The 115343-nt window shown below is 63.9% G+C and carries 100 protein-coding genes, 1 tRNA gene, 2 pseudogenes and 2 riboswitches (2 of these 105 running past the window's edge); of the genes and pseudogenes, 52 read left to right on the top strand and 51 right to left on the bottom strand.

The features are described 5' to 3' along the window. The 8 genes from betA to E1956_RS22575 form a co-directional block, all read left to right on the top strand. Nucleotides 1–1532: the 3' portion of a choline dehydrogenase gene (betA, locus tag E1956_RS22610; protein WP_134753092.1), read on the top strand. It extends 181 nt beyond the left edge of the window; 1532 of the gene's 1713 nt are visible here — the last part of the coding sequence; its start codon lies off the left edge, out of view; its stop codon occupies nt 1530–1532. Nucleotides 1533–1712: 180 nt separating this feature from the next. Beyond that, nucleotides 1713–2507 carry a GntR family transcriptional regulator gene (locus E1956_RS22605; protein ID WP_134753090.1) on the top strand — a complete coding sequence of 265 codons (795 nt, stop codon included), beginning with the start codon at nt 1713–1715 and terminating at the stop codon, nt 2505–2507. A 101-nt stretch (nt 2508–2608) separates the two neighbouring features. Further along, nucleotides 2609–3511, top strand: coding sequence for an SH3 domain-containing protein (locus E1956_RS22600; protein ID WP_232071549.1), 903 nt, complete (start codon nt 2609–2611; stop codon nt 3509–3511). 1163 nt (nt 3512–4674) lie between these two features. Beyond that, nucleotides 4675–5373, top strand: coding sequence for a response regulator transcription factor (locus E1956_RS22595; protein ID WP_028217992.1), 699 nt, complete (start codon nt 4675–4677; stop codon nt 5371–5373). A 236-nt stretch (nt 5374–5609) separates the two neighbouring features. After that, nucleotides 5610–6896, top strand: coding sequence for a FecR family protein (locus tag E1956_RS22590; protein ID WP_134753088.1), 1287 nt, complete (start codon nt 5610–5612; stop codon nt 6894–6896). Nucleotides 6897–6907: 11 nt separating this feature from the next. Continuing rightward, on the top strand, nt 6908–9346 hold the full coding sequence (locus tag E1956_RS22585; protein ID WP_134753086.1) for a CHASE2 domain-containing protein: 2439 nt from the start codon (nt 6908–6910) through the stop codon (nt 9344–9346). A 146-nt stretch (nt 9347–9492) separates the two neighbouring features. Then, the gene (locus E1956_RS22580; protein WP_167760093.1) at nt 9493–10128 is read left to right on the top strand and encodes a DUF4136 domain-containing protein; all 636 of its coding nucleotides are present in this window, start codon (nt 9493–9495) and stop codon (nt 10126–10128) included. 140 nt (nt 10129–10268) lie between these two features. Beyond that, nucleotides 10269–10643 (top strand): VOC family protein, encoded by a 375-nt coding sequence (locus tag E1956_RS22575; RefSeq protein WP_134753082.1) that lies wholly within the window; start codon nt 10269–10271, stop codon nt 10641–10643. A gap of 41 nt (nt 10644–10684) precedes the next feature. Here E1956_RS22575 and bluB read toward each other — a convergent pair whose 3' ends face one another. The 4 genes from bluB to E1956_RS22555 all read right to left on the bottom strand — a co-directional run bounded on the left by bluB (nt 10685) and on the right by E1956_RS22555 (nt 13992). Beyond that, nucleotides 10685–11395: a 5,6-dimethylbenzimidazole synthase gene (gene bluB / locus E1956_RS22570; protein WP_134753080.1), complete on the bottom strand. Its 711-nt coding sequence runs from the start codon at nt 11393–11395 to the stop codon at nt 10685–10687. Beyond that, complete coding sequence (locus E1956_RS22565) at nt 11379–12713, bottom strand: cobyrinate a,c-diamide synthase (protein WP_134753078.1); 1335 nt, start codon at nt 12711–12713, stop codon at nt 11379–11381. The genes bluB and E1956_RS22565 overlap by 17 nt, the downstream gene beginning before the upstream one ends. A 4-nt stretch (nt 12714–12717) precedes the next feature. After that, nucleotides 12718–13320 (bottom strand): cob(I)yrinic acid a,c-diamide adenosyltransferase, encoded by a 603-nt coding sequence (cobO, locus tag E1956_RS22560; RefSeq protein WP_134753076.1) that lies wholly within the window; start codon nt 13318–13320, stop codon nt 12718–12720. A gap of 123 nt (nt 13321–13443) precedes the next feature. Beyond that, a complete protein-coding gene (locus tag E1956_RS22555) occupies nt 13444–13992 on the bottom strand; it encodes a cobalamin biosynthesis protein (protein WP_232071547.1) in 549 nt (182 codons plus the stop codon). Nucleotides 13993–14181: 189 nt separating this feature from the next. After that, nucleotides 14182–14452: riboswitch (cobalamin riboswitch) on the top strand. 263 nt (nt 14453–14715) lie between these two features. Between E1956_RS22555 and cobW the strand changes: the two genes are divergently transcribed. The 4 genes from cobW to E1956_RS22535 all read left to right on the top strand — a co-directional run bounded on the left by cobW (nt 14716) and on the right by E1956_RS22535 (nt 21405). Further along, nucleotides 14716–15816, top strand: coding sequence for a cobalamin biosynthesis protein CobW (cobW, locus tag E1956_RS22550; protein WP_134753074.1), 1101 nt, complete (start codon nt 14716–14718; stop codon nt 15814–15816). 65 nt (nt 15817–15881) lie between these two features. Beyond that, a complete protein-coding gene (gene cobN, locus E1956_RS22545) occupies nt 15882–19676 on the top strand; it encodes a cobaltochelatase subunit CobN (RefSeq protein WP_134753072.1) in 3795 nt (1264 codons plus the stop codon). 2 nt (nt 19677–19678) lie between these two features. Next, the gene (locus E1956_RS22540) at nt 19679–20731 is read left to right on the top strand and encodes a magnesium chelatase ATPase subunit I (RefSeq protein ID WP_134753070.1); all 1053 of its coding nucleotides are present in this window, start codon (nt 19679–19681) and stop codon (nt 20729–20731) included. Nucleotides 20732–20904: 173 nt separating this feature from the next. Then, nucleotides 20905–21405: a vWA domain-containing protein gene (locus tag E1956_RS22535; RefSeq protein WP_418789267.1), complete on the top strand. Its 501-nt coding sequence runs from the start codon at nt 20905–20907 to the stop codon at nt 21403–21405. Between the two features lie 37 nt (nt 21406–21442). Here the strand turns inward: E1956_RS22535 and E1956_RS22530 are convergent, their stop codons facing one another. The 5 genes from E1956_RS22530 to cobG all read right to left on the bottom strand — a co-directional run bounded on the left by E1956_RS22530 (nt 21443) and on the right by cobG (nt 27115). Further along, complete coding sequence (locus E1956_RS22530) at nt 21443–22396, bottom strand: flagellar brake protein (protein ID WP_134753068.1); 954 nt, start codon at nt 22394–22396, stop codon at nt 21443–21445. 123 nt (nt 22397–22519) lie between these two features. Beyond that, entirely contained in the window at nt 22520–24349 is a 1830-nt protein-coding gene (gene cobJ, locus E1956_RS22525) for a precorrin-3B C(17)-methyltransferase (RefSeq protein ID WP_232071545.1), read from the bottom strand. Then, the gene (locus tag E1956_RS22520) at nt 24337–25068 is read right to left on the bottom strand and encodes a precorrin-2 C(20)-methyltransferase (protein ID WP_134753066.1); all 732 of its coding nucleotides are present in this window, start codon (nt 25066–25068) and stop codon (nt 24337–24339) included. Before E1956_RS22520 ends, cobJ begins: the two co-directional genes overlap by 13 nt. Next, nucleotides 25069–25695, bottom strand: a complete 627-nt coding sequence (locus E1956_RS22515; protein ID WP_134753064.1) for a precorrin-8X methylmutase — start codon at nt 25693–25695, stop codon at nt 25069–25071. It abuts the gene before it with no gap. Further along, nucleotides 25688–27115, bottom strand: coding sequence for a precorrin-3B synthase (gene cobG, locus E1956_RS22510; protein WP_134753062.1), 1428 nt, complete (start codon nt 27113–27115; stop codon nt 25688–25690). The genes E1956_RS22515 and cobG overlap by 8 nt, the downstream gene beginning before the upstream one ends. 134 nt (nt 27116–27249) lie before the next feature. After that, a riboswitch (cobalamin riboswitch) is annotated at nt 27250–27432 on the bottom strand. A 168-nt stretch (nt 27433–27600) separates the two neighbouring features. Here cobG and cbiE point away from each other — a divergent pair. From cbiE to cobM, 3 genes are read left to right on the top strand one after another with little or no spacing between them, the layout of a single operon-like run. Next, a complete protein-coding gene (cbiE, locus tag E1956_RS22505; protein ID WP_134753060.1) occupies nt 27601–28824 on the top strand; it encodes a precorrin-6y C5,15-methyltransferase (decarboxylating) subunit CbiE in 1224 nt (407 codons plus the stop codon). Then, nucleotides 28821–29555: a cobalt-precorrin-6A reductase gene (locus E1956_RS22500; RefSeq protein ID WP_134753058.1), complete on the top strand. Its 735-nt coding sequence runs from the start codon at nt 28821–28823 to the stop codon at nt 29553–29555. Before cbiE ends, E1956_RS22500 begins: the two co-directional genes overlap by 4 nt. Nucleotides 29556–29578: 23 nt before the next feature. Continuing rightward, entirely contained in the window at nt 29579–30310 is a 732-nt protein-coding gene (gene cobM / locus E1956_RS22495) for a precorrin-4 C(11)-methyltransferase (protein ID WP_134753056.1), read from the top strand. Nucleotides 30311–31259: 949 nt separating this feature from the next. Here the strand turns inward: cobM and E1956_RS22490 are convergent. Together E1956_RS22490 and E1956_RS22485 are read right to left on the bottom strand one after the other, a co-directional pair. Next, nucleotides 31260–32735 carry a sodium:solute symporter family protein gene (locus tag E1956_RS22490; protein ID WP_134753054.1) on the bottom strand — a complete coding sequence of 492 codons (1476 nt, stop codon included), beginning with the start codon at nt 32733–32735 and terminating at the stop codon, nt 31260–31262. After that, entirely contained in the window at nt 32732–32941 is a 210-nt protein-coding gene (locus E1956_RS22485) for a DUF3311 domain-containing protein (protein ID WP_028223731.1), read from the bottom strand. The genes E1956_RS22490 and E1956_RS22485 overlap by 4 nt, the downstream gene beginning before the upstream one ends. A gap of 295 nt (nt 32942–33236) precedes the next feature. Here E1956_RS22485 and E1956_RS22480 point away from each other — a divergent pair, with 295 nt between their 5' ends. Together E1956_RS22480 and E1956_RS22475 are read left to right on the top strand one after the other, a co-directional pair. Next, nucleotides 33237–33914 (top strand): MarC family protein, encoded by a 678-nt coding sequence (locus tag E1956_RS22480; protein WP_134753052.1) that lies wholly within the window; start codon nt 33237–33239, stop codon nt 33912–33914. 96 nt (nt 33915–34010) lie between these two features. Further along, nucleotides 34011–34844, top strand: coding sequence for a class II glutamine amidotransferase (locus E1956_RS22475; protein ID WP_134753050.1), 834 nt, complete (start codon nt 34011–34013; stop codon nt 34842–34844). An 81-nt stretch (nt 34845–34925) separates the two neighbouring features. On the opposite strand, the gene E1956_RS22470 is transcribed toward E1956_RS22475, so the two are convergent. Further along, a complete protein-coding gene (locus E1956_RS22470) occupies nt 34926–35939 on the bottom strand; it encodes a glycosyltransferase family 2 protein (RefSeq protein ID WP_134753048.1) in 1014 nt (337 codons plus the stop codon). Between the two features lie 227 nt (nt 35940–36166). Beyond that, complete coding sequence (treF, locus tag E1956_RS22465) at nt 36167–37978, bottom strand: alpha,alpha-trehalase TreF (RefSeq protein WP_134753046.1); 1812 nt, start codon at nt 37976–37978, stop codon at nt 36167–36169. Nucleotides 37979–38441: 463 nt separating this feature from the next. Here treF and pobA point away from each other — a divergent pair, with 463 nt between their 5' ends. Then, complete coding sequence (pobA, locus tag E1956_RS22460; protein ID WP_134753044.1) at nt 38442–39614, top strand: 4-hydroxybenzoate 3-monooxygenase; 1173 nt, start codon at nt 38442–38444, stop codon at nt 39612–39614. Between the two features lie 149 nt (nt 39615–39763). Here the strand turns inward: pobA and E1956_RS22455 are convergent, their stop codons facing one another. The 3 genes from E1956_RS22455 to E1956_RS22445 all read right to left on the bottom strand — a co-directional run bounded on the left by E1956_RS22455 (nt 39764) and on the right by E1956_RS22445 (nt 42856). Then, nucleotides 39764–41260 (bottom strand): DASS family sodium-coupled anion symporter, encoded by a 1497-nt coding sequence (locus tag E1956_RS22455; protein WP_134753043.1) that lies wholly within the window; start codon nt 41258–41260, stop codon nt 39764–39766. Between the two features lie 305 nt (nt 41261–41565). Further along, nucleotides 41566–41898 (bottom strand): DUF4148 domain-containing protein, encoded by a 333-nt coding sequence (locus tag E1956_RS22450; RefSeq protein WP_134753040.1) that lies wholly within the window; start codon nt 41896–41898, stop codon nt 41566–41568. 265 nt (nt 41899–42163) lie between these two features. After that, a complete protein-coding gene (locus E1956_RS22445) occupies nt 42164–42856 on the bottom strand; it encodes a DJ-1/PfpI family protein (RefSeq protein WP_134753038.1) in 693 nt (230 codons plus the stop codon). Between the two features lie 438 nt (nt 42857–43294). Between E1956_RS22445 and E1956_RS22435 the strand changes: the two genes are divergently transcribed. After that, the gene (locus tag E1956_RS22435) at nt 43295–43741 is read left to right on the top strand and encodes an HU family DNA-binding protein (RefSeq protein ID WP_028220390.1); all 447 of its coding nucleotides are present in this window, start codon (nt 43295–43297) and stop codon (nt 43739–43741) included. Between the two features lie 250 nt (nt 43742–43991). Next, nucleotides 43992–44891, top strand: a complete 900-nt coding sequence (locus tag E1956_RS22430) for a LysR substrate-binding domain-containing protein (protein ID WP_134753036.1) — start codon at nt 43992–43994, stop codon at nt 44889–44891. A gap of 259 nt (nt 44892–45150) precedes the next feature. Here E1956_RS22430 and E1956_RS22425 read toward each other — a convergent pair whose 3' ends face one another. Further along, complete coding sequence (locus tag E1956_RS22425; RefSeq protein WP_134753033.1) at nt 45151–46323, bottom strand: porin; 1173 nt, start codon at nt 46321–46323, stop codon at nt 45151–45153. A gap of 355 nt (nt 46324–46678) precedes the next feature. Beyond that, on the bottom strand, nt 46679–48097 hold the full coding sequence (locus E1956_RS22420) for a YihY/virulence factor BrkB family protein (protein WP_134753031.1): 1419 nt from the start codon (nt 48095–48097) through the stop codon (nt 46679–46681). Nucleotides 48098–48343: 246 nt separating this feature from the next. Here E1956_RS22420 and fdnG point away from each other — a divergent pair, with 246 nt between their 5' ends. The 7 genes from fdnG to E1956_RS46220 all read left to right on the top strand — a co-directional run bounded on the left by fdnG (nt 48344) and on the right by E1956_RS46220 (nt 57593). Continuing rightward, the gene (gene fdnG / locus E1956_RS22410; RefSeq protein WP_167760092.1) at nt 48344–51415 is read left to right on the top strand and encodes a formate dehydrogenase-N subunit alpha; all 3072 of its coding nucleotides are present in this window, start codon (nt 48344–48346) and stop codon (nt 51413–51415) included. 12 nt (nt 51416–51427) lie between these two features. Next, nucleotides 51428–52363 (top strand): formate dehydrogenase subunit beta, encoded by a 936-nt coding sequence (fdxH, locus tag E1956_RS22405; protein WP_134753025.1) that lies wholly within the window; start codon nt 51428–51430, stop codon nt 52361–52363. Continuing rightward, nucleotides 52350–52976 (top strand): formate dehydrogenase subunit gamma, encoded by a 627-nt coding sequence (locus E1956_RS22400; RefSeq protein ID WP_028220397.1) that lies wholly within the window; start codon nt 52350–52352, stop codon nt 52974–52976. Before fdxH ends, E1956_RS22400 begins: the two co-directional genes overlap by 14 nt. 82 nt (nt 52977–53058) lie before the next feature. Beyond that, complete coding sequence (gene fdhE, locus E1956_RS22395; RefSeq protein ID WP_134753023.1) at nt 53059–53991, top strand: formate dehydrogenase accessory protein FdhE; 933 nt, start codon at nt 53059–53061, stop codon at nt 53989–53991. A 125-nt stretch (nt 53992–54116) separates the two neighbouring features. Beyond that, nucleotides 54117–55517, top strand: coding sequence for an L-seryl-tRNA(Sec) selenium transferase (selA, locus tag E1956_RS22390; protein ID WP_232071871.1), 1401 nt, complete (start codon nt 54117–54119; stop codon nt 55515–55517). Next, complete coding sequence (selB, locus tag E1956_RS22385) at nt 55514–57442, top strand: selenocysteine-specific translation elongation factor (protein WP_134753021.1); 1929 nt, start codon at nt 55514–55516, stop codon at nt 57440–57442. Before selA ends, selB begins: the two co-directional genes overlap by 4 nt. A gap of 55 nt (nt 57443–57497) precedes the next feature. Further along, nucleotides 57498–57593 (top strand) — tRNA-Sec (locus E1956_RS46220). On the opposite strand, the gene E1956_RS22380 is transcribed toward E1956_RS46220, so the two are convergent. The 6 genes from E1956_RS22380 to E1956_RS22355 are packed head-to-tail and all read right to left on the bottom strand — an operon-like array spanning nt 57551 to nt 64458. Continuing rightward, nucleotides 57551–57862 carry a DUF4224 domain-containing protein gene (locus E1956_RS22380; protein WP_232071539.1) on the bottom strand — a complete coding sequence of 104 codons (312 nt, stop codon included), beginning with the start codon at nt 57860–57862 and terminating at the stop codon, nt 57551–57553. The two genes, E1956_RS46220 and E1956_RS22380, sit on opposite strands and share 43 nt — an antisense overlap. Further along, a complete protein-coding gene (locus E1956_RS22375) occupies nt 57855–58406 on the bottom strand; it encodes a hypothetical protein (RefSeq protein WP_134753017.1) in 552 nt (183 codons plus the stop codon). The genes E1956_RS22380 and E1956_RS22375 overlap by 8 nt, the downstream gene beginning before the upstream one ends. A 60-nt stretch (nt 58407–58466) precedes the next feature. Beyond that, the gene (locus tag E1956_RS22370) at nt 58467–59300 is read right to left on the bottom strand and encodes a M55 family metallopeptidase (RefSeq protein WP_134753015.1); all 834 of its coding nucleotides are present in this window, start codon (nt 59298–59300) and stop codon (nt 58467–58469) included. After that, nucleotides 59297–60373, bottom strand: a complete 1077-nt coding sequence (locus E1956_RS22365) for a DmpA family aminopeptidase (RefSeq protein WP_134753013.1) — start codon at nt 60371–60373, stop codon at nt 59297–59299. The genes E1956_RS22370 and E1956_RS22365 overlap by 4 nt, the downstream gene beginning before the upstream one ends. Beyond that, nucleotides 60370–62040: a serine hydrolase domain-containing protein gene (locus E1956_RS22360; protein ID WP_134753011.1), complete on the bottom strand. Its 1671-nt coding sequence runs from the start codon at nt 62038–62040 to the stop codon at nt 60370–60372. Before E1956_RS22360 ends, E1956_RS22365 begins: the two co-directional genes overlap by 4 nt. A gap of 18 nt (nt 62041–62058) precedes the next feature. Then, nucleotides 62059–64458: a TonB-dependent receptor gene (locus E1956_RS22355; protein WP_232071537.1), complete on the bottom strand. Its 2400-nt coding sequence runs from the start codon at nt 64456–64458 to the stop codon at nt 62059–62061. 271 nt (nt 64459–64729) lie between these two features. On the opposite strand from E1956_RS22355, the gene E1956_RS22350 reads away from it, so the two are divergent. Then, nucleotides 64730–65722 (top strand): ATP-binding protein, encoded by a 993-nt coding sequence (locus E1956_RS22350; protein WP_134753007.1) that lies wholly within the window; start codon nt 64730–64732, stop codon nt 65720–65722. Between the two features lie 124 nt (nt 65723–65846). Further along, nucleotides 65847–67313 (top strand): M81 family metallopeptidase, encoded by a 1467-nt coding sequence (locus E1956_RS22345; RefSeq protein WP_134753005.1) that lies wholly within the window; start codon nt 65847–65849, stop codon nt 67311–67313. 52 nt (nt 67314–67365) lie between these two features. Here the strand turns inward: E1956_RS22345 and E1956_RS22340 are convergent, their stop codons facing one another. The 7 genes from E1956_RS22340 to E1956_RS22310 are packed head-to-tail and all read right to left on the bottom strand — an operon-like array spanning nt 67366 to nt 73833. Continuing rightward, complete coding sequence (locus E1956_RS22340; RefSeq protein ID WP_134753003.1) at nt 67366–69027, bottom strand: serine hydrolase domain-containing protein; 1662 nt, start codon at nt 69025–69027, stop codon at nt 67366–67368. Between the two features lie 9 nt (nt 69028–69036). After that, nucleotides 69037–70050: a dipeptide epimerase gene (locus E1956_RS22335; protein WP_232071532.1), complete on the bottom strand. Its 1014-nt coding sequence runs from the start codon at nt 70048–70050 to the stop codon at nt 69037–69039. 22 nt (nt 70051–70072) lie between these two features. Next, on the bottom strand, nt 70073–71434 hold the full coding sequence (locus tag E1956_RS22330) for an MFS transporter (protein ID WP_134752999.1): 1362 nt from the start codon (nt 71432–71434) through the stop codon (nt 70073–70075). 24 nt (nt 71435–71458) lie between these two features. Further along, nucleotides 71459–71887: an ExbD/TolR family protein gene (locus tag E1956_RS22325; RefSeq protein WP_134752997.1), complete on the bottom strand. Its 429-nt coding sequence runs from the start codon at nt 71885–71887 to the stop codon at nt 71459–71461. 28 nt (nt 71888–71915) lie between these two features. Then, nucleotides 71916–72347: an ExbD/TolR family protein gene (locus tag E1956_RS22320; protein WP_134752995.1), complete on the bottom strand. Its 432-nt coding sequence runs from the start codon at nt 72345–72347 to the stop codon at nt 71916–71918. Nucleotides 72348–72350: 3 nt separating this feature from the next. Then, the gene (locus tag E1956_RS22315; RefSeq protein WP_134752993.1) at nt 72351–73139 is read right to left on the bottom strand and encodes a MotA/TolQ/ExbB proton channel family protein; all 789 of its coding nucleotides are present in this window, start codon (nt 73137–73139) and stop codon (nt 72351–72353) included. 55 nt (nt 73140–73194) lie between these two features. Then, nucleotides 73195–73833 carry an energy transducer TonB gene (locus E1956_RS22310; protein WP_134752991.1) on the bottom strand — a complete coding sequence of 213 codons (639 nt, stop codon included), beginning with the start codon at nt 73831–73833 and terminating at the stop codon, nt 73195–73197. Between the two features lie 374 nt (nt 73834–74207). Between E1956_RS22310 and E1956_RS22305 the strand changes: the two genes are divergently transcribed. Beyond that, nucleotides 74208–74918: a response regulator gene (locus E1956_RS22305; protein ID WP_197732853.1), complete on the top strand. Its 711-nt coding sequence runs from the start codon at nt 74208–74210 to the stop codon at nt 74916–74918. 30 nt (nt 74919–74948) lie between these two features. On the opposite strand, the gene E1956_RS22300 is transcribed toward E1956_RS22305, so the two are convergent. Next, a complete protein-coding gene (locus E1956_RS22300) occupies nt 74949–76181 on the bottom strand; it encodes an NAD(P)/FAD-dependent oxidoreductase (protein WP_134754743.1) in 1233 nt (410 codons plus the stop codon). A 27-nt stretch (nt 76182–76208) separates the two neighbouring features. Continuing rightward, entirely contained in the window at nt 76209–76565 is a 357-nt protein-coding gene (locus E1956_RS22295; RefSeq protein WP_134752987.1) for a RidA family protein, read from the bottom strand. A gap of 137 nt (nt 76566–76702) precedes the next feature. Here E1956_RS22295 and E1956_RS22290 point away from each other — a divergent pair, with 137 nt between their 5' ends. From E1956_RS22290 to narL, 5 genes are all read left to right on the top strand, one after another. Further along, nucleotides 76703–77350, top strand: a complete 648-nt coding sequence (locus E1956_RS22290) for a helix-turn-helix domain-containing protein (protein WP_134752985.1) — start codon at nt 76703–76705, stop codon at nt 77348–77350. Nucleotides 77351–78012: 662 nt separating this feature from the next. Beyond that, nucleotides 78013–78267, top strand: coding sequence for a hypothetical protein (locus E1956_RS22285; RefSeq protein WP_134752983.1), 255 nt, complete (start codon nt 78013–78015; stop codon nt 78265–78267). 139 nt (nt 78268–78406) lie between these two features. Further along, the gene (locus E1956_RS22280; RefSeq protein WP_134752982.1) at nt 78407–78835 is read left to right on the top strand and encodes a hypothetical protein; all 429 of its coding nucleotides are present in this window, start codon (nt 78407–78409) and stop codon (nt 78833–78835) included. 71 nt (nt 78836–78906) lie between these two features. Further along, nucleotides 78907–79152, top strand: coding sequence for a hypothetical protein (locus E1956_RS22275; RefSeq protein ID WP_134752980.1), 246 nt, complete (start codon nt 78907–78909; stop codon nt 79150–79152). A 42-nt stretch (nt 79153–79194) separates the two neighbouring features. Further along, nucleotides 79195–79896: a two-component system response regulator NarL gene (gene narL / locus E1956_RS22270; protein WP_418789266.1), complete on the top strand. Its 702-nt coding sequence runs from the start codon at nt 79195–79197 to the stop codon at nt 79894–79896. A 205-nt stretch (nt 79897–80101) separates the two neighbouring features. On the opposite strand, the gene E1956_RS22265 is transcribed toward narL, so the two are convergent. From E1956_RS22265 to E1956_RS22250, 5 genes and pseudogenes are all read right to left on the bottom strand, one after another. Further along, complete coding sequence (locus E1956_RS22265; protein ID WP_134752978.1) at nt 80102–80380, bottom strand: hypothetical protein; 279 nt, start codon at nt 80378–80380, stop codon at nt 80102–80104. A 323-nt stretch (nt 80381–80703) separates the two neighbouring features. After that, nucleotides 80704–80862, bottom strand: a complete 159-nt coding sequence (locus E1956_RS46215; RefSeq protein WP_167760091.1) for a hypothetical protein — start codon at nt 80860–80862, stop codon at nt 80704–80706. Between the two features lie 102 nt (nt 80863–80964). Then, complete coding sequence (locus E1956_RS22260) at nt 80965–81210, bottom strand: hypothetical protein (protein WP_134752976.1); 246 nt, start codon at nt 81208–81210, stop codon at nt 80965–80967. 559 nt (nt 81211–81769) lie between these two features. Further along, a pseudogene (locus tag E1956_RS22255) lies at nt 81770–81871 on the bottom strand (PLP-dependent transferase); the annotation flags it as partial. A gap of 225 nt (nt 81872–82096) precedes the next feature. After that, nucleotides 82097–83518 (bottom strand): aminotransferase-like domain-containing protein, encoded by a 1422-nt coding sequence (locus E1956_RS22250; RefSeq protein ID WP_134752974.1) that lies wholly within the window; start codon nt 83516–83518, stop codon nt 82097–82099. Nucleotides 83519–83946: 428 nt separating this feature from the next. Here E1956_RS22250 and E1956_RS22245 point away from each other — a divergent pair, with 428 nt between their 5' ends. After that, a complete protein-coding gene (locus E1956_RS22245) occupies nt 83947–84150 on the top strand; it encodes a DUF2970 domain-containing protein (protein ID WP_028222933.1) in 204 nt (67 codons plus the stop codon). Nucleotides 84151–84561: 411 nt separating this feature from the next. Next, complete coding sequence (locus E1956_RS22240) at nt 84562–85311, top strand: ion channel (protein WP_167760090.1); 750 nt, start codon at nt 84562–84564, stop codon at nt 85309–85311. A gap of 93 nt (nt 85312–85404) precedes the next feature. Here E1956_RS22240 and E1956_RS22235 read toward each other — a convergent pair whose 3' ends face one another. Beyond that, complete coding sequence (locus E1956_RS22235) at nt 85405–86958, bottom strand: 4-hydroxyphenylacetate 3-hydroxylase family protein (RefSeq protein WP_134752970.1); 1554 nt, start codon at nt 86956–86958, stop codon at nt 85405–85407. 36 nt (nt 86959–86994) lie between these two features. After that, on the bottom strand, nt 86995–87555 hold the full coding sequence (locus E1956_RS22230) for a flavin reductase (protein ID WP_134752968.1): 561 nt from the start codon (nt 87553–87555) through the stop codon (nt 86995–86997). A 163-nt stretch (nt 87556–87718) separates the two neighbouring features. Here E1956_RS22230 and E1956_RS22225 point away from each other — a divergent pair, with 163 nt between their 5' ends. Together E1956_RS22225 and E1956_RS22220 are read left to right on the top strand one after the other, a co-directional pair. After that, nucleotides 87719–88654: a LysR family transcriptional regulator gene (locus E1956_RS22225; RefSeq protein WP_134752966.1), complete on the top strand. Its 936-nt coding sequence runs from the start codon at nt 87719–87721 to the stop codon at nt 88652–88654. 101 nt (nt 88655–88755) lie between these two features. Further along, nucleotides 88756–89574: an FMN adenylyltransferase gene (locus E1956_RS22220; RefSeq protein ID WP_134752964.1), complete on the top strand. Its 819-nt coding sequence runs from the start codon at nt 88756–88758 to the stop codon at nt 89572–89574. Nucleotides 89575–89694: 120 nt separating this feature from the next. On the opposite strand, the gene E1956_RS22215 is transcribed toward E1956_RS22220, so the two are convergent. Next, nucleotides 89695–90561 carry an ABC transporter substrate-binding protein gene (locus E1956_RS22215; protein WP_134752962.1) on the bottom strand — a complete coding sequence of 289 codons (867 nt, stop codon included), beginning with the start codon at nt 90559–90561 and terminating at the stop codon, nt 89695–89697. Nucleotides 90562–90646: 85 nt separating this feature from the next. Beyond that, nucleotides 90647–91387: an SDR family NAD(P)-dependent oxidoreductase gene (locus tag E1956_RS22210; protein WP_134752960.1), complete on the bottom strand. Its 741-nt coding sequence runs from the start codon at nt 91385–91387 to the stop codon at nt 90647–90649. 323 nt (nt 91388–91710) lie between these two features. Here E1956_RS22210 and E1956_RS22205 point away from each other — a divergent pair, with 323 nt between their 5' ends. From E1956_RS22205 to E1956_RS22180, 6 genes are all read left to right on the top strand, one after another. Then, a complete protein-coding gene (locus E1956_RS22205; RefSeq protein WP_134752958.1) occupies nt 91711–92649 on the top strand; it encodes an intradiol ring-cleavage dioxygenase in 939 nt (312 codons plus the stop codon). Nucleotides 92650–92663: 14 nt separating this feature from the next. Further along, nucleotides 92664–92963, top strand: coding sequence for a Dabb family protein (locus tag E1956_RS22200; protein ID WP_134752956.1), 300 nt, complete (start codon nt 92664–92666; stop codon nt 92961–92963). A 39-nt stretch (nt 92964–93002) separates the two neighbouring features. Continuing rightward, nucleotides 93003–93596 carry a malonic semialdehyde reductase gene (locus E1956_RS22195; protein ID WP_134752954.1) on the top strand — a complete coding sequence of 198 codons (594 nt, stop codon included), beginning with the start codon at nt 93003–93005 and terminating at the stop codon, nt 93594–93596. A 36-nt stretch (nt 93597–93632) separates the two neighbouring features. Next, the gene (locus tag E1956_RS22190) at nt 93633–94691 is read left to right on the top strand and encodes a maleylacetate reductase (protein ID WP_134752952.1); all 1059 of its coding nucleotides are present in this window, start codon (nt 93633–93635) and stop codon (nt 94689–94691) included. 157 nt (nt 94692–94848) lie between these two features. Next, on the top strand, nt 94849–95922 hold the full coding sequence (locus tag E1956_RS22185) for a porin (protein ID WP_232071530.1): 1074 nt from the start codon (nt 94849–94851) through the stop codon (nt 95920–95922). A 127-nt stretch (nt 95923–96049) separates the two neighbouring features. Beyond that, nucleotides 96050–97147: a porin gene (locus tag E1956_RS22180; RefSeq protein ID WP_134752948.1), complete on the top strand. Its 1098-nt coding sequence runs from the start codon at nt 96050–96052 to the stop codon at nt 97145–97147. 97 nt (nt 97148–97244) lie between these two features. Here E1956_RS22180 and E1956_RS22175 read toward each other — a convergent pair. The 3 genes and pseudogenes from E1956_RS22175 to E1956_RS46945 all read right to left on the bottom strand — a co-directional run. Next, nucleotides 97245–97914, bottom strand: a pseudogene (locus E1956_RS22175) (AraC family transcriptional regulator); the annotation flags it as partial. Nucleotides 97915–97922: 8 nt separating this feature from the next. Next, on the bottom strand, nt 97923–98153 hold the full coding sequence (locus E1956_RS22170) for a copper chaperone (protein ID WP_134752946.1): 231 nt from the start codon (nt 98151–98153) through the stop codon (nt 97923–97925). A gap of 234 nt (nt 98154–98387) precedes the next feature. Beyond that, a complete protein-coding gene (locus E1956_RS46945; protein WP_232071528.1) occupies nt 98388–98753 on the bottom strand; it encodes a hypothetical protein in 366 nt (121 codons plus the stop codon). 629 nt (nt 98754–99382) lie between these two features. Here E1956_RS46945 and E1956_RS22160 point away from each other — a divergent pair. The 4 genes from E1956_RS22160 to E1956_RS22145 all read left to right on the top strand — a co-directional run bounded on the left by E1956_RS22160 (nt 99383) and on the right by E1956_RS22145 (nt 106033). Further along, nucleotides 99383–102199 (top strand): 2-oxoglutarate dehydrogenase E1 component, encoded by a 2817-nt coding sequence (locus E1956_RS22160; protein WP_134752944.1) that lies wholly within the window; start codon nt 99383–99385, stop codon nt 102197–102199. A 6-nt stretch (nt 102200–102205) separates the two neighbouring features. Beyond that, on the top strand, nt 102206–102355 hold the full coding sequence (locus E1956_RS22155) for a type 1 glutamine amidotransferase family protein (RefSeq protein WP_197732852.1): 150 nt from the start codon (nt 102206–102208) through the stop codon (nt 102353–102355). 33 nt (nt 102356–102388) lie between these two features. Beyond that, entirely contained in the window at nt 102389–104254 is a 1866-nt protein-coding gene (gene ilvB, locus E1956_RS22150) for a biosynthetic-type acetolactate synthase large subunit (RefSeq protein ID WP_197732851.1), read from the top strand. 288 nt (nt 104255–104542) lie between these two features. Further along, nucleotides 104543–106033 carry a CoA-acylating methylmalonate-semialdehyde dehydrogenase gene (locus E1956_RS22145; RefSeq protein WP_134752942.1) on the top strand — a complete coding sequence of 497 codons (1491 nt, stop codon included), beginning with the start codon at nt 104543–104545 and terminating at the stop codon, nt 106031–106033. A 73-nt stretch (nt 106034–106106) separates the two neighbouring features. On the opposite strand, the gene cynR is transcribed toward E1956_RS22145, so the two are convergent. From cynR to E1956_RS22120, 5 genes are read right to left on the bottom strand one after another with little or no spacing between them, the layout of a single operon-like run. Beyond that, the gene (cynR, locus tag E1956_RS22140) at nt 106107–107345 is read right to left on the bottom strand and encodes a transcriptional regulator CynR (RefSeq protein WP_232071526.1); all 1239 of its coding nucleotides are present in this window, start codon (nt 107343–107345) and stop codon (nt 106107–106109) included. Beyond that, nucleotides 107342–108754, bottom strand: a complete 1413-nt coding sequence (locus E1956_RS22135) for an efflux transporter outer membrane subunit (RefSeq protein ID WP_134752941.1) — start codon at nt 108752–108754, stop codon at nt 107342–107344. Before E1956_RS22135 ends, cynR begins: the two co-directional genes overlap by 4 nt. Next, a complete protein-coding gene (locus tag E1956_RS22130) occupies nt 108748–109647 on the bottom strand; it encodes an efflux RND transporter periplasmic adaptor subunit (protein ID WP_134752938.1) in 900 nt (299 codons plus the stop codon). Before E1956_RS22130 ends, E1956_RS22135 begins: the two co-directional genes overlap by 7 nt. 1 nt (nt 109648) lies before the next feature. Next, nucleotides 109649–109876: a DUF1656 domain-containing protein gene (locus E1956_RS22125; protein ID WP_232071524.1), complete on the bottom strand. Its 228-nt coding sequence runs from the start codon at nt 109874–109876 to the stop codon at nt 109649–109651. Next, complete coding sequence (locus tag E1956_RS22120; protein ID WP_256377776.1) at nt 109873–111888, bottom strand: FUSC family protein; 2016 nt, start codon at nt 111886–111888, stop codon at nt 109873–109875. Before E1956_RS22120 ends, E1956_RS22125 begins: the two co-directional genes overlap by 4 nt. An 811-nt stretch (nt 111889–112699) precedes the next feature. Here E1956_RS22120 and E1956_RS22115 point away from each other — a divergent pair. From E1956_RS22115 to E1956_RS22105, 3 genes are all read left to right on the top strand, one after another. Next, nucleotides 112700–112993, top strand: a complete 294-nt coding sequence (locus E1956_RS22115) for a hypothetical protein (protein WP_134752934.1) — start codon at nt 112700–112702, stop codon at nt 112991–112993. Nucleotides 112994–113171: 178 nt separating this feature from the next. After that, the gene (locus E1956_RS22110; protein WP_167760089.1) at nt 113172–114146 is read left to right on the top strand and encodes a LysR family transcriptional regulator; all 975 of its coding nucleotides are present in this window, start codon (nt 113172–113174) and stop codon (nt 114144–114146) included. Nucleotides 114147–114193: 47 nt separating this feature from the next. Continuing rightward, nucleotides 114194–114988 carry a response regulator transcription factor gene (locus tag E1956_RS22105; RefSeq protein WP_134752930.1) on the top strand — a complete coding sequence of 265 codons (795 nt, stop codon included), beginning with the start codon at nt 114194–114196 and terminating at the stop codon, nt 114986–114988. Nucleotides 114989–115037: 49 nt separating this feature from the next. On the opposite strand, the gene E1956_RS46940 is transcribed toward E1956_RS22105, so the two are convergent. Beyond that, a protein-coding gene (locus tag E1956_RS46940) for a hypothetical protein (protein ID WP_232071522.1) crosses the window boundary here: on the bottom strand, nt 115038–115343 show its 3' portion. It continues 36 nt past the right edge of the window; 306 of the gene's 342 nt are visible here — the last part of the coding sequence; its start codon lies beyond the right edge, outside the window — the gene reads right to left on this strand; the stop codon is at nt 115038–115040.

Genomic DNA, 115343 nt, shown 5'->3' with positions numbered 1-115343 from the left:
TCAACTGGAAATATCAGACCGCGCCGGAGCCGCATCTGAACGGACGCCAGCTTCATTGCCCGCGCGGCAAGGTGCTGGGGGGATCGTCGTCGATCAACGGGCTCGTCTACATTCGCGGCCACGCTTACGACTTCGACGAATGGGAGGAGCTGGGCGCGCGCGGCTGGGGCTACCACAACTGCCTGCCGTACTTCCGCCGCGCCGAAAACTACAAGTTCGGCGGCGACCAGTACCGCGGCTCGAACGGGCCGCTCTCGACGAACAACGGCAACAACATGAAAAACCCGTTGTACGGAGCATGGATCGAAGCGGGCGTGCAGGCCGGCTACATTCGCACGGACGATTGCAACGGGCACATGCAGGAAGGCTTCGGCGCGATGCACATGACGGTGAAGGACGGCGTGCGCTGGTCCACCGCGAACGCGTACCTGCGCCCGGCGATGAGCCGGCCCAACTTGCATGTGGTCACGAATGCGATGACGCGGCAGGTGATCGTCGAGGGCAAGCGCGCGGTCGGCGTGGTCTATGACCGGGGCGGCGTCACGCACACGGCGCGCTGCCGCGCCGAAGTGCTGATTGCATCGGGCCCGATCGGCTCACCGCATCTGCTGCAACGCTCCGGCATCGGGCCCGCCGATGCATTGCGCCAGGCGGGCGTGGAGGTCAAGCACGCGCTGCCGGGCGTCGGCATGAATCTGCAGGATCACGCGGAGATCTACATCCAGTACGCCTGCAAGGAGCCGGTCACGCTCAACGGCAGCATGGATCCGTGGCACAAGTTCCTGATTGGACTGCGTTGGCTGCTGTTCAAGGACGGTCTCGGCGCGAGCAACCATTTCGAGGCGGGCGGTTTCATCCGCTCCGAGGCGGGGCTGCGCTGGCCCGACATTCAGTTCCATTTCCTGCCGGCCGCGATGCGCTACGACGGCGACAAGCCGTTCAAAGGGCACGGCTTCATGGTGCTGACCGGGCCGAACAAGCCCAAAAGCCGGGGCCACGTGCGGCTCACGGCGGCGGATCCTTACGTGCATCCCGAGATTCGCTTCAACTATCTGGACCGCGAAGAAGACCGCGAAGGCTTCAGGCGCTGCGTGCGGCTCACCCGCGAGATCATCGGGCAGCCGGCGATGGACCGTTTCCGCGATGTCGAGCTCGCCCCCGGCCCCGACGTGCAGACCGACGACGAGATCGACGCATTCGTGCGGGCGAATCTGGAAAGCACCATGCATCCGTGCGGCTCGTGCCGGATGGGCGAGGACGACATGGCGGTGGTCGATTCCGAGTTGCGTGTGCGCGGCATGACGGGCTTGCGCGTGATCGATTCGTCGGTGTTTCCAACCGAGCCCAACGGCAATCTCAACGCGCCCACCATCATGCTCGCGGAACGCGCATCCGACCTCGTGCGCGGCAAGCCGATGCTGCCGCCATCGCATGCGAAGGTGGGGCTCGCCGAAGGCTGGGAGACGCGGCAGCGCACGCGGGAACCCAAGCGGCAACTGTATAGCGTCGAGTACAGCGATACGCAGTCGTAGACTACGCAGCACAAAGAGCACGAAGCGGCCTCACGAGGGCCGCTTTTATTTGTCTCGTATAATGTCGACAAAAAATAGAGAAGTGCACGGCGAATGGTATACTTTCCGTCTCGCGGCTGCGATGCGTCGCGAGGCAGTGACCCGCTTGGAGCGCAACCTTCCCGATCAGGTAACACCGACATGGCGAGACAACGAACGCAGGAACTTCCGGATCTCGGTATCTTGCTCAAACCGAGGGGCCAACTGATGCTGGCGGTGGAGGATGCTGTCTTGCGGGGCAAGGAGTGGGAGAGTGCGTCCATGCCCGTGGCGGCGCAGATCGCCGCCCGCATCGCGGGAGCCATCACGCTCAATCACATCGAGGCGGGCAAGCGTCTTCTGGAAAGCGACATCGGCGAGATCCTGCACGTGAGCCGTGCGCCGGTGCGCGAGGCGTTGCGTATTCTCGAGCGCGACCGGCTGGTTGCGGTCGAGGCGCGGCGCGGCGCAATCGTGACGCAACCGGACGCGCGCGAGCTGCGCGATATCTTCGCGGTGCGCACGCTGCTGTACTCGGCGCTCATCAAGGATCTGCTGGCCGAATCGCCGGCGCAGCTCGGCAAGGTGTTCGACGAGCACGTGAAGGCGCTCGAGCAGGCGATGAACGAATCGCTGGATGCGTACGTCCTCGAGGGTTTCCTGCTGAACTTCGCGGTCTTCGACTTGAGCAGCAACCTCGTGCTCTCGGACATGCTGAAATCCATTTCGTTACGCGTGCTGCGCTACAACCGGATGGCGTTCGCCGCGCATCCGGAGGCCATTGCGCAGTCGATTCGCGGCTGGCGCGAGCTGCGCCGCGCGATCGCGGCGCAGGATCTGCCGCGCGTGCTCAAGTGCGTCGAGACGCGCATGAACACGTCGCGCGACAACGCCATTCGCGCAATCGAAACGCCGGAGCACGGCGCACCCGCGCGCCGCAAGACGCGCGCCGCCTGAGCGCCGCGACGCGGCGCGGCGATCTTTGCAAGCACACCCCGGCTTCCAGGAATGGAATATGCTGGATGCTTCTCCATGATCACAGAACAAAAGAGGGGAGCATGACAAACCGAAAAACGAAGCCTCCACGCGGGCTGGCCCTGCCGATCGCGACGGTCTGCGTGGCTGCGGGGATGGCGTTCGCGGCCTCCGGCGTGCGCGCGCAAACCGAGGCTTACACGAGCGAGCCTGTCGATCTGTTTGCCGGGCCGTCCGACGCCTATCCGGTCGTGAGCGAGCTCGGTCCCAACGTGCCGGTCGAGGTGATGGGCTGCGTGGGCGACTACTCCTGGTGTGACGTCGCGCTGCCCGGCCTGCGTGGCTGGATCTATGCCGGCTATCTCGTGTATCCGTATCAAGGCGACTACGTGCCGCTGACAGGCTATGGCGCGGCCATCGGCCTGCCGATCGTCACGTTTGCAGTCGGCGCGTACTGGGGCAGCTTCTATCGCGATCGGCCCTGGTACGGCGACCGCGATCGTTGGGAGCACGTCCCGCCGCCGGGCCGCGGCCGTCCGCCGGAGCCGCCGCACTATCAGGGCGGTCCGCCGGGGGGACCGGGACGGCCACCGCCGCCGCAAATGGGCGGCCCACGTCCGCCAATCAACGGCGCTCCGCCGCCCGGCGCCGGCCGTCCGCCTGAACCGGGGCACATGCCCGGCAACGAAGCGCCACCCGGCCGCCCGCCCATGAACGGCGGCCCGCCCGCCCAGATGCAGCATCCCCCGGCCGAGATGCCGCGTCCGCCCGCGGAAGTGCAGCGTCCGCCCATGCCGCAACCCAATATGGGGCGGCCGCCCGCACCGCAAGGCGCGCCTGCGTACAATCGCCCGCCCGGCCCGCCGCCTGGCGGAGGCCGCCCGCCGGAGGCGCCTGCCGAGCGCGGCCGCCCCGAGGCGCCGCAACAAGGCGGCCATTCGTCCGGCCAGGGCGGCGGCCACGGCGACCAGCGGCAGCAGAACTGAGGCGCGAGGCCCCCGTGTGACGCCGAGGACGCCCGCAACGGGCGTCTTCCCGCTTCCTCCTATTCAGGGAGAAGCGGGGTGCGGCTACGCCTTGTTCAAGCATAGCAACGCCAATTATCCCGCTCATCTGCCAGTTAATTAGGAATCCGTTTCATATTTCCGAGCCCGTCCCCAATGGCGTAGCGCACGTATTCCAGGTGGCCGCGAGCCGCCCGCAGCCGGGGCGCTCACCCACGGCGCAAGGCCCCGATCGGCAAAATCCGGCGAGGGCCTGTCGCCCCCGACGAATTTAACAATCCCTGACAGTACCTTTGCGAGCTTGCAGCGACAATAGGTTGTCGCGGCCTGTCGATGATTGGACCGCATCGAATGCGGCGTGCGGCACATGCACGCCAGGCAGCGAGATTGGGCTACGGGGGCCGGCGCGGTCGGGACACGGCGACGCGCCGGTAGTGTGAGGAAGTCAGAGCGGACTCGAGTCCGCCGGATAACGCTGACAAACAGCGCCTGGAAGTACCGGGAGTGGCGATAGCAGCGGGAAACGCCATAGTGTGAGATCGGCAGCGGTCTGCGGGCGGGTGTCGGGCGGTGATGCCCGCCTGCGCGTGACGCGCCGATACGGCGGCGCCTGCGCCGGCGATCCGAGTCCGGGGGGAGGGGCGCCGGAGACCACGCGATGCGCAGCCCGCGGCTATCGCCACTCGTTTTTCATACCAGAGCCTGTCGTGGATGCGACGAGGCTCGGACCACGCCTTCATGTGGCTGAGCCAGCGGGGCATGAGTCCAACCCAGCGGCGCCCCGCGACGCAATGCGCGCGGACGGCACGGTAGCGGACTTGCGTGCGGTGCTCACGACTGACATGAATGGCACAGCGGCCGACTTGCAGCCTCGCCGCGGCGGATGAGGTTCGGCTGCGCGGGGGCGGTTTCGGTCGGGCTGCGGCCGGTCGGGGGCGTTTTCGACTACCATGTGCGAAAACTGGTTCCCGATCTCTTCAGGCGCATTGTTGCGTAGCGTGCTCCCATTCATTTCAAGACGCGGCGAGAGTGGCGCCCTGTTTGTGCGGCAGGGGCCGCGTGGCAGGGGATTGGGGATGGAGGCCGGGCGTTGCAGGGCCGGCCCATCCCGGAAAGATGAATAACGACACTGGGTGCAGGACACTATGAGAATCGCAGTACTCGATGACGATCCGGCACAGACCGATTTCGTCTGCCAGACGCTGATGGCGGCTGGCCACGTCTGTCATGCGTTCGCCAAGGGAGGCGAGCTCGTCAAGCAGCTCCGGCGGCAGACGTTCGACTTGCTCGTGCTCGACTGGAACGTGCCTGACATGGCCGGCGACGAGGTCCTGCACTGGGTCCGCCAAAGCCTGTCCACGCGCTTGCCCGTCCTGTTCATGACGAGCCGCAGCCGCGAAGTCGACATCGCGCTGATGCTCAACAGCGGCGCCGACGACTACGTGGTCAAGCCGGTCTCCGCGCCGGTCCTGCTCGCGCGCGTGGGCTCGCTGCTGCGCCGTGCCTATCAGCTGCACGCGCCGTCGCAAAAGGAAGTTTTCGGCGAGTACGAGTTCGATCTGAAGTCGCGCCAGGCATCGGTCAGCGGCAAGCAGGTGGCGCTCACGCAAAAGGAGTTCGAGCTTGCGCTGCTGCTGTTCCAGCATCTGAGCCGGCCGCTTTCGCGCGCGCACATCCTCGACGTGATCTGGAAGCAGTCCGACGACATTCCGTCGCGCACGATGGACACGCACGTTTCCATGCTGCGCTCGAAGCTCGGCCTGCGCCCGGAGAACGGCTATCGGCTCACGCCGATCTACGGCTACGGCTATCGCCTCGAACGCATCGAGGGGGACGCGGCGTGAGTGGTGCTTATTCGGCGCGGCCGGCTCAGGCGCGGCCGGCCGTGCCTGGGCGCGTGACGCTTCGCGTTGCGCTCTCCTGGCCCGGCTCCGCTCGTCACGGTGCACCGGCAACCCTCCCGCTTACGCCGCGTGCGCGTTCACCGCTTGCCAGCGCGGTTGCCTGTGCGCTGGCATTGGGCCTGCTGCCTGCCGCGGGCCGCGCTGAAGCCCGCAAGCCGCATCTCCCGCCGGCCGAAATGGCCATTTACGTCACGCGTCCGGGTGATTCGCTCTACGACATCGCCACGCGCTATCTGCGCAATCCCGCCGACTGGACCCGGCTCGCGCGCATCAACCACGTGAGCGCGCCGCGCCGTCTGCAGCCGGGGACCTCGCTGCGCGTGCCGGTCGCGTTGCTGCGCCAGGACCACCTGAGCGCACGCGTGATCGCCACGTCGGGACCCGCGGGCCATGCGTTCGGCAACGGGCCGTTGCTGCCGCTTGTCGTTGGCGGGACGCTCGTCGAAGGCGATCGCGTGCAGACCGGGCAGAACGGCTTCGCCACGCTCGAACTCGCCGACGGCTCGCATCTCGTCATCCCGCCGGGCGCCTCGCTCGATCTCGCCACGCTGCGCGAGACCGCGCTCACCGGCGCGACCGACCGCGTGGTCAACCTGCACAGCGGTCAGGTGAATACCGAGGTCACGCACGCCACCCGCAAGGACGACCGCTTTCAGATCCGCTCGCCTTCGGTGGTGGCTGGCGTGCGCGGCACGAGCTTTCGCGTGAATTACGACGGCGACAAGGGCTCGACGGCCGTCGAAGTGCTCGAGGGCGCAGTGGGCGTGGACGCGGCGCCGCACGGCTCCGCCGCGTCGGTCGCACCCGCGCCGGGCATGCCTCTGGCCGCTTCCACGCAGCTCGTCGCGGCGCGCCACGGCAGCCTCACGCTGGCAGGCGGCGCGGTGGGCGGCCCGGTCGCGCTGCTCGACGCGCCCGATCTGCGCAATCCTGCGAAGGTCCAGGACGACGAAACCGTCGCCTTCGATCTTGCGCCGACGACGGGTGCGCACAGCTATCGCGTGCAGGTCGGCCGCGACGCGGGCCTGCTCGATCTGATCGGCGACGCGCACTCGGACGGCCCGCATATCGAGGTGGGCGCGCTCGCGGACGGCACGTATTTCGCGCGCTTTTCCGCCATCGACGAGAACGGCCTCGAAGGCATGCCGTCGACCTATGCGTTCCAGCGCCGGCGCGTTTCGCTGGGCGCCTCGGCCGGGCGCGTCGAGGGCACGCGCGACTACGCATTCCGCTGGTTCGTCGATCAGCGCCGCGCCGGCAGCACGCGTTTTCGCTTCGTGCTCGCCACCTCGTCGGACCTGCGCGCGCCGCTCGTGGACCGCACCGATATCACGGACGGCGAGGCCGTCGTCAGCGATCTGCCCAAGGGCGTCTACTACTGGACGGTGATTGCCGAGCAGTTCGAAGGAGGCCGCTACTTCCAGAAGGCGAGCCCCGTACAGTCGTTCCGTCTCGACTGGTGAGGCCGCCGCGCATGAGCGTGAGCGCGCGCCCCCGCTCCCGCCTCGGCCGCCCGGTCGGGCGGCGCTTTCTGTTCGAGTGGGTGGGCGTCGCGTGTGCGGGTATCGCCGTCGTCCTGTTGAGCGTGGTGTGGCAGTGGACGCTCAGCGCCGATCATCTGGTCTACGACCGCTTCCTCGCCGCGCGCGAGCGACCGGTCTCGCCCGACATCGTGATTGTCGAGATCGACAACGCCAGTGTTGCCGCGCTGGGGCGCTGGCCCTGGCCGCGCAGCCTGCACGCGCAGCTCGTCGATCGGCTCGCGAAGGCGGGCGTGGCAGCGGTGGTCTACGACGTGCTCTTCACCGAGCCCTCGCCCGACGACACGCGCTTTGGCGAGGCCTTGCGCGAGCGTCCCTCGTATTTGCCGGTGCTGCTTTCGCCCGCCAACGAGGCCGACTACGGCCGCCGCGAGGTCGTGGAGCCCGTCGCGCCGCTGGCCCAGGCCGCCGCGGGTCTCGGCCACATCAACCTCGAAGTCGATAGTGACGGCATCGTGCGCAGCGTCGCGATGTTCGAGGGCGATGCGCAGCAGCGCTGGCCTCAGTTGATGGTGCCGCTCTGGCGCGCGGTGCGCGAAGGCAAGGTCGCGCTGCCCGATCTCGCCGGCGCGAGCAGCGCCGCGGCCGCTGCCGCCGACGCGAAACTCATGCACGCAGGTGGCCCCGATAGCGAAGCGCGTTTCCTGCTGCCGTTTGGCGCCAATACGCAGACTTACCGCAAGGTGTCGTTCGCACAAGTGCTCGAAGGGCGCGTGCCGCCGGATCTTCTGCGGGGTCGTGTGGCGCTGGTGGGCGTGACGGCGTCGGGCTTGTTCGACCGTTTCGCCACGCCGCTCTCGGGCACGCTCGGACCGATGCCCGGCGTCTACATTCACGCGCTCGTGCTCGATACGCTGCTGGCGGGCACGGCCATCGAGCCGGCCTCGCAGCTCACCGTGGTGCTCGCCTCGCTGGTGCCGCTCGCGCTGCTGCTGGCCGGCTTTCTCGTGCTCTCGCCGCTGCGCACGCTGCTGCTGCTGCCGCTGCTCGCGTTCCTCACGCTGGCCGGCAGCGCCGCGCTGCTCTATTACGCGCGGATCTGGCTCGCGCCGGTGCCGGCGATCGTCGCGCTCGCGCTCGTCTATCCGCTCTGGAGCTGGCGGCGCCTCGAAATGACGATGGCGTATCTGCGCAAGGAGCTGCGCCAGCTCGCCGACGAGCCCTACCTGCTGCCCGAGGCGCCCACGCCGCCGCGCGAGTTCGGCGGCGACGTGCTGGCCCAGCAGATGGCGCTGATGGCGCAGGCCGCGCAGCGCCTGCAGGACATGCGTCGCTTCGTGTGGGACAGCCTCGACTCCGTGCCGGAGCCGCTCGTCGTGGCCGACCTGCGCGGCGTGGTGCTGATCGCCAACCATGCGGCACGCGCCTATTTCGCACACCTGAACGTCAGCGCCGCCGAGGGCCGCGCGATGCAGGAGGTGTTCGGCGATCTCGCGCTCGTCAAGCCGATCGACCCGAATCCCGAGACGCTGGCTTTCGCTTCCGCGCATTGGCCCGCGCCGCTCGATCCCGGGCGCGGCGAGTACGCGCAGCTCATGGAGCGCGGCCTGGAAGTGCGCGCGCGCGACGGCAGCGATTACCTGCTGCGCTACGCGAGCTGCACGAACGCGCAGGGGCAGGCGGTGGGCTGGATCGCGGGCCTCGTCGACGTGACTGCGCTGCACGATGCCGAGCGCCAGCGCGAGCACGCATTGCGCCTGCTGTCGCACGACATGCGCTCGCCGCAGGCTTCGATCGTGGCGCTCGTCGAGACCGAGCGCGAGCGCGGCACGCTCGAAGCCGCTCCGGTGCGCGAGGTGATGGACCGCATCGAACGCTACGCGCGCCGCTCGCTCACGCTCGCCGACGACTTCGTGCAGCTCGCACGCGCGGAATCGCAGGTGTACGCGCTGGAGCCGACCAGCCTCACGGAGCTTGCCATCGACGCCAGCGACGAAGTCTGGCCGCAGGCGAGCGCCAAGCACATCCAGATCGAGACGGCCTTCGAGGGCGAGCAGATGGGCTGGATCAACGCCGACCGCTCGCTCATGACGCGCGCGCTGATCAATATTCTGAACAACGCGGTGAAATACAGCCCACCAGAAACAAGAATTGTCTGTAGTATCGCAGTCGCGGATGGCCAGACGCCGCGCGTGATCTGCTCGATTCGCGACGAGGGCTATGGCATTCCGCTCGAAGATCAGACCAAGCTGTTCCAGCCGTTCCGCCGCTTTCATGCGGGCCAGCGGCCCGAGGTGAGCGGCGCGGGGCTCGGCATGGCGTTCGTGAAGACGGTCGTGACGCGTCATGGCGGCGAAATCCACGTGGAGAGCGCGCCTGACCAGGGCACGACGGTGACGATGTCACTGCCGGCGCTCGATGCCGTGACCTGAGGGCGCCGTGGGCGTGCGCGCCGCCACTTCGCGGCGCGTCGATGTGCACCGGCCGGCGCTGGACTCCGCTTGATCCTGTTTGATCCCTGTCCGATCCTGTCAAATGGCGCCAGTCGTGGCTGGCAATGATTCCGATGGAGTTCCCCGTGAAAGTCCTGATGACGATCTGCACCTTGTCGATGCTGGGCGCGCTCGCCGGCTGCGCAGGCGCGAGCGCCGACGTGCGGGCCAGCGGCGACCTGAGCGCGACCGACGCGGCGGCCGCGACGTATCAGCTCGCGCGCACGCCCGCGCAGGCCGACGCTGCAGAGCCGCTGCCTTACGAGCGGCTGCTGGGCGAAGGCCTCGCTCAGCGCGGCTTCCAGGAAAACACATCCGGGAAGGCGCGCTACCTCGTCTCCGCATCGTGGGCTTCGCGGCCCGCCGATGTCACCGTCGCCACGGGTGATGCGGCCAATTGCACGGGCGGCTGCGTGCCGTCCGAAGGGCCGGCGTTCCCGTGGTTCGGCAAGCGCTATGTGCATACGCTCACGTTGCGCTTCTTCACGCTGCCGGACGGCCACGAAGCCTACAAGGTGAGCGCGGAAAAACGCGACCGCAACGCCGACGCGCAGCAGGCCCTGCCGTACCTGGTCGCCGGCGCGCTCGCGCGGCTGCCGTATGCGGGCGCGCCGCAATGGCGCGTGAAGCTGAAGGAGGTGGCGCCCGCTGCCGGCCAGGCCGGAGCGCCCGCGATGCCCGCGATGCCCGACGTGATCTCCGTGACGCCGCTCGCGCGATGACGCGCTGGCGGGTTTGAGTATGTGCGGACGGGGGCAATTTTCCCCAGGCCGGGGCCGGGGTTGTGGACTAAGCTGATTTCCACGTGCTGCGGCAATGGTTGCCCGCAGGCGACGCCCTTTGCATGGGACGGGAGACAGACATGTACGACCACGTGGGTCTGCGCGTGCAGGATCTTGCACGCAGCTTACGATTTTACGAGGCGGCGCTGGCGCCGCTCGGTTATGGCGTCTGCGTGCGCTATGGCGATGACGTCGGCATCGGTAAGCCTGGCACACCGAAATTCTGGCTCCACACTGTGCCGGTCAGCAACACCGACAAGCCGCGCGGCGCGCACGTGGCGTTCGCTGCCGCGAGCCGCGCCGAGGTCGACCGCTTCTACGCTGCCGGCATCGAGGCGGGCGGCGTGGACAACGGCGCACCGGGCCTGCGGCTCGACTACAGTCCCGACTACTACGGCGCCTTTCTCATCGACCCGGACGGCAACAATATCGAGGCGGTCACTTTCGGCGCCTGACCTCGTTGCGTGCCCGGCATGAGCTGGTCGGGCATGCCGGGCTAGTGGTCAGCCGTGCCCGCGTTCTCGCCTTGCGGCGCGTCTTCGCCTTGCGGCGCGTCTTCGGCGTGCAGGTCAGGCCAACGGTTTTCGTACACGCATTCGCCGAGTGCCCGGCGCTCCGCCCAATGCTCCATCTCGAGCATCGGCTTCGGATAGAACTCCGCGACATGGCCCACGCAGAGGATCGCCACGGGCTTCGCGCCGGCCGGCATGCGCAGCAGCGTGCGCACGTCATCCACGTCGAAGATCGACACCCAGCCCATGCCGAGCCCCTCGGCGCGCGCCGCGAGCCACATGTTCTGGATCGCGCAGGCCACCGAGGCGAGGTCCATCTCCGGCAAGGTGCGGCGGCCGAAGATGTGTGTCTCGCGGCGGTCCATCAGCGCGACGACGAGCAGTTCGCCGCATTCGCGCATGCCTTCCACCTTGAGCTTCATGAACTCGTCACGGCGCTTGCCTAACGCGTCGGCGGTGGCGAGGCGCTCGCGCTCGACGGTCTCGTGCAACTGCTCGCGCAATGCGGCGTCGGTGATGCGCACGATCCGCCACGGCTGCATGTAGCCCACGCTCGGCGCGTGATGGGCGGCGTCCAGCAGGCGCGCCATCACCGCGGCATCGACGGGGCCGGGCGTGAAGTGCCGCATGTCGCGCCGTTCGTAGATCGCGCGGTAGACCGCCGCGCGTTCGGCTTCGTCAAAAGGCTGTGCCATGGAAGAGTGCGGCCGTGAAGGTCGGGTTGGATGGCCAATAGGCGTGCATGTAGGTCGCGACAATCGAGCCGTGCCGATAGAGCGGCTCGCCGTCCGCGCCCGTTTGCGCATGGCGTGCGCGTAGCGCAGGCGCGAGCGGCGTACTCACGCGCGAATAATGGAACGTGTGGCCGGTGAGCATCCCGTGCGTGCCGTCGAGCCGCTGCATGCCGAGCGCCGCAAAGCGCTTTTGCATGACGGCCTCGCCCGGCAAGAGGCCGAGCATCGGCGTGCGCGTGCCGTCGACGCTAGTGAGCGCGTCGAGCAGATACAGCATGCCGCCGCATTCGGCCACGAGCGAGCGCCCCGCAATTGCATGCGCGCGCAACGAATCTGCGCTGCACGTGTTGCGTGCGAGCGTTGCCGCGTGTAGCTCGGGATAGCCGCCGGGCAGATAGATGGCATCCGCCGACGTGGGTGCGGGTTCGTCGGCAAGCGGCGAGAAAAAGCTCACGCGCGCGCCCAGCGCGTCGAGCAGCGCGAGATTAGCCGGGTAGATGAACGAAAACGCGGCATCGCGCGCGATGGCGATGTGCATGCCGTCGAGCAGGCGAGGCACGCTCGCGAGGGGATCCGCCTCGCTCGCCTGAAACTCGACCGCTGGCGGCAATTGCGCGAGCGCGGTTTGCGCGAGGGCGTCGGCGGCGCGTTCGATGCGCGCATCGAGATCGTCGATCTCGCTGGCCTGGTGCAGGCCGAGATGCCGGTCGGGCAGCGAAAACGCCGCGTCGCTCGCAACGTGGCCGAGCCAGCGGATATCGGCGGGCAGCCCCTCCTGCAACATTTGCGCATGACGCGGCGAGCCCACGCGGTTTGCGAGCACGCCATGAAACGGCACGTCGGTGCGATAGCGCGCGAGCCCGAACGCAATCGCGCCGAAGGTCTGCGCCATCGAATTCGCGCCGATCGCGGCGGCCACCGGCACGCCGAATTTCGCGGCGAGATCGGCGCTGCTGGGCGTGCCGTCGAAGAGGCCCATCACGCCTTCGATCAGGATGAGATCCGCTTGCGAAGCCGCTTGCGCGAGCAAAGCGCGGCACCCCGCTTCACCCACCATCCACAAGTCGAGCGACATCACGGGGGCGCCGCTCGCGCGCTCGAGGATCATCGGATCGAGAAAGTCCGGGCCGGTCTTGAACACGCGCACGCGCCGTCCCATGCGCCGGTGCAGGCGCGCGAGGCCCGCGGTCAGCGTGGTCTTGCCCTGGCCCGATGCCGGCGCGCTGATGAAGAGCGCGGGGCAGGCGAGCGCGGCTGCCGTTGCTGCGATCGCTGCCATCGCGTCAGAACTCCACGCCCTTTTGCGCCTTCACGCCTTGCTCGCGGTACGGATGCTTCACGAGCCGCATTTCGGTGACGAGGTCGGCGGCTTCGATCAGCGCATCGGGCGCGTGACGGCCCGTGACCACGACGTGCTGCATGGCGCCGCGCGCGGTGAGCACGCCGAGCACTTCGTCGAGCGGCAGGTACTCGTACTTGAGCACCGTGTTGAGCTCGTCGAGGATCACCATGCCGTATTCGCCGCTCTCGATCATGCGCTTCGCGGCGTCCCAGCCCTTGCGCGCGGTGGCGATGTCGGCGTCGCGATTCTGCGTGTTCCAGGTGTAGCCGTCACCCATCGTGATGAAGTCGCAGTGCGCGATGGTGCCGAGGAAATCGCGCTCGGACGTATGCAGCGCACCCTTGATGAACTGCACCACGCCGAGCTTCATGCCATGGCCCAGCACGCGCACGGCCATGCCGAACGCCGCCGTGCTCTTGCCCTTGCCGTTGCCGGTGTTGACGATGAGCAGGCCCTTTTCGTGCGTCGCGGCGGCCTGCTTCTTTTCGTGGCCTTCGCGGCGGCGCTCGGTCATGCGTTGGTGCGATTCGGGATCGGTTTTCATCGTCGCGGGTGTGTCCTGTGTTGCGGTCTTCGTCGCGGTTCTTCGTGCGGTTCGGGCCGGGAATGTTGTTTCGATTGCGGCGCGCTGTGGTGCGTTACTGTGCGCGCCTGCAGCGTGTCCGATTCATGCGGTGGCTTGTGCGCCGGTTTGGGTGTCTTCCTGTGACGCCTCGGCGAAAGCCGCGATCGCGACGGTCACGCCGTCGAGCGCGAGCTTGCCGCGCACGAGCGGGCCGCCTCGTGCGGCGAGCCGTGCACACGGCTCGCATACGCCCTCCACGCCAAAGCGCGCATACGCCGCCACGCTAACCGCGGACTGCACGCCCATGGCGTTCACGCTTTCGCGCGCGAAGGCCTGCAACGGCAGCGCATGCCTGGCGCAGAACGCGAGCAGGGCGGCTTCCGCGGCTTTCGCGTCGAGCGTGGCCACGGCCTTCACGCTTGCCAGCGGCCAGGCGCCGAGCGCCACATGCACGGCCGCCTCCACCTGCGCGAGCGTCACGCCGCTGCGGCAGCCGAGACCCAGCGCGAGCGGCGCTGGATTGTGCACTGATGCCGGGGCGGCGGGCAAGGCGTCGGGGAGCAGGGAGCGGTTCACGGGAATGCGCGAGTTCGAAGGCGTGGCGTGCGCAGAGCAGGACGCATTGCCTGGCATGGCCGCCAGGGCGTGCATGCGATGCGCTCCGGATGCGCGCATACGATAGCACACGCATTCCGGCCTTCGCGCACGGGCCGCGGCGCGCCAAGGGTAAAACCGGAGCGCACGCAAAGGGCTCTGCGCAGGCCATGCACGGGCCACGCGAGCGGCCGCTGCGCGCTTCCTGCAACGCACTCGCCGGTTGACGCGAGTGCGGCCCACGCCTACACTCGCACGCACTCTGGTGCTCGCGTGCGCTTACGTTCTGCACGCGGTTAAACGGGAATCAGGGAGCCATCCCGCCACGGGCATGGCCAACCTGAACTGCACCCGCAACGGTACAACGAGCGCGTCGGCCGCAAGGTCGATGCAAGCCGCTTCAAAGCATGCATGGCATGTGTGATGCCACTGCGCAGGCGGGCCGCGAGGCCTGCCGCGCGGGAAGGTGGAGCGGCGCTTCGTCAGTCCGGATACCGGCCAGATACGAGGGACGCGCGCTGCGGGGTTGCGGCGCCGGGTCCATGATTTCCATGCGTCAGCCGGGCTTCGCTCGTCGCGCGTCTTTGCGTTTCACCGTTGTGCAAGCCTCGCGGCACGCCACGCTTCGCCTTCGCGCAGCCTTGCTGCCGGTGCGCCTTGCGTGGGCCGGCAGGCGCGCGCGGTGCAGGCCGCGCCGTGTTTGACGGCGCCAGGCAAGGACGTGCGCGCGAGCGTTACGCGGCGCATCCCACCTGCGGCCGCGAGCCGAAGGAGCACTTCATGCAAACGCAGCACATGCGCAAGATCCCCGTCACCATCGTCACGGGCTTTCTGGGCAGCGGCAAGACCACGCTGCTGCGGCACATCCTCCAGCACGCGGGCGGGCTGCGCGTTGCCGTGATCGTCAACGAGTTCGGCGAGCTCGGCATCGACGGCGAGATCCTGCGCGGTTGCGGCATCGGCTGCGACGAGGACGGCAACGAAAAGGCCGGCGCGCTCTACGAGCTCGCCAACGGCTGCCTGTGCTGCACCGTGCAGGAAGAGTTCTTTCCGGTGATGGAGCAACTGCTCGAACGCCGCGGCGAGATCGATCACGTGCTGATCGAGACCTCGGGCCTCGCGCTGCCCAAGCCGCTCGTGCAGGCCTTCAACTGGCCGTCGATCCGCAACGCGTTCACCGTTGACGCGGTCGTGACCGTGGTCGACGGTCCCGCCGCCGCGAGCGGCCAGTTCGCGGAGAACCCGCAGGCCGTCGATGCGCAGCGCAAGGCCGATCCGAATCTCGATCACGAGTCGCCGCTGCACGAGCTGTTCGAAGATCAGCTCTCGGCGGCCGACCTCGTCATCCTCAACAAGACCGATCTCATCGACGCCGCGGCGCAGGAAGCGCTCATCGAAGACCTGCGCGAGGAGTTGCCGCCGCAAGTGAAGATCGTGCGCGCCCAGCATGGCCAGCTCGATCTGCACACGCTGCTCGGCCTGGAGGCGGCTTCGGAGGAGAGCATCCATCTGCGCCACGACCATCACGGTTCCGCCGACGATCCCGACCATCATCACGATGACTTCGACTCGGTCGTCGTGCAGGGCAGCGCGAGCTCGCGCGAGGCCGCGATCGAGGCGCTGCAAAAGCTCGTGGACGCGCACACGATCTATCGCGTGAAGGGTTTCGCCGCGCTGCCGGGCGCGCCGATGCGCCTCGTGATTCAAGGCGTGGGCCGCCGCTTCGACAGCTACTTCGACCGCAGCTGGAATGCTGAGGAAAGCGCGGCGCAGCCGCTCGTGAGCCGCTTCGTGCTGATTGGCGAGGATCTCGACGCGGCGGTGCTGCAACGCGCGTTCGATGCCGCGCTCGCTTCGGTGCAGACCGCGCCGGCGCAATGAGCGTGCGTATGCACTCGAACTTGCACGTACTGACTCACTGATACACAGAAGCACGCGAGAACGCCATGCATTTGCTGCGCACCACGCCGGGCGGCTTCGTCGACGACACGCAGGGCGTCGTCCGCATCGACCAGCAGCCTGCCGAGATCGTCGTGCTCAGTTCCGCCGACACGACGCTCGCCCTGCTCGCGAGCGTCGTGCCGCGCCTGCCCGCGGGCTTCCCGAGCGTGCGGCTCGCGAACGTCACGTATCTGCGCCAGCCCGCCTCGGTGGACTTTTATGTCGACGATGTCCTGCAGCATGCGCGCGTGGTCGTCGTCGATCATCTGGGCGGCGAGACGTACTGGCCTTACGGCATCGAACAGGTCGTCACGCTCGCGCAAAAGCGCGGGCAACTGCTCGCGATGTTTTCGGGCGACTTGCAGGAAGATCCGAACCTGATCGCGAAGAGCCGCGCCGAGCCCGAGTTCTGCCGGCTGTTGTGGCGCTATCTGCGCGAAGGCGGCGCGGCCAACGCCGAAGGCTTTTTGCGCGCGCTCGCGTGGCAGGCCTTCAAGTGGGGCAGCGAACCCGCGCCGCCCGTGGTGTTGCCCGCCGCCGCGCTGTATCACCCGCAGCGCGATATCGCGACCATCGACGACTGGCGCGCGCGCTGGCAGCCGGGCGCACCCGTGGTGGCGATCCTGTTTTACAAGGCGCATTTGCAGGCCGCCAACACGGCCGCATTCGATGCGCTCATCGACGCGCTGGCCGAACGCGGCATCAATCCGCTGCCGCTCGCCATCACGTCGCTCAAGGACGCGCTGAGCCGCGACGTGCTCGACCGCCTCGCGCTCGAGCACGATGTCTCGCTCGTGCTCAACACCACCGCGTTCGCGGCCTCGTCGCTCGACGACCCCGAAACACTCGCGATCGCGGGCGATGCGCCCGTGCTCCAGGTGATCCTGAGTGGCGGTAACCGCGACGACTGGGTCAACGACAATCACGGCCTCAATTCGCGCGACATCGCCATGCATATCGCGCTGCCCGAAGTCGATGGCCGCGTGATCACGCGCGCGATCAGTTTCAAGGGCCTCGCGTACCACTGCAAGGCGACCCAGGTGGACGTGGTCCGCTATCAGCCCGATGCGGAGCGCGTGGCGTTCGTCGCGGAGCTCGCGCGGCGCTGGTGCAGGCTGCGCCAGTTGCCGAATGCGCAGAAGAAGCTCGCACTCGTGCTCGCGAACTATCCGATGAGCGAAGGGCGCATCGGCAATGGCGTGGGGCTCGATACGCCGGCATCGGTCGTGGGGATACTGCGCATGCTGCGCGACGAGGGCTATCGCGTCGCCGATCTGCCCGAGGACGGCGAGGCGCTCATGCACACGCTCACGCAGGGCGTGACCAACGATCCCGATACGCGCGCGCTGCGTCCCGCGTGGCAGAGCCTCGCGCTCGACGACTACCGCAAGCGTTTTGCGCAATTGCCCGTGGAGGCGCAGAACGCGCTCATCGCGCGCTGGGGCACGCCCGAGCAGGACCCCACGGTGCGCCGAGGCCGCTTCATGATCGCGGGCTGGCGCTGCGGCCAGGTGTTCGTCGGCATCCAGCCCTCGCGCTCGCGTGGCGACGACAGCTACGCGAACTATCACGATGCCGAGCTCGTGCCGCCCCACGCGTATCTCGCGTTCTACTTCTGGCTGCGCGACACCTTCGGCATCGATGCGATCGCGCACGTCGGCAAGCACGGCAATCTCGAATGGCTGCCGGGCAAGAGCGTGGCGCTTGCCGAGTCCTGCTGGCCCGACATGGTGCTCGGGCCGCTGCCGCATCTGTACCCGTTCATCGTCAACGACCCGGGCGAGGGGAGCCAGGCAAAGCGCCGCGCGCAGGCCGTGATCGTCGATCACCTGATGCCGCCGCTCACGCGCGCGGAGAACTACGGCCCGCTGCAGGATCTCGAACGCCAGGTCGATGAGTATTACGAAGCAATTATGGTCGACCCGCGCCGGGCCAGGCTGTTGCGCAAGACGATACTCGCGACGATCATCGAGCATCGCCTGCACGAGGAGCTGAGCATCGCGGCACCGCAGGATCAGCAGGCCGAGGACGAACTGCTTACGCGCGCCGACGCGTATCTTTGCGAATTGAAAGAAGCGCAGATTCGCGACGGCTTGCACACCTTCGGCATTTCGCCGCAAGGCGTGCAGCGGCGCGACACGCTGCTCGCGCTGGGACGCTATCCGTGCGGCGACGGGCAGGGCGCGAACGCGGGCCTCATCGACGCGCTCGCGCGCGATCTCGGCATCGACCATTTGCTCGATCCGGCAAGCGTCGACTGGGCCGCGCCATGGACTGGGCCGCGGCCCGCGCTGCTTGCGCAGGCGAGCGACGCGCCGTGGCGCCACGCGGGCGATACGCGCGAGCGGCTCGAGGCGCTGGCGGCGTCATGGCTCGCTGGCGTTTGCGACGGCAAGCCGGGTGCGCTCGAAGAAGCCATGCAAGACTTGCCGCACGCGGCGCGCGTCATCGCGCGCCTGCGCGACGACGTGCTGCCGCGCCTCGACGCCTGCGGGCCCGAGGAATTGCGCCAGTTCCGCCGTGGCCTCGAGGGCCGCTTCGTGCCGCCCGGCCCGAGCGGCTCGCCCTCGCGCGGCCGCCCCGATGTGCTGCCCACGGGGCGCAACTTCTATTCGGTCGATACGCGCGCGGTGCCCACGCAAGCGGCATGGTCGCTCGGCATGAAGTCGGCGCAGCAACTCATCGAGCGCCATCTGCAGGAGCACGGCGACTATCCGCGCGCGGTCGGCCTTTCCGTATGGGGCACGGCGACGATGCGCACGGGCGGCGACGACATCGCCCAGGCGCTCGCGCTGATTGGCGCGCGCCCGAAATGGGCGGCGGGCAGCCAGCGCGTGATCGACTTCGAGATCATGCCGGTGGAGGCGCTCGACCGTCCGCGCATCGACGTCACCTTGCGCGTCTCGGGCTTCTTTCGCGACGGCTTTCCCAATGTGATGCATCTGTTCGATGCCGCCGTGCAGGCCGTGGCCGACCTCGACGAGCCCGAGCATCTGAATCCGCTGCGCGCGCGTATCTTGCGCGAGCGCGATGCGCTCGTGGCCAAAGGCATGGACGCGGACGAAGCGCGCCTCCGCGCGGGCTGGCGCGTGTTCAGCGCGCGCCCCGGCGCCTATGGCGCGGGGCTGCAATCGATGATCGATCATCGCCAATGGCAGACCGATGCCGATCTCGCGCAGGCGTACGAAGCCTGGGGCGGCTATGCGTATGCACAGAAGAGCGCCGGCGACGAGGCGCGCGATGCATTCCGCGCGCGCCTGGCCAGCATCGATGTCGTGCTGCAGAACCAGGACAACCGCGAGCACGACCTGCTCGACTCGAACGACTACTACCAGTTCCAGGGCGGCATGGCCGCGGCGGCGCGGCACTTCTCGCAGGCGCAGCCGAGCCTCTATCATGCCGATCACAGCAATCCCGCCGCGCCGCGCATCCGGCCGCTGCACGAGGAAATTGCGCGCGTGGTCCGTTCGCGCGTGGTGAACCCGAAGTGGCTCGAAGGCGTGAAGCGCCACGGCTACAAGGGCGCGGCCGAGATGGCGGCCACCGTCGATTATCTGTTCGGCTATGACGCGACCGCGCGCGTGGTGGGCGACCATCAATATGCGCTGGTCGCAGACGCCTATGTGCACGACGACGACACGCGCGCCTTCTTGCAGCGCCACAACCCGCACGCCTTGCATGCTATTTGCGAGCGGTTGGTCGAAGCGATGCAGCGCGGCCTGTGGCAACAGCCCGGCGAGCATCGCGCGCAACTCGAACACCGCCTGCTCGAAGCCGGGCAGCATCTGGAGGCATCCTGACCATGAGCGAAGCGCGCGTGCGAGCCGCATTTCCCTTTACGGCGCTGGTCGGCCAGGCGCCGCTGCAGCGCGCGTTGCTGCTGGCGGCCGTCGATCCGGCGATTGGCGGCGTGCTCGTGAGCGGGCCGCGCGGCACGGCCAAATCGACGGCGGCGCGCGCGCTCGCCGCGCTGCTGCCCGATGGCGCGTTCGTCACGCTGCCGCTTGGCGCGAGCGAAGAGAAGCTGATCGGCACGCTCGACCTCGAAGCGGCGCTGCGCGAGAGCGCGGTGCGCTTCTCGCCGGGCCTTCTCGCGCGCGCGCACGGCGGCGTGCTCTACGTGGACGAAGTCAACCTGCTGCCCGACGCGCTCGTCGATGCGTTGCTCGACGCGGCCGCGAGCGGCGTGAATACGGTCGAGCGCGACGGCGTCTCGCACACGCACGAGGCGCGCTTCGTGCTGGTGGGGACGATGAATCCCGAGGAAGGCGAACTGCGCCCGCAGTTGTTGGATCGCTTCGGGTTGACGGTCGAACTGAACAACAGCTTCGATGTGGACGAGCGGCAGCGCATCGTCAAGGCGCGGCTCGCGTTCGATGCGGACCCGCTGGCGTTTTGCGCGGCGCATGAGGCGGCGCAGCGCGAGCTGGCACAGCGCATTGCCGCCGCGCGAGGCGCGCTCGGCTCACTCGAACTGAGCGACGCGGTGCACGAGCGGGCGGCGCGGCTGTGCGTTCAGGCCGCCGTCGACGGCATGCGCGCCGATCTCGTGATGCTGCGCGCGGCGCGCGCGCTGGCTGCGTTCGAAGGCGCGGCGCAGGTGGCGCCCGAGCACGTCGACGAGGTGGCCGAGGCGGTGCTTGCGCATCGGCGCCGCGTCATGCCGGATCAGCGGCCGTCAAGCAGTGAACGTGGCGAGGGTGGCGCGCCAAACGAACCGGGGCCGGCATCGCCGGAAACATCGGCGGAAAGCTTGCAGTCCGAAGCAAATCCGGATTGGGGCGAGCTGCCACCCGAGCCGGTCGCGGCGCGGCAAGTGAAAGGCGTGATCCCACTGCCCGCAAAAAAACGCTGACCCGCCGGGCAAGGGCTGCCGCTCAGGTACGGGGCGGTGCACGGCGGCGTGAAGGCCCGGGGCGGGCGCACGCGCGCGTCGTCCGCGACGCGGCGCTGGGCGCGCGCATCGCCTGGCCGCCCACGCTTGCCGCGAAGCGCGGCGGCGCGCTGAGCGCCGCGCATCTGCGTTTTGTGCGACACAAGACCGGCACCGGTGCGCTGCATTGCTTCGTGCTCGATTGCTCGGCCTCGATGCTCGCGCATGGACAGCTTGCGCTGGCGAAGGGCTTGCTGATCGCGCTGTTCGACCGCGCACGCAGCGAGCGCGTGGAAGTGGCGCTGATCTGCTTTGGCGGCGCGCGCGCCGAGCTGCGTTTCGGCCCGGCGGTGCCGCGCTGGTGGAACGAGCGCTGGCTCGAGCCGATTGGCGGCGGGGGCGGCACACCGCTCGAAGCCGGTATGCGCCGCGCGGCGCAACTGCTCGAAAGCGTGGCGCGCCGCGACCCGGCGCGCGAGCGTCACCTCTGGCTCTTCAGCGACGGCCGCACCACGCAATGGCCGGCGCGCCCGCGTCATGCGGACTACGTCAGCGTGGTCGACTGCGAAGGCGCGGCCGTGCGCGTGGGGCGCTGCCGCGCGCTCGCGCAGGCATGGCAGGGGGAATGCTTCGACGCCGAAGCGTTGCTTGCCTGAGCGTGTGCTTGCGCGGCAAATGCGTGCCGCGTAGCCGTCAGCGCGCCCCGTTGCTCCAGTAAATCACGTCGTCCTGACGATCGAACACATAGACCTTCATCGCCATCTGCTCGGCGCTCGTGAGGCTGTCGAGTTCGAGGCCGAGCGTGGCTTGCCCCGGCTCGCCGTCTTCCTGCTGCACGTTGCGAATGACGGCGCTCGTTTCGATGGCCGTGTCGATGTCGCCGGAGCGCAGGCTGAAGGCGATGCGCAACCGCTCGCCGATCTGGCCGAGCGCCCAGGGCGCCGTGAGCGAGAGCCCCAGCGCGCTGATGCCGCGCGCGAGCGCGACACCCTGATAGCCTTCGTCGCCGATGCCAAAGCGCACGGGAAAGCGAGCGTTCACGCGGATCGACTTGCGCTCGCGCAGCATGCGGATATTGGCGGGCCTCGATAGCACGAGATAGCCGGACGGGGCCTGGTACATCGCTTGAATCGTGCAGACGAAGCGATAAACGGCCTGGCTCGCGATCGCCACGATTTCCACGTTTTCCCCGGGCGTGATCTCGATCGGGCGGCCCTTCGCGTAGGGCAGCGTCACGAAGATCGATTCGTTCGGCGCAATGCCGATCAGCTTGCACGGATGCATCGGCGCGCCGCTTGCGCCTTGTTGCGGGCGCACGCCCATCGACGCGCCAATAGTCAGATGCAGGTCGCGCACGCCAGGCGCGGCTTCCGGCTCCTGCGGCGTGGCGTGCGCGAGCGCCTCATCGGGCGTTTCGCGGTCGCCGCGCTGCGGGGCGAAGTGGCGGAACAGGAAATCGCGCTCGATCTCGCCCACCAGCGTGGCGCCGCGTTCGAGCAGCAGCGTGCCGTCGTGGTCGGCGAGGGGCCATTCGAGCGGCTGGCCGAGCGGGATGTCCGCGGGCGTGAGCAATGCGGCGCTGGGCGCGGCATCGGGCGTGGCGTCGGGGGCCGTGTCGTGGGTGGCTTCGAGGGGAGTGTCGGTCATCGGCGCACGTAGTGGGGCAGAAGCGAGACAGGATCGGGTAATGACAAGATCACTGCGTTTACGGCACGCCGCGCAAAAAGTTGAGTGAGGGGAAACACGAGGTTTGCTCCCCTCGATGCGCGCTCAACCTTTCGCGTCGCCATCCTGTGCATACCAGCGCGGCGTGTAGACCCATTCCTCGTTCTTTTCGCCGCTGCTGCTGCCGCGCGCAAAGCCACGCGTGGCCGACGACCCGACGATGACCATCGTGCGCATGTCCACCTGCGATGAATCCAGCTCGCCCAGCGTGGTCGTGCGGAGTGTCTCTCCTGGCCGACCCACGTCGCGGCCGAGCACGACGCGCGTGCCGGGCGCGCGCACTTCGCGCACGATTTCCAGTGCGCGATCGAGCTGCCAGGGCCGCGCGCGCGAAATCGGGTTGTAGAAGGCCATCGCGAGATCGGCGAGCGCGGCGTGGCGCAGGCGCTTTTCGATCACGCTCCACGGCTTGAGGTTGTCCGAGAGCGAGAGCATGCAGAAGTCGTGGCCAAGCGGCGCGCCAACGCGCGCCGCCGTGGCGAGCGCCGCCGAGACGCCGGGCACGATCTCGAGCTCGACGCGGTGCCAGCGCGGCTCGTCCGAGGCTTCGAGCGCCTCCAGCACGGCGGCGGCCATCGCGAACACGCCGGGGTCGCCCGACGACACCACGGCCACACGCCGCCCCGCGCTCGCGAGCTCGAACGCATGGCGCGCGCGCTGCAGTTCTTCGCGGTTGTCGGTGGCGTGGCGCACTTGCCCCGGGCGCAACGGGCCCGCCATCTCCACGTAAGTCGCATAGCCGACGATATCGGTGGCCTCGTCGAGCGCGGCGCGCGCCATGGGCGTGAGGAGGTCGGCGCGGCCCGGCCCGAGGCCCAGCACCGTGAGCTTGCCGCGGGCCTCGCCGAGCGTGTGCGCGTCGATGGGTTCATGCGCGACGCTCAGCGCGATGCCGTGTTCGGCGGCGAAGCGCTGCGCGGATGCAGGCAGTGCGAGCGCGTCGAGCAGGGCGGCGGCGCTGGCGTTCGCACTATTGTCGGCTTGATCGCGAGCCGCACCGGCCGAGTCGGCGGCTTTGGCGGGACTCGTGATTTCAGCAGCATGGGCCGCGTCGACGGCATCGCCGGCACCGGTAAATCGCAGCGGCACGCCCAATGCGCGCGCCGCCTGCTCGAACGCGGCCTCGCCCATGCGCGCGGCCGGGGCGACGAGCGCCGCGAGCGCCTCTTGCGCGATGCCGTTCGCGCTCAGTGCCTCGCGCACATGTTCGGCGAGCAGCGCAGGCGCCACGCTGGCCGCCGCGACCACGCTGCGCGGATGAATCACGAGATGCTCGGGATTGCCGTCCCAGGCGTGCGGGCTCACGCGGATCGCATGGCGCGCCGCCGGGTCGCGCGGCAGGTTCACGGTCTCGAGCCAGGGCGCAGCGCCGTCGATGCGCGTGGCCTCGCCCGCGAGCAGATCGGAGACGAAGCGCTTGCCTTGCGCGAGGCTCGAAAGCGCATAGCCTTCGGGCGGATTGAGCAGGCACGTGCCGAAGCGCAATTCGCCGCTCGTGGTGATCGCGGGCGCGGTTTCGAGCGCCGCGCCAATCTCGCGCGCCATGACGTTCACGCCGGTAAGGCCGCCGAGCAACGGCACGACGGCGCTGCCGTCCTCGGCCAGCGCGAGCACGGGCGGCTCCACGCTCTTGCTCGTGAGCAGCGGCGCGAGGCAGCGAATCACGATGCCGGCCGCGCACAGCGCGACGATGGGCGTGCCGCGCCGATACAGCTCGCGCAAGTGCTCGCTCAATCCACTGAACGCGACATCGCCTTGCGCGCGTTCCTGCAAGGCGTGAATCTGCGCGCCTGCATAGAGCGCTTTCACGCGCTGCGCGGTCGCGAGCGCGCCGGGGCCGAGCACGACGATCGCGGGCGGCATCAGGCTTGCCATTTTTCCCCCGGCACGACGAGCAGCGAGAAGTACGGCGACGCCATCGGATCGACCTCGTCGAGCGGTACGATGCGCTGGTTCGCCATGGTCGCGCGCTCGACATACAGCGCGCGCTGCGCGAGGCCGAGATCGGCGAGCACGCGGCGCACCTTCTCGAAGTTGCGGCCCAGTTTCATGATGACGGCGGCGTCCGCGTCGGCGAGGCGGCGGCGCAGTTCGTCCTCGGGCAGCACGCCTGAGAGCACTGCGAGGCTCTGGTTGCGGTAGACGAGCGGCACGCCCAGCACGGCCGCGCCGCCGAGCATCGAGCATACGCCCGGCACCACTTCGGTTTCGTAGCGCTCGGAGAGGCGGTCGTGCAGGTACATGTACGAGCCGTAGAAGAACGGATCGCCTTCGCAGATCACTGCCACGTCGCGGCCCGCATCGAGATGGCCGGCAACGACTTGCGCGGCGCCGTCGTAGAAGTCGGCGATGATCGCCTCGTACGAGAGCGGCGGCTCGAGCGCTTCGGTCGTCACCGGGTACACGAGCGGCAGGCGTTCCTGCTGCGCGTGCAGGTGGTCTTCCACGATGCCGAACGCGTTGCCTTTCTTGCCTTTGGCGACGAAGTACGCGACCACGGGCGCGGCCTTCAGGAGGCGCAGCGCCTTGAGCGTGAGCAGCTCGGGGTCGCCGGGGCCAACGCCGATGCCGTGAAGACGGCCTTTGATGGACATTTATTCGATCTCCGAAGCAAGTGCGTTGACGGCGGCGGCGGCCATGGCGCTGCCGCCGCGCCGCCCGTGCACGGCCACGAACGGCACACCGTGCGCGGCGGTGGCGAGCAGGGCCTTGGACTCGGCGGCGCCGACGAAGCCCACCGGCATGCCGAGGATCAGCGCGGGGCGCGGCGCGCCGGCCGCGATCATGTCGAGCAGGTGAAACAGTGCGGTGGGCGCATTGCCGATGGCGACCACGCTGCCTTCGAGGTGTTCGCGCCACAGCTCGAGCGCGGCGGCCGAGCGCGTGTTGCCGAGCTCGCGCGCGAGGCCGGGCACGGCGGGGTCGTCGAGCGTGCAGATCACGGCGTTGCTGGCAGGCAGGCGCGCGCGCGTGATGCCGAAGGCGACCATCTTCGCGTCGCAGAGGATGGGCGCGCCGTTTGCGAGCGCCGTGCGGCCGGCGCGGCCCGCGCCGGGCGAGAACGCCAGGTCGGCGGCCACGTCGACCATGCCGCAGGCGTGGATCACGCGCACGGCCAGCTTTTCTAGGTCGGCGGGAATGTGCGAGAGATCGGCTTCGGCGCGGATCGTCGCGAACGACTCGCAATAGATCGCCTGGCCGTCGCGAATGTAGTCAGACATCGGGGGTGCTCCGGGGCCGCTGCGCGAGGGTGCGCGCGGCGGCTTCAATCGTCAGGTTGCGCGCGACCAGGCGCCCGAAAGGGGCGGCGGCTGGGTCGCGCTCGTAAAGGTCATAGTGGCCGGGCGTGGCGGCGAGCAGCGTAAACGGTGCTTGATGCGCGGCCGCGCACGAGCGTTCGCAGCCGCTCAAGTGCACATGCACACCGGGCGGCAGCTGCGCGGCGAGACGCAGCGCGTCGGCCTTGGTATCGGCTCGGCTCTTCGCACAGCCGGCCGAGCCCGTGCAGGCGATCGTGCGCGCGAGCGGGTCGGCGCTATCGCACACGAGGCCGAGCGCGCGCAGGCGGTCGAGCACTTCTGGCATGGCGCGTTGCGCCACGTTCGGCAAGATCGCGCCTTGCCAGGGCGTGACGCGCAGCGTCGCGTCGCCGTGTTCTTCCGCAAGCGTGGCGAGCGCGTGCAACGTCGCGGCATCGAGCCGTGCGAGCGGCGGCTGGCAGCCGGCGTAGCCCTTGGCGTCCGCGTGAGCGATGGCGAGTCCGTCGAGTGCATGTGCACCGAGGCGCAACGAGAGGTCGACTGGCTCGCGTCGCCATGCCTGCAATGCCGTTTCATTTCCCGCATCGTTGCACGCGATGGGGAAATCGGCGTGATGAAGTGCGCGTTGGAGCATCGCATCGGCATCGTGCGATGCGAGCACTTCGCGCATGCGCGTCTGGCCGGGCTCCGCGAAGTCGAGGAACGCATGCAGCAGCGCGCGAATGAGCGCGGGCGCGTGTGCGGATGCAACGCCGCCGAGCGCACCGTCGCCAACGCAGCCGGCGAGGCCGAATACGAAGCGCACGTCATCTGCGTTGCGCGCGGCCGCGAGCCAGATGTCATGCGGATGATCGAGCGCCGCGAGACGCTCGCCGCCGTCGAGCAGCAGCGCGAACTTGGGCGAGAGCGCCGCGAATCGCGGCTCGCTCTGCAGCATCGAGACGATGGGCGCGGCGAGCGTGGTGGTGTCGATGAGCGCGTCGGGATCGAGTCCGGCCAGCGGGCTCAGCATCAGATTGCGCAATTCGTCGGCGGCGCAGAGGTCGCCGTGCGCGTGCGCCGATGCGTTTGGCCCCAGACCCGCCGCCACTAGCGCCTCGGTGAGTGCTGTCTCGCTGCCCGCGCGCACGCCGCGCACCTGCACATTCGCGCGGTTGGTCAACTCGAGCGTGCCGCTCGCATGGGTGAGCGCGGCCTCGGCGATCGCATGCGCCTGCGCGGCCGTGAGCGCGCCGCCCGCAAGGCGGATGCGGCACAGTCCGCCGTCGCGCGCCGCGACCACGCGCACGAGACCCGGGCACGCCGAACGGCGGGCCGCGGCCAGCGCAGCAGGAGCCAAAGCGGGCTTCGAGTCGTGATTCAAGGGACACCGTGCATGCATCGCGCGCTCGGGCATGCCGCCGCGACCGCGCTGCGAAGCGGCGATTGCGGGGCGCCATGCGGGAGCGCGACAACGCGAAAACGTCCGCGCGCTGCGATCGAAGCCGGTACACCCCGCCAGGCTTTGGACGCGCGCGAACAAACTTTCGGCCGGCAGGTCTCCTGGCTCGCAGGTCGTCAACCGCATCGGCCTTCCCGGTAAAACCAGTGGCCTGGATGGATGCGGTCTCGCTGCTCACAGTCGCGGGGGCGGCCACAGCTTCGCTGTGTTCCCTTGTTGCGATCCGGAGTGAGCGCTTCAGCTGTCGGTTGGAGTTAGTGCTTCAGCACTGACTCCAACCCCATGCAACGCGCTGACTCCGGGCTCATGCAAAGCTGCCTTCGAGCTTTCGCCCTTCAGGCGCCGGCGGAAGCGGTATTATGCCCGTTTTCCAGCGCGTTTCCGCGATTCAGTGCGGCCCGCGTGCAATGCGAAACGGAGAGCGGATGCAGGGCAGGCGGGCGTGGCTGACGGTGATCGGCATAGGCGAAGACGGATACGCGGGGCTCGGGCGCGAGGCGCGGCGCGCGCTCTTCGCGGCGGCGGCGGTGGCGGGCGGCGCGCGCCATCTGGCGATGCTGCCCGCGCGCATGCAGGCGCGCCGCGAGCCCTGGCCGCAGCCGTTCAGCGTCGAGCCGCTGCTCGCGCTGCGCGCCACGCACGAGCGCGTCTGCGTGCTCGCGAGCGGCGACCCCATGTTCTACGGTGTGGGCGCGACGCTCGCGCGTCACGTGGCGCCGGGCGAGATGGACGTGCTGCCTGCGCCATCGTCGCTCTCGCTCGCGGCGGCGCGCCTCGGCTGGGCGCTCCAGGAGACGGCCGTGGTCTCGCTGGTCGGCCGGCCGCTCGCCGGGCTCTGGCGTCATCTCTACGCGGGCTCGCGCGTGCTTGCGCTGAGCGCCGATGGGCGCACGCCCGCGGCGCTCGCGGCGCTACTCTCGGCACAAGGCTACGGCGCGACGCGGCTCACGGTGTTCGAGCACCTGGGCGGCTCACTCGAGCGGCGCATCGAAGGCCGCGCCGACGCATGGCATGCCGATGAAACCGCCGCGCTCAACCTCGTCGCGTTCGAATGCGAGGCCAATGGCGAGGCACCGGCGCGCGCATGGACACTTACGCCCGGCTTACCCGACGACGCTTATCTGCACGACGGCCAGCTCACCAAGCGCGACGTGCGCGCACTCACGCTCGCGCGCCTCGCGCCCACGCCTGGCGCGCTGCTCTGGGACGTGGGCGCGGGCAGCGGCTCGATCGGCATCGAGTGGATGCGCGCTCATCCGGCATGCCGCGCGATCGCCATCGAATCGAACGGCGAGCGTCAGCGCTTCATCGAACACAACCGCAACGCGCTCGGCGTGCCGGCGCTGCAACTCGTGGCGGGCCGCGCGCCCGACGCACTCGACGGTCTTGCCGCGCCCGACGCCGTGTTCATCGGCGGCGGCGTGACTGTGCCGGGCGTGCTCGAAACCTGCTGGGCGCGCCTCAAATCCGGTGGCCGCCTCGTAGCGAACGCCGTGACCGTGCAGAGCGAGGCGGCACTCGTGGCATGGCGCGCGCAGCACGGCGGCACGCTCACGCGGATCGGGGTTGGCGAAGCCGAGCCCCTCGGGCGCTTCGATACGTGGCGCCAGGCGCTGCCCGTCACGCTTTACGAAGCCGTGAAGCCATGACGGCGCGCATTCTGCTGCTGGGCGGCACCGGCGACGCCTTGCGCATTGCCCGTGCGCTTGGGCCTGAGCATGTGTACAGCCTTGCGGGCCTCGGCCGCGTGCCCGCCGATCTGGCGTGTGCCGTGCGCGTGGGCGGCTTCGGCGGCGCGGAGGGCCTCGCGCGCTATCTCGCCGAAGAGCGCATCGCGCTGGTGCTCGACGCCACGCATCCCTACGCGGCGCAGATCAGCGCGAACGCGGCGCGCGCGAGCGCGGCGGCACAAGTGCCGTACTGGGCGTTGCGCCGCGCGCCGTGGCAGCCGCAGCGTGGCGACGACTGGCGCATGGTGGACGGCTGGGCGGGCGTGATCGAAGCTATCGCGCCGTTTTCGCGCGTGCTTTTCACGCTCGGACGCGAACCGCTCGCGCATCTCGACGAGGTTCCCATGCATCAGCATTGGACGGTACGCTGCCTGGACGCACACGCGGGACACGCGCGTGCAGGCGTGATCGACGCGCGCGGGCCGTTCACGCTCGAGGGCGAGCGCATGCTTTGCGAGGCGGGGCGTTTCGATGTGATCGTGAGCAAGAACAGCGGTGGTGACGCCACCGAGGCAAAGCTCGCCATCGCACGCGAGCTGGGCTTGCCCGTGGTGATGATGCGGCGGCCCGCGCTGCCGCCAGCGCAACGGGAATTCACCACGGTGCAAGACGTGATCGACGTGCTTGGCAACGTGGTGCAGCACATCTGACCCATTCAGCGGAGTTTCAACGCATGACTGTTTTCTTCATCGGCGCGGGGCCGGGCGACCCTGAGCTGATCACCGTGAAAGGGCAGCGCCTCGTGCGCAGTTGTCCCGTGATTCTGTATGCGGGATCGCTCGTGCCGCCTGCCGTGCTCGAGGGGCATTGCGCGCACCAGGTGGTGGATACTGCGCCGCTGACGCTCGATGAGATTGTCGCGCTGCTGGAGAGCGCGCACGCTTTGGGCCACAATGTTGCGCGTGTGCATTCGGGTGATCCGTCGCTTTATGGTGCGATTGGTGAGCAGATTCGTCGGCTGCGCGAGCTTGGGATTCCTTATGAGGTTGTGCCGGGCGTGACTGCGACAGCAGCGTGCGCAGCGGCGCTTGGTAGCGAGCTTACGCTGCCCGGTATTTCGCAGACGCTGATTCTTACTCGCTATGCGACGAAGACGTCGATGCCTGAGGGTGAGGCGCTAGGTGACCTGGCGCGACATCGTGCGACGATGGCTATTCACCTGGGTGTGCGTCATATCGCGCGTATTGTGGAGGAATTGCGGCCGCATTATGGGGATGATTGTCCGGTGGCCGTGATTTATCGCGCGAGCTGGCCGGATGAGGAACGCGTGACCGGTACGCTCGCGGATATTGTGGTTAAGGTTCAGAGTACTGATATCGAGCGCACGGCGCTGATTATTGTCGGGCGCGTGCTTGCTGCTGAGGGGTTTGCTGAGTCGACGCTTTATGGCGCGTCTAAGCGGTAAGTTTTTTTTTGAAAATTTGATTTCTTGGAAATTGGGGTGGTTTATTGCGGTTTTGCGCGGTAACTTGTTTTCGCGGCGGGCCGCAAGCGTCGCCCCTGTGCGGGGCGGCACCTACTTTTCTTTGCCGCGGCAAAGAAAAGTAGGCAAAAGAAAGCCGCTCAAACCGCCAGTGTGACGCAGTTCACCACTCGACTTTGATCGGAGCGGCTCCGGGGCGTCTGCCATCACTTGCTACTCGCCGGAGTGACTAAGGGCTCATTCATCCGGCGGCGCTCCGCGCGCCGTGGGGTATATCCAGAACCAGTGGCATGTACACGCGTTTGTCGCGCTCAAATATATTCGCTCGACGGCTCGCCCACGCATTCGCCAGCCCGCACGCCCGTGCATTCACCGATTAGCGCCCCAACGCATTCACCAATTAGCACCCCAGTGCATTCACCGGCTCGCACTCCAGTGTATTCACCGGCTAGCACTCCAGTGTATTCACCGGCTAGCACTCCAGTGTATTCACCGGCTAGCACTCCAGTGTATTAATCGGTTAGCACTGCAGTACATTTACCGGTCAGCACGCCTCGCATTTACTGGATGGTACCCCCAACGCAATCGCCGGCCCGCCGCTGGTTTTCCTTGCAGACCCTTCCGCCCGCGCGTAGCGCACGGCGGGAAGGATGAGTCCCTTGTCACTTACGTGGAGTGTGCGAGGCGACGGATGCCCCGGAGCCGCTCCGACATACATGGCAGTGGTGAACGGCGTCACACTAGCGGTGTGAGCCGCTTTCTTTTGCCTACTTTTCTTTGCGGCTGCAAAGAAAAGTAGGTGCCGCCCCGCACAGGGGCAACGCCCGCGGCCCGCCGCGAAAACAAGTTACCGCGCAAAACTCCGAGCGCCCCAAAAGAAAGCGGCGCAAAACCGCGCCGCCCATCACCGCTAAAAGACCATCATCAAAATTCAATGCACGCTAGCGTGCTTATGATCCGCATGCGCATGCGGCTGCGTAACCGCACTCACAGCTGCAAGCACAACAATATTCACCCCAAGCGCAAGAAACCCGATATTAATATCCTTAAGCGCATCAGGCGCAGCCGGAATCAACTGCGCGACGCTCACATGCAGCACTGTGGTAATCACAACCACCAACACGCCCGCGAGAATCCCGCAGAACGCCCCTTGCTTCGTAACACGATTACGCGCAGCGAGACTGCACACCAGCGCCGGAAACAACTGCGTAACAAAGTTATACCCCATCAGCAACAGCGCCACGATAGTCTCGCCGCCCCTAAGCGTAAAACCCACCGCAACGAGCGCGATCACCGGCACGCAAAACCGCGCGAGCTTCGCAACGCGTGCATCGTCGGCGTTCTTCATCAGCGCGCCGCGATAGACATCGTTGGCAAGCAGCGTCGAGGCTGTGGTAAGAATCATCGACCCAGGCACCAGCGCGGTGAGCACGCCCGCCGCACCGATCACGCCGAGAAACCATGGATCGAAAGTCTGCAGCGAAAGCCGGAACAGCGACAGGTCGATGTCGCCGCCCTTGAGGCCCGGCACCTTGAGCACCGCAGCAAATCCGCAGAAGAACACGAACAGCAGGATCAGTTGATAGAGCGGCAGGATCGCGGCGTTGCGGCGGAAAATGCGCTCGTCCCTCGCGGTGTAAACCGAGCCGAACGTGTGCGGCCACATGAAGAAGCCCAGCGCCGTGAGCAGCACAGTGGACTGGAACCACGTCACGCTCTGGCCTTTCGCGGGGAAGCTGAGGAACCCGGGCTTGGCCGCGTCGATGGCGCGGAACATTTCGGCGTGACTGCCGTAGTAATGAACCGGCAGATAAATGCCGAGAAACACCGCGATGGCGAGAATCATCGTGTCCTTGACGACCGAATTCCACGCGCAGCCACGCACGCCCGAGACGATCACGTAGGCCGTGACCACCACCGCGCCGATCCAGATCGCCGCCGTCGACGAAATCGCGCCGTACGAGGCCGTTGTCACGATGATGCCGAGGCCCTTCAATTGCAGCACGAGATACGGCACGAGCGCGGCCACGCCCACGCACGCGACCAGCACGCCGAGCGCGGGGCTCTGGTACTTGCGCGTGAAGAAGTGCGGCTGCGAGACGAGCCGGTGCTCTTTCGCATAGCGCCACACGGGCGGCAGCATCCAGTACGAAAGGATGTACGCAAGCGTCGCGTAAGCCAGGATGTAATAAACGGGTGCGCCCTTGCCGTAGGCAAAGCCGCTGCCGCCGAGGAACGTGAAGGTGGTGTAGATCTCGCCCGCCATCAGCAGGAACACGAACGCGGTGCCGAAGCTGCGTCCGCCCACCGACCATTGCTCGAGACTCATGTCGTGCCCACGGCGCGCGCGCATGCCCAGATAGAGCGCGACCACGGTGATCGCCGCAATGATGATGAGCGCGCTCATGATCGCACCTCGGCGTCCGGCGAGATGCGATTGGCCGGATCGAGCTTGTAGACGATGCCCATGATGGCCGCGGTCAGCACGACCCACATGACAATCCACGCCAGCACGAGCGGCATGCCGAGCACGAGCGGCTCGGTGCGGTTGACGAACGGCACGCCTAGCAGGATGCCGATAAAGGGTAGCGCAGCGAGCAACCTCAGTGACATGGCAACTCCTTTGGGTAAAAGGGATACGTCGCGTCGGGTCCGGTCGAATCACTCTATGCTGGTGAATGCGCCCCGTAAAGCTGCCAAAAATCCCGATGTGTCACCGCGGGAGCGGACCCGTGCGCTCCGCGTGGCGCACCTTCGCCGAATGTGCGGGCATGGTGCGCTGCGTCATGAAGACGGATTTTTTGCGCGTGCGCGCAGGCATCCAGCAGGCACGGCGCAGGCCGCTCCGGTTACACTTCACGCTGCCCCGCGGCGCAATCGGAATGCGCCCGTCTAACGGATCGCCTACATGATCGAGAGCCTGATTTCAGACATCCTGTTCGGTTTCACCGGACTGATCAGCATCATCAATCCCATTGGCATTGCTTTTGTTTTTCTCGATCGCACGGCGTCGCTTTCCGAGGAAGAGCGGCGTCTGCTCGCCAAGCGCGTGGCCACCAATGCCGGCTTCGTGCTGCTTGCCGCGTTTTTCGTGGGCACGCCCATCCTGCATTTCTTCGGCATTTCCATGGAGGCGCTGCGTATTGGCGGCGGCCTCGCGGTGGCCGTGAGCGGCTGGCAGATGCTCAACGCGCCGGAGCCCGAGCCGGCGATGGCCGATCATCCGGTGAAGCCGCTCAGCGCCGAGTCGGCGGCCGGCAAGGCCTTTTTTCCGCTGACGATTCCGCTGACCACGGGCCCCGGCTCCATCGCCACGGCCATCGCGCTCAACGCGAATCGCACGCACAAGCTTTCGGCGTTTCTGCTCTCGGGCATCGCCTCGGTGGCGATCTCGGTGCTCGTGATGCTCGTGATCTATTACGTCTACAGCCGCGCCGCGCGCCTCGCCTACTATCTGGGCGCGGAAGGCACGCGCGTGGCCATGCGCATTTCGTCGTTCCTGCTGCTGTGCATCGGCGTGCAGATTATTCTCACCGGCCTCGACGGGTTTCTCACGCCGCTCGCGGGAATGCGCGCGGGCAATTGATCGACGGCGCGCGCCGGGTCTCGCCCGGCCGCGTTCGCGAGGCGCCGAATGTCATGTCGGGCCGCAATCTCGGTTCGTTGAAAGTGGAGGGTAACCATGTGCCGCTGGCTCGCTTATACCGGTAACGCCGTGCCGCTCGAAACCATGCTGTTTCGCGCACGCCATTCGCTGATCGACCAGAGCCTGCATTCGAAGCTCGGCGCGACCACTACTAACGGCGATGGCTTCGGGGTCGGCTGGTATCAGCATCCGCACGACATTCCGTACCGCTATCGCAGCGTGCAGCCGGCCTGGAACGACCGCAATCTGCGCGAACTCGCGCGCGCCGTGCATGCACCGATGTTCCTCGCGCACGTGCGCGCCGCCACGCACACGCCCGTGCAGGAGACCAACTGCCATCCGTTCCGGCACCGGCGCTGGATCTTCGCGCACAACGGGCTGATCGAGAGCTTTCCGCTCGTGCGGCGCGACCTGCTGCTGGCCGTCGAGCCCGGGCGCTTCAGCGCGATCGAAGGCTCGACCGATTCCGAAGCGATGTTCTACCTGGCGCTGACTTTCGGACTCGAGATCGATCCCGTGCCGGCGCTCGAGCGCATGGTGGGCTTCGTGGAGGCCACCGCGAAAAAGCACGGCATCGAGTCGGCGCTCAACATGACCGTCTGCGCAAGCGATGGCGAGCAGCTCGTGGCCGTGCGCTACTCCAGCGAGCGCAAGTCGCGCTCGCTCTTTCACAGCAACTCGTTCAAGCATCTGCACGAACTCTATCCCGACGATCCGCGCATCGACGCCGTGGGCGAGGACGCCTATCTGATCGTTTCCGAGCCCCTCGTGGATTTGCCCGACGTGTGGGCCGAGGTGCCCGAGTCCACCGCGATCGTGGTGCGCGGCGCGCAAATCGAATATCGGGACTTCGTGCCGGTGGCGCCGTAGCGCGTGCGCGACCAAGCCCGCGCGAGGCGCACCAGGCTGGGGCGCCTCGCGTATCGGCTACAGGTTGTGCTGCAGGCCAGCCTACCAGGCCCGTTGACCCGATTGATCGTACTTCTCGGCCATCGCGGGAATGCCGGCGCGCACCTGGCGCTCGGCGCGCCGCACCTGGCGCGTGAGCAGCACGACGTGCGCGGGCGCGACGCGGCGGCGGCGCAGCGTCCAGAAGGCGCCGCGCATCAGCGCAAAGCTGGCCGGACCGAGCGAGCGCTGGCGCGCGAACACCACGAGCGCGCGGCCCGTGGCGGCCAGTGCGTCGCGCACCGGCAGACGCATCCACGCCACCCATGCCGAATTGCGCGCGAGCGTGCAATGCTGCGCGCGCGTGAACCAGCGGCATAGCGGCTCGCGATGCGCGAGCGCCGCCTCGCAATAGACGATCTTGTGGCCCGCGCTCAGCGCGTCGAGCGCGGCCAGCTCCTCGGCGCCGCCATGCGAGAGCCGTTCCTCATAGCCGCCGAGCGCGCGGAACACGCTCGCGCGCAACACGCAGGCGCCTGCCATGTAGCCAGCGAGCGTCGGGCCGGGCAAGCCGTCGCTGCCGGGCGAGGTGGCGTTGAGCATGAGGCAGGCCGGATGGATCTCGCGCTCGTCGTTGCCGACTACGCGCGCATTGAGCACGGCGACGTTCGGATGGTCGTCGAGCAACTGCGCCGCATGCGCGAGGGCGCCGGGCGCGAACCAGGTGCTGTCGTCGCAGCACGCGACATAGTCAGTGGGCGCGAGCGCGAAAGCGCGGTTGAAGCCCGCCATCCCATGGTCGCCGAGGCTCTGGACGATGCGCACTTGCGGGAACAACGAGGCGAGCAGGCTCACGGTGGAGTCGCTGGAGCCGTTGTCGGCCACGATCACCGCCGGACGCTCGGGCAGGGCGGTGAGCCGCGCCACGGTATCGACGACCTGGCGCACGTGGTTGCGCGTGAGCACGACCACGGTCACGCGCGGACCGGGCCGGGCAACGGATTCAGAGCCGGTGGCGGCTCCGGAGACGGGTCTGGGACCGGGTTCGGAGCCAGGGGTGGAAGGCGAGGCGTTCATGGCGTTTCGGGCGGTGGTGAGCCGGCGGCCAGAGTGCAGATTGATCTGCGGACATGTGTTTCAGCATACGCCGATGGCGGCCACTGTGCACACGCACAGCAAACCCGCAGCGCCGCTACGCTGCGCTGCGGGATGACGTGCTGCAACGCGCTCATGCACGGCGTGCCCCGGATCGCGGCACATGGCCGTAACCGCCGCGCCATATTTCAGCACGGATGCATCGCGCGTCAGCGTGCGGGGGCAGCCGCTTTCCCGGCGTTCACCGTGTGCGTGGCCATCGCGCTATCGGTGTGCGGATACATCGCGAGCAGCACGCGCAGCACGCCGTTGGTCCAGCCGAATCCGTCCTGAAGCGGATATTCGCCGCCGCCCGCCGACGCGCCTCGGGCCGCCGCCGCGCTGATGTCGTATTTCTCGACGAGCTTGTGCGTCTGCCGGTAGTAGACGAGGTTGGTGGCGATCCAGCGCGTGGCGATGCTCTGGGCGAGTGCATTTTCACCATAGCGGCGCAGGCCCATGACCGCGAGGTACTGAAGCGGCGCCCAGCCGTTGGGCTCATCCCATTGCTGGCCGCTCGCCAGCTGGGTGGTGGCGAGGCCGCCCGGGCGCAGCAGGCCGGCACGCACGGCGCCGGCCACCTGATGCGCCTGCGCGCGCGTGACGATGCCGGCGTAGAGCGGATAGAGCGTCGCCGCCGTGAGCCGGTGCGTGAGCGTGTGTTGCACGAAGTTGTAGTCGCTGAAGGCGTGCAGTTGCGGGTCCCATAGCACGCGGTCGATGGCGGCGGTGCGTTGCTGGGCGCGCTGGCTCATGCGCTGCGCCTCGGCCGCGTTGCCCGCCAATCCATAGGCTTTTGCGAGCGTGCGCTCGAGCTCGACGAGCAGCGCGTTGAGGTCGACGGGCACGAGCGACGTGATCTCGATGCTCGCGAGCGACTGCGGGTCGGCGAGCCAGCGCGAGCTGAAATCCCAGCCTGTTTCGCCGCCCGCGCGCAGATTGCGCCACAGATCGCCGGCGGCGCGCTGCGGCGCGCTTTGCGCGGTGAGCACGTCTTCGCGATACGACTCGTCGCGCGGCGCGTCGCGCGCGTCCCAGTAGCGGTTGAGCAACGTGCCGTCGGCGAGACGCACGACGTGGCGCGCCGCCTCGCCGGGCTTGAGCGTATCCGCGCCCGCCATCCAGTAGTCGTATTCCTTGCGCAGCTCCGGCAGATAGCGCACGTAGGTGGCGTCGCCGTCGCGCTGCGCGACGAGCGCCACCATCTGCGCGAAGAACGGCGGTTGCGAGCGGCTCAGGTAGTACGTGCGGTTGCCGTTCGCGATATGGCCGTAACGATCGATCAGCGTGGCGAAGTTATCGAGCTCGTCGCGCGTGAGATCGTGGCGGCCGCTCGCTTCGAGACCCAGCATGATGAAGTACGAGTCCCAGTAGTAGATCTCGTTGAAGCGGCCGCCCGGCACGATGTAGGGCTTCGGCAGCGGCAGCAGCGACGAATACGGTTGTTGTGCGGCGTCGGGATTGCGCCGCAGCACGTCCCAGAGCGTGTCGATGTGGCTCACGACGTTCTGGTTCGGATCGGAAACGTAGCTGTCGGCGGCCTGTTTCGGATCGGAAAAATGCTGCGCGACGAACTGCGAGAGCGCGGCCCGGCGTGCATCGGGGTCAGTAATGCCAGCATGGTGCGCGCTCCAGAATTCGTAATCGGCGACGATTTTCGTGGGCGTCTCGTTCGGCACCATGTCGGCGAACGTTTTGCTGTCGGGGAAGACCTGGGCCAGTTCGACGTCGCGATAAAGCTGGCCGTAGAGCTCGGACGGCGGCAGCGGCGCCGCGCTTTGCGTCGTGGCCGACGCCGCGAACGGTGCGCTCGCGGCTTGCAAGTCTTGCCCGGTCTGCGCCGCGGCCACGGGCGCGGAGGCCGCAGCCTGCGCGCGTGCCGCAAGCGGCGCGCAGGCGAGCGGCAGCGCGATCAGGAGCGCGGCAGCGCAATGGACCAGGCGCCCATGGGCGAACGGCGCGTGCGGCGCCGGATCGGGCATGCCAGGGCGTTTCGGAAGGGCGTTGAGAAGTCTGACTGGGTGGTGGCTCGAATGAGGCATCGGCGTGGCTCGCGATTGTTGTTGGAGGGAGAGGGATTGACGGCGCGCGAACACGGCGTCGGCAAAACTGCTGTGACGCAGCAATTTCCGTTCCGCAACGGACGTATCCACGCCGGCCGTATCCACACAGCGCGACTCTTTGCCAGACGCCAGTTCGTTGCGTGCGAATCGAGTTTGCGCTGCCACGCCGCATTGCGCGGTTGAATTTCCGATCGTCGCCGAATGCGCCGAATTTCTCGCATCGGCACAGCCTGCTGCCAGCGGCTTTCCGCAACTGCAGCAAACCGGCGGGCGCTCCAAACCTCTATCCGCAATCGAGATAATCCATATTCACCATATCGCGTTGCGCGATATCGCTCGAAGCCCCCAAACTTGCGCCAAATCAACACGTAGTGGAGACATCATGCGTACCCAGGTTGGCATCATCGGCGCAGGGCCCGCGGGCCTGCTTCTTTCCCATCTTCTGCATCTGCGCGGCATCGATTCCGTCGTGCTCGAACGGCGCGGTCGCGATCAGATCGAATCCACGATACGCGCAGGCGTGCTCGAGCAGGGCACCATGGACACGCTCGCCGAGGCCGGCGTCGGTGAACGCATGAAAGCTGAAGGCGCACTGCACCACGGCTTCGAGCTGGCGTTCGAAGGCAAGCGCCGCCGTATCGATCTCACCGCGCTCACTGGCAAATCGATCACGGTCTACGCCCAGCACGAAGTGCTCAAGGATCTCGTCGCGGCGCGCGTGGCCGCCGACGGCAAGCTGTTCTTCGACGTCTCGAACACCTCCATTCACGGCATCGACACCGCGTCGCCCTCGATCCGTTTCGAGCACGCGGACGAGCAGCACGAGCTGCATTGCGACTATGTGATCGGCTGCGACGGTTTTCACGGTGTCTCGCGCTCGGCCATTCCGGCGGCATTGCGCCAGGACTATGAGCGCGTGTTCCCGTTCGGCTGGTTCGGCATCCTCGTGGAAGCGCCGCCTACGTCCGACGAGCTGATTTACGCGCGCCACGAACGCGGCTTCGCGCTCATCAGCACGCGCTCACAGGACGTCCAGCGCATGTATTTCCAGTGCGATCCGAACGACGCGGTCGAGAACTGGTCCGACGACCGCATTTGGGCCGAGTTGCACGCGCGCGTCGATTCGGACGAAGGCCATCAGGTGGTCGAGGGCAAGATTTTCCAGAAGAACATCGTTCCCATGCGCAGTTTCGTATCGACGACGATGCAGCACGGGCACCTGTTCCTCGCGGGCGACGCGGCGCATATCGTGCCGCCCACGGGCGCGAAGGGCCTCAACCTGGCCGTTGCCGACGTGCGCGTGCTGACCGCGGCGCTGGTGGCGTTCTATAAGGAGAGCCGCACCGATCTGCTCGATGCGTACAGCGAAACCGCGCTGCGCCGCATCTGGCGCGCCGAGCACTTCTCGTACTGGATGACGCGCATGATGCACCGCCTCGACGATGCCTCACCGTTCGAGCAGCGCCTGCAGGTTGCGGAGCTGGAGCACGTCACCACCTCGCGCGCGGCGGCGACCGCGATGGCCGAGAACTACGTGGGTGTGGTGGCGGTTTAAGCATCGCCTGATACGGCGGCAGGAGCCGCACAGCACGAGGGGCGCCCGGTTCATACAACCGGGCGCCCCTTTTTTTGCCTGTACCGCGCGTCTTTTAGCGCGCCGGGCGCGACGCAAGCTCGAACCGCGCCGCGAGAACCGCCAACGCTTCAGATCCAGCCGAGCCAGTGCCACCACGTGGCGGCGAACAGCAGCATCAGCAGATAGCCGAGCACGGTCACCGCGATGCCCACGCGCGCGAACTGCCTCGCGGTGAAGGTCTCGGTGGCGAGGCACACCATGTTTTGCGGCGCGTTGATCGGCAGGATGAAGCCGAAGCTCACGGTGTAGCCGAGCAGCATGGCCACGCCGAGCCGGTTGAAATCGCCCGACATCGACTGCAGCACCGCGATCAGAATCGGCAGCATGGCCGAGGTGAGCGCCGTTGCACTCGCAAAGCCGAGGTGGATCACCACGAGGAACGCGGCGAGGATCGCGAAGGCCATGAACGGCCCGGCGGTGTCGAGGCCCGTGTGACGCGCGACGAGGTCGCCGAGCCACTGGCCCGCCTTCGTGGTGAGCAGCGCGGTGCCGAGGCTGATGCCTACGCCGAACACGATCACCGTGCCCCAGGGAATGCGGCTCTGCACCGTTTTCCAGTCCATCACGCCGAAGCGCGGCAGCAACAGCAGCACGAGGCCCACGTAGGTGACCGAGGTGGTGTCGAACGAATGCAGCTTGCCTTCGGTGGCCCAGAAGCAGAGCAGGCCGATAGAGACGCCCAGCAAGCGTTTTTGCGGGCCCGTCATGGGGCCGAGCTCGCGCAGCGACGCTTCGACGGCCTCCTTGCCGCCCGCGATGGCGTCGGTTTCGGGCGGCAGCATCTTCAGCACGAGCACGAGCAGAATGGCCGACATGACGATCGCCCAGGGCGCGCCGGCGATCAGCCAGTCGAGCCAGGTCACGCGCGCGCCGAGCATCTTGTCCATGAAGCCCACGGTGAGCAGGTTTTGCGCGGCGGCCGTCTGAATGCCGACGTTCCAGATGCTGGTGGCCTGGGCCACCACGATCATGATGCCCGCCGCGATGTTCGAGCGCTTGTCCACGCCGAATGCGGAAATCACGCCCACCATGATCGGCACGACGCAGGCGCTGCGCGCCGTGGCGCTCGGCACGACGAGCGAGAGCACGATGGTCACGGCGATCGCGCCGATCAGGATGCGCCGCGTGGTGGTGCCGATCAGCGAGAGCGTGACGAGCGCGATGCGCTTGTCGAGCCCGGTGACGGTCATGGCCGCCGAAATGAAGAGCGCGCCCGCGACGAGCGCGAGCGCGGAGTTCGAGAAGCCCGCGAGCGCCATGCTGATGGCTTTCGAGGTGCCGTAGAGCTGCGAGGGATCGTCGAGGGTGGGCGCGGTGCCCACCAGAAACGCCATCAGCGAGGTGATGATGATCGCGCTCGCTTCATAGGAGACGGCTTCGGTGAGCCACACCACCACGGCGAAGGCGAGAATCGCGAGCATGCGTTGACCCGCTACGGGCAGGCTCGCGGGCAACGGAAGCAGCAGCACGACGACGAGCGCGATGGCGCCCGCGATCAACCCGATGGGCAGGCCCGGTTTCCTGGGCGCAAGTGTCGTGCTCGCATCCGGTTTTGCTGCGTTCATGAGGTGGACTCCATCTCAGCCAGGGACGCGGCATCGTCCCATATCGGACATGCGCATGCATTGAAGGTGTGCTGAAAGGTGCGTGGGAACGAGGTCGATCGGCGATGCTTCGACGTGAGCGATAGCGGTGAGCGAGACGCGCGGGAAAGAAAAGGGATGCGCCAGGCGCGCAAGAACTGCGGGAGGTGGCCGGGACGGCCGGTGCGAGAGGAGCGGCTGCGGGAGGGAGCGGAACGGCGGGAGATGGTGGGACCGGCAAAACGCCGGTCCCCGCATACGCGAAAAAAACCGCTACAGGAAGCGGTTTACTGGCTCGCGCCGGCAGCGCCCGCCGCTTTCTTCTCCGCGTTCTGGAGATTCTGCGGATAGTTCGGGTCGTTGTTTGCAGGCTTGTAGCCCGCGTCTTCCAGCTTCTTCAGTTCAGCATTGTTCTTCGCGCGCGCGGCCTTGCGTTCGGCCTTGTGCTGCGCACGCGCCTGTTTGCGCTTTTCGGCCTTGGTGAGCGAAGCCGGCTCGGCGCTTTGCGCAGTGGTCGCTGCGGGTGCGCTGGCGTCCTGGGCGAAGGCCGGCGCCGTGACGCCAATGAGGAATGCGGCGGTGGCCGCGGCGAGAGTCAGCTTGCTGATGGTGGACTGCATGTATTCCCCTCTTGGTTGATTTATACCGCTGGTTTCAGTGTTTGCGATGCAAGGATTGCGAGAAGCGGCGCGCTGGATGGCATGCCGTTACTGGGAACGCCGGATTAAACGGTTGCCCCGCGCACAATGTATACGATCCTTGCAATCGAGGGTAGCAAGTGTGGACCCTGGCTCGCGCCGCGCAGCAGCCGAAGCTGCCGATGCTCGGCACGGCGATGGCGGCGCCGTGCCGCGATCCAGCCTGGTCAATCGCGAGCAGGCTGGATCACGCGGATGTGTCCCGGCGCTGCGCGACCACGCGCTCGACGATGCGCGTGCGTTGCGCGAGCGTTGCCGCGTTTTGCGCGCGCACCTGCTCCACCACAGAGGGCGGTGCGCTTTCGGGGCGGCCCGCATTGAACGGTGGCGCCGGCGCATATTCGAGTTCGAGCTGGAGCGCTTGCGCGGCCTCTACGCCGATCAGCTCCGCCGCGAGCGTGAGCGCGAAGTCGATGCCTGCCGTGATGCCGCCGCCCGTGATGAGGTTGCCGTCGCGCACCACGCGCTCTTTCACGGCGATCGCGCCGAACGGTTCGAGCAGCGTGTGAAAGGCCCAGTGTGTCGTGGCGCGGCGTCCACGCAGGAGACCCGCGGCGCCGAGCACGAGCGAGCCGGTGCAGACCGACGTGACGTAGCGCGCGTCGCGTGCCTGGCGGCGCAGGAAGTCGAGCGTGGTGTCGTCTTCGAGCAGCGCGCCCACGCCGGCGCCACCCGGTACGCAGATCACGTCGAGCGGCGGGCAGTCGTCGAAGACGGTGTCGGGTGTGAGCAGCATGCCGGTCGCCGACATGACGGGCTCGCGTGTCTTCCAGACGAGCCGCACCTGCGTATCGGGCATCGACGCGAGTACGTCGTAGGGCCCGCAGAGGTCGAGCGGCTGCACCTTGGGGAAAAGCAGAAATCCGATCTTGAACGCCATGGAAGTGCCTCGAAATGAAGATGGAGAAAGACGCGGGCCGTGCTGGCGACGGCGCGCTCATCGTCACTCTACGAGCGCACGCGTGCGCAGGAGCGCCAAAAAGCACGCAAATGCTGCCAGCGGCGACGCTCGAACGCGCGCGCCAGAACGGCGCGCGAAGCGGCCGTCATCGCGAAAAGCGCCATACGTGTGGTGTTTTCGCCGCATCGCGCACGCGTCGCGCTGGCGCAGGCGGCATGCGCATGGGGGGCGCAGGAGCACGTTTACCCCTGTAAACAGGTATCGAAATGCGTTCGGCAGTCAGCGCCGCGCAACAAATTTGCATCTACGATGCAAAAGAGTCACGCAAAACGCTTGCACGCTTGTAGAATCCGCCGTTGAAGCATCTGCATTCCGCTGTGCTTCGTCGATTCACTGACCAACACTGGTAGGAGAAACATGCCGACTTCCGCAAAGAAAGTGGCCGCAAAAAAGGCAGCTGCCCCGGCCAAGAAGGTTGCCGCAAAGAAAGCGCCCGCCAAGACGGCCGCAGCTAAGAAGGTCGCCGTGAAGGCGTCCGGCGCACCGTCGCCGATCAAGGACACCTTCACGAAGGCCTCGCTGGCTGCTCACGTCGCTGAGCGTGCTGGCGTCGAGCCGAAGGCCACGAAGGCCGTGCTCGCCGCGCTGGAAGACACGATCCTGGGTTCGGTCCACAAGAAGGGCGCCGGCGAATTCACGCTGTCGGGCCTTCTGAAGATCGTCGTCCAGGCCGTCCCGGCGAAGAAGAAGCGCTTCGGCAAGGACCCGTTCACGGGTGAAGAGCGCTGGTTCCCGGCCAAGCCGGCAACCGTGCGTATCAAGGCACGCGCGCTGAAGAAGCTGAAGGACGCAGCAGCGGCCTAAGCGCTTCATGCCGGGGCCTCGCGCCGCGGCACGCGTCAGTACCCAAAGAATCCCCGTTGGCTTTGTGCCTGCGGGGATTTTTATTTGCGTGCAGAAAACGGCAATGGGTCAGCTCACGCCTGAAGCATGTTTAAATGTTATGAATGGCTGTCAGGTAATATGGCAGGCAAAATGCGGGAAATTTAACGATTTTGATCTTGTCTGACGATGCTCCGAAGCCATCCAGGCGAAAGAAGCATGTCCTCATGTTATGCCTGTTTCCGAACTCAGTATTCGCCAGGTTGAAGCGTTTCGCGCCTTGATGCAATGGCGCACGGTTACGCGCGCTGCGCGCGCGCTGGGTGTTTCGCAACCAGCGGTCAGCCGGCTGCTCGCCGACTTCGAGGCAAGCGTAGGCTTCGCGCTGTTCGAACGCGCACGCGGGAGGTTGTTGCCGACCGGCGAGGCGCATACGCTTCATGCGGAAGTCGAGCGCGCGTTCAGTGGACTGGAACGGGTCGTGCAGGCCGCCGCGCAGATCCGCGAGCAGCGCCGCGGTGTGCTGTGCGTGGCAGGCGCGCCCGAACTCGGCCCCGACTTTCTGCCGCGCGTGACGGCGGCGTTCGCGCAGGAGCATGAGGGCGTCGACGTGAAGCTGCTCACACTCGAGCCCGCGCTTGCGCTCGAACGCGTGGCGGCGCAGCGCTGCGACCTGGCTTTTGTCGGCGAGGAAACGGCGCCCCGTGCCGTGCGGCTCGAGCGTCTCGGGCAATGGCCGATGCGTTGCATCGTGCCGCGCGGGCACCGTCTCGCACGCAAGCGCGCCGTTGGCGCCGCAGACTGCGAAGGCGAGCTCTTCGTTTCGTATGCGGCCGGAACGCACGCACGCCTGCGCATCGATCGCATGTTCTCCGAGGCCGGTGTAACGCGTCTCGCCAGTGTGGAGGCGGATCTCGCGCAGGCGGTCGTGACGCTGGTGGAGGCGGGGATGGGCATTGCGCTCGTCGACCCGCTCACGGCGGCGGGGGCAAGCGCGCGCGTGGCGGTGAAGCGTTTCGAGCCGGCGCTGGAGGTGCCGCTCAATGCGGCGCGATATGCGCAGCGGGCCGCGGCGCCGCTTGCGGATGCCTTCTTGCGTCACGCGGCCGAGGCGCTCGGCAGGTTGCGCTGATCGCGTAAAGGGAGGGCGCCGGGGTGGCGCCGAGGGTGCTGCGAAGCGCAGCGCAGGCTGCCCGGCGAGCGGGCTGCCATCCAGGCTCGCGAGGTTCTACCCGCTCGTGCCAGGCCTGTTTCCGCTAAAAGCCGCTTCTGGATTGTTGCGTCCATGAAAAAGCCAGCCTTGGCTTGCACCGAAGGCTGGCTTGTGTAGCGTGCAGCTTTTAGCTGCGTGGTCTCTTCGCCTGGCCGGGCGCGAGCCCGGCTCATGTTGCTTAGAACTTGTGGCGGATACCCAGGCTGACGATTTCTTGCGAGCTCGAAGCCGAGTTGTAGCCATACGAGCCGATCGATGCGCCGGCCGTGTCGGTCGACGTGGCGTCGACGCGCTGCGTGCCGTTGGCGTGCTGGTAAGCCGCCAGTGCGTACAGGTCGGTGCGCTTCGACAGGTTGTAGTCCGCGCCGAGCGAAACCTGGTTGTACGACGCCGACGTGTCGCCTGCACCGTGCGTGTAGATGTAGCCGAGGCCGAGCAGCAGGGCCGGGTTCACCTGGTAGCCGAAGAAGCCGCCTGCAACGTTGTAGCGCTCGGTCGACTGGAACGCCGAGTAGCCGTCCGGCTTGTACTGGACGTTGGCGTAACGCACGCCGAACGTGAACGGACCGGCGACGTACTGGGCCGCAACCGAAGCGTTGCCGATCGACTTGGCCGATGCGTAGGCGTTGTTGATCTGGCTGTCGAACATGGCGCCCGACGTTGCGTTCGATGCCCAGCTGTTGTCGCGCTGTGCCGGGTTCGACGAGTTGTCCATGCGGAAGTAGCCGGCGGCGACATTGAACGAGCCGATAGCGTAGGTAGCAGCCGCGCCCCAGCTTTGGCCCGAGCCCGTCGAGCCTGCGACGCCGCCGAATGCATACATGCCTTCGAACTGGAAGCCGCTCAGAACCGGCGAGACGTACTTGATGCCGCTGTTCGTGCGCGAGCTGTTGTCGTTGTTGTCGACGTCACCCGGCGTCGTGAACGTGCTGCCGAAGTAGTTGTCGGCGGTCAGCGGCTGAACCATGTCGACCAGCGGGTCGTACTGGCGGCCCAGCGTAACGGTGCCGTATTGCTCTTGCGTCAGACCAACGAAAGCTTGACGGCCGAACATGAGGCCGCCTTGGCCCAGCTTGCCGGTGTTGACGTCAAAGCCGTTTTCCAACTGGAAAATCGCCTTCAGGCCGCCACCCAGGTCTTCCGTGCCCTTCAGGCCGAAGCGGTCGCCCGAGATGTTGCCGGCGTAGAGGCCGACCAGGTTCTTGTTGCCGTTACCGTTGTTCGCGTCGTTGTGCACCCACTGGATCGATTCATCGATCACACCGTACAGGGTCACGCTGCTTTGTGCGTGTGCTGCGCCCGAAGCGGCCAGAATTGCCAGCGAGAGGCTCGAGAGTACGATTCGTTTCATCCAGTTTTCTCCACGCAGATTTAGTTGTTGCTTGATTTGGTTGATGCTGTTGCGGAAAGGAGAATAACGCAGGGGTGCAATTCCCCTGAACTGAAAATAAATGACTGTCGCAAAAAGCTGACACATGCTGAGAAAGCCTTGAAATACGGGCGCTTAGGCAATTCTTCCGGATCCTGAAAAGGATGATTGTTGGCGCTGCATTATTGTCGTTTTCGATACAAGTCGCGAAACGTGCAACCTCAGGGGATGGCGTATACGGGTAAACATGGCGCAACCAGGGGTGTCCCCTGGTTGCGCTGGATCTGAAGTTTGGCTGCGCCGGCGCGAGGCCCCGGAGCCGGGGCTGCGCGGCGTCTCAGGGCTTGTCGCGGGTGTCGCCGCGGCGGCGGCCGACCGCCGCGGTCATGGCGATCGCGGCACTGGCGACGAGCATCACCGCGCGCCACGGGTGGCGCTTGACGTAGCGATCGGCGGCGGCCACCGTGCGGCCCGCCTGCACGAGCGTCCAGGCGGCGGCATAGGTGGCGCTCTTTTCCATATTGACGACCGGGCGGCGGATTTGCAGGCCTTCGGCATTGCGCCGGGCGAATGCGCCGCCCTCCGCGCGCGCCTGGCTAATCGCATGGAGCGGCGCGTCGGCGGCGTTCGCGGCAACGGCGCCATCCCGGGCGATGTTGGCCGCGACCGCCGCGGCATACGGCGGCGGCGCGCCGTTTCCGGCGGCGTGCGGGGCAGCCGCACGCGGGCCAGCCGAATGGGCACCCGTGTTTCCGATGGGAACCGCATGTGCCGCCTGTGCTTCCGCAGCGGCTTCGCGCATGGGCGCGATCGTGGATGCGGCCAGCACCGAGGCGAGCTTTGCGCGGCTGCCGGGCGGCGTTTCCTCGAGGAAACCCCATGCGCCGCGCGGATCGTGCAGGCGTGCGCGCGCCGCTGAGAATTCCGCGCCGAGCAGCAGCACCGCTGCCGAGAAGTACAGCCACATCAGCAGCACGGCGAGCGAGCCCGCGGCGCCGAACGCCGTGGCCATGCCAGCATGCGCGAGATAGAGCGCGAAGAGTTTCTTGCCCACCGAAAACAGGACGGCCGCGACGATGCCGCCCACCATGGCGTCGCGCCATTGCACCACGGCGTCGGGCAGGAAACGCAGCAACGCGGCGAACGCGATCGCGAGCACGAGCACGCCGACCACGAGTTGCACGATGTTTCCGATAATCAAATAAGTGGATTCGCCCCAGAGCCACTGTCCAACGAACGTGATGGCGGCATCCAGCACGAGCGAGACGATCAGCAGGAAGGCGACGCCGAGCACGAGGCCGAACGAGATCAGCCGCACGCGCACGAGTGCGAGCACCGACGAGTTACGCGGGCAGTCCAGCGGCCAGACGATATTGAGCGCGGAATTGAGCGACGAAAACGTTGCTGACGCCCCGATCGCCAGCAGCGCGAGCGAGATCACGGCGGCCACGCTGCCCTTGCCGCCCGCGCGGTGTGCGTTCTGCACGATGGTCGTAATGCCGGCCGCAGCGTCGTTGCCGAGCACGTTGTGCACCTGGCGAAACAGCTCGCCGCGCGCCGCGTCGGCGCCGAAGAACCAGCCGGCCACTGCGATCACCATGACGAGCGTGGGCGCGAGCGAGAACGCCGAGTAGAACGCGATGCTCGCCGCGAGCGACGGGCAGCGGTCGGCGATGAACTGCCGGCACGCGCGCACGACCCAGGACGCTTCCTTGCGCGCGGCCGATTCGAGCCGTTCCGTTGAAATGGTTGCCATGATATGTGTCCTGCGTGCTGGCGAGGGGGCGTGGGTTGCTGCATGGTGCCGGCGCATTGCCCGGCGCGAGTGGAATGGCCGCGCGGGGCCTCTTTCGAGTGCATTCGACCTCGACTGACTATATAGCAAGCCTGGTACTTACGCGCATCCGCCGTACGCCGCCCGGCGGCTGCGCAACTCGCCCGATTGATTTTTCGAAACGTCTTATACTGAAAATACCCACAATCCCAAAGCCGAGGACGCACCATGCTGCAAATGTCCCGGCGCCAGTTCCTCAAGGTCACGGCAACGTCGCTGGCGGGTTCCAGCCTCGCGTTGATGGGTTTTGCGCCCGACAACGCACTTGCCGAGGTCCGACAATACAAACTGGCGCGCACCACTGAAACCCGCAACACCTGCCCGTATTGCTCGGTGGGCTGCGGGATCCTCATGTACGGTCTCGGCGACGGCGCGAAGAACGCTACCGCGAGCATCATCCATATCGAGGGTGACCCCGATCACCCGGTCAACCGCGGCACGCTTTGCCCGAAGGGGGCGAGCCTCATCGACTTCATTCACAGTCCGAACCGTCTTAAGTATCCCGAGTATCGGGCGGCGGGCTCGAATGAATGGAAGCGCATCTCGTGGGACGAGGCGCTCGATCGCATCGCGAAGCTCCTGAAAGAGGACCGCGACGCGAACTTCGTCGAGAAGACCGCGGACGGCAAGACCGTCAACCGCTGGCTGACCACCGGCATGCTGGCGGCCTCGGCGGCCAGCAACGAAGTTGGTTACCTCACGCATAAAGTGGCCCGCTCGATGGGCCTGCTCGCATTCGACAACCAGGCGCGTGTCTGACACGGCCCGACGGTGGCAGGTCTTGCCCCGACGTTTGGCCGTGGTGCGATGACGAACCATTGGGTCGACATTCGCAATGCGGACGTGATTTTGGTGATGGGCGGCAATGCGGCCGAGGCGCACCCGTGCGGCTTCAAGTGGGTCACGGAGGCCAAGGCGCATCGCAAGGCGCGGCTCATCGTGGTGGATCCGCGCTTCACGCGCACGGCATCGGTCGCGGACTTCTACGCGCCGATTCGCACCGGCACGGATATCGCGTTCCTTGGCGCGGTCATCAACTGGCTGCTCACGAACGACAAGATCCAGCACGAGTACGTGAAGAATTACACGGACTTCTCGTTTATCGTGCGCGACGATTTCGCGTTCAACGACGGCATCTACTCGGGCTACGACGCGCAAAAGCATGCGTATCCCGACAAGTCATCGTGGAACTACGAGATCGGCGACGACGGTTTCGTGAAGACCGACGACACGCTGCAGAACCCGCGCTGCGTCTATCAGCTGCTCAAGCAGCATTACTCGCGCTATACGCCCGAGATGGTGGAGAAGGTCTGCGGCACGCCGAAGGAGAAGTTCCTCAAGGTGTGCGAAATGCTGGCGAGCACGGCCGTGCCGGGCCGCGCGGGCACCATCATGTACGCGCTCGGCTGGACCCATCACTCGATCGGCTCGCAGATGATCCGCACCGGTGCGATGGTGCAATTGCTGCTCGGCAACATCGGCATCGCCGGCGGCGGCATGAATGCGCTGCGCGGCCACTCGAACATCCAGGGGCTCACCGACCTCGGGTTGATGTCGAATCTGCTCACGGGCTACATGACGCTGCCCAATGAGGCCGAACAGAGCTATGACGATTACATCAAGGCGCGCGCGCTGCAGCCGCTGCGGCCCAACCAGCTCAGCTACTGGCAGCACTACAACGCGTTCTTCGTGAGCTTCATGAAGTCGTGGTGGGGCGACGCGGCCACGAAGGAGAACAACTGGGGCTACGACTGGCTGCCGAAGCTAGACAAGCCCTACGACCTGCTGCAGACCATCGAGCTGATGAATCAGGGCAAGGTCAACGGCTATATCTGCCAGGGCTTCAACGTGATCGCGTCGGCGCCCGACAAGGCGAAAACGCTCTCCGCGCTCGGCAAGCTCAAGTGGCTCGTGATCATGGACCCGCTCGCCACTGAGACCTCGGAGTTCTGGAAGAAGTACGGCGAGTACAACGACGTCGATACGGGCTCGATCCAGACGGAGGTGTTCCGTTTGCCCACGACGTGCTTTGCGGAAGAAAACGGCTCGCTCGTGAGTTCGAGCCGCGTGCTGCAATGGCACTGGAAGGGTGCCGAGCCGCCGGCCGAGGCGCGGAGCGATCTCGAGATCATGTCAGGGCTGTTCCTGCGCATGCGCGCCGCCTATCAGAAGGATGGCGGCAAGCTGCCCGATCCGATCGTGAAGCTCGACTGGCCGTACTCGGATCCGGCAAGCCCCACGCCTGAAGAGCTCGCGCAGGAATACAACGGCCGTGCGCTCGCCGACCAGACCGACCCGAAGGATCCCACGAAGGTGCTCGTGAAGAAGGGCGAGCAGCTCGCCGGTTTCGCGCAGCTCAAGGACGATGGCAGCACCGCGAGCGGCTGCTGGATCTTCTGCGGCGCGTGGACCCAGGCGGGCAACCAGATGGGCCGGCGCGACAACTCGGACCCCACCGGCATCGGCCAGACGCTGAACTGGGCCTGGGCCTGGCCGGTCAACCGGCGCGTGCTGTACAACCGGGCCTCGTGCGATACCGCGGGCAAGCCGTTCGACCCCACGCGCAAGCTGATCGGCTGGAACGGCAGCGCATGGACCGGCGCGGACGTGCCCGACTACAAGGTCGACGAGGCGCCCGATCTCGGCATGGGGCCGTTCATCATGAACCCAGAGGGCGTCGCGCGTTTCTTCGCGCGCGACGGCATGAACGAAGGGCCGTTCCCCGAGCACTACGAACCATTCGAGAACCCGCTCGGCTATAACCCGTTCCATCCCAACAACCCGCAGGCCACGAGCAATCCGGCAGCGCGGGTGTTCCCCGACGACCGCGCGACGTTCGGCACAGCGCAAGCGTTCCCGCACGTCGCCACCACCTACCGGCTCACCGAGCATTTCCACTTCTGGACCAAGCATGCGCGCCTGAACGCCATCATCCAGCCGCAGCAGTTCGTCGAGATCGGCGAAGAGCTTGCGCAGGAGGTGGGGGTGGTCGATGGCGGACGCGTGAAGGTGTCGAGCAATCGCGGCTACCTGATCGCGGTCGCGGTGGTCACCAAGCGCATCAAGGTGCTCACCATCGACGGCAAGAAGGTGCACCACGTAGGCGTGCCGCTGCATTGGGGCTTCACGGGGCTGACGAAACCCGGCTATCTGACGAATACGCTCACGCCGCCCGTTGGCGACGGCAATTCGCAGACGCCCGAGTTCAAGTCGTTCCTTGTGAAAGTGGAAAAGGCGTAAGGGGGGAACGACATGGCATTGCAATCGCTCGACATCAAACGCCTGTCCGCCACCACCACGCCGCCGCCCGGCGTGCGCGAGCCGGTCACGGGCGCGGTCGCGAAGCTCATCGACGTGACCAAGTGCATCGGCTGCAAGGCGTGCCAGACCGCGTGCATGGAATGGAACGACCTGCGCGACGAAGTGGGGATCAACACGGGCGTCTACGACAATCCGCGCGATCTCACCGAGCACTCGTGGACCGTGATGCGCTATACGGAATACGAGAATCCGAACGGCAACCTCGAATGGCTGATCCGCAAGGACGGCTGCATGCACTGCGAGGACCCGGGCTGCCTCAAGGCGTGCCCGTCGCCGGGCGCGATCGTCCAGTATACGAATGGCATCGTGGATTTCCACGAGGAAAACTGCATCGGCTGCGGCTACTGCATCACGGGCTGCCCGTTCAATATTCCGCGCCTTTCGAAGAAGGATCATCGCGTCTACAAGTGCACGCTGTGCTCCGACCGCGTGGCCGTGGGCCAGGAGCCCGCGTGCGTGAAGACCTGCCCGACCGGCGCGATCGTGTTCGGCACCAAGGAAGACATGAAGCAGCACGCGGCCGAGCGCATCGTCGACCTCAAGGAGCGCGGCTTCGATAAAGCCGGGCTCTATGACCCGCCTGGTGTGGGCGGCACGCACGTGATGTACGTCCTGCATCACGCGGACCAGCCCTCGCTCTATCACGGCTTGCCAGACAACCCGCGCATCAGCCCGCTCGTGCGGCTCTGGAAGGGCGTGGCCAAGCCGCTCGCGCTCGCGGGCATCGCGCTCGCGGCGGTGGCCGGCTTCTTCCACTACACGCGGGTGGGGCCGAACGAAGTGGGTGCAGAGGACGAGCAAGCCGCGCGCGACGAGGCGCGGCGCATCCGTGGCGAACCCGAGGAGCGCGACGATGAACAACGATGAACCGCAACTGATCCAGCGCTATACGGCCAACGAGCGCAGCAACCACTGGATTACCGCGATCACCTTCGTGCTGCTCGCGCTCTCCGGCCTCGCGATGTTTCATCCGGCCATGTTCTGGCTTTCCGCGCTGTTCGGCGGCGGGCAATGGACGCGCATCCTGCATCCGTTCGTTGGCGTGGTGATGTTCATTTCGTTCATGATCCTCGCGCTGCGTTTCTGGCATCACAACTATCTGGATTCGGCCGACGTGCAATGGCTCAAGCAGATCGACGACGTGCTGCACAACCGCGAGGACAAGCTGCCCGAGATCGGCCGCTACAATGCGGGACAGAAGCTGTTATTCTTTGTGATGGTGGTTTGCCTCGTGCTGCTGCTCTTGAGCGGCATCGTGATCTGGCGGCGCTATTTCTCGTTCTACTTCCCGATCACGCTGATCCGCGTGGCCGCCGACGTGCATGCGGCCGCAGCGTTCGTGCTGATCGTGGGCATCGTCGTGCATATCTATGCGGCGTTGTGGGTGAAGGGCTCGATTCGCGCGATGACGCGCGGCTACGTCACCTGGGGCTGGGCGAGAAAGCATCATCCGCGCTGGTTCCGCGAGAGCATCAAGTAGCAGGCGCGCGTATTCTGCGCAGCTGGCAGGCCGCCCGCCCGGGAAGGGCGCGGCGGCCTTTTGTTATGGGAGAAGACTCGCCGTGACGCAACGCATTCTCGATCCCGAGCAGATTCAGGTACAGGATCCCTCGGCGATTCCCCGCATTCGCCTGCCCGAGCGCGCGACGCATTTCGGTGAGCGCGCCGCGCGTCTGCGCAAGCTGGCGGACCATAACCCGATCGGCGGCTACGTGCGCCTCATGGCGGCGCTCGTGGACGCGCAGCAGCACGCGCTCGAGCATCTCGAAGCGCTGATGCCGCCGCCCGAAGCCATCGCCAGCGCACAACGCCATTCGATGCCGATCCTGCCCGCGCTCGGCAGCGAGCGCGATCCGCAATGGCGAGCGGTGTTGCGCCGCCTCGCGGATCGCGTGGAAGCGGCGGGCGCGGTCACGCCGGCGCTCGCGAAAGTGCTCGATACGCTGCGCGCGATGAGCGACGCCGAGCTCGACGCGCAAGCCGATGCGCTGCTCGCGCAACGCCATGCGGAAGTGGCGCCCGCCACGGCGCCTTTCATCATGGCGGCGCTGCAGGTGGTGTGGACCGATCTCGCGAGCCGCGTCAACGTACAGGACGTGCCCTACGTGGATGCACCTGGCGTGTGCCCCGTTTGCGGCGTGCCGCCCGTTGCGAGCATCGTGCGCGTGGGCGGCGCATTCCAGGGTTATCGCTACGTGCAATGCAGCCTGTGCGGCACCGAGAATCACGTGGTGCGCGTGAAGTGCACGAACTGCGATTCGACCAAGGGCATCGCGTATCACGGCATCGAAGGCGGCAATCCGGCCTTGAAAGCGGAATCGTGCGACGAATGCCATACCTATCGCAAGATCGGCTATCAGGAGAAGGACCTCGAATTCGAGCCGCTCGCCGACGATCTCGCGAGCCTCACGCTCGACCTGCTGATGAGCGAAGCCGGTTATCGGCGCGCGAGCGCGAATCCGCTGCTCTATCCCGAAGCGCCGGCCGAGCAATGACGCGCACGACCGAGATGAACGAAAGCGCGCAGCAGGGCGCGGCGGCAACGGCGCAAGTGATACAAGGCGAACACGATCAGCACAACCAGGTTGCCAGCCATGCGCTGAACGCACTGCTTGCGCAGATGCCCGCCGTGGAGCGCGTGATTGCCTCGCCGCAGGCGCAACCGTTGATCGCGCAACATGGGCGCACGCAGGTGCTCGCAGCGATACGCGCGACGCTCGACGGCTGGCGGCGCGATGCGCAGGCGGGCACGCTGGCAACCGGCGCGAGCGCGCAGGCTCCGTTTGCCATCGAGCGCGTGATCGCGGACGCGGACCAGGCGCTCGCCCTGCGCGCGCAAAGTGCGCTGCGCACGGTGTTCAATCTGACCGGCACCGTGCTGCATACGAATCTGGGCCGCGCGCTGCTGCCCGACGTTGCCGTGCGTGCCGTGGTGCAGGCGCTCACCCAGCCCGCCAACCTGGAGTTCGATCTGGCTACGGGCAAGCGTGGCGACCGCGACGACCTGATCGATGCGCTCATCTGCGAGTTGACGGGTGCCGAAGCGGCGACCGTCGTCAACAACAACGCCGCGGCGGTGCTGCTCACACTTTCCGCGCTGGCCGCGCGCAAGGAAGTGATCGTCTCGCGCGGCGAGCTGGTGGAGATCGGCGGCGCGTTCCGCATTCCCGACATCATGAGCCGCGCGGGTGCGAGGCTGCGCGAAGTCGGCACGACCAATCGCACGCATCTGAAGGATTACGAAGCGGCGATCGGCGCGCGCACGGCGCTGCTGATGAAAGTGCATTGCAGCAACTATGCGATCAGCGGCTTCACGAAGAGCGTCGAGCTCGACGAGCTGGCGCCGCTCGCGCGCAAGCACGGCCTGCCGGTGGCGGTCGACCTCGGCAGCGGCACGCTTGCCGATCTCACGCAGTGGGGCCTGCCCGCCGAGCCCACCGTGCGCGCCACCGTGGAGGCGGGCGCCGATCTCGTGACCTTCAGCGGCGACAAGCTACTGGGCGGCCCGCAGGCCGGGCTGATCGTCGGGCGCAAGGAATTGATCGCGAAGATCAAGAAGCATCCGCTCAAGCGTGCGCTGCGCGTCGGCAAGCTCACGCTCGCGGCGCTCGAGCCCGTGCTCAAGCTCTACCAGGCGCCCGAATTTCTGCGCGAGCGCCTGACGACGCTGCGGCTGCTCACGCGTCCCGCGAATGAAATGCACGAAGCGGCCACGCGTGTGCTGCCCGCATTGCAGCGCGCGCTGGGCGACGGCTATGAGGCGAGCGTCGAGCCGATGCTCAGCCAGATCGGCAGCGGCGCCTTGCCCGTCGATGTGTTGCCGAGCAGCGGGCTGGTCGTGCGATATCGCGGCAAGGGCGGCAGCGGCCGCGCGTTGCTGAGGCTGGAGCGCGCGTTGCGGGCGCTGCCGCGGCCCGTGATCGGCCGCATCGCCGACGATGCCCTTCGGCTCGACCTGCGCTGTCTCGAGAGCGCGGAGGAAGCGGCCTTCGTCACGCAACTCGCGGAGCTGCGCCTGTGATCGTCGGCACGGCGGGGCATATCGATCACGGCAAGACCACGCTCGTGCGCGCGCTCACCGGCGTGGACACCGACCGGCTCAAGGAAGAGAAGGCGCGCGGCATCTCCATCGAGCTCGGCTATGCCTATACACCGCTCGCGAACGGCGACGTGCTCGGCTTTATCGACGTGCCGGGGCACGAGAAGCTCGTGCACACGATGGCGGCTGGCGCGTGCGGGATCGACTTCGCACTGCTCGTGATCGCCGCCGATGACGGGGTCATGCCGCAAACGCGCGAGCACCTGGCCATTCTGCAACTGCTCGGCGTCACGCATGGCGCGATCGCGCTCACCAAGGCGGACCGCGTGGAGCCGGCACGGCTTGCCGAGGTGCACGCGGAAATTGCCGCGTGGCTCGCACCCACTGCACTGGCTGGCGCGCCGTGCTTTGAAACGCAGGCGACGCAGCCCGGCGATCCGGGCGTGGCCAAACTCGATGCCTGGCTGCGCGAGCGTGCCACGCACTGGCAGGCACGGCGCGATGACGGCGTGTTCCGCCTCGCCGTGGATCGCGTCTTTACCTTGACGGGGCAGGGCACGGTGGTGACCGGCACCGTTTTCGCGGGACGCGTGCACACCGGCGAGAACTTATTGCTCGCGCCCGCGGGCTTGCCGGTGCGGGTGCGCAGTATTCACGCACAAAATCGCGCCTCGGATACGGGGCGGGCAGGGCAACGTTGCGCGCTCAACCTTTCCGGCGTGGAGAAGGATCAAATTTCACGTGGCGATTGGATCGTCGATGCACGGCTCGCGCAAGGCGCGACGCGTCTGGACGTCGAGCTGAGTCTTCTCGACGACGCGGGCATCACGCTCCAGCATTGGTCGCCTCTGCACGTGCATCTGGGCACGACGCATCGCGTGGCGAATGTCGCGTTGCTCGAAGGCGATACGCTTGCGGCCGGAGGCCATGCGCGCGTGCAGCTCGTCTTCGATACGCCGCTGCATGCAATGCCCGGCGATCGATTCATCGTGCGCAACGCGCAGGCGAGCCGCACGGTGGGCGGCGGCCGCGTGCTCGATCCGTTCGGGCCCGCACGGCGCCGGCGCACACCGGAGCGCCGTGCCTGGCTCGATGCGCTGCGCGCATGGCTGGACGAAGGTAACGTGGGTGCGCTGATTGACGAAGCGCCGCGTGGGCTCACGCGCTCCACGCTGACGCAATTGACGGGGTTCGACGCGGATACGCTCGCGCTGCCCGACGACGCGGTCGTGATCGCGGCACAAGGACGTGCAGCGGAATCCATCGTGCTCGCGCGCGATCATTGGACGCGTCTTGCGGCGCGCATCGTCGAGGCGCTGGGCGAGTTCCATGCGCGCACACCGGACGAACAGGGACCGGACGCCGCGCGCCTGCGGCGCATGGCGGCGCCGCTCGTGAGCGACGAGGTCTGGCGCGCGGCGGTGGATGCGCTCATCGAAGCTGGACGTATCTCGCGCAGCGGGCCGTGGCTGCATTTGCCTTCGCATGCGGTTTCGCTCGATACCAGCGAGGAAGCGCTTGCTGCACGCCTTATGCCGTTGCTTGCGCAAGGACGCTACGACCCGCCCTGGGTGCGCGATCTTGCGCGCGAAGCGCAGGAACCCGAAGAAAAAGTGCGCGCGCTGCTGCGCAAGCTCGCGCGCCTCGGCAGGCTGTATCAGATCGTGCGCGACCTGTTCTACGATCGCGAGGTGATTCACGAGCTTGCGCGCCTCGTCACGCAACTGGCTGAAGCTTCGCAGCCGCAAGATACCGGCGTAGGCGCGGCCGCGTTTCGCGATGCTGCGGGACTCGGACGCAAGCGCGCGATCCAGATTCTGGAGTTCTTCGATCGCGTTGGATATACTCGGTTCCAGCGCGATCAACATTGGTTGAGGCCCGATAGCCGCATGCGCGAGTGGCTATAGCATGGGGTGAGGGTCTGGCGTTAGCGCAGTTTTCGCGTAATTCTCGCTTCGAAATGGAAGGCAATCGTATCGGGTGGTACGGCCGGGCTTCAAACCCGGTTGGGGACGTCAGCCGTTCCCGGGACAGTTCGACTCTGTCTGCCCTCCGCCATTGGCTTTTTCCGATCTTCCGGTTGACGAAAGGTGAGAATTGCGGAAAAAACCTGATTTTGCGGAAAAGATTCGAGCGGCTTCTTCGCGGGCGCGACCTTCGATTGCCGTGCGTGCGACTACCGGGCGACCTCGGGCGCTCGTCCAGAACGGGATGCCTGAAGTGCGCAGCCATTCAACCTGAAGCTGCTCGCGTGTCTTGCCGCGTTGCCCGGTTTTTATATCGGTCAATTCCGCGACCTCTTGTTCAGAGAGAAACGTCTCACTCACGATCGACCTCCGTGCTGCGGTAGTGTTCGAGTTGCCGCTTGCCGAGCTTCCGGTAGTCGCCCGGCTCGCCCTTGAGTTCTATCGTCACGGGTCCGTTGCGCATGTCGCCATTCATCCGGCCGTCGAGTTCCTTGCGCTCGCGGTCGTTCAGGAGTCCCGGCAGAATGACGTCCGCGCCCTGCGCCAGCAGATCCATACAGGCCTCGCGCATTAGTTCGACCGCTCGCCCTCCAGGGTTACCACTGCGAATCCCCTCGTTGCCATAAGCCGCGCAGGTAACGCAATCTACGCCGTCCACAGCCCGTGGATGCAGCACCTCGAACTCCGGCCTCCGAAAATAACGCTCGATGGTCGCTGCCCGTGAGTCCGTCGGATCGTGAAACGGGTGTTGCTCGAAAATCGCTTTGCAACGCTCTGAACGGCCGTCCGGGTGGATGCTCTTCAGAAGCTTGAAAAGAACATCGGCCCCTGAAAGCGCCCAGAGGCCCCCAACGATGCCGAATGAACCTCGTGCCTCTGCTTTTGTCGTTTTCGGTGATGTCATTGCGTTCGCCTCAATGCAGTTGGTATCACGCGCCCGTTGCCCGGGTGCTTCGAGTCAGCGTTACCGCAACATGGCCGACATCGCCGACAGGCAGGTCAGCGTGCGCACCACGTGCTCCACGGAAGGCGCGTCGAAATACAGCGAGACCCCGTCGATTCGTGATAGCGTCGGCCACTGGCAGAACAGATCGGCCTGCGCGGGGACCTGGACACTCAACTCGCACCTGAATTCACTGGATCGATTGGCGGGTGCCTCGCTGACCTTTTCTCCTGCCATGTACCGTTCTACGACCGCCTGTGCCGCGCGGCGAATCTCGGCTCGCGCGCTAGCGAGGCCCAGAGTAGTGCCGCTAGCGCATCCTGATGCGGTTTTGGTAATCACGAACGTTGCATTGGGAAAGGTTGGACGTGTTTCTTCCGCGAATACGTCGTCGCCAGACAGCAGTGCAACAGATGCCCCGTATTCCTGAGCAAGCGCGCCATACAAGCCCGCTTCGCCCACGGGGACGCCGTTCAGCCGCACGTTCGCAAACGCGAAGCTATTGATCGTATGCGCGAGGATGCCGCGGCTTTGTGCCATGGCGTGGTAGCCGATCATGAACACGAGGGCAGGGTTCGATTCGAGTCCCGCCATCATGCCCAGAGTACGAGGTCTGCCGAGCACGATCTGGGCGCGCGCATCTAGCAAATCGGGCAACAAGTTACGAAAACCTCCGTGCGAATCGTTGACCCAGACCTGCGTTGCGCCGCCCGCGAAGGCCCCTTCGATCGCCGCATTCGCTTCTAGCGTCATCCAGCGGCGCGCGGCTTCGTATTCGCTGTTGCCTGCGCGGGTTTGTTCCGGGTGAAACACGCCCGCGACCCCTTCGATGTCGGCGGAAATAAGCACTTTCATAGGCGTACCCCATCGATAAGTTGGGCGATATCCGGCGCCGCGTCGTGCAGCGACAGCCGCCGGTGTCCAGTACGGCCCGTTACCGAAACGGCATGCCACATCGCATCGACGATGGACTGCTCGACGCTGTCAGCGCACGCCTCAAAGAGTGGATCGAGTCTCGCGTCAGCGAGGATCTGCGGTCGAATAGCAAGGTCGGCGTCGCATGCTACAGTCCATGCTGTAGTAAACGCCAGCGCAATGTCGCCGCTGCCATGGCCGTATACGGAGCCCGTGCGCGCAAGACCCGCTGCGGCGCGCATCGACAAACGTTTCAACTGTCGTGCGTCAAGTGGTGCATCGGTTGCGATGATCATGATGATCGAGCCATGCTCCGGTTTCGTTGCGTGCGTGTCGCCACTCGCCGAACGTTTCGCCAGAACGCGTCCCACCGCGACACCGCCGAGCGTGAGCGTCGGCAAACGGCCGAAATTCGTCAGTGCAAGCGCGCCTGTCGTATAACGCTCCCCGGCGATCTCGATCACGCGCGACGCCGTACCAATGCCACCTTTCAAGTCAAAACAGGACATGCCGCGACCGGCTCCGACCGCGCCGCGCTGAACCTCGACGCTCGCGTTACTGCACGCAATTTCGTAATGTTCCGCCGTAACTGCAAGCGCCTGGATGTCGTTCAGATAACCGTCATTGCATTCGAAAACCAAGGGGTTTACCGTAGGCCAGTCCCGACCGATTTGCGGGTTGGCCCGAATTGCCGATCGAATCTGCGCCTGCGCGATTGCGCCGACTCCGAACGTATTCGTCAAAGCGATGGGCGTTTCGAGCAGTCCAAGTTCGTTGACCTGCACGAGGCCAACGCTCTTGCCGAAGCCGTTGATTACGGTTGCGCCCGCGGGTACTTTGCGGCGGTACACGTCCCCGGGATGCGGATGAAGTACCGTCACGCCCGTCTGGATCGGGCCTTCGTCGAGCGTGCAGTGACCGACCGTCACGCCGGCCACATCTGCAATCGAGCTGCGTGGACCGGACGGCAGCACGCCCGCGTGGGGCACCGGCGGAAAGGGTTGCATGTTCATTGTCTGATATCGCCATGTGTCTTGTATTCCTGACCCTGGATCTCGCGTGTGAAGTTCAGGTTGCGCGTGCGAGCTGTGTCGATACGAAAACGCACGGCCAGCCCAGCCGAGCGTTCTACTGTCAACACGCCGCGGATGACAGCCAACGGACCGGCGGGGGCGAACGTGAATACGTCATGATCGACGGGCTCCAGCAGATAGGTCACACTGCCTGCTACGCCGTCCATCTTCATGATGAGTTCGTCGTTCTGCACAGCGATAGTTGCACGTGCCGCAGCATCGCTGCTGTAGTATCTGCCAGCCAGACCCTGCGATACATCGGAGAGCCGAGGCGCGTCGTCGGGCAGGCGTTGCAGGGTCTGCACGTGACCGCAGTCCACCAGTTCAATGGCAGTCACACGTCCCTCCGGCGACGTGCAAGTCCTGATCAGGCATGTAGCGCCGGTCCCGTCTACGACCTGCAATGCCGTTGAAGTCTGGATCAGCGGCAAGGGCATTTGCCCGGCGTTGTGGAGGCTCACACTCAATCGCCCATCGTGATCGCCGATCACGCAATACGCTCCGGACTCGCGCGAGTGGTACTTGCCGGGCAGGGTTTCGTGCTCCGCAGTGTGCAGCGGCGCAGCAGGTTGTGCGCCCAGTATCGATTCGCCCAGAACGATGTCGACCACCTGCGTGGCGAGTTCGACCGGATCGGCCGCGGTGCCATTGGTGAGAATGATCACATCGAGCGCATGCCGCTGCACGGTCAACATTTGGCAAGCGCCGCCGAACACACCGCCGGCATGGTGCAGCAACTCTACGTCGCGATGCGGCGTGCGCATCAAGCCCAAGGCGTAGACGCCTTCCGCGCCGCTCGAGTAGCGCGGCATGGTCAGCATCTGGCGCCAGCTCGCTTCGCTGCCCAGGCGCTTGGGGCCGCGCAGATGCGCGAGCCAGAGCAGCATGTCGTCGACCGTCGATACGATCCCGCCTTCGCCGAGCACCTCCCAGGTCGGAAAGAGACCGCGCATGAATCCGCCTTTGCCATCCGGCACGTGCTGGGTGGCCATGCGCGGGCGGATTTGCATGTCGTCGGCAACCGACTCCGTGTCGACCATGCCCATCACGTCGAAGATACGTTCCTTGAGGAAGGTCGCGAAGGGGATGCCGCTGGCGCGCTCGATGGCGAGCGACAGCAGGTGGTATCCCCCGTTGCAGTAGATCATCCGCTCCCCCGGCGCGAAATTGACATCGCTCTGTCGCAGTTCGGCGGCCAATGCGCCGCCGCGTGGCAGCGTCGCCACGCCTTGTGCGAGTAGCGTCAGGTCGAGATAGCAGCGATAGCCGCCCGTATGCGTCATCAATTGTCGCAAGGTCGGGTCGCCGGCCAGCAGCGGCAGTTCGGGCAGATACGTGCGAATCCCGGCGTCGATGTCGAGCTTGCCGTCCTCGGCTAGCAGCAGCGCGGCGAGGCAGGTGAATTGCTTGCTCGTCGATCCGATCCGCAGACGGGTAGCCGGGGTGTTGATTACGCCATGTTCCAGGCTCGCCAGGCCGAAGCCTCGGCGGTAGAGGATCTCGTCACGATGCGCGACGGCCACGACCAGGCCGGGTTCGTCACCCTTGTTGAAACGCTCGAACAAGGCATCCAGCCGTTCGACGATGGCTTGCGAATATTTCTTCATTATTAGTTATCCATATGATTAGAACGGGATGTTCAGCGTCGCGCCAATCGTGCGAGGCTGGATCACGCTGACGAGAGCCGGGCCGCCCAGCGGTATCAGCGAAGTGCCGGCTGCCATCAAGGCGCGGCGGTCGAACAGGTTGCGGACATAGAATGCCAGGCTGCACTTTCCAAAGTCCACGCCAGCTTGCAGATCCGTGATCGCATAGCCGGGCAGCGGGTAATCGGGGCGGCCCGAGCTGGCGTCGAAACCGCTATGACGTCGGCCGACAAATCGCTGTATGACGCCCGCATACGACGGATGCCCATCTACCGTGAACAAATAGGTGCCCGACAATGTGGCGGCGACTTTGGCCGAGTTCGGCAAGGGTTCGCCGGCGGTCGTGCCGGCGCTGGCACTTCCCGTCGTCAAATGGGCGTCGATGAGCGACAGATTCGCACTGAAATTCCAGTGCCGGTCGGGACGGAACGTGCCGGAAAACTCCAGCCCCTTGATCCGTGCATCGCCGGCGTTGACGACCTGGTTCACGCCGTCGACGGTGCCGAGCTGCTGGATGTTCTTCCACTCGATGTCGTAGACGGACGCTTCCAGCGATAGCCGCTTGTCGAGCAGGTCGGCCTTGTAGCCCGCCTCGTAGCTCCAAAGCGTATCGGGATCGAATGTCGGACTGCCAGACGCGCGCATGCCGGTGAGCGGATCGATCAGCAAGGCGTTCGGGCCGCCGGGCCGGTAGCCACTGGCGACGCGGACATACGCATTGCTATTGGGTGTCAGTGCATAGCGCGCGGTGAACATGTAGGTCTTGCTGGTGTCCGACGACGGCGCCGAGACGGTCTGCGTTGGGCCAGCGAGCGTGCCGAACGTCGTCTGCTCATACGTCTGGGTGTTGTGGGCGATCCGGATGCCGGCGGTCAGGGCAAGGCGCGATGTGAGGTGGTAGGTCAGGTCGCCGTATGCTGCGTACTCGTCGTAGGTGCTGGGCGCGTCGATCTCCGAAAGATTCGGCCCGACAGTGCCATCGGGCAAGGTCGTTAAAAAGCCCTCGTTCAAGGTGCTGCGCTCATGCGTGTAGAAAAGCCCGGCCAGCCACTCCAGCCGCTGGTTGCCCGGCGAGGTCAGGCGAAACTCCTGCGTGAACTTGTTCGTGGTGGCCACATCGGCGGCGACGACCGAACCGAGGTCGAGCCCTTGCGCGGCAAATAGCGGCCCGTATACGCCGGTCAAGTCTTGCGGTGCGCTCGTGTTGACTCTCTGAAACGACGTGATCGAGTTCAGGCGCGCCCAGCCGAGTTCGTATTCGATTCCGGCGGAATAGAGCTGAATATTCTGATGAAACGGTTGCGGAGCGAACTGCTGCGTGGTCAGGTCGCCCCAGACCGGTTGCCCGTTGGCGCCATATTCGACGTAGTCCGGCGCGTTGCGATTGATGTTCTGCGAGACCGCGCTTAACCGCACCGTCAGGTCACGCGTCGGCGTCAGCAGCAACGACGCGCGCGCGCCATAGGTGTCGCTACGATCGATGTGCGTATCCACCAGCGGACCCACGGAATCGACATAACCGCCATCGTGCTGGCCGAAGACGGAAACGCGCAGCGCGGCAACGTCGGTTTTCAGCGGGACATTCAACGTTGCGTTAGCCGTGCCGCTCACGCCGCCATGCTCGGTTCCCGACACGCCGGCGCCAACTTGTCCGTAAAACTGCCCCGGGTCGGGTTCATTGGTGACGTATTTGAGCAAACCGCCCATCGCGCCTGCACCATACAAGGTACCCTGTGGACCGCGCAGGATTTCAACGTGATTGAGGTCGAGCAGGCTCATGTCGAGCGCGAACGTTGCGCTTTGCGAAAACAAGGTGCTGCCGCCGAACGCGACATCGTCGATATAGATGCCGACCGTCGGCCCGGTCTGAACCCCTGTCGTCACGCCGCGGATGCTGACCTGACCGGACCCGCTGCCGCCGCTGGCGTTCAAGTCGACGCCCGGCTCCGAAGACAGGTAGTCGGACATCGTTTGTGCACCGCTCTTCTGCAGTTCGTCGGCCGAGAGTACGTTGACCTGCATCGGTACTTCGCGCGCCGGTTCACGTCGGCGAGTCGCGGTAACGACCACGGTATTGAGCGTCGCGCCATCTTTGCCCTGGATCTTCGACGTCTCGGCAGCGGCGGCATTCGCCGCCGTCGCGCCCGACGCGGCGGCCGGCGTTCCGGCGGCCGGCGCTCCGGGGGCAGGCTTCGCGGCCGACGCCGCTTCAGGTGCCGCAATCTGCTGGGCTTGCGCTTGCACCGTCGTTTGTTGTTGTGCATGCGCACCCAGCGACGCCAACCCGAACACCGGCCCGACGAATAGCGTTGCATAACGCCCGCTGTGTCGCAGCGCTAACGCCTTCGAAACCGCTGTGTGCTTCGGTTTATTTTTCATTTTCGCCATTGTCTCCACCTGATTTTGCGATCCACTGAAACGGCTGCCGTATAGCGCAACTCAGGGGTGAACGGTAAGTGCGGGTTATTTCTGCTTCATGTGGCCTTTGTATCGGGGTTGATACAAACCGCGGCGAAGGCGTGGGGCAGAAGGACTGGCGCGCGGCGTAGAGCCAATGCGGAAATTTGTTTCGGGTTTGAAATAAAGGACACACAAAGACCCCACATTCCGGGGCGATAATTGGAACCATCACCTGCTGCCTGCCATCACCATGCAAAAACCTCGCTTCGATTCGGCCTTTTACCGCCTGCTCTTCATGATGATTTCGATCATTCTCGTGACGCAGGTCAGTGCTGGCCTTGTGCTCTTCAAGCTCTACAGCACGGCGCCTTTCAAGCCGCCTCCCGGAATGAGTGCGACGCTGCAGTGGGCCGCCGCGGTGGTGATCCAGGTGATGCCGGCGCTGATCTCGGCCTGGTTCGGAGCACGCATGCTGGCCGCCCCGTTCCGTTCACTCGCGCTCGGGGCAGACGAGCTGTCGCGGAATATCGATGCGCCACCCATCAGGGAAACGGGCCCCATCGAAGCGCGTCAGGCCGCCAGAGTGTTCAACACAATGCAGGCGTCGTTGCGGCGGCAAATGAGTGAACGCAACCGCTTTCTTGCTGCGGTATCGCACGATCTGCGCACCCCCTTGACGCGTATGAAACTGCGCCTTCGATCTGCTCAGGATGCCGAATTGAGTGATCGCCTGAGAGACGATATCGACGAGATGACGCAGCTCCTGGAGGCAACGCTGTCGTTCCTGCGCAATGAAGAGGTGGTGGAGGCGTTCAGTCCAGTCGATATCAACGCGCTGGTGGACGCGATCGCGCAAGACGCGGCCGAACACGGCCAGCGGGTCACCATCGGCGGTGAGGTGGCGCCGCTATCGGCCCAGCCACTCGGCCTCAAGCGCTGCCTGACCAATCTGGTGACCAACGCGATTCGATACGGTGAAGACGCGCACATTCTTTTGACCGACGCGCCGTCGTATGTGCGCATCGAGATACTCGACCATGGCGTCGGCATTCCGGAGCCGCAACTGGAGCGGGTGCTCGAGCCGTTCTACCGCGTGGAGAGCTCGCGCAATAAAAATACCGGGGGAACGGGACTGGGCCTTGCCATCGCGAACGACGTCGTGAAGCGTCACGGTGGCGAACTGGTGTTGCGCAACCGCGCGGAAGGCGGTTTGGCGGCGCAGATCACGTTGCCGCGTCGATGAGGCGGCCGCGGACCGGCTATGGGAAACGCTCTATTTCACGCTTGATACACAGTGCTCACAAAGCGGAAATGGCGTGTGCTTATAGTCGGTTCACGTCCCTCAACTACGTTTGGCAGACCTTGTGATGAGAATATATACGGCTCAACTTTCGACCGAAACCAACACCTTCGCCCCTTGTCCGACCGGTTGGGGCAGCTTTGAAGAGAGCACCATCTTTCACGGCGACGCGAGCTTGCGTGAGCCCAACGGCATGGGACATGTGCTGGCCGAAGTCCGGCGTCTTGCCGAGCAGGACGGTCACGAAATCGTAGAGGGACTGTGTGCCGAAGCGCAGCCGTCCGGGCCGACGATTCGCACGGTCTACGAGTCGCTGCGCAACGAAATTCTCGATGGGGTACAAGCGGCGCTGCCGTTGGATGCCGTGATCCTGCTGTTGCACGGCGCGATGGTGGCCCAAGGCTATGACGATTGCGAAGGCGATCTGCTTGCCGGTATTCGCGCGATTGTCGGACCCGATGTGCCGATCTCCGTCACGCTCGATCCGCACTGCCATTTCACACAGCTGATGAAAGCATCGGCCGATATCCTGATTGCGTACAAGGAGTACCCGCATATCGACGCGGTGGATCGGGCGCGCGAGGCTTATGAACTGGCGCTCGAGATGGCTGCCGGGCGCATCCGTCCGACCATCGGCACGTTCGATTGCCGGATGGTCGGCACATGGCCTACCACGAGCGAGCCCATGGCGGGATTTGTCCGGCGTATGCGCTCGCTCGAAGGGCGTAACGGCGTGCTGTCGGTGTCGCTCGGCCACGGCTTTCCGTGGGGCGATGTACCCGAAGCCGGCGCGAAAGTCTGGGTGGTGACGGACAACGATGCTGCCAAGGCCGAAGCGCTGGCGGCACAACTGGCGCGCGAGTTCTGGGAACTGCGCGACGCCACCCGCCCGGCATGGCTCGACATCGATACCAGCCTCGATCGTGCGCTGGCTGTCGACGGTGGCCCGGTCGTTCTGGCCGACGTCGCGGATAATCCTGGCGGCGGCGCGCCGTGCGACAGCACGTTCGTCTTGCGTCGCGTGGTCGAGCGGGGCATCGCCAACGTTGCGATTGGGTGCTTGTGGGATCTCGGCGCCATTCAGATTTGCAAGGACGCCGGTGTGGGGGCGACACTGGATTTGCGCATCGGCGGCAAATGCAGTGTGCATTCGGGCGATCCCGTGGATTTGCGCGTCACGGTGCGTGGCATCGTAGAGCATCATGCGCAAAGCATCATGGGCCTCGAACAGCCGTTAGGGCGGGCCGTATGGGTCGAAGCGGCCAACGGGCTCGATATCGCGCTGATATCGGTTCGCACCCAGGTGCTTGGCGTAGACGCATTCACCGGTCTGGGTATCGACTTTGCCGCGAAGAAGCTGGTGGTCGTGAAATCGACACAGCATTTTCATGCCGATTTTGCGCCCCGCGCGAAGGCCGTATTCCATATCGCGGCCCCAGGTGCGCTCACGACGGCGTTTGCCGAACTGGATTATCGCCATCGCGATCTCGACTACTGGCCGCGTGTGTCGAACCCGTTTGCGCCAGCACGATGAGTAGCTGCCCATGCCGACGCGGGCTGCGCTGGCATGGGCAGTGAGTCTGGAGTCAGGTGTCGGCCCGCACTGGAGTGAAGGCGAGATGCCGGGTACGCGGGGTATCGACACGAAAGCCTGTGATATTGGCGCTTGCTGCGTCGCGCGTGAAGGTGACGATCCCGGTCATGATATCCATTGGATCAATCGACGTCAGTTCGAAGACGTCGCTGGCCAGTGGGGTCAGTCGATAGTCGCAGCCGCCCACCGCGCCGTGCATACGAAGTACGAGCGCTTCGCCGCGGAGGCAGATAGTTGCCCGCGCGTTCGCATCGTGACTCTCGAACGCGGCCGGCATCGCTGCGATCAGGCCGGGCGTTATCGCGGGCGGGTCGCCGAGTCGTGTGAAGACATCGGTGTGACCGCAATGCGCGATGCGGATGCACGCCAGGTCGTCCGGCGCGCCAGGGGAGCCCCAACGCAACGCGAGGGCCCCGTCGGCGCCGGCTTCGGCCTCCACGTCGCTCAACGCGTCCAGGCTGTCGTAGAGCGCCATAGGCGGGTTTGGGCAAAGCGGTCCCGTCAAGACCAACGCGCCGTCGCGATCTTCCAGCGCATACATCGCGCCGCTGCGGGGCGAACGGTAGCGGCCGAGGCGCGCCGCATGGTGGGCGGCGCGTGCCGCGACCGGCGGCCCGTTGCCGCTCAGCTCGCCGGCGAGCACGATGTCGACGATTCGCTTCGAGAGTTCGATTGGCGCGTCGACTGCGCCATTGCTGAGCAGGACCACGTCGAGCTCGTGTCGTGTCGACAGCAGCATCTGACTACTCCCGCCGACGACGCCGCCCGCATGGTGTATCAGTTCGACGCCTCGATAAACGTTTTGCTTGAGGCCGAGCGAATAGGGGCTGCGCTGGCCGCTGGAGAACACCGGCAAGGTCAGCATCCGGGCCCAGGTATCGGGGGTGCCGACGATCTTTTCATTGCAGCGCAGGTGCGCGGTCCATCGCAGCATGTCGTCGACCGTCGAGACGATCGAGCCTTCACCCAGCAAGTCCCACGCTGGAAAGATGCCGCGGCGGAATCCCCCTTGGCAATCCGGCACATGCATCGTTGCGATGCCTCGCTCGATGGTCATGTCATCGGATACGCACGCCGTGTCGCGCATGCGCAGCGGGTTGAAGATAAACGTTCTCAGGAACGCGTCGAACGGCATCCGGCTCGCGCGCTCGATGGCGAGGGAAAGCAGATGATAGCCGCCGTTCGAATACATCATGCGTTCCCCAGGCGGAAAATTCTGATCGCGTTGACGTTGCTGCGACGCCAGCAGCGCGCCACGCGGCGGGATCGTCAGACCCTGCGTCAACAACGCAAGGTCGAGTGCGCAGCGTTGTCCGCCAAGATGCGACATCAATTGCCGCAAGGTCGGTGCACCCGCGGCGGGCGGTAACTCCGGCAGCCAGGCGCCGATGGGCGCGTCGGCGTCGAGCATGTTGCGCTCGCACAGCAGCAGCACCGCGAGGCAAGTGAATTGCTTGCTCACGGAGCCGATACGCATTCGCGTGGCCGGCGTGTTGGCGATGCCATGTTCCAGGCTCGCCATGCCGAAGCCGCGCCGATACAACAACTGGCCGCGACAGGTAATGCCGGCGACCAATCCCGGGGCGTCGGTGCGTTGAAAAGGCGCCAGCAGCGCCTCGAGTTGCGTCGTCGTGGCCGATATCTCTAGTGTCATATCGATAGTTCAACGAATGGAAGCGGTGGCGTCAGCATGACCCCAGGTTTGAGGCGGGCAATGCAACAGGCCGTCGGTGTAGACGACGCTGGGCTCGCGATCGCGCTCAAGGAAGATCGGTCCGTCAAGATCGACATGATCGCACTGCTGCCCGAGCAGAAAGGCAGGTGCGATCGCTAGCGAAGTGCCTGCCATGCAGCCGACCATGAGGGACAAGCCGGCGTCGCGAACATGGGTTGCGAGATCGAGCGCGCGCGTCAGGCCGCCGCATTTGTCGAGCTTGAGATTGACGACGTCGTAACGGCGTGCGACCTCGGACAGATCCTCCAGATCCTGAAACGATTCGTCGGCCGCTAGCGAAATCGGGCAATCGATATGCTCCAGGCAGGCATCCGCGCCAATCGCGAACGGTTGTTCGAGCATGCCGACACCCAACTGTTGCAGCAGCGGGATCATGGCTTCGAAGTGCGCACGCGACCAGCCCTGATTCGCGTCGACGGCGAGCGGCACGTCCGGGCGCATTTCGCGGATAGCCGCGAGGCGCGGGGCGTCGGCGGCAGTGCCGTCCAGTTTGATTTTTAGCGCCCGGGCATGGGTCAGCGCCCGCGCGGCCTCGGCCATCGCATCCGGCGTGTCCGTACCGATCGTCATCGTGGTCAACAGGGCGCGCGGAGCGGGAAGGCCGGCGGCGCGCCAGACCGGTATGGCCTGCTGTTGTGACTCAAGCGCCCACAATGCCGCGTCAACGGCGTTGCGTGCGCCGCCGGGCGGCAACACGTCGAGTAGCTGCGCGCGCGTGATGCCTGCTTCGATGGGCGCGCGCGCCCTTTCGATTTGCGCAGCGATCGATTCAGGCGTTTCACCGAGGTAGAAGACGCCGGATGCCTCGCCGTTGCCAGTGTGGTGTCCGTCGTCGAGGGTCACGCTCACGAGACCGGCAGCGTCGATAACGTGGCCTGTGATGCGGAACGGAACGGCGAGGGGCCAACGTTCGATACGCAGTGAGAGTTTGCGGGGGATCATGGGCGAATGAAGGAAAGGAGCGTCACGCATAGCGTTCGATGGCCTCGCGTACACCGCGGCTGGCGGCGCGCATCAGAATGCAGGCGGCGAGAAATCCGAACGCCGCCACGCAGACGATCGACCACAGCAGCCCTCGGCTGAGCGCGTGCATGCGGTCCGACATGAAGCCGATGAATACGGGGCTGGCGGATTGCACGACGATCGATGTCAGCGCGCCGATTGCCGCAACGCGTGAGCGCAAATGCGCGGGGCAGATGTTCTGCATGATGGTCGGAAACAGCACCATGCCAGCGACCATGCAGGCGAGCTGCACGCCGAAGAGCGCATAGACGGGGGTGATCGAGCCCACCTGCAAGTAGAGGAACGACAGACCGCTTGCGATCAGCGCGCCAAGTTCACATACGCGCAGGGGCGCGAGCACACCGAAGCGCGCCCTCATACGGCCGGCCACGAGTCCGCTGAGCGCGCAGCCCGCAATACCGCCAGCCATGGCCGCCACGCCCATGCCGCCGCCTGCTTCGGCCGGCGTCGCGCCGAAGGTTCGCACCGCCACCACCGGCATCCACGTCGCCACGCCGCCAAACGCCAGGTTGACCAGTCCGATTGCGCCGAAGAACTTGAGCATCATGGTGCCTTCGTGTCGGAAGTAGCGAGATGCGGACGGCTGCAGCGTGACATGGCGCCGCTGATCCGCGGACGGGTCCGTGTTGTCGTGCTGTCCTGAACTGATGAGCAGAACCAGTACGACCAGCACGGGGGCCGGTAAGGCAACCGCAAAGAACGCGAGCCGCCATGGTGCGAATTCGGCGAGTCCGGCCGGCAAGGCGCTGTGCACGGCCGCAATGGCGTGCATCAGCGCGCCGCCGAGCGCCATTCCCGCCCCCGCGCCCAGCAGATTCGCAAGGGCGAAGATCGCATTGGCGAGCACACGTTGGCGCGCCGGGAAGAGATCGGGAATCAGGCCGTAGATCACCGGCACCAGTCCGGCTTCGCCGATCCCCAGGCCGACGGTGGCGATGAACAACTGCCAGAAGTGGCTGGTCACGCCGCAGATCGCGGTGGCGGCGCTCCAGACGAGTATGCACGCCGCCAGCACGATGCGGCGATCCACACGGTCGGCGATCCAGCCGATCGGCAGAGACGCCACGCCGGCGAAGAGGGCGATGCCTGCGCCCTGCATCAGGCCGATCTGCGTGTCGGTCAGTCCGAAATCGTTGCGAATGGGTTCCGCCAGCAAGATCAGCATCTGCCGGTCGACGAACGCGAAAAACGCCACGATCACGAGAATCGCCAGACCGAACCACGCGAGCGGTCCGGCGGGTAAATCCAGTGGCGGGCTGGGGTCCGCCACCGGGGCGGGCAAGTCGAGGTTGGAATCGGACATGGGAGGTCTGTGTTGAGAGAACGGTTACTGCATGAACTGCTCGTTGCCCACGATCCCGATGCGGGTCGCGCCGAGCCGCTGCGCGGACGCCATGACCATTGCGACGGCGCGGTAGGGCGCGGCCTTGTCGGGCCGAATATGCAGTTCAGTCGGCGCGGGGGAGGCGGCCACGTCGCGCAGCCGCGTTTCCAGTTCTGCGCGCGAGCTCAGGGTTTCGCCATTCCATGCGATCGTGCCGTTGGCCGCGATATCGATCTGCACCACGGGCGGTGTTTGCGGTTGCGACTGCGGCGCGCCGGTCGGCATATCGAGCTTGACGGCGTTGGTCTGGATCGGAATGGTGAGGATCAGCATGATCAGCAAGACGAGCATCACGTCGATCAACGGCGTGGTGTTGATCTCACTCATTACTTCGGAATCCTCTGCGTCACCGGTAGGCATCGTCATCGCCATCTCGGGTCTCCTTGTCGGTATGGATGCGTTACTGGCGCGGCGGCGGTTCGGTGATGAAGTCGACCTTGCTGATGCCAGCCTGCTGGCAGGCGAACACCACTCGGCCGATGGCGGCGTAGCGCGCGTCGAGATCGCCTCGAATGTGAACTTCGGGCTGCGGCGATTGCGCTGCGACCGCCTTGAGCTTCTCGACGAGCGTTGCGGCGTCGGGCACCCGCAGTTCGTCCCAAAACACATCGCCTTGTTTCGTCACGGCGAGAATCACGTTGCGCGGCGTCGTTTGCAGCGGCTGCACGGCCTCCTTGGGCAGCGAGACCGGCACGGTATGCGAAACCACCGGAATCGTGATAAGAAAAATGATCAACAGGACCAGCATCACGTCGACCAGCGGCGTCGTGTTGATGGTCGCCATGACCTCGTTGTGATCCTCTCCGTCGTGCTTTCCCACGGTCATGGCCATGGCTTAGCCCACGCGTGCGAGGGTGGCGGCCTTGGTCGCGGCGGCGGCTGAGGCGGTGGTCTTGCCGGTCAGGATCACGATGTGCAATTCCGTCGAGAAGCCGCGTACGCGATCCATGACGGCTTTGTTACGACGCACGAGCCAGTTGTAGCCGAGCACGGCGGGCACAGCGACCGCGAGACCGATTGCGGTCATGATCAGCGCTTCACCGACGGGCCCGGCGACTTTATCGATGGAGGCCTGACCCGCAATGCCGATGGCGGTCAGTGCGTGATAGATGCCCCACACGGTTCCGAACAGTCCGATGAACGGCGCGGTCGAGCCGACCGTGCCAAGAAACGCGAGCCCATCCTGCAAGCGGCTCGATACCGCGTTGGTCGCACGTTCGATGGCCGCCGCGACCCAGTTGTTGAGGTCGACCTGTTCGAGCAGCGCGCCTTCGTGATGCTCGTAGGCAGCGAGGCCGCGCTCCGCGATGAAGCGGAACGGACTGCCGGCGTCCAGTTGGCGCGCGCCTTCGCCGAGATTGGCGGCTTTCCAGAAACCTTTCTCCGCCGCTTTCGCGCGGCGCAGCACGCGCGCCTGTTCGAGCAGCTTGGCGACGATGATGTACCAGCTGCCCATGGACATGACGACCAGGATGAGCAGGGTGCCTCGCGCAATGAAATCGCCGCCCTTCCAGAGCGCATCGAGGCCGTAGGGGTTGGCCACCGCATCGGTGGCGGCGTGGGCGGCGCTGGCCGCGAGCGACAAAGCCATCAGCAAGGTGGCCTGGCGGGTACGGTTGATCATGAACGTCTCCTGAAATGCGTTGAGAAATAAAAGGGAACGGCTGTCGAGGGCTGCCTCAATCGAGCTTGAAAGAGAAGGGCACTTGCACGCGGACTTCCTCGCCTTGAGCGACGCAGTGGAACTGCCGCACGGCGTTTTCGGCGGCGCGGTCGAGAACCGGGGCGGCCGACTGGATCACGTTCAGGTCTTTGATGCTGCCGTCGGTGCCGACGGTGAACACCACGACGACATCGCCGGTCAGGTTGTCCTTGAGCGCTTCACGCGGATAGCGGATCCCGGCGCGTACTTCCGTCGAGTTCGGGCAAACCACGCCGACGCTCTTCGACACCGGCGCTGCAGGCGCAGCGGGGGCGGGCGGCGCCACTGGCGCGGATGGCGCTGGCGTGCTCGACTGTGCAATGATCGCGTTTGGCGACGGCGGCGCCGCAACCGGCACCTGGGGCGGTGGCACGAACGGCGGCGGGTGCACGACGCGTTTCGGCGGTTGTGGCGCGATGCGCTTCGGTGGCGGCGCAGGGGGAGGCGGTGGCTTGATCTGTTCAATGATGCGCGCCTGAATCGGCTGACGAATCACCTCCACGACTTTCGTCGCCAGACCCGTTAGCAATGCGTAGACGATCGCGGCGTGCAATCCGACCACAAAGGCAATGCCGCCAATACGCCGGGCCGGCGGTTTGGGTTGTGCGTAGTTCATTTCCCGCATGTCTCCTGCCTCGATATGACTTGGGAGCCACGTTAAGACCGCGACTTTTCTGTTTCATATCGGCTTTGTATCCACGCTGATACAAACGCTTTCAGGCACGGGGTGTGTCGGCATGAGGCGCAAAGCCAGGCGGGACAGCGAGGAGAGGATGATGCGAAGGGCGTGGCTACGGGAAAATCCGGAGCGGGTTATCCATGGGAAACGCGCTCGGCAGGCGTGTTGCTTTGTCCGGACGGCCTTTTAGGGCAAGGCGCTCAGCGATTATTTCAAGGCTGCAACAATTCGTGCAAAGAGCCCTTATATTACGAGGCAATAATGCGTGAGGGGACCCCATCTCACCGTCGCAACATCGGAGAAGAGACGCCGTGAACAAAGCGATCCGTATTCTCGTCGTCGACGACGACTCGCAGATTCGCAGCCTGCTATGCGACTGCCTTGCAGACTTCGGCATGACGACTGAGCAAGCCGCCACAGGCGCGGAAATGCATCTCGCGCTGAAGGAAGGGGGCTTCGACCTCGTGGTGCTGGACCTGATGCTTCCAGACGACGACGGTCTCAACCTGTGCCGCGAGATTCGTGCGGTCTCGGAGATTCCCTTGATCATCCTGACCGCGCGCGGCGAGATGACCGACCGGATCGTGGGACTGGAATTGGGCGCGGACGATTACGTCGTCAAGCCGTTTGAACCGCGAGAGCTGGTCGCCCGCATTCAAACAATCTTGCGCCGCGTACGCGCGCAAACGCAAGGCCGCACGAGGGCTCAGGAGGAAAGCCGCTTCGCGGGCTGGCGGCTTCATCAGACCGGCCGCCACCTGATTGCCGCCGACAACACCGTCATCCCGTTATCGAACGCTGAGTTTCGCTTGCTCAACGCGTTCCTCGCCGCGCCGGGACGTGTGCTGAGCCGCGAATATCTGATGGATACCGCTCGCGGCAAGTCGATCGACGCGTTCGACCGCAGCATCGACGTACAGATCTCGCGCTTGCGCCAGAAGCTGCGGGAGGACATCAAGGAGCCGAAACTGATCCGCACGATTCGCGGCGAGGGCTACATGCTCGATGTCAATCACCGCTAGGTGCGCCAATCCGGTTCGCCCTTGCCGTGACTAGAAGCGCTCGACGCTGAACGGCTGCGGGTCGACGAGCGTTTCGTCACCCGTCATCATTTCGGCGATCAAACGGCCCGTGACCGGGCCCAGCGTCAGCCCATGGTGTGCGTGTCCGAACGCGAACCACAAGTCGCGGTGCTTTCTCGCCGGCCCGATGATCGGCATCATGTCGGGCGTGCAAGGACGCCGCCCCATCCACGCCTCGTCGTCAAGGCGCTCGCCCAATGGAAACAGCGTGCGCGCAATCGGCTCGACCGCAGCGAGTTGCGTGGGCGTTTTGGGCGCATCGCAGCGCGCGATTTCCGCGCCCGTGGTCAAGCGGATACCTTTTGCCATGGGCGCAAGCAGGTAGCCGTTCTCGACGTCGAGAACCGGATGGTTCAGACGGGCGGCCGCTCGGGGCGCATAGTGCATGTGGTATCCGCGTTTGACGGCAAGCGGCAGTCGGTAGCCAAGGCGTGCGCTCACCAGGTCCGACCACGGCCCCAATGCCACGACCGCCGACGAAGCAGCGATCATTCCCGCTTGCGTGTCGACCGTCCAACCTTCGCGAAACGAGTCTGCATCGCCGATGAAAAACCGCCCGCCCAATGCTTCGAAATACTTCGCGTAAGCGGTGATGAGCGCGTTGGGATCGCTCACGGAATCGGATTCTGGGTAGCGCAAGCCGCCCGACAGGGTTCGGTCGAGATCCGGTTCTTTCCGTTGCAGGTGAGCTGCATCCAGCGCTTCGAACTCCACACCATATTCCCGATGCCACCGTTCAGCGATGCGGATTTCTTCGTCCTGCACGGCTGCCGTGCGAAACACCTTGATCCAGCCGGTTGGGCGCAACAGCGCGGACGCCCCGGCAGCGGCAGCCAGCGCGCGATGTTCGTCCACAGAATGCTCGATCAACGTCGAATAGAACTTCGCGATAGCGGCATGCTTCTGCGACTGCGAGTTACGCCAGTATTGCCACAGGAATGGCGCCGTCTTGATGATGGCGTCGGAGTGGTAGCGGACGTGCGTGGATCGATTGCGCGCATAGCGAAGCAAGGTACTGAAGTCGCGTGGAAACGCATAGGGATAGACGCCTTCACGCTGGATCAGTCCGGCGTTGCCAAACGAAGTCTCGTTGCCGGGCAGTTTGCGGTCGACCAGTGCGACCTGGCGACCGCGCTTTTGCAGGTGCACGGCAATGCACACGCCGACAATGCCCGCACCGAGCACGACGGTATCGAATTTCAGGGGGGGCATGAACTTACCTGTCGCCGGTTAAGCAAGGAGCGCCGTTACGGCGACTTCGACGTCGCAACCCGGCTTCATCAGCAACGCCTGCACACAGGCGCGAGTAGGCGCGCAACCCGACGGCACCCACGCATCCCACACGGCGTTGAATTCCGCGAAGTGTTTGGGATCGCTCAGCCAGATATTCGCGGAAAGGAGACGCGTGCGGTCGACGCCGGCCGATTCGAGCAGGGTATCGACACGCGCGAGGACTTCTTGCGTCTGCTCAGTCACGGAGACATTTGCCGTGTCGGGCACCTGACCGGCCAGATAAACCACGTTATTGGCGATGACCACCTGGCTCATGCGTGCGTTCGTTTGCAGACGTTTAATTTCGTTCGACATGGTGTTGGACCGTTGAAATGCCGGCGTCGTCCGGCCAGACTCGTTGAAAGGAGGCGTCAAGTGACGTGGGTTATCATATACGAGAAAATTTAAAATTCCCGTATATGAGAAAAAAATCTTCACCGGAAGCCAGTGCGATGGTCAAGGCAGCGGCCGAAGCGCCGGTTAAAGAGGCGCACGAGGCGCCGCCCACGCTCGACCATAAGTTGGTGGGCGGGCATTTGCGGCAGGCGCGCAAGGCGCGCGGCCTGACGCTGGCGGAGTTGTCCGAGCGCTCGGGAATCGCGGTGTCCACGATCTCTAAAGCCGAGCGCGGCGATATCGCGCTGACCTATGACAAGTTTGCGGCGCTCGCGCACTCGCTGGAGCTCGAGTTCGACGCGATCTTTGGGCGCCGCCGAAAATCGGCGGGCGGTCCGATCAAGCCGTCTTTTACCCCCGCCGGCAAGCAGCATATCTACGACACGCCGAACTACGAGTACGGCATGCTCGCCAACAATCTGATCGGCAAACGGATGGTGCCGATGCGAGCGCGGATTCATGCGCGTGCAGTGTCGGACTTTCCGGAGTACATCCGGCATTCGGGCGAAGAGTTCGTCTTTTTGTTGAGTGGTGCACTCGAATTGCGTTTTGAAATTGGCAAGTCATTCAAACTGGCGCCCGGCGACAGTCTGTATTTCGACAGCTCGGTCGGGCATATCTACTTGAGCCTCAGCGAGGAGGATGCGCAGGTGCTGGTGTGCTGTGTCGATAGTAATGGAGACGGACCGAATGGCGTCATTTGACCGACGAAGTGAAGTGCGAATCGGCCGGCGAAATGCTTGTGGACGATCATAAACCTAAGTCAAGTTGTGGCGACCATCCTGCGTGCACTGGCGCGAACAGTCCTGCGAGCCAGATCAGGGAAAAAGTCCAAGATGCAGGTGTCGGAGCCACGCACATCGACGCAAGGCGCAAAATGGACAAAAAGGTGCGGAACGTCGATTTTTTAAGTGACTGTGTATCAAACCGACAAGAATTGCCTGTCGTCATGGGCTTCGAGTCTCTCGGGAGGTCAATTTCGTGGCTCAAAGCGACATGAATGGGTTGTCAAACCGCGACATCAATTGCTGAACTCTACACTCGCGGCCGCGGCAAACGCGCCACGATCCACCATCGTCTTCCGTCACAACGATGGTGCATGGTACGTGTTTCCGCTTTCACAGGCGCGTCGCGCGCTGGGGCTGCTTTATCGAAAATATTGATATCGGATACGGTGCACCTGAATCGCCCGCAGATTTCGAGGCCCCAATGGATGGGGACCGGGACATGATCTGCCGCCCGTATGTCGGCGTCCGACAAATATATTTAGCATAATAAAATTGATCAAACGCTTTGTTATGTATTCCTACATTTATCTCAATGCCGAAAAAGCAGCCGCTCCGCGATCCTGCTGTCAAGGATGACGATGACCTGCCTGATGCTGCCCGGTTCTAGCTGGCCAGCGATCGGTCGCCAGCGCAGATCGTCCATCGAATTGCGGGCGTCGTTTTCGGTGATCCACGTCGAGTTGGGCTGGGGGATCGGTGGGGAATTGCCGGTATCGCGTCATGTCCTCGTGCGTGAGCGACGAGTCGCATGGGAGCTCTGTGCGCTTTGGGGGGAATTGTTTGATAACGAAGTGCCAGACGAACTGCTCTCGCGCAAGCAAATCTACCGGTAAGCGTCAAATCCGTCGTGGCTTTCTGGGTTGATGGCTCCCAATACCCCAAAAGGGGGTGCCCCCTCTGGCGGATTTCAAGGCGCTGTCGACCGGCCATACTGGAGACACGAATCGTTGACAGATTTGGCGGAGCAGCATCATGAAAAGCCGTGATTTTCTGACCTATCAGCAGATCTTCGACCGGGCAGTGGAGCACCTTTTCTCCCAAGGTCGCGCGGCACTGCTGCCACGTGGTGGCGGCGCATATCGCGGCTACTGTGGAGGATGCCCTGTCGGCAGCCTTATCAAGCCTTCCGACTACACGACCGCGATTGAAGGGGTGCCGGTCCGCTATATCGGCAAACAGTCATCGGACGCAATACCCGCGTACATGGACGTGGGTATCGCCGCGCTGCGCAGGGCACTGCTTCGCTCGCGGATCAATGTCTACGACCCGGTTGCAATCGAACTGCTCAGTTGTCTGCAAAACGTCCACGACGTGTTCGGCAAGTGGGAGTGGCGCGAGCGGCTTCTGACGATCGCGCACCAGTTCGGGCTGTCCGACGACCTCGTCAGGGCGGCCGCCTGAGCAACGCGATGCGGTGCTGGCTGGATGTTCGAGAGGCAGAATGAAGCAAGACGGAAGCAAGGAAGCAAGCGATGAACACGCAGAAACTAAGCCTGCAAGGGCTGGTGGAGAAGTGGCTGGCGCCGACCCCGGCCGTGCCGGCCCACGTGACGAAGTTCGGCCGAACCACGGCGGGCAACACACGGTTCATCTGCGTCGAGGTCTCGCATCCGACCAATCCTCGAGCGCTCTTCTTCTTCCGGCACGACGACGGCTTCTGGCAGGTCTTCCCGCCACCCGACGAACGGCCGGCGATGAGCTATCGGCAAGCGGCGTAACGCCTGTGCGATCGCACAGGTGGTCTATGATGGAATCCATCAATGGATCGTCGGCTTGTCATCGTTATGTATGATGAAATGGCTATGGAATCGGTCAGCACCGTTCTTCTCATCGACGACCATGCGCTGTTCCGGCGAGGCCTGGCGCAACTGATCCAGATGAGCCCGGGCTTTCAAGTTGTCGGAGAAGCGGCGTCCGGGTGCGAAGGCGTCGGACTTGCGCTCGACCTTAAGCCGGACGTGATCCTGGTCGACCTCCACATGCCCGAGATGGGCGGGGTCGAGACCATCGCGTTGCTGCGCGAGAAAGGCGTCGACGCCCGCATCATTGTGCTGACCGTCTCCGACAACGAACGGGATGTCGTGGCCGCGCTGCGCGCCGGCGCGCACGGCTATCTGCTGAAAGACATGGAGCCCGAGGAGCTGTGTCTGAACCTGCGCAAGGTGTTGAAGGGTGCCTCGGTGCTCAGCGAGTCGGTGACCGGCAATCTCGTTCACGCGCTGTCGGGCGAGCGGCCGCTTCACACCAGCGAGACCCATCTCTCGGCGCGCGAGCAGGAGGTGCTCGACTATCTCGTCGAGGGCCTGTGCAATAAGGCCATTGCGCGCAGACTCGATATTAGCGTCGGCACGGTCAAGGTCCACGTCAAGCACCTGCTGCACAAGCTCGATCTTCACTCGCGGCTCGAAGCCGTCGTCTGGCATCGCGAGCACATCGTGCGCCACCATCCGTCGCGCATGTAATCTCCATCTTCATGCGCATCGCGCGTTGCTCACGACGCGAGGCCCACAAAACGTACAGAGGTCGAGCTTGGGGTGGCAGGCGTGTCGTCCCGGAATTGAACGGCGGAACGACCTTTATCGTTTAGGGTTGTTCTGCCGACCCGTATCGGTTGTTCGGTCTCAAGCAGCGAACGGCAGATCTTGGGCCCGCATAAGTCTGTCGCTCTTATCTGACCGCTGTCGGGCCTTTCAGTGGGCGCTTGCCGTCGATGATGGCTTTTGCTTCATCAATGGCAGCATCTAGCGCCCAGTTTTCGCGACGGTAGCCCTCTTCCTCGAGGCATTGAACCGGGATTTGCATGGCGGGCTGAGCATCGGTGTCGTTTGGGATAAGCACGAAGCCGCGGAACCCGAATATCTGCAAATCCGCACCGCCGACGCCTTGTTTCGGGAGCGTTTGAACTGAATATTCAAAGCCGTTGTGCATGTTCTCAGCGCGGGCCATATTCGTCTCCGGCGTGGTCGTCTTTGGATCCTGGCACCCCAATAGGGCGCATTGCATCGTTGGCGCGAACGCGGTTTGGCGCTATATGCGGACCACCACGGCTTCGCAAACGAACAGGAAATGGCATGACGAAAACCCCTCCCGCGCCCATAGCCGCCGCCACTTTCGATGCTATTGCACCGGAATCAGCAGACGATCACGATGATCGCAGTCGGGGATGCCGCAAGCTGAAGGCGCATCTCCATTGGGAAAGCCGCAGTCCCGAATGCAGTCCGGCCAGGTCAGCCCCGCCTTGAGCGGGGCTTTTAATTCTGGCTGCGCCATCAATGCTTATGGTGTAACCAGTCCCGCACGGGATGCGTGTCCAGCCAGCGGGATTGCTGATTCCTCTGATGTGCGCGTTTGTAGTGCTCTGTTACCAATATTGCAGCAATGATCAGCGCAATCACCCCAAACAGCACACCCGTCATCGACTCGGCCATGGCAGCCTCCTTCCCAGGTCGGGGGCATGCTTGCATTTTAGGCGATGCGTTCGTGCAAACCGGCGTTTTGCGTTGTCCATTTCATTCCGGAAAGACGTGGCGTTACCCGTCGATGGGTACGTCGAACTGTGTCCGACAACCCGGACATTTGAATGGCTCGACGTTACCTTGCGCCGGCAATGCGGCGAGCGGCTGCTCCTCGCCGGCGAGGTAGCAGACCGGGCACAGAAACGCGTCGTACGATCGAAGTCGGTGCCACCGGTCGACGAAGCGCTGAATGTCGACAGGCTGGGTGCCGTTCGCCTCGAGGTGGTCGAGAAGCACGTGAAACAGTGCGGGGTTTTGCATTGAGACCTCCGCAGCGATTTTCGGCCATTGTAGCCTCTGCGCACCCATGCGCGGCTGGTAGTCCAGGCGTTCCGCGCGCAAGCCCCGCATGATGTTAAGTGCTACTGTGGTAGTGGGGATTTTCCCCAATCATCCGGAGAATACGATGCCGTCAGACCTCGCCACAAAATCCGTCGAGCCACCTGCGACGCGAGACAAGCCGCTCCCTGGCGCGGCGCCTCAGACCGAGTCATCTGTACCGGACGCAGATAAAGAGGAGCCAGTACCGCACGTGCGCCCGCCTGTCCGGTCAGACGACAACTGACAATTCGCTACGCCATCGGCTTGACGTCGGCCGAATGCGCTCTGCGTAACGGATCCACGCGTTGCGACGTGAAGCTGATGGCGCCTGTTTATAGTCGCTCTCAACCAGGAGTGTGCGCCCAGTCGCTTGCGAACTTGGCGCGCTGCGGGCGCTGCACGCGGCAGCCCTGCAACTGCTCGTCGAGAGCCGTTTTGTCGAAACTCCCCCGCTGACACCGAGCGCTAATAGAGATGGCGGGCGCCCCATGATTGAAGACGGTGTCGCCCAGGTGTTGTCCATCAGGACGATGGCGCCGTGCCGATGCGCGAGACTGCTGATCGCCGGAATGTCCTGCACCTCGAACGTCAATGAGCCAGGCAAGCCCGGCAGGCGGATAAGAGGGGGCGGACGGTCGGATTCTTAAGTGTCCGTGTATCAAAGCGACAGGAATTGCCTGTCTTAGTGGTCTTCGAGTCTCTCGGGAGGTCAATTTCGTGGCTCAAAGCGACATGCGGAGCGTTGACCTTGTCGCGCCGCAGAAGGCACCATCAAGCAGCAGATGGCGCATAAGCGAGCGCAGCAGATGCGGCGCATACGCGTGGCTCACGATTGTGCGCGCACGTCTGGATGGACGAGCAGTTCTCCGAGCGTGCGGATCGCCTCGTCGATGCGAGGTGACCACGGATGGCCATAATTCAGCCGGATGCAATTCTCGAAAGCGTGAGACGCGGAAAAGATCGGGCCCGGTGCCACGCTGACGCTTCGCTCGATGGCGAGACGGTGCAGCGCCATGGCGTCGATGGGCTCGCGGAACGTGAGCCAGAGAAAATAGCCGCCTTCAGGGCGCGTGTATTGCGTGCCTTCAGGCAGCCAGCGGCGGATCGCTTCGATCATCGCGTCGCGCTGGTGCTGCATGGCGAGGCGGATCTTCTTCAGGTGACGCTCATAGCCGCCGTGTTCCAGATAGTCAGCAATGCCGGCCTGCACGGGGATGCTCGCCGAGATGGTCGTCATGAGCTTGAGACGCTGCACGCGCGCGGCGAAACGCCCCGCGCTCGCCCAGCCAACGCGATAGCCCGGTGCGAGGTTTTTCGAAAACGAGCCACAATGCATGACGAGGCCGTGCCGGTCGAAGGCCATGGCCGGCGGCGGGTAGTTCGGCGCGTAGTGCAGTTCGCCGTACACGTCGTCTTCGATGAGCGGGACCTCGTGTTTCGCGAGTAGATCGACGAGCGCCTCTTTCTTTGCCGCCGATAGCGTGACGCCGGTCGGGTTCTGGAAATTCGTCATGAACCAGCAGGCGCGCACGGGGTGCCTGTCGAGCGCCTCGGCTAGCGCGTCGAGGTCGAGGCCCGTCTGCGTATCCACGGGAATCTCCACGGCGCGCAGGCCGAGCCGCTCGATCGCCTGCAGGGCGGCGTAGAAGCCCGGCGATTCGACGGCAACGATGTCGCCGGGCTGGGTGACCGCCATCAGGCAAAGATTGAGTGCTTCGAGCGCGCCGTTGGTGATGATGATGTCCTCGGCTGGCTGCGAGATACCCACGCGCATGTAGCGCAGCGCGATCTGCCGCCTCAGGCTCTCGTTGCCTGGCGGCAGGTCGACGACCGTGCTCCACGGGCTCACGCTGCGTGCGGCCTGACCGAGCGATTTGGCGAGGCGCGATAGCGGAAAGAGCAAAGGCGAAGGGAAGGCGGAGCCGAGCGGCACGATACCGGGCCGTTTGGCGGCGTCGAGTACCGAGAAGACAAGCTCGCTGATGTCGACGGTGGCCGAATCGCCCGGCGTGGCGCGCGATACGGCGCGGGCGGGCTTCGAGGGCGGAGCAACATAGTAGCCCGAGCGCTCCTCGGCGCGCACGAGCCCCCACTGTTCGAGCAGATAGTAAGCGCGCGTCGCGGTGGACTGGCTCACGCCGTGCTGGGCAATGATCTGCCGCAGCGACGGCATGCGCGAGCCGGGCGCGAGGTTGCCGGACCGAATCTCGGCGGCCATGGTTTGGGCCAGGAGTTCGTAGCGTGTCATGCGCTTGCGCTCGTTGAAAGAATGTTGTTGGAGGGGACGCAGCAATCCGGTTCGATTTTCGTATCTCTCGCCGGAATTGAGAAGCGATCTGCGGCGATGATTTTTGCGTCGTCTGCTTCTGTACGGCGACTTCGTAGGGGCGGATCATTGCAGCCAGCGCGCATCGAAGCCCGGGTCTGTTCTCCCGGGGTGCGCCGGGATTACTGCGCGAGTGCCTGGATCATCACCTAAACCCGCAGAGCTTGCGGCTCTTATTGCCTGTAGCGTGGCAAGCATTGGGCCCCGGCGCGCGAGTGTCGGGGCATTTTGTCGTGTCTGCACGCAAGCCACACTGGCTGCATCCGTCAAATTGTCCGCAACTGCTGCTTTTCCCGTTCATAAGGAAGTATGAACATGGCGCCATGTGATCGAGTGAAATGGAGGAAAAGATGGAACTCATCCGTATGGTACGCATCGTTCTGTGGAGCTTCTTCGGCGTGCGCAAAAGTGCGGCCCACGAGGCCGACTTCGCCAATGTGAACTTCAGCTGGCTGCCGTTCGTAGCAGTTGGACTGGCTGTCCTCATCGGCGCCTGCATTCTGGGCGTGGTGTTGCTGGTCGCGCACTCCACGGGAACCGCACAAGGGTTCTGAACATAGGCGCCCGGCCAGGCTTATGGCTTTCAACCGAAATCAGTATGCGGCGGAGTCCAGTCCCACCGACGCTTGATGTCCACAAGGAAGTACGCCGTATTCCAACACCTACCCGCGCGAGATGGCGGATGCGTTGCTTGCCCATCCGGCGGTAAGTGGGCGAGCATGGAACTTCAGCATGCTAGCTCATGAGCTGGGCGCGGCTCCACCAGCAAATTGGCAATGCGCAGTATGTGCGTATGTCCCCCCAAAGTGCACCACCAATGAGCGCAAGATAGCTTTACGTGGGGAGAAACAATGTCCATTGTCCGTGAGCCGAATCCCGTCGATGTTTCGAACTGTTGACGATGTCGAACCGATCGGTTTAGTATGCGCTGCAATGTGCGGTGCGTATGGTCAGCGGATAAATGTATGAAAAACAGTATCAACATCGTGGGTGATGCGATCTCACAACTCCATGAAAGCAGGCGTGATGCAGCGATGGTTGCTTTGCTGGTTACCCAGGCCATCACTGTTTATGGTTTGATTCCGGCTACTGCGTCGCAGTCAAACGTCCCGGTGGGCTTGGTCGGCGTATTGCCGCTTCTCTTTTCCGCACTTGTTGTCCTGATCACTCGTACTGAGTGGACCTTTGCTATCGGTTCGATCGCCTTTGCGCTATCCGTCGCCATCATTGTTCTCGACTGCTTCCAGCAATATCCGTTGGCGCTGCTTGGGGCGGACGTGCTGGCCATCGCGACGTTCCTGCTACTGACGGTAGCGATTTTTGCTACGGTTTTCGCGCCTGGCCGCTTCTCGGTATATCGTGCCCTCGGCGCGATTGTCATCTATCTAAATATCGGGCTTCTGTTTACTCTGGTGTTTCGTTTAATCACGTTACTGTCCGTGAGCGCCTTTTCGGGATTGCCACAGGTGAGTGATCATTCGGGCTTTCGTGCGACGCTCGAGTACTTTTCATTTTCAACGCTGACTTCAGTAGGCTTCGGAGATATCTTGCCCGTTAGCCCCATGGCACGAGGCCTCACCATACTTGAGGCATCCGTTGGTCATCTCTACCCTGCGACGGTACTGGCGAGAATCGTCTCAATGGCAATGCAGGCGCGAGGAGAACACCATGAAAATGAGGCAGGCGAAACAAAAAACAAGCTATTCGCTGAGTAACCCATATTATCCAGATCACCTGTCTTGGTGAGTAACATGCATGCGCCAGCTTGTCGGGCGTGCGACGCGAGTCGCGTCGCACGTCGTGTTTCATTAGACCGTCAATGTGCTTCGCATTGCGAGTTCTTCCTGATGGCGCGCCTTATCCTGAGCCTTCGCGTAGTCTGCAGAGGCGGCATATTCCGTCATCGATTCGTTGCTTTGTTCGATACCGCACACCTTCGATGCGAGCATGCCGTACGGTCCAGAGGCAGCGAACTCCGCACGCTGCATGGTCAGCGAACGAATTGTCATGAGCGGCGTACCATTGAAGTTCTCGAACATGAAGAGACGGCTGCCCCAATCCGAGAGGAACAGATCGCGAACGACGCGACCGATCTTCACGCGGTCAAGCGGTTTGCCAGTCGGGCCACTGTTCATGCGCTCGAGCCACGGACCAAGCGTCGAGTCCCTCCATTGCGCTTCCGTCGGGAAGATCAGTGCGCTGCGGCCGCACAGATCGACCAGCTCGTAGATCATCGAGGAGAAGTGTTCGAGGTAATAGGCGCGACCGAAGTCGTAGATAAGGATGTTCGGTTTATAGTGCCCGCCCGGAGTATGAAAGCCGAGCTCTTCGGCAGCAATCATGTGGGCGAGCGTCGCCTGATGGAAGCCGATCAGCTTGGCAACGCGCGTCTGGACTTGTGGGATCTTGTTCGTGCCAATGTGCTCGGTAATCAGGATGGCAAGGCCCGCCATCAACTCGGCGCGCACCACCTGGCGAATGAGCGCGGCATAGTGCAGCCAGTCGAACACGCGTTGCGGATAGAGCTTGGCGTGATCCGGATTTCCGACGTGAAACACATGGCTCCACGGAATGAAGACGTTTTCGAACACTGTCACGCCGTCGAGTTCGTCACCTTGTGCGGCGAGCGGGTGCTCGGTTTCATCCTCCTTCACGGTGCTCTCGCGGCAAACGATCGTCACGCCTTTCGTATTGACGGGGGTGGCGGCAAAGATGATCTGTTCGCCCGGAATGCCGGGGCGGAAGAAGACGCCGATATGAATCCAGTCCGCGAACGGAACGCCAGTGCCGATTGCCTTGACGCCGGAAACGTAAATGCCTTTGTCGTCCTTCTTCACGACGCGCAGTCCGGGCGATTTCGCTTGAGCTTCAGGACCTGATCGGTCCATCTGCGGATCGACGAATTGGGGAGCACAATTGAAGTCGTTATCCCGCGCGTAGTTGACGAAGTCAATGATGTTCTTCGCAAGGACTTTGCCCTCCGCACCAATGCTTTGCGTTTCCCATGGCGTCGGGTCGTCGCGATAAGTCATCAGCACGTAGTTGTTGACGTCGGGCGTACGCGGGAACGATGCGCCTGCCAGTTCCCGCATAACCGTCTCGTGATACTTGCGTTTGCGGCGCAGTTCGTCCTTGTTACGATGACCGAACCATTGCATCGAACGGCGCTCGCCGTTTTCGTCGACAAAAGTCACAACATCCTGCAGATCCTTGCGATGGTGGAGATCGTAAAAATCGGCATGAATTTTTGCGTAACCGCGCGTCTTGGGGTGCGTCGCGACATTGTCGATCTTCTCGTTGCCCACCCAGACGTTACGTCCATCGTTGAGAGACTCGAGATACTGCTTGCCGGTGCGAATCATGTGTGTGTACTCCTTTGGTGGTCAATTACAGCGTGGTCAGGATTGTGTGGGACGTGTCGTTGCGTACGCGCGCTGGCAATAAACCAGCGGCGCCACTTCTGCACTCGTCCGCGCGTTCAGTACGTGTGCAACAAAAACGCTGTGCGTGCCGATTTCCATGGCTGAGGCTATACGGCAATCGAGCGAGACGAGCGCGTCCGTGTGGTACGGGATACCGTGTACGGACACCTGCCAGCGTGTGTCGTTGAAACGTTCGTGCATCGGCACGTGGCCGACACCCGAAAAGAGTTGCGAAACGTCCGCTTGCTGAGCCTGCAGCCAGTTCACGGACAGAAGGCCATTCGACTTGATTACGCTGTTTGCGGCGCTACGCTGGTTGACGCAGAAGAGAATGGTCGGCGGCGTGTCGCTGACTGAGCAGACGGCGGAGCAGGTGACGCCAGCCTTGCCCGCAGATCCTTCCGTCGCGATGATGGTGACGGCCGTCGCTGCGCGGGAAAGCGCTTCGCGGAAGTCCGTGGCATCGATATACGGCAGCTTGTCCGCAGGTTGGTCATGCGAAGGCGCATTCGCCTGCTGAAGTTGTACTTGAGTCATCCTGAGTCTCCTTGTTGGCTATCGTCTCGAATGTGCTGAACAGGAAGAGGGGAGAAGTCGACCGCATCTCCCGTCTGTTACCCTGGGTATTGCCCGGTGGCCTGCGTTGCACGTTTGAGATAAATTACACGGACCCAATCTTTAGCTCTATGGATAGCGCGTCATGGACACTATTCCGCGGCGGAATGAGGCGGAACTCGACTTTCACCACCTGCAAGTTTTCGATGTACTGATGACCGAGCACAGCATTACGAAAGCCGCCCACGTTCTGAACGTCACACAGCCCGCGTTGAGCAAGACGCTCGCGCGGCTGCGGGTGTATTTTGGAGATCCGCTTTTTATTCGCGTGTCAATGCGCATGGAGCCGACGCCCAAAGCGCTCGAACTCGCGGAGCCCGTCAAATCGATCCTCGATAACTTTCGGCAATTGCGTTCGTCACATGCGGCCTTCAATCCAGTGACCTCGGAGCGCACATTCAGCATCCATGTGGTCGATGCGGGCGTTGTGAACATGCTGCCGCCGCTGCTCAACTATCTGGCTGAGCACGCGCCGCGCGTGCATGTGCAGGCGATCCACTGCGACGCGCAGCATCTGGACCTGTGGCTGGAGTCGGGTTTGATCGATATCGCAATCGGCTCGTTTCCATCGCTCACGACAGGTATCCGGCGTTTGCCGTTGTGGCAGGAGACCTTTGCGTGCGTGACGCGCAGCGATCACCCGCGTATCGGCGCCAGGCCAACACACGAGGCGTTCATCTCAGAGAAGCACGTACTCGTTTCGGCGGTCGGCACGGGGCACGAGCATCTGTCTGTCGAACGGCTGCTCGAGTCGCACGTGCCCCGGGAGAATATCGTGTGCCGCGTGCCTGCCTTTGCGGCTGCTGCATTGATCTCGCGGCGCACGGACGCCATTGCAACGATTCCTGGCTTGCTGGCGCGTGGCCTGGTTCGCGACTGCGGCTTACAACTCGTTGAGCCGCCGCTCGATTTTCCAAAACTCGAGATTGCACAGTATTGGCATGACCGCGTACATCGCGATCCAGGAAATCAGTGGATCCGAACCGTCATGAAGCAACTGTTCTGTCAGACAGGCCATTGACGGTCTATTCCCAGGCGTTATTGAGCCCATTCAGCAGGGTAGATGGATCGCGCCTTCGTTGCCTTCTATGATCCGCTTATACATCGGTATGGAGTGCGATCATGAACACAATGAAGCGAGGATGCGTGATTTCGATTGGCGTATTCGACGGCGTACATCGCGGTCATCGCCGTGTGCTCGAGATGTTGCGTGAAACGGCGAAGCGTTACAGAGTGCCTGCTGTCGTCGTCACGTTCGATCCGCATCCGCGACGGGTGCTGCAGCCGGACAAGGCACTGCCCCTGCTAGTTAGCGTGCAGCGACGTCTCGATCTTCTGGCTTCGACAGGATGTGTCGATCGCGTGTTGTTGATACCCTTTGATCAGTCTCGGCGGGAGCAGACAGCCGATGACTTCGTACAGCGTACGCTTGTCGAGGAGTTAGGGATGCGCGCGCTGGTGGTGGGACAAAATTTTGTATGCGGAAAGGCACGCGCGGGGACGGTCGAATATCTGGCGCGCCTTGGAGAGTGTGCGGATTTCAGCGTCTATCCAGTGCCTTTGCACACAGCATTCGATGATCAAAATTCCGAAGCGGCTTCGTCGACGGTTATTCGCCGATTGATTCTTGACGGCGACGTACGGCGCTCTACTCGGTTGCTCGGACGATATCACGAACTGGAATGCAACGTGGGGGTGAGTGGCGAAATGCTCTTGCCGGCGGAGATGTGCATTCCGCGCGTCGGTCAGTATTCGGTTCTTCTGCGTAGCCGGGACGGTGTCACGCTTCCAGAATGCGTGAGCATCCGGAGCGAGGGCGGAATTCGTCGCTGTTTTGCTTCATCCGTTGACTTTGAACGGGGTGCCCAGGTTACCGTGCAATTTGTCGACGCAATCGAGAGGGTAGGTCAGGCGCGGCTATCGGCGCCGATCACCACGTGACTACCACCGAGGATAAACGACAGGACTCTGCTACCCGGAAGCCTCGTTTTCGGACGCCGTTCGTACCGCCGCACTGTTCGTTCATTAACGCCGGCGTCCGAAATGTTCTCCAGGAGGAGATTACAGGGCAGGGAGGTACATCTGGTCGACGGTGCCCGCAGGGATGCCCAGTTCGTTGGCAACTTCGGTGACCCCCTGCTGGGCAAGAGCGAGATTCACCCGACCGTCGGTTGTGAAATGCGGACGGATATAGCGCTCGTAATGTTGCTGTGCTTCCTCGAGGGTCAGTCGATTATGGAACGAGGCGATGTGTCCGACAGCCAGTTGAGGCTGTTCGGCGATCGTTCGGAGTGCTCGCTTGTTGGCCCGCACCAAACCCTGCAGGGCAGGGTCATGCAGTGGGATGCGCGTCGGATCCACGGCGATTCCCACTGTGGGGATGTGCAGGTGGTCGCCTACCCAGCACAGCACCGAAAGTCCGTCCTCGTTCGCGATCTGTTCGGGAGACAACGTACTACCTACATAGGCCGCGTCGATCGAGCCGTCGCGAAGGCGTCGCAGGTCCATCTGGTAGTCACCCGGGATTCGCTCCACGCATTGCAGGTCGCGATCGGGGTCCAGACCGTGCTTGCGCAGCACGATCCGCGCGAAGCAGCCGGGAGCGGTGCGCGCCCCGTGGACTGCCAGTCGCCGCCCTCTAAGGTCGTCCATCGATTTGATTTCGCTTCGCCCGAGGAACCAGAATAGCGGACGATGGGTGTTGGCGGCGAGGACCGTCCACTGGATCCCATCGGTCATTCGTGACAACAGAGCACGCCCGAGACCGATGGTTGCGCCGCCGCGCACTCGTTGCGTCGGCCACACGGCCCCGTCGCGAAGGGCCACGTGGACACCCTCGTCCTCGAAATAGCCCTCCTGGTCGGCCACATGCGCGACCAGTTCTTCGTGAATCCCACTTCCTACATAGGTCAGATCAATCGAGTGCATATCGCAAATATCTCCTCTTTCAGATCAATCGAGTGCTTTGGCAAAGTCACAGCCCCATGCCGGGCGATGCCCTTGCTCGTCATGTTCACTCCATCCCGAAACCACCGCTGACCGGAATGTAGTGGCCGGTGGTGAAGCCAGAGTCTTCACTTGCCAGGAACGTCACCGTTTTGGCGACCTCGGTGGGGCGCGCGAGCCGTCGCATCGGTATGCCCGCTGCGATCGCGTGCAGCCGTTCGGGTGTGATCAGGCCGGCCGACGTGGCGCCCTCCACGGTAGTCGGTGCGACGAGGTTTGCGGTGATCCCGTGTGGCGCCAGTTCCAATGCAACGTACCGCACGAACTGGTCCATTGCCGCCTTGGCGGTGCCTAGCGTAATCATCCCGTCACGCGGACGGCGGGACAGCAGCGTGCTCAGATAAATCAGGCGCCCGTGGCCACGAGACAGCATTCCCGGTACAACCGCCTTCGTTGTCAGGAATGCGGCACGGAGTTCGGTGTCCAGCTTGCCGCCGAGTTGCTCCCAGCTCAAATCTGCGAACGAGGTAACCGCATACGGGGTCAACGCGTTGTGCACGAGAACATCTACTCCGCCCCATCGCTCATTGATTTCATTGACCATGCGGGTGACATCGTCGGGCGTCGTGACGTCGGCCTTTATCGCCACAGCTTCGCCACCCGCTGCGCCGATAGTCGAGACGAGTTCCTCGGCCTGGGGAGCACTATCGCGATGGTTGACGACCACCCGGTATCCGTGTTGAGCCAGAGTCGATGCAGTAACCGCACCAATTCCCCGGCTGGCTCCAGTAATTAGCGCGACGGGCATGACGTTACCTCCACTTCATGGCCAATCTGATCGTGATGCTTGCGGGAAAGCCCTTGCTGATACGTAACAGTTGCGATGAGCTCTACGCGGACACTACGACTCGCATAGCTCAGTTCAATGATGTACATGGGAAAAATCACTCCTTTTTCGGGGTCCCGAGGTATCGCGCGGGACCCTGCGCGTCTGGCCCGAGCCACATTACGCTCATCAATAGTTCTGCTCTATGTATTGAGCGTCATGGAGACTATGCCCAAACGGAATGGAGCGACTCCCGGTTGTCGGCTACGATTTCCAGGCGAATATTCAGACTACCCGGAGGCAGCATGCGAAACGTCGACGAAGACACCATCACGCGAATCGCCCTCGCGTATCACGAAGGGGCGAATAATCCTCGGCTCAAGCGGATCATGACGAGCGTCATCCAGCACCTGCACGCGTTTGCGCGTGACGTTGAGCTGACTGAGGACGAGTTGTATCAGGGCATCCAGTTTCTCACTGACGTTGGCCATATCACGGATGACAAGCGGCAGGAGTTCGTTCTGCTATCTGATACGCTGGGTCTTTCGATGTTGGTGACGGCGCTTAATAACCACAAGCCGGCGGGTTGCACGGAGGCGACCGTATTTGGTCCGTTCTTCGTCGCAAATTCACCCGAGTACGAAAACGGTGACGACGTCGCGAATGGCGCAAAGGGAGAGCCGTGTTTCGTGACCGGGCGGGTGACCGGGCTTGCTGGCGAACCCGTGCCCCATGCACGCATTGAAGTTTGGCAGGCTGATTCGGACGGTTTCTACGATGTGCAATACGCTGGGGCGCCTGCCAGTCAGGGGCGCGGCACATTGCGCAGTCTCGAGGATGGGTCATTCCACTTTCGCTCGATCACGGCGGAATCCTACCCGATCCCGTACGACGGGCCTGTGGGCCGGATGCTCACGGCACTTGGCCGGCATCCCTGGCGACCCGCTCACCTGCACTTCATGATCGAAGCGCCCGGCTACGAGCGTCTTATCACCCATGTTTTTCGCGCGGGCGATGAATACCTCGACTCCGACGCCGTCTTCGGCGTGCGTTCGTCGCTGATTACCGACTGGAAACGACACGAACCGGGCAAGGCGCCAGATGGTACAAGTATCGGCACGCCGTTTAGCACACTGGATTTTACTTTCGTTCTCAACCGCGCGAAGACTGGGGTCGCGCGTCGAGGTGCGCCCGGTAGATCATCAGAACGCCGCTCCATTGCCGGCAATTGGCGCATCGACTGACGCAGGGTAATCCAATGATCAAGCACATCGTGATGTGGAATCTGAAAGGTGACACAGCAGACGAAAGGACAATTGCCATCGATCGCGTCAAGGCGGCGTTTGACGGGCTGATCGGCAAGATCCCGGGGCTGTTGCAGATGGAAATTGGCGTGGACGTAAGCGGCGTGGATTACGCGTGTGATGTTGTGCTGTATTCGGAGTTCGAGTCGAGCGAATCACTGGCGGCTTATGCGGCTCACCCGGAGCATCTGCGTGTGAAAGCGGAATTGGGCGACCTGCGAACCGCGCGACATCAAGTGGATTACCGGCCGTGACCCATACGGAAAAATCTGCGCTTAACCTGGATGATCAACATGTTGAATACACTGTCCTCAGACGCACTCGACACCCTGTTCCGCACTGCCCGCACGCAAAACGGCTGGCGCGAGAAGGCGGTCACCGACGAGCAGTTGCAGGCACTCTACGATCTGGCCAAATTCGGACCGACGAGCATGAACACCTCCCCAGCGCGTTTCGTGTTCCTGCGTACGCCAGAAGCCAAGGCGCGCCTGCTGCCGGCGTTGGCGCCGGGGAATATCAACAAGATGCGCAGCGCCCCGGTGTGTGTGATCGTGGCCTATGATCGCCGCTTTTATAGCCACCTGCCGGAGTTGTTTCCACATCGTGCCGATGCCCACGCGATTTTCGAAGACAACGAAGATCTCATTGAAAGCACGGCATTTCGCAATGGTACGTTGCAGGGAGCCTACCTGATCCTTGCTGCGCGCGCACTGGGGCTGGACTGTGGTCCGATGTCGGGATTTGATACCAAAAAAATCAACGACGAATTTTTCCCGGAGGGGGACGTCAGGGTCAATTTCCTTTGCAACCTTGGCTATGGGGATCCGGGCAAGGTCCTTGCGCGGTTGCCGCGTCTCGTGTTCGACGAGGTCTGTACGCTTCTGTAACCACGTGTTTGTCTCATTCGCCGACGGAGCCAGAACATGCAGGATTCCTTTGTCTATCAGATGCTGCCGGCGCGGGTCGTATTCGGTCATGGCACGAGCGCGACTCTGCCTGCCGAAGCGGAGCGACTCGGTTTGCGGCGCTTGCTGGTGCTGTCGACGCCTGAACAGGTCGCGCTAGCGCAGCGAATTCAACAATTGCTAGGGGACCGCGCGCCCAGTACATTCAACACTGCCACGATGCACACGCCGGTTGAGGTGACGAAGCGCGCACTCGAGGTCGTCGAAGCCGAGCGCATCGATGGAGTCGTCGCAGTGGGGGGCGGCTCGACCATCGGGCTTGGCAAAGCTATCGCGCTGCGTACCGATCTGCCGCAGATCGTGCTTCCGACCACTTACGCAGGCTCCGAAATGACACCCATCCTTGGTGAGACGGACGACGGCCGCAAGACGACGCAGCGCAGCCCGAAGATCCAGCCTGAGGTGGTCATTTATGACGTGGATCTCACGCTTTCGTTGCCACTGATGATGTCGGCCCTTTCGGCATTCAACGCGCTTGCGCATGCGGTTGAGGCGCTTTATGCACCGGACAGCAATCCGATAGTCGCGATGATGGCCGAGGAGGGTGTGCGCGCGATTGTCGACGCGCTGCCGAAGGTGCTGAAAGAACCCGACGATCCCAGGGCTCGCGCGACGCTGCTTTATGGCGCATGGCTTTGCGCTTGCTGTCTCGGTGTCACCACAATGGGCCTTCATCACAAGCTGTGTCATACGTTGGGTGGCATGTTCGATCTACCGCATGCGCAGACGCATGCCATCGTCCTGCCCTACGCGCTTGCCTACAATGCCCCCATGGTACCCGAAGCCATGTCCCGCCTGTGCCGAGCGATGAGGTCCGACGACGCCATCGGTGCATTGTTGCGGCTCGAACGCGACTGCCGCATTCCACTCGCTCTGCGTGATATCGGTATGCCGCGCGAAGGCATTGCGCGCGCAGTCAAGCAGGCCCTCTCGAATCCCTATGGTAATCCGCGTCCGGTCGAATCCGTGGCGCTGGCCGAACTGCTTGAGCACGCATGGGCGGGTACAGGTATTTGATGCTGCACAACTGATCTGTACGTGCCGGTCATCAGCCATAGCGACAAAGTATTTGAGTTGTCTGATCTCCATTTCAACCGGTGATGTGGAGGTGATTCCGTAGAGTGTTGTCTCATTTAATTCGTACTACGATAAATAATACATGGAGACAAGTCGGATGGAGATTAGCAGATTGAAGCTTGTAGCGCCCGCCGCGCTCCTGTTCAACACAGCCATTGCCTGCGCACAGTCGAGTGTCACGCTATTTGGAGTAGTAGATGCAGCATTCGAATATTCGAGCAAGACCGCGAGCTCGACGGGAGGCAACGCTGGGAAGACGTTCGCGTTGGTCGATAGCGGTGTGGGTCCGTCGTCTTTTGGCCTGGCAGGAAAGGAGGACCTGGGTTCGGGGGCGAGGGCGGAGTTTATGCTCGTAAGCGGGATCAGCGTTGCCAACGGCGGCTTCAAGAGTTCAAACGGAAATTTTTTTGGTCGGCAAGCCTGGGTAGGGCTTGGTGGTACCTATGGCGAGATCAAGGCGGGTGAGCAATACTCGCCGTTCTTCGTCGCGTTGGACGAATCGGATCCGCGTCAGTATTCGGAGTTCGGCAGCGCTCTCGTTTTGTACGTCAGCAACGTAAATGTCACAGGTGCCTTCAATTCCAATGCCGTCTCCTATACGAGCCCCAAGTTGATGGGTTTTCAAGGTAGCGCGATGTTTGCCCTGGGTGGCGAGGCAGGCAATTTTTCTGCGGGACGTCAATGGTCTGCCAGCCTCAAATACCAGAGCGGCGCGGTCCTGGTCAACGCTGCGATCTATGACGGTAGCGGCGGCGGATCGGTACAGACTCCGATTCCAAGTACTCGCCAATTCGAGGGTCGCACGGTGGGAGCCGCCTATACATTCGGATCATTGACCGTGAAGGGTTCGTTTGTGAATTACAAGGTCGCGGGATCGCAAAATGACAATATCTACGGTGGAGGCATCAAATATCAGGTGACGCCTTCCGTCGACGTGAATTCAGGCGTGTGGTACAGCAGCGACCGCGACGACACCGCCAATCACTCTTTGATGATGGCTGCGGGGGTGGACTACTACTTGTCCAAGCAAACGGTACTGTACGCGCAGATTGGAACCGTTTCGAACCACGGAGACATGAAGACTGGACTTGGCGTATCCGACCTCAGCTTCTTGACCGGGGCACCGGGGACCACGGTTGGGGGAAATCTTGGGATAAGGCGCATATTCTAGAGGAAAAGTAAATCGCTGCGTCGAATAGATTTCGGATATCTAAATAAATAACCTCGAAAGACTATTGGACTTTCGTTTAACTCATTTATATCGACGATAGAGCCTGACAATTGAGGAGACGTGGGGCATGGCGCGAAAACAGTATAAGCGTATCGGTATCGTTCCAGGCGTGGTTGCGGCAATCGCAGTGGGATCCATTCAAAATGCCGATTCGCAGAGCAGCGTGACGCTATATGGCCTCTTGGACGGTGGGCTACTCTACACCAGCAAAACGCTTGACAGTGCCACGGGGCAGAACCTTGGACACCAGTACTCGTTCACGGACAGCGGCATTGGACCATCAAACTTCGGTTTGAACGGGATCGAAGATCTGGGTGGCGGACTCAAGGCGGAACTCAGACTGGAAAGCGGGATCAACGTCGGGAACGGCGGCTATAACTCTTCGAACGGAAATTTTTTCGGCCGTCAAGCTTATGCAGGGTTGAGTGGCGGGTTTGGTGAGATCAAGGCCGGCTTGCAATTTTCGCCGTTCTTCCTGCAGCTCTACGAGCTTGATCCTCGTGAGCTGTCCGAAACTGGCAGCAGTCTGGTAGTGTATGTGGACAATTTATTCGCCACTGGGATCTTCACGCCTGATGCCGTGTCATATACTTCGCCGACCTTCTATGGCTTTCAGGGCACTGCGCTGCTTTCGCTGGGCGGTGTAGCAGGAGAGTTTCAGAACGGGCGCCAATATTCGGCGAGCCTGAAGTACGACAACGGTACCTTGATGGTCGGCGCGTCGTACTTCAACGCTAATGCTAGCACCGGCACGGCGCTAGCCACCCCCGTACCGACCCAATTGCCGGTAGACGTCTCAGGACGTCAAATAGGTGCTTCGTACAAGATTGGTGCTATCACCGGCAAGGCGTCATTTGTCAACTACAAGGTCGGCGTCGTCTCCAACAACGTCTATGGCGGTGGCCTGGATTATCTGGTGCTTCCGCAGGTGGATCTGAATGGGGGCCTCTGGTATGAAGCGCAGCGCCACACGGCGGCGAATCATTCGTTGCTTGCAGCGTTGGGTTTGAACTACGCGCTATCACGCACAAGTCTAGTTTATGCGCAGGTAGCGGTGGTAAACAACCATGGGGACATGGACACGGGCCTGTCAACTACCGAGGCGCTGTCCGCTCCTGTCGGAACGACAACGGGTGTGGCGGTCGGATTTCGCCATATCTTCTGATCTGCGGCGCAGGCTGGTGCCGTTTTCACAATGCCGCTCGTTATCCGTCAACTCAAGTGTAGCCCGCCATCGAGCGAGAAGTCGGCGCCAGTCTGGCATGCAAGGTAACGTACCAGTGTACTGTGCCGATAATCGGACCTTCGTCCTTGCGCACCCCGATATAGGGGCTGTACTGCGACTGGCCGCCTTCTCGCTGGATGTAGACAACCAGACGTTTCGCAACACGCACCGCCAGTTCATGCCCGAAGTTTTCCGAAACGAGCGACAGGCACAAGTCGATACCGGCCGCTACCCAAGCCGACGTAAAGAGGCATCCGTCACGCACGAAAATCCTGCCTGCACGCACGTCAACGGGAATTTGTTGGCCAGACGGGCCGCGTCTGCCCAGTGTGTCGTGACTTTCTTCCCGTCGAGAAGTCCGGCATGGGCCGGCACGAACGCGCCATTACAAACGGAGCCGAAACGCGTCGCGCCGCGCGCCTGGCGTTGCAACGACATCAACAGTTCGCTTGATGGTTCAACGTAGGGCAACTGTGACCCTCCTGCCACCCACAGGAGGTCGCATTGCGTGTTGATATCCGCGAAGGCCAAGGGTATGGAGACGCCCATCCCACTGGAGCAGGTCACGGTGCCGGCCCAGACCCCCACGAGCGAAACCTCGTACCTTTCATGCACGGAAAGAAACGTGTTGGCTTCCGCGAATACGTCGAGCGGGCCTGAACATCAAGTGCCTGCACACCGTCAAATACTAGAATCGCGACCTTCATGAACGTTGCTAATGCGAAGTCGTCGGTAGCGGCGATGTACTACCGTCGACAATACGCACGGTATAGTCTTCGTCAAAGAAGGCGACGAGGAATTCTTCTGGCATCAGCCAGGAGTCCACACTCACCGCGTTTGCATCAATGTCGACATGCACCTTTGCGTCGGTGTCGACCGATTTCATCGCGCACTCAATTCTCGACACATCGTCTGAACGGATTCGTTCCTTCACTGAAAATTTCATTTCTCATCTCCAATCGATAACAGTTCAATCAACCCGAACTCCTCAGGAATGCGGCGTGGCACTACCGCCGCGAGCGTTCGTGGTCCACCCCCCGCCGTATGCGCGTATGAGGTCCACGTTCGCATTGAGCCGCCGGGTTCGGATCTCGATTACGCTGCGTCGCGTTTCGAGCGCTGCGGACTGCGCTTCCACGACATCCAGATAGCTGACCGCCGCCATCGTGCCGGCTCTGGGTCAGATCGAGCGCCTTTTGATAGGCGCACGCGGTGAGCGCAAGCGCATCGCGCTGTGTAGCTTCATACGACATGGATCGAATCTCCAGAAATCGGCGTCGTCGACGAAGTGGAATTGCGACGCGAATGGATCATGCAAAAGACCGCGGGCACGAGGAAAAGCGTGGCGGTGGTTGCGAACTGCGGCGGCGACGAGATCGACGGTCGTCAGGTCGAGGTGTACCCCTGCCGCGATCAGCGGCAGAATCGGCTGAGTGCGATAGACGTTGGTGATTACGGCCCCAGCGATGATCGCCATCGTCACTATCTTGCTGCGGGACGCTACCGGCGCATTAGCACTAACAGACGGGTTGGGTACGGCGCTCACGCCACTCTCCTGTTTCGATATGCAAAATTGCTCAACGCTGTGAATTCCGGCGCGCATCTGATGCACACGCGCGGTGTGATGCGGTAAAAGCCTTGGGAACCGAAAAACAGGTAAAAAAACTCGGAGATGCTGCGTCCCCGGGAAGTTTTACAAAGTTACGCGCTTGCAATAGCTGGGAGAATCCCTCGGCATCGGGAATCATCCTTCCATTATTTGGCAGCCTCCAGCGAATCGACTGGAGCCCACGTCGATGCTCGTCTGCGCCGTCGAGTCCGAGAGTCTGTCTGCGGCCGCACGGCGCCAACCGCGTTAAACCGGCTCATCGCAACAGTCATGTATCAAGGGCATCGAGTCCTGAAAATGTCTTTTTCTCTCAGGTAAAAAGACGCGAATCACGCCAGCGTGGCCACCACGCGGTGACGTGGCCCAAATCTCACATTGGTTGGCCTGGTATCGCGCTACGTGATTGTTTCCTCCGCCACGCCGTCTCACTAGACTTGGTTTCAAGAAAGCGGCTTGGGAATAAGCCCACGCATAGCCGGGAATACCGCATTCTGAAGATTCAGTGCGAATGGTTCTACATGTCGTGTTCGACGTGAGACCGGACACCGATTAAGGACAGATTCACCATGTTCAAAAAGCGTCAGACTTCGTTTTTGTTCGGGGAAAACGCCCCGTATGTCGAGGAGCAGTACGAGCTTTACCTGGCTGATGCGGCATCGGTCACGGACGAATGGCGCGGGTATTTCAACGCGTTGCGCGAAACCCCCGCCATCGATGGCAGCGATCGCGATGACGCGCCGCATGCGCCCGTGGTTTCCAGCTTCGTCGAGTTGGCCAGGCGCGCGCGCGGCGCTCCAATGCCGCCCGCGCCGCTTGATAACGGACTTGCCCTGGCCAGAAAGCAGGTGGCGGTGCAGTCGCTCATCGCGGCGTTCCGGATGATCGGCACGCGCGAGGCCAATCTGGACCCATTAATGTGGACGCCGCCGCGCGCGTACGCTGAACTGACGCCCGCGTACTATGGCTTGTCGGCCGCAGACATGTCGACGAAATTCAGCACGGCCGATACGTATCTTTTCGACGACGACGCGACGCTGCAAGACATCGTTTCGGCCCTCGAAGCGACCTATTCGGGCACGCTGGGCGCCGAGTTCATGCATCTGACCGATGCAAGCCAGCGGCAGTGGTGGCAGATGCAGCTCGAGTCCACGCGGGCGACACCAACGCTCACTGCCGTGGACAAGGCCCGGATCATCGAGCGCCTGACGGCCGCCGAAGGACTTGAGAAATACCTCCACACGCGATATGTCGGACAAAAGCGATTCTCGCTCGAGGGCGGCGAATCGTTGATCGTGCTGCTTGACGAACTCGTGCGCTATGGCGCATCGAAGAAGGTGCGCTCGGTTGTGATGGGCATGGCGCATCGCGGACGCTTGAACGTATTGGTGAACATCGCGGGCAAGCCTTTGCATGCGCTCTTCGATGAATTCGACGGCAAGAATATCGACCCGCTTCCGGCAGGTGACGTCAAATACCACAAAGGATTTGCGAGCGTCACGCAAACGGGCGATGGGCCGGTCGAAGTCGTGCTCGCATTCAATCCGTCACATCTGGAAGTCGTAAACCCTGTCGTGCAAGGCATGGCGCGCGCGAAGGCGGAAGCCTTGAGCGAAGGGGGCGGAGGCGACGTGCTGCCGGTCGAGATACACGGTGACGCGGCGATGTCCGGACAAGGCGTCGTGATGGAAACGTTGAGCCTTTCATACACACGCGGGCACGGCACGGGCGGCACCGTCCACGTCGTCGTCAACAATCAGATCGGCTTTACGACTTCGGATCCGCGCGACACGCGCTCGTCGTTCTACACCACGGACGTGGCCAAGATGATCGAGGCGCCGATTCTGCACGTGAACGGCGACGACCCCGAAGCGGTCGTATTGGCCGTGCGACTCGCGCTCGACTACCGCACCGAGTTCAGGCGAAGCGTCGTTATCGATCTCGTCTGCTTCCGCAAGCATGGGCATCAGGAGCAAGACACCCCTGCTATCACGCAACCCATGATGTATCGCGCAATCGCGAGCCATCCGGGCGTGAGGGCGTTATATGCTCAAAAATTGATTCAGCAAGGCGTGATGACGCCGGAGGACGCCGAAAGCGCCGTCAACGCGCGCCGGGAGCTTCTTAAGAATTCGCATCAAAATCAGGATGCCGAATTATCTACCTGGACTCGTCTTGACGGAAACAATTTCGATCCGCTTCGCTACAGCCCGCCGGGGGCCGAATGGCTGCGGGCCCTCGCACAGCGGATATCGACCGTTCCAGACGGTTATGAACTGCATCCGTTGGTCAACAAGATGATGGTCGCGCGCAGCGAAATGGCAGCCGGAACGAGACGGGTCGATTGGGGGATGGGCGAACACCTGGCGTTTGCCTCGTTGCTTCGCGACGGAATCGACGTTCGATTGAGCGGGCAGGACAGCGCACGAGGGACATTCAATCACCGTCATGCCGTTTTGCACAATCCAGGACGGGCGAGCCGCTCTGATGGCGTGCTCGTTCCACTCGATCATGTTGGCGAGGCGCAAGGCCGATTCACTGTGACAAACTCGATTCTCTCGGAGGCGGCGGTGCTGGGGTTCGAGTATGGCTACTCGACAGTGAACCGCAACGCGCTCGTGATATGGGAAGCCCAGTTCGGGGACTTTGCCAATGGCGCACAGGTTGTCATCGACCAGTTCATCGCAGCGGGTGCCGCGAAGTGGGGGCAGGCTAGCGGGTTGACGCTGTTCTTGCCTCATGGGCAGGAGGGGCAAGGGCCCGAGCATGCGTCCGCCAGGCTCGAGCGTTACTTGCAGCTGAGCGCGGAAGACAACATGCGGGTGACGCAACCGACCACGCCGGCGCAACTCTTTCATTTGCTGAGAATGCAGGCGCTCGCATTCGATCGCCGGCCTCTCGTCGTGATGACGCCCAAGTCGCTGCTGCGTCACCCGCAAGCGGTCAGCACGCTCGATGAACTGGCTCAGGGGAAATTTCGTGAAATCCTGCTCGACTCGCAAATCGAGCCGTCGAGCGCTTCGCGTGTCGAGCGTGTCATCGTGACCTCGGGCAAGGTCTACTTCGAGCTGCTCGAACATCGTCGCACATCCGCCATTGCCGATACGCCGATCATCCGCGTCGAACAGCTCTATCCGTTTCCGGCGCGACAGTTGGCTGCGGAGTTCGCGCGCTTTCCGAACCTGAAGGACGTGGTTTGGTGCCAGGAGGAGTCGCGGAATCAGGGTGCATGGGCCTTCGTGGAGCCGCAGTTGCGCGAGATTCTGCCTTCGGGCGGGACGTTGCGGTATGCGGGTCCCGCGGCATCGGCATCGACTGCACCGGGCTACCACTCGGTGCACGCGGAAAGACAGTCAGCGCTTGTTTTGAGTGCATTCGCGGAGTAGCGGCACATGCATGTCGGGATGATGCCTTATGCAGGATTTCAGCCGCTGGAGGCGAGTGGTCCGATGGATGTGTTTCAGGAAGCGAACCGTCTGTACGGCGCACCTTTCTATGCACAGCATCTGATTAATGAATCGTCCCTTGATTTTGGCCGTTGATCCAGTCAGCGCCCGTTTCCCTATGAGACAGCCATGAACCAGAACCGCAACCTTGCTTCAGAAGCCACTTCGACTGCGTCGAATTCAAACGAATTAATGTCGGGCGCCGACATCATCTTGCGGGTGCTCGCCGAACAAGGTGTCGAAACCCTGTTCGGATATAGCGGCGGCGCAATCTTGCCGACCTACGATGCGGTGTTTCGTTTCAACGAAATGCATGCCGCCGAACCCGAGCGTCAAATCAATTTCGTCGTTCCCGCCAACGAACAGGCGGCGGGCTTCATGGCGGCCGGCTATGCGCGGGCCAGCGGAAAGGTCGGTGTATTTATGGTGACGTCCGGCCCGGGCGCGACGAATGCGGTGACGCCAATCGCCGACTGTAACGGGGATTCAGTACCGGTCGTCATGATTTGCGGACAGGTGCCGCGCGCCATGATCGGAACGGACGCGTTTCAAGAAGCGCCTGTGTTCAACATCATGTCCGCCTGCGCAAAGCAGGTGTTTCTCGTGACGGACCCGACCAGGCTCGAGCAGACGCTGCGCACTGCGTTTGAAGTGGCGCGCACTGGCCGGCCGGGCCCGGTCGTTGTGGACGTGCCAAAGGACGTGCAGAACTGGATCGGGCCCTACCAGGGGCATGGCACCTTGCGCTTTCGGGGCTACTCCGATCGCCTTGAAACGTTGGCGAAAGGCGCACGTCTTGATGATAGCAAACGCGATGAATTCTTCGACCTTTTGCGGCAAAGCGAGCGACCGCTGCTTTACGTCGGAGGCGGCGTCATGACTGCCCGTGCAACGGCCGAGCTGCGCGAGTTTGCCGAGCGCTACAAGATTCCTGTCGTGACGACGCTGATGGGTCTTGGCGCTATTCCGGCCAAACACGAGCTCAGTCTCGGCATGCTGGGAATGCACGGCACCGCGTACGCGAACTACGCGGCGCAAGACTGCGATTTTCTGATTGCGGTCGGCGCGCGTTTCGATGACCGTGTGGTGGGCGGGCAGCCCGACCGATTCGCGCCGCGTGCGCGCCATGTTGCGCATATCGATATCGACGACGCAGAGATCAACAAAGTCAAGCGCGCGAGCTGGGCGCACGTGGGCGACGCGAAGGATGCGCTGTCGTCATTGATGGAGCATCGCGCAGTCGTGGATGTGCATTCGGCGTGGCTCGAGCAGGTGCAGGAGCTCAAGCGCACCTATGCGATGAATTTCGACCGCGAGAGCGCCGCCATCCAGCCTCAACATGTCGTCGAAAAGCTGAGCGAGATCACGCGCGGCCGAGCGATCGTCAGCACGGGCGTTGGCCAGCATCAGATGTGGGCCGCGCAGTTTTTCGAGTTCGTCGAGCCTCGAAGCTTTTTGACGTCAGGCAGCATGGGCACGATGGGCTTCGGATTGCCCGCAGCCATTGGCGCCCAGTTGGCGCGGCCGGATGCGCTCGTCATCGACATCGACGGCGACGGCAGCATCCGGATGAATATGGGCGACCTGGAAACGGCCAGTACGTACAACGTGCCCGTCAAGGTGCTGCTCCTCAATAATCGCGGCGACGGCATGATCCGGCAGTGGCAGCGGCTCTTTTACGACGGACGGATGTTTGTCAGCGACAAGTCTCTTCATCGCAAAGACTTCGTCATGGCCGCCAGGGCCGATGGATTTGAATTTGCTGTTCGCGTCGAGACCACGAGCGAACTCGACGAGAAACTCAAGGCATTCGTGACGTTCGAGGGGCCCGCTTTTCTCGAGGTGATGATCGACGAGAACGCCGATGTGTTTCCGATCGTGGGCCCGGGGCAAAGCTACGCGACGATGAATACCGGACCGTTTATACCGTCCCGGACGGATCAGGAAGGCAGGATAGGAGGCAGTGGGGGGAAATATACATCGGATATGTTCTAGAGACGATGCGAGCACCGTTTTGGGAGCGCGTCACGCGTTGGAGAATGGCAGGCGCGTATTTAGCGACAGGAGAAATTAACGTGATGGCCAAAAACCAGCAGGAAATGTCCCCAAACCATCACAGCTGGAGGAACAGGTGAAAAACCGAATAACGTAGACTGTTTTCAACAGTTGACACGGACTGGATTGCACTGAACGGTCACATCGACTGCGTGTGGCGCAGTGTGGGTGTAGCGGCGCGAGAATTGCAAAAGCGCGAACCGCAAATCTAACTTGGTAGAGGTACGTATGATCGTAGTAAACCAAAGCGCCACGCGTGTGCGCGAGCTGAGTCATTTTATAGACGGTCAACACGCCGAGGGCGCAAGCGGGCAGTTCGACGACGTATTCGATCCGGCGCAAGGCAAAATCTCGGCCCGCGTGCCGCTCGCAAACGCGGCTGATGTCGCCACCGCGGTCGCCGCTGCGAATGCGGCGTTTCCCGCCTGGAGTGAAACCCCGCCGATCAAGCGCGCGCGTCTGATGTTCAAGTTCAAGCAACTGCTTGAAGAGCATCAGGACGAACTCGCAGAGCTCATTACGCGCGATCATGGCAAGCTGTTTTCGGACTCGAAGGGCGAGGTGCAGCGCGGTATCGAGGTTGTCGAATTTGCGTGCGGCATTCCGAATCTGCTCAAGACCGACTTCAGCGATCAGATCAGCGCCGACATGGACAGCTGGAATCTACGTCAGCCAATCGGCGTGGTCGCGGGCGTCACGCCATTCAACTTCCCGGCGATGATTCCGCTGTGGATGGCTGCGATGGCGGCAGCGTGCGGCAATACGATCGTACTCAAACCCTCGTCGCGCACTCCTTCGGCATCGATCCGGCTTGCTGAGCTGTTCATCGAGGCCGGCTTTCCAAAAGGTGTGTTCAATGTCGTGCAAGGCCACAAGGAAGCTGTGGATGCGCTGATCGAGCACCCCGATGTGGCCGCGATAACCGTCGTCTCTTCGACGGAGACCGCCGAATACATCTACGGCGAAGGCGCAAAGCGCGGCAAGCGCGTGCAGGCATTGGGCGGCGCGAAGAATCATCTGGTCGTCATGCCCGACGCCAATCTCGATCAAGCAGTCGATGCGCTGATCAACTCGGCGTATGGATCGGCCGGCGAGCGCTGCATGGCGACCTCGGTCGCAGTGGCGGTCGGGAATATTGCCGATGAACTGGTCGAGCGCCTGGCGTCGCGCGTGCGGTCGCTCAGGATCGGCGGCGGCATGGAGCCCAATCTGGACATGGGGCCGCTTGTTACCGCGGCGCACCGCGCCAAGGTGTCGGGCTATATCGATGCGGGTGTCGCGGCAGGGGCCAGGCTCGTCGTCGATGGTCGCGGCTATGCCGTGCCCGGTCTGGATGCAGGCTTCTTTCTCGGCGGCTCGCTCTTTGACCATGTGACGCCTGAGATGAGCATCTGGCGAGAGGAGATCTTCGGGCCGGTCCTGTCGGTTGTCCGCGTACCCGATCTCGCGAGTGCGATCGCACTCGTGAACTCGCACGAACTGGCGAACTGCGTAACGCTCTTCACCTCCGACGGCGGGGCGGCGCGCACATTCTCCCGGAAGATTCAGGTGGGCATGGTGGGCATCAACGTGCCGAGTCCGGTCCCGGTGGCGTGGCATTCGTTCGGTGGCTGGAAGCGCTCGCTCTTTGGTGATCATCACCAGTATGGCCAGGAAGCCGTGCGCTTTCTCACGCGCTACAAGAGCGTCACGCAGCGCTGGCCCGACAGCATCGCATAAGGTGCGGAATTCACGATGAATAGATCCATAATTGGGCGCGATCTGGCGCGAGGCACGGCTCGCGCGTCTACGGTTACGGCTGGCGCGAATGGTCCGCGGCCTGGCCAGCCGGTTGCCAGATCCGCTGCGTCAGCGTGCGCAGCGACGAAAGGCAACCGTCGCTGAGCAGGTTGAGCACGGTCTCCGTGAAGGCGGTGGCGGCCGTGGAGCGGTACGCACGGCGCGACCTGAGGAGCGCGGCCGTGCGCACGGGAAACGCGGGATCAAGCGAGACGTACTGCAGGTCGCGATGCTCGAATTCGATCGTGCTCGGAAGGATCGTCGCAATCTTTCCGCGGCTCACGATCTTCAGCACCGCGCTGATCGAATTCGCCTGCAGGGCAACGGTGGGCTGCATGTCGAAGGACTGGAAATAGCTGTCGACATAGAAGCGCGAGACGAAGCTGGTCGTCAGGAGGGCGAGTGGAGTCCTGGCGAACTGGTCCAGCGTGATCGGCGTGCGCTGCTTCGCGAGCGGATGCGTTTTGCCAACCACGAGCATCAGTTGCTCAGGGAACAGCGGCTCCGCCTCGATCTCTTCGGAGCGCACGTCGACGAAGCCGAAGGCAAGATCGACCTGGTCCTCGATCAGCGCGCTTTCCACAGCGTCGAGCGACATCTCCGTCATTTCGATCACGATTCCTGGATACTGCTCGTGGAAATGCTCGATGACCGGCGCGACGAGATACTCGGTAAAGGTCGGGGTAAAGGCGACGCGCAACTGACCGCGCGAGAGGTCATGCACGTCCTGCATGGCACGCTGCGCGGTGAGCAGGTCGTTGTAGGCGCGGCGCGCGTACTCGAGGTAGACGGCGCCGAAATCGGTGACGCGTACGACGCGGCCGCTGCGGTCGAACAATTGTGCGCCAACTTCGTCCTCCAGTTGCCGTACCTTCTGTGAGAGCGCCGACTGGGACACACATAGCGCATCCGCCGCGCGCGTAAAGTTGCGGTGCTCGTCGATCGCGAGCAGATAGCTGATGTTCCTGAGAAGCGGATTGCGCTGCATGGTCCGCTTGGTTCGCGGTTTGAGTGACTGATCGTTGGCCTGGTTTTTCTCGCCATCGTTTGCGGTTTCGCCGCGCGTGCCTGGCTGGGCCGGACGAGCCAGCGTCGCGCGAGCGTGGCTCGCATTGTCGGATTCCGGGATCGCGGGCAAATCTGCAGGTTGGGTGAGGCGCAGTGCCGAAGAGTGGTTTTCGAACATCGAGCGAAGGTCAGGTTGATGACGGGCGCCCGAGGTGGATTCATCGCGTGCTTTGGGCAGCTTCATTGCCATCCTCCTCCGAGAGCCAGAAACGTTGAAATCTGGTCGTTGTTGACGTCCGCTTGCGCAGTCGCGACGGCACTTTCGGCGGCAAGCCAGGTGCGCTGCGCGTCCAGCGCTTCGAGGCCGCTGACTTTTCCGCCGCGCCAGAGCTCATCGGTGCGCGCGTTGACCGAGCGCGCCGCAATGCGGGCGGAATCGAGCCGCTGCAGCCGGTCGAGCGCTGCGGCGTAATTATCGAGCGACGTTTCCGTTTCGCGCAGCGCGTTCAGCACCGTGCTGTCGAAATGCGCGAGGCTCACGCGGCTCTGTGCGTGTGCGGCTTCGATGCGGTCGCGGATCGCATTGCGATGCAGGTCCCAGCTCACCATGGGGCCCACGGCGAAGCGGTTAGTGAGCGGCGTGAAGAAGCTGGCGGCGGCTCCTGTCGATCCAATCGACGCGCCGATCTTGATGTCGGGGTAGAGCGCTGCCGTTTGCACCCCGATTTGCGCGGTCGCGGCGGCTAGCTGGCGCTCGGCGGCGCGAACGTCGGGCCGCCGGCTCAGCATCGCGCGTCCGTCGCCAGTCGGAATCAGAGTCTTCAGCTCGAGCGGCGTGTGGCAGGCGAGCAGGGACTTGTCGTACTGTTCGGGAGGTTGCCCCATCAAGGTCGCAAGACGAAATGCGGCATTGAGCTTGCGCGCCTGAAGCGGCGCAAGCTGCGCGCGGCTGTTTTCGATCGCGCCCTGGTCGCGGTCCTGCGTGAAGGACGGTGCGCGGCCATGCGCGATCATCTCGCGGGTGAGCGCAAGGTGCCGCTGTTGCACCGCGATCTGCTCCTGCACGATCTCGAGCTGGTTGCCGGCGTTGCACAAATCCGAGTACGCGCGCGCCGTTTGCGCGGCCACGTTGACGCGCACGAGATCACGCGCGGCGATGACGGCTTCATGATCGGCGTTGGCGGCCTCAATCCCGCGCCGAATACCGCCAAATAGATCGAGGTCGTAGCTGATCGTGATGCCCATGTTGTAGATCTCGTGCCTGGGCGGCTGGACATGCGAGAGCACGGCCTCGGCGGACTGTTGCGTGTAGTCGGTGGACGCGTCGGCCACGACATCAGGCTCGCGCGCGGTGCGTGCCGCCGCGAGCAGCGCGTCGCTGCGCTCGAGGTTGGCCTGCGCGGCGCGCAGATCGACATTGCTGGCGAATGCCATTTCGATCAGTTGATTGAGGACCGGATCGTCGTAGAGGCGCCACCAGTGATCGGGCAAGGGATCGTTCGTCGCGGCCGATGTGCCCGACACGAACGCACCATTGGCGGCGGGCGCATTGACCAGCGCCTGCTGCGGCACCTTGTAGTCCGGGCCCACTTCGGCGCACGCGGCCATTGTTACACAGAGCGCCGCGACGCACATTACGCGCATGCTCACCATGGCAGGCTCCTGCGCACCACGACGTCTGTGGAGCGCGCGTGAATCTCCACGGACGCGGTCTGGCCCGGCACGAGACGCACGCCGGGTGGAACCGAATCGATGGCGATGCGCACCGGAATGCGCTGTGCGAGGCGCACCCAGGTGAACGACGGATTCACGTTGGCGAGCTGCGCATCGCCGCCTTCGCGCTCGCGGTCCTGTACGCCGCCCGCAATGCTCTGCACGTGGCCGCGGATCGGGTTTGCCACGCCCATCAGATAGATGCTCGCGGCGTCGCCAACCTGAATGGCGGGCAGCTTGGTTTCCTCGAAATAGCCTTCCACGCGCAACGACTGCTGGTTCACGAGCGCCATCGCGCCCTTGCCGGCGGTTAGATAGGTGCCGGGCAGCAGCCCCACGTTCGTCACGGTGCCGTCTACGGGCGCGCGCACGAGCGTGCGCTGGAGATTCAGCGCGGCCAGATCGCGCGCGGCCCTTGCCTGCGCGAGCGCGGCGCGTAGCTTCTGGACGCGCGCCGTGCCTTGCTCCGTGGATTCGGTCGCGACGACGTCAGGCATCGAGCGGTTGCGCCGGTCTTCACGCACGGCCTCGTCGTAGTCCGCCTGCTGGCTTTGCAAATTGGCATTGGCCTGCTCGAGCGCGATCTGGTAGCGCGACGGGTCGATCACCAGGAGCACCTGCCCCTGCTTGACCTTTTCGTTATCGTGGATGCGTACGTCCGTGACGAGACCGCTGATGTCGGGCGCAATGGGCACGACATCGGCGCGAACCTTGCCGTCGCGCGTGAGCGGCTCGATTTGATACCGCACCCACAGTGCGTAGATGGCGCCGAGGATGCCCAGGATGACTGCCACGGTCAGGGCGGTGCGGATGAAACTGGTGAATCGCTGCATGTCAGGAGATGAAGCCGTGCGGGAAACAGGTGTCGGCGAGGCATGTGATGCCCCACCAGAGCAGGAAGAAGGCCGCCAGATCGATCAGCGCGGGATGCCAGAGAAGCTGGCGCAGGGGAAAGCGCAGCAAGGCTCCGCGCAGCAGGAATGTGGTGGTCAGCGCGATGACGGCCCAGAACAGGGCGGCTGGCATATAGACCCCAAAGAGGCGGATCTCTTCGATCATCATGCGGCGGCTCCACGTGAATACGTGTGCGGAAAAAGATTGCAGCGCATGCCGACGAGTGCCATGAGCGTGGGATCTGCGCGCCTCACCTGCTGCGCAGCGACGATGTCGATGGCGCGGTCGAGTGCGTCCAGCAATCGGGCGTTGCCGGGCAGCGGATGATGCGCGGCCAGTTGCGCCTGAAAGAGTGCGGACACTTTGCCGAGCGCAGCCTCGATCGCGAGACGCGTGAGGGCATCGTGCTGCGCCAGACCTTGCCGGGCGCGGATGATGTTGCGGCCGACGCGCAGATCGCTCAGGCCATCGGCTGCGTGCAGCTTGTCGTCGGCGCTCGCGAGCGCCATGCGCGCCGCCACCTGGCCGAGACGGTCGACAGCCCTCGCAGTCCATGCGTTTGCGGCGAGCGGCTGGGCCGGATCGGCTAGCTGGGCGAGATCGGCCCAGTTCTGGCGCACGATGCGAGACGCGGTCCAGCGCGAATTGGCTGATCGGAACAGCTTGGTCACGACGAGTGTGGTGACGATCCCGCCGAGCTGCGCGAGCCCGGTGTTCACGAATACGGCGAAGTCCGCCTGGAACCGGTCGAGAAAACCCATTGCAACGATGAAGCAGGAAAGCATGGGCAACGCATGCGCCGCTCGAGCGGGGTCAGCCTGGATGTAGCCCATCCACAGGAGCGCGGGCGCGAGCGTGACGATGAGCATGCCGGCGCCGTCCACGCGCGGCAGGATCACAAACAGATAAAGCGCAGCCAGCGGAAACGTCGAGAGCGTCGCAATCAAATATTGGCCTATCGCGGGCGCGGGGTCGTCCTGTGCGGCGAATGAACAGGTCACGAGCGCAGCGAACGCGGCCGTCGCGGCGCCATTGGGCCACGCGAGCAGGATCCACGCGGCGCAATAGATCATGATGGCTGTGGTCATCGCGGCACCGGCGAGCAGCGCCACGCCATGATCGCGCGCAAGCGGAAATTCGTCGACGCCGCTTGCGACGTGCATCTGGGTGGGGCGGTCGAGATCACCTTCCGCGAAAGCGCGCACGAGGCCGCGCGCAATGTGCAGCGTCTCGATGAATTCGGCGGTGCGCTCGAGCAGGTTGGCAGCAAGCAGTGAAGTCCACTCCGCGCTGCAGAGGTGCTGGGCGGCCAGTGCGCGACAACGGGACACGAGGTCCTCGTCGAGCGTTTCGGCCACGTCCTGCGGGGATTTGAGGCTCGCGATCAACGAGCTGACCAGCGTCCTGGTCTCGGCATCTACCGCGTTCAGCGCGCGCAATTGCTCGAGCCTGTTGGCGGCGGCCGACGCAATCGAAAGCAGGACGGCGAGCCGGTGCTGCAATTCCCGTACCGTGTCGCGCGTGGCCCGAGCGAAGCGCGGGTCGTAGCGCAGATTCACGGCCATCATGCCGAGTTCTGTCACGTCGACGGCCAGCTTGCGGCGATGTTCGTACTCGAGCCGCGTATGGTGAGTGCCGAACGCTTCTGCGGTCCAGCGGCAGGCATCGGACAAAAAGGAGAGTGCGCGCTCGTGAATGACCTCGCGAATATCGACTGGCCGCACAATCCTGTGCGCGATCGTCACACACAGAATGGCGACCGTCATTTCCTCTACGCGTGAAACGGTCGTCGTGAAAATATTCGAAGGATCGTCCAGATACGGAAAGCAAATGACCGCGGAACTGAATGCGGCCATCTGAAACAAGAATGCCCTTGGTGTGCGATCGAGTACAGCCAGATAAATGCACAGACCAATCCAGATTGCGAGGCACAGGACCAGTAACAGAGGAGAATTCTGCAAATTGGGCGCCACCAGAATCGTGACAAAGGCGCCTGCGGCAATGCCAGCGAAACGATAAATCACTTTGGGGCGAAAGGCGCCGGCCATGGGCTGTGCAGTCACATAGACGGTTAGAAGCGCCCACCACGGACGCGGCAAACTCGCCGCGAACGAAATAACAAGCACAAGTGCTGCCGCGAGAAAAGTGCTCAACGAGAAAGACAGCTTTCCAAACTCCACGGTGAATGGGCGGCGCGACCGAAGCGCTGCGGCAGTGGCATGCGGCACAGGGAATCCTTTGGCAATACGGCGGAGGAAGGCGTCAAGCGTATAACGACGAACGGCTGATTACGTCAGATGTAAGCGCCACATTGGGGTTCCGGGTGGCATGTGCCCGTGTTGGGAGGAGGGAGGGCGAGACCAGTGTGGAGAACAAGGTTCCACATGAGAAGATCGGTACTTGCAGGCATTTCTTGCGTAAGCGCGCCATTTTCATGATTGAACCGTGAGCCTGGCGACGCGCATTCGGCCTAACCGGGGCTACGACAAACGCAATCGGTGGATACGGGTTTCACTCGATTGCAACGGAGGAAATTCTGCCGATTCCGGGTCATCGTGTCCAAGACGGATTTCTGAAAGCGACGATCGGTTTTACTTATGGAAGCCGTCATGGAGGCGCGTGAGGTTCATCGCGACGAGAGTGACGCGTCTTCGGTGAAGATGCGTGCGCGTATTAACACAAAGCGAAGGAAAATGTCCGTGAAATACGCGGCGCGAAAATTCCGCATGAAAGCATTTCGTTAATATCGGGAATCGCCATATTATCGGTTTCCCTAATGGAGTAGATCGAAAATTCGCCTTGGACTTTATCAAACTGATCACTCATGATTCGCTCCATCGATTCGCTATCGCAACCCGGGATCAGGAATCGGGAAGAAAACGCCTGCGCAAATTGAACTTGTAAATCAATGCATGCCGCTTACTTTCTTTGCCCGGTTTGCCGTCTTTGAAATCGATAGAACCGCATAAGTCCATGTTGAAGGAATTCAAAATGAAGAAGCAATCCATGCTGCGCCTCTCGGTCATCCTGCTTGCAACTGTTGGTGCGATTTCGACCGCATCGGCTCAATCGACTGGTCAGCTAGCGCAAGGTCAAGTCGCTGAAACTGCTGGTGTAACGCAAGTGGCACAAGTCCAGCAACCCGCAATGGGCATCAATCATATCGGCGCGGCCACGGCGACGCCGGAAGTCGCGCATATTCAGAACGGCCAAACGAATCCCGGCGCGACGCAGCAGCCCTGCGTGGGCCCGGCAAGCTTTTGCACGCTGTACTTTGGCAGCTGAACTCTCCCTCACGCATCGAGCTTCATATGTTGAGGGCAGGGGTCACGCGGCGAGGAGCCGCATGGTGCGCGCCCCGACCCTGCCACAGGGGCGTCGCGCACGCCGCGGGTTTTCGGCCGGTGGTCCCCGAAGCCCCGAGCGGCACACCAAGAACATCCAACGCCTGCGTACTGATATTGTGAATCATCTGTTTAGCGCGATGCGGGCCTTCCTCAAGGTTGTCGACACTCAGCAGTTTTCCCAGGCCGCACAACAACTCGAACTTTCGCCGGCGCGCGTGACCCGCTACGTGGACGACCTCGAGTCGCATCTCGGCGTCAAACTGCTGCAGCGGTCCACGCGAAGAACGGTCCTGACCGACGTGGGCGTGCAATACGCGCGAGGCTGTCGAACTTTGCTTTCGAACCTCACGATGGTTGAAGAGCGTGCCATGCGCGCATCCACCGAAATTTCAGGCGAGCTTCGCGTGGTCATGTTGAGCGGACTTGCGCAGCAGGGTTTCGCAGCAATCTTCGCCGAGTATCGGGACCGCTATCCCGATGTCTCCTTGAGCGTCACGTCCACCGAGACGGAAGTCGATATGCTCGGGAGCCGGTTTGACGTCGGAATATTGAGCGACGAGATGGTCACGTCCATCACGCACGTTTCGCGCGCCTTGATTCACTCGCGGCTCGTGCCTGTTGCCGCTCCGGCATACCTCGCACAGACGGCTGCACTGCAGCAACCCGGCGATCTGGGCTCGCACCGCCTGATTGGCTATGCGGCTCGCGGCAAATACAAGCGATGGTGCTTCAGGGGAGAGGACGGAGAGCATTGCGTGCGGGTCAACGAATCGTTCGTCGTGGACAGTCGGATGATGCAGAAGCAGTTGGCGCTAACGGGGGCGGGCATTGCGCTGCTTCCAGAGTGCCTGATCGAGAATGAAATGCACGGTGGGGCGCTGGTGCGCCTGCTTCAAGCGTATCGGACACTCGACGATGGCATGCAGATCTCGCTGATCTATCCGAGCCGCGACTTTCTTCCCGGAAGGGTTCGTGCGTTCATCGACCTGGCTTCGGGCTATACGGCGCGCGGCCACGCGCGCGAGTCGGCTGCCACGATGCCCGCGATGTCCACGGCGAAAGACGAGTCGCAGATCGTCGCCGCGGCGTGACGCCGGCTTTGATTTAGCGGCTCCAAGAGGCTGGCACCACTTCAACCATGCTTGAAATTGAAATAAACGCACACCTTGCCGGCGAGGGCAATGGCCCGGACTTCCCCAGCTGGACCGCGATTCGCGTGCTGGGCGTTGGACAAAACAAGGCGCTTTTCGACCGATTTGCCGCCGCACCTGGAAATGAGGGGCTGCTGGTCGAGGTCGCCGATACCGCGCGTAACGCGCTGTTCCGGGTGATGGATGGCGGCTGCGATCTCGTGATCGTCAAGGACGGATGGCCGGAACTGGATGGCGCCAAATTCGTCGCGACGATGCGAACAGCGGGCTTAGCGGTTCCCGTACTGGTGATCGATACCGTTGGAAGCGTCGAACGCTGTGTCCACGCCCTGCGCTGCGGGGCGGACGACTACCTGACCCAGCCTGTCGATCTCGAAGAATTGAGCGCGCGTGTGCTCGCCTTGCTTCGCCGTCGAATGTGCCGGATACGCGTTCAACCTTTCGATCGAACTGCACCCTCCACCACGCTGCACGGATCGGGCATTGTGCTGGACCGTATCACGCGTGTCGTCACAGTCGATTCGACGGCCGTTACACTGCGTCCCACCGAATTCAGGCTGCTGGAATACCTGATGGTCAATCAAGACCGAATCGTCACCCGGCGCATGCTGCTGGAAAAGGTTTGGCGGCGCAGTTTCGATCCGTGTACGAACGTGATCGATGTTCATATCAAGCAGCTCAGACTAAAACTCAACGATCCCGACGGCGTGCGGTATATCAAAACGATTCGGGGTGCAGGCTATAAATTTACGAGTGAGGCAAGCGTGGAAGTCCCTCCTTGAAAGCGGCAAGTGAAAGGTGGCGCAGGAGATCGGACAGAGGCCACGTACTTCACCCGCACCAGGTTTCGCCGTTCGGCACGGAGATATTGTCGGTATGCAGCGTGATTTCGCCAGCGCGCGGCGGTGCCTGTGGTGCAGGTAGCGGTACGGACAATCGGCTTGTCCGAAAGGCAAGAAAGACTCGAGCGCGCTTAGACAAAACGATTGCCGCGTCGCGAGGTGAAGAAGCAACGTGTGCTAAATACTGCTGCGGTTCCGCGAACGACGCACGCGTCCCGGAGAATTTGGTGATATATCCCATAGTATTTTTTATTGTCGCAGCGGTGTCTGCGGGTTTTGCTTTTGGCGGCGTTGC

Source organism: Paraburkholderia pallida, assembly GCF_004524855.1.
In the GTDB taxonomy this organism is placed as follows: Bacteria; Pseudomonadota; Gammaproteobacteria; order Burkholderiales; family Burkholderiaceae; genus Paraburkholderia; species Paraburkholderia oxyphila.
The sequence above is the reverse complement of the archived record's forward strand: the minus strand, read 5'-3'. Positions and strand labels throughout refer to the sequence as shown.

What these genes read in the sequence shown, in the direction of transcription:
- bluB (WP_134753080.1), bottom strand. Translation starts at nt 11,395, where the DNA reads ATGGCACAGCCTTTTGACGAAGCCGAACGCGCGGCGGTCTACCGCGCG.
- E1956_RS22205 (WP_134752958.1), top strand. Translation starts at nt 91,711, where the DNA reads ATGCGAAACGTCGACGAAGACACCATCACGCGAATCGCCCTCGCGTAT.
- E1956_RS22160 (WP_134752944.1), top strand. Translation starts at nt 99,383, where the DNA reads ATGTTCAAAAAGCGTCAGACTTCGTTTTTGTTCGGGGAAAACGCCCCG.
- E1956_RS22325 (WP_134752997.1), bottom strand. Translation starts at nt 71,887, where the DNA reads ATGGCGATGACGATGCCTACCGGTGACGCAGAGGATTCCGAAGTAATG.
- E1956_RS22195 (WP_134752954.1), top strand. Translation starts at nt 93,003, where the DNA reads ATGTTGAATACACTGTCCTCAGACGCACTCGACACCCTGTTCCGCACT.
- treF (WP_134753046.1), bottom strand. Translation starts at nt 37,978, where the DNA reads ATGCCCGATCCGGCGCCGCACGCGCCGTTCGCCCATGGGCGCCTGGTC.
- E1956_RS22310 (WP_134752991.1), bottom strand. Translation starts at nt 73,833, where the DNA reads ATGAACTACGCACAACCCAAACCGCCGGCCCGGCGTATTGGCGGCATT.
- E1956_RS22260 (WP_134752976.1), bottom strand. Translation starts at nt 81,210, where the DNA reads ATGCAAAACCCCGCACTGTTTCACGTGCTTCTCGACCACCTCGAGGCG.
- E1956_RS22470 (WP_134753048.1), bottom strand. Translation starts at nt 35,939, where the DNA reads ATGAACGCCTCGCCTTCCACCCCTGGCTCCGAACCCGGTCCCAGACCC.
- cbiE (WP_134753060.1), top strand. Translation starts at nt 27,601, where the DNA reads ATGCAGGGCAGGCGGGCGTGGCTGACGGTGATCGGCATAGGCGAAGAC.
- E1956_RS22250 (WP_134752974.1), bottom strand. Translation starts at nt 83,518, where the DNA reads ATGACACGCTACGAACTCCTGGCCCAAACCATGGCCGCCGAGATTCGG.
- E1956_RS22230 (WP_134752968.1), bottom strand. Translation starts at nt 87,555, where the DNA reads ATGACTCAAGTACAACTTCAGCAGGCGAATGCGCCTTCGCATGACCAA.
- E1956_RS22145 (WP_134752942.1), top strand. Translation starts at nt 104,543, where the DNA reads ATGATCGTAGTAAACCAAAGCGCCACGCGTGTGCGCGAGCTGAGTCAT.
- E1956_RS22485 (WP_028223731.1), bottom strand. Translation starts at nt 32,941, where the DNA reads ATGTCACTGAGGTTGCTCGCTGCGCTACCCTTTATCGGCATCCTGCTA.
- E1956_RS22345 (WP_134753005.1), top strand. Translation starts at nt 65,847, where the DNA reads ATGAGAATATATACGGCTCAACTTTCGACCGAAACCAACACCTTCGCC.
- E1956_RS22365 (WP_134753013.1), bottom strand. Translation starts at nt 60,373, where the DNA reads ATGAACATGCAACCCTTTCCGCCGGTGCCCCACGCGGGCGTGCTGCCG.
- cobG (WP_134753062.1), bottom strand. Translation starts at nt 27,115, where the DNA reads ATGCATGCACGGTGTCCCTTGAATCACGACTCGAAGCCCGCTTTGGCT.
- cobO (WP_134753076.1), bottom strand. Translation starts at nt 13,320, where the DNA reads ATGAAAACCGATCCCGAATCGCACCAACGCATGACCGAGCGCCGCCGC.
- E1956_RS22105 (WP_134752930.1), top strand. Translation starts at nt 114,194, where the DNA reads ATGCTTGAAATTGAAATAAACGCACACCTTGCCGGCGAGGGCAATGGC.
- cynR (WP_232071526.1), bottom strand. Translation starts at nt 107,345, where the DNA reads ATGAAGCTGCCCAAAGCACGCGATGAATCCACCTCGGGCGCCCGTCAT.
- pobA (WP_134753044.1), top strand. Translation starts at nt 38,442, where the DNA reads ATGCGTACCCAGGTTGGCATCATCGGCGCAGGGCCCGCGGGCCTGCTT.
- fdxH (WP_134753025.1), top strand. Translation starts at nt 51,428, where the DNA reads ATGGCATTGCAATCGCTCGACATCAAACGCCTGTCCGCCACCACCACG.
- E1956_RS22290 (WP_134752985.1), top strand. Translation starts at nt 76,703, where the DNA reads ATGGTCAAGGCAGCGGCCGAAGCGCCGGTTAAAGAGGCGCACGAGGCG.
- E1956_RS22605 (WP_134753090.1), top strand. Translation starts at nt 1,713, where the DNA reads ATGGCGAGACAACGAACGCAGGAACTTCCGGATCTCGGTATCTTGCTC.
- E1956_RS22275 (WP_134752980.1), top strand. Translation starts at nt 78,907, where the DNA reads ATGAACACGCAGAAACTAAGCCTGCAAGGGCTGGTGGAGAAGTGGCTG.
- cobJ (WP_232071545.1), bottom strand. Translation starts at nt 24,349, where the DNA reads ATGGCAAGCCTGATGCCGCCCGCGATCGTCGTGCTCGGCCCCGGCGCG.
- E1956_RS22190 (WP_134752952.1), top strand. Translation starts at nt 93,633, where the DNA reads ATGCAGGATTCCTTTGTCTATCAGATGCTGCCGGCGCGGGTCGTATTC.
- E1956_RS22355 (WP_232071537.1), bottom strand. Translation starts at nt 64,458, where the DNA reads ATGAAAAATAAACCGAAGCACACAGCGGTTTCGAAGGCGTTAGCGCTG.
- ilvB (WP_197732851.1), top strand. Translation starts at nt 102,389, where the DNA reads ATGAACCAGAACCGCAACCTTGCTTCAGAAGCCACTTCGACTGCGTCG.
- E1956_RS22315 (WP_134752993.1), bottom strand. Translation starts at nt 73,139, where the DNA reads ATGATCAACCGTACCCGCCAGGCCACCTTGCTGATGGCTTTGTCGCTC.
- E1956_RS22575 (WP_134753082.1), top strand. Translation starts at nt 10,269, where the DNA reads ATGTACGACCACGTGGGTCTGCGCGTGCAGGATCTTGCACGCAGCTTA.
- E1956_RS22585 (WP_134753086.1), top strand. Translation starts at nt 6,908, where the DNA reads ATGAGCGTGAGCGCGCGCCCCCGCTCCCGCCTCGGCCGCCCGGTCGGG.
- E1956_RS22180 (WP_134752948.1), top strand. Translation starts at nt 96,050, where the DNA reads ATGGCGCGAAAACAGTATAAGCGTATCGGTATCGTTCCAGGCGTGGTT.
- E1956_RS22135 (WP_134752941.1), bottom strand. Translation starts at nt 108,754, where the DNA reads ATGGTGAGCATGCGCGTAATGTGCGTCGCGGCGCTCTGTGTAACAATG.
- E1956_RS22490 (WP_134753054.1), bottom strand. Translation starts at nt 32,735, where the DNA reads ATGAGCGCGCTCATCATCATTGCGGCGATCACCGTGGTCGCGCTCTAT.
- E1956_RS22480 (WP_134753052.1), top strand. Translation starts at nt 33,237, where the DNA reads ATGATCGAGAGCCTGATTTCAGACATCCTGTTCGGTTTCACCGGACTG.
- E1956_RS22475 (WP_134753050.1), top strand. Translation starts at nt 34,011, where the DNA reads ATGTGCCGCTGGCTCGCTTATACCGGTAACGCCGTGCCGCTCGAAACC.
- E1956_RS22565 (WP_134753078.1), bottom strand. Translation starts at nt 12,713, where the DNA reads ATGGCAGCGATCGCAGCAACGGCAGCCGCGCTCGCCTGCCCCGCGCTC.
- E1956_RS22590 (WP_134753088.1), top strand. Translation starts at nt 5,610, where the DNA reads ATGGCCATTTACGTCACGCGTCCGGGTGATTCGCTCTACGACATCGCC.
- E1956_RS22225 (WP_134752966.1), top strand. Translation starts at nt 87,719, where the DNA reads ATGGACACTATTCCGCGGCGGAATGAGGCGGAACTCGACTTTCACCAC.
- cobM (WP_134753056.1), top strand. Translation starts at nt 29,579, where the DNA reads ATGACTGTTTTCTTCATCGGCGCGGGGCCGGGCGACCCTGAGCTGATC.
- E1956_RS22215 (WP_134752962.1), bottom strand. Translation starts at nt 90,561, where the DNA reads ATGCACTCGATTGATCTGACCTATGTAGGAAGTGGGATTCACGAAGAA.
- E1956_RS22350 (WP_134753007.1), top strand. Translation starts at nt 64,730, where the DNA reads ATGCAAAAACCTCGCTTCGATTCGGCCTTTTACCGCCTGCTCTTCATG.
- E1956_RS22210 (WP_134752960.1), bottom strand. Translation starts at nt 91,387, where the DNA reads ATGCCCGTCGCGCTAATTACTGGAGCCAGCCGGGGAATTGGTGCGGTT.
- E1956_RS22450 (WP_134753040.1), bottom strand. Translation starts at nt 41,898, where the DNA reads ATGCAGTCCACCATCAGCAAGCTGACTCTCGCCGCGGCCACCGCCGCA.
- E1956_RS22235 (WP_134752970.1), bottom strand. Translation starts at nt 86,958, where the DNA reads ATGATTCGCACCGGCAAGCAGTATCTCGAGTCTCTCAACGATGGACGT.
- E1956_RS22530 (WP_134753068.1), bottom strand. Translation starts at nt 22,396, where the DNA reads ATGACCGACACTCCCCTCGAAGCCACCCACGACACGGCCCCCGACGCC.
- E1956_RS22240 (WP_167760090.1), top strand. Translation starts at nt 84,562, where the DNA reads ATGAAAAACAGTATCAACATCGTGGGTGATGCGATCTCACAACTCCAT.
- E1956_RS22555 (WP_232071547.1), bottom strand. Translation starts at nt 13,992, where the DNA reads ATGCACGCCCTGGCGGCCATGCCAGGCAATGCGTCCTGCTCTGCGCAC.
- E1956_RS22245 (WP_028222933.1), top strand. Translation starts at nt 83,947, where the DNA reads ATGGAACTCATCCGTATGGTACGCATCGTTCTGTGGAGCTTCTTCGGC.
- E1956_RS22130 (WP_134752938.1), bottom strand. Translation starts at nt 109,647, where the DNA reads ATGCAGCGATTCACCAGTTTCATCCGCACCGCCCTGACCGTGGCAGTC.
- narL (WP_418789266.1), top strand. Translation starts at nt 79,195, where the DNA reads ATGGATCGTCGGCTTGTCATCGTTATGTATGATGAAATGGCTATGGAA.
- E1956_RS22185 (WP_232071530.1), top strand. Translation starts at nt 94,849, where the DNA reads ATGGAGATTAGCAGATTGAAGCTTGTAGCGCCCGCCGCGCTCCTGTTC.
- E1956_RS22335 (WP_232071532.1), bottom strand. Translation starts at nt 70,050, where the DNA reads ATGATCCCCCGCAAACTCTCACTGCGTATCGAACGTTGGCCCCTCGCC.
- E1956_RS46215 (WP_167760091.1), bottom strand. Translation starts at nt 80,862, where the DNA reads ATGGCCGAGTCGATGACGGGTGTGCTGTTTGGGGTGATTGCGCTGATC.
- E1956_RS22115 (WP_134752934.1), top strand. Translation starts at nt 112,700, where the DNA reads ATGAAGAAGCAATCCATGCTGCGCCTCTCGGTCATCCTGCTTGCAACT.
- E1956_RS22155 (WP_197732852.1), top strand. Translation starts at nt 102,206, where the DNA reads ATGCATGTCGGGATGATGCCTTATGCAGGATTTCAGCCGCTGGAGGCG.
- cobW (WP_134753074.1), top strand. Translation starts at nt 14,716, where the DNA reads ATGCAAACGCAGCACATGCGCAAGATCCCCGTCACCATCGTCACGGGC.
- E1956_RS22375 (WP_134753017.1), bottom strand. Translation starts at nt 58,406, where the DNA reads ATGACATCACCGAAAACGACAAAAGCAGAGGCACGAGGTTCATTCGGC.
- E1956_RS22125 (WP_232071524.1), bottom strand. Translation starts at nt 109,876, where the DNA reads ATGATGATCGAAGAGATCCGCCTCTTTGGGGTCTATATGCCAGCCGCC.
- E1956_RS22280 (WP_134752982.1), top strand. Translation starts at nt 78,407, where the DNA reads ATGAAAAGCCGTGATTTTCTGACCTATCAGCAGATCTTCGACCGGGCA.
- E1956_RS22540 (WP_134753070.1), top strand. Translation starts at nt 19,679, where the DNA reads ATGAGCGAAGCGCGCGTGCGAGCCGCATTTCCCTTTACGGCGCTGGTC.
- cobN (WP_134753072.1), top strand. Translation starts at nt 15,882, where the DNA reads ATGCATTTGCTGCGCACCACGCCGGGCGGCTTCGTCGACGACACGCAG.
- E1956_RS22400 (WP_028220397.1), top strand. Translation starts at nt 52,350, where the DNA reads ATGAACAACGATGAACCGCAACTGATCCAGCGCTATACGGCCAACGAG.
- E1956_RS22435 (WP_028220390.1), top strand. Translation starts at nt 43,295, where the DNA reads ATGCCGACTTCCGCAAAGAAAGTGGCCGCAAAAAAGGCAGCTGCCCCG.
- E1956_RS22330 (WP_134752999.1), bottom strand. Translation starts at nt 71,434, where the DNA reads ATGTCCGATTCCAACCTCGACTTGCCCGCCCCGGTGGCGGACCCCAGC.
- E1956_RS22170 (WP_134752946.1), bottom strand. Translation starts at nt 98,153, where the DNA reads ATGAAATTTTCAGTGAAGGAACGAATCCGTTCAGACGATGTGTCGAGA.
- E1956_RS22430 (WP_134753036.1), top strand. Translation starts at nt 43,992, where the DNA reads ATGCCTGTTTCCGAACTCAGTATTCGCCAGGTTGAAGCGTTTCGCGCC.
- E1956_RS22360 (WP_134753011.1), bottom strand. Translation starts at nt 62,040, where the DNA reads ATGAAGAAATATTCGCAAGCCATCGTCGAACGGCTGGATGCCTTGTTC.
- E1956_RS22455 (WP_134753043.1), bottom strand. Translation starts at nt 41,260, where the DNA reads ATGAACGCAGCAAAACCGGATGCGAGCACGACACTTGCGCCCAGGAAA.
- E1956_RS22595 (WP_028217992.1), top strand. Translation starts at nt 4,675, where the DNA reads ATGAGAATCGCAGTACTCGATGACGATCCGGCACAGACCGATTTCGTC.
- E1956_RS22220 (WP_134752964.1), top strand. Translation starts at nt 88,756, where the DNA reads ATGAACACAATGAAGCGAGGATGCGTGATTTCGATTGGCGTATTCGAC.
- E1956_RS22445 (WP_134753038.1), bottom strand. Translation starts at nt 42,856, where the DNA reads ATGGCGTTCAAGATCGGATTTCTGCTTTTCCCCAAGGTGCAGCCGCTC.
- E1956_RS22425 (WP_134753033.1), bottom strand. Translation starts at nt 46,323, where the DNA reads ATGAAACGAATCGTACTCTCGAGCCTCTCGCTGGCAATTCTGGCCGCT.
- E1956_RS22340 (WP_134753003.1), bottom strand. Translation starts at nt 69,027, where the DNA reads ATGACACTAGAGATATCGGCCACGACGACGCAACTCGAGGCGCTGCTG.
- E1956_RS22370 (WP_134753015.1), bottom strand. Translation starts at nt 59,300, where the DNA reads ATGAAAGTGCTTATTTCCGCCGACATCGAAGGGGTCGCGGGCGTGTTT.
- E1956_RS22285 (WP_134752983.1), top strand. Translation starts at nt 78,013, where the DNA reads ATGACCTGCCTGATGCTGCCCGGTTCTAGCTGGCCAGCGATCGGTCGC.
- E1956_RS22320 (WP_134752995.1), bottom strand. Translation starts at nt 72,347, where the DNA reads ATGGCCATGACCGTGGGAAAGCACGACGGAGAGGATCACAACGAGGTC.
- E1956_RS22600 (WP_232071549.1), top strand. Translation starts at nt 2,609, where the DNA reads ATGACAAACCGAAAAACGAAGCCTCCACGCGGGCTGGCCCTGCCGATC.
- E1956_RS22200 (WP_134752956.1), top strand. Translation starts at nt 92,664, where the DNA reads ATGATCAAGCACATCGTGATGTGGAATCTGAAAGGTGACACAGCAGAC.
- E1956_RS22295 (WP_134752987.1), bottom strand. Translation starts at nt 76,565, where the DNA reads ATGTCGAACGAAATTAAACGTCTGCAAACGAACGCACGCATGAGCCAG.
- E1956_RS22515 (WP_134753064.1), bottom strand. Translation starts at nt 25,695, where the DNA reads ATGTCTGACTACATTCGCGACGGCCAGGCGATCTATTGCGAGTCGTTC.
- E1956_RS22420 (WP_134753031.1), bottom strand. Translation starts at nt 48,097, where the DNA reads ATGGCAACCATTTCAACGGAACGGCTCGAATCGGCCGCGCGCAAGGAA.
- E1956_RS22520 (WP_134753066.1), bottom strand. Translation starts at nt 25,068, where the DNA reads ATGTCCATCAAAGGCCGTCTTCACGGCATCGGCGTTGGCCCCGGCGAC.
- E1956_RS22265 (WP_134752978.1), bottom strand. Translation starts at nt 80,380, where the DNA reads ATGGCCCGCGCTGAGAACATGCACAACGGCTTTGAATATTCAGTTCAA.
- selA (WP_232071871.1), top strand. Translation starts at nt 54,117, where the DNA reads ATGCCCGCCGTGGAGCGCGTGATTGCCTCGCCGCAGGCGCAACCGTTG.
- E1956_RS22500 (WP_134753058.1), top strand. Translation starts at nt 28,821, where the DNA reads ATGACGGCGCGCATTCTGCTGCTGGGCGGCACCGGCGACGCCTTGCGC.